This window comes from Pantoea sp. BJ2 (assembly GCF_040255075.1).
Lineage (GTDB): Bacteria > Pseudomonadota > Gammaproteobacteria > Enterobacterales > Enterobacteriaceae > Pantoea > Pantoea leporis.
In genome coordinates this window covers 634,387-749,729 of record NZ_CP158292.1, presented here as the reverse complement: position 1 = coordinate 749,729, position 115,343 = coordinate 634,387, and the positions used below count along the sequence as shown (strand labels likewise).

General features: G+C 55.6%; 100 protein-coding genes, 4 tRNA genes and 1 other annotated feature (2 of these 105 only partly in view). Of the genes, 46 read left to right on the top strand and 58 right to left on the bottom strand.

The genetic code is table 11. The annotated features are described in order from the left end of the window. The 3 genes from polB to rluA all read left to right on the top strand — a co-directional run. Positions 1-1,375: the 3' portion of a DNA polymerase II gene (gene polB, locus AAF463_RS03305; protein ID WP_222234405.1), read on the top strand. The gene continues 986 nt to the left of window position 1, outside the view; 1,375 of the gene's 2,361 nt are visible here — the last part of the coding sequence; its start codon lies beyond the left edge, outside the window; its stop codon occupies positions 1,373-1,375. 152 nt (positions 1,376-1,527) lie between these two features. Next, entirely contained in the window at positions 1,528-4,434 is a 2,907-nt protein-coding gene (gene rapA, locus AAF463_RS03300) for an RNA polymerase-associated protein RapA (RefSeq protein WP_101762134.1), read from the top strand. A gap of 19 nt (positions 4,435-4,453) precedes the next feature. After that, positions 4,454-5,113: a bifunctional tRNA pseudouridine(32) synthase/23S rRNA pseudouridine(746) synthase RluA gene (rluA, locus tag AAF463_RS03295; RefSeq protein ID WP_101762135.1), complete on the top strand. Its 660-nt coding sequence runs from the start codon at positions 4,454-4,456 to the stop codon at positions 5,111-5,113. A gap of 168 nt (positions 5,114-5,281) precedes the next feature. On the opposite strand, the gene djlA is transcribed toward rluA, so the two are convergent. Continuing rightward, positions 5,282-6,094, bottom strand: coding sequence for a co-chaperone DjlA (djlA, locus tag AAF463_RS03290; RefSeq protein ID WP_350261520.1), 813 nt, complete (start codon positions 6,092-6,094; stop codon positions 5,282-5,284). A 182-nt stretch (positions 6,095-6,276) separates the two neighbouring features. Between djlA and lptD the strand changes: the two genes are divergently transcribed. Genes lptD through apaH form a run of 6 tightly spaced genes read left to right on the top strand, consistent with a single transcriptional unit; the run spans position 6,277 to position 13,102 of the window. Next, on the top strand, positions 6,277-8,652 hold the full coding sequence (gene lptD, locus AAF463_RS03285) for an LPS assembly protein LptD (RefSeq protein WP_350261519.1): 2,376 nt from the start codon (positions 6,277-6,279) through the stop codon (positions 8,650-8,652). Between the two features lie 54 nt (positions 8,653-8,706). Next, positions 8,707-10,002, top strand: coding sequence for a peptidylprolyl isomerase SurA (gene surA, locus AAF463_RS03280; RefSeq protein WP_101762137.1), 1,296 nt, complete (start codon positions 8,707-8,709; stop codon positions 10,000-10,002). Then, positions 9,992-10,984 carry a 4-hydroxythreonine-4-phosphate dehydrogenase PdxA gene (pdxA, locus tag AAF463_RS03275; RefSeq protein WP_350261518.1) on the top strand — a complete coding sequence of 331 codons (993 nt, stop codon included), beginning with the start codon at positions 9,992-9,994 and terminating at the stop codon, positions 10,982-10,984. Before surA ends, pdxA begins: the two co-directional genes overlap by 11 nt. Beyond that, a complete protein-coding gene (gene rsmA / locus AAF463_RS03270) occupies positions 10,977-11,801 on the top strand; it encodes a 16S rRNA (adenine(1518)-N(6)/adenine(1519)-N(6))-dimethyltransferase RsmA (protein WP_008108647.1) in 825 nt (274 codons plus the stop codon). The genes pdxA and rsmA overlap by 8 nt, the downstream gene beginning before the upstream one ends. Before the next feature lie 4 nt (positions 11,802-11,805). After that, positions 11,806-12,183 carry a Co2+/Mg2+ efflux protein ApaG gene (gene apaG, locus AAF463_RS03265; protein WP_101762139.1) on the top strand — a complete coding sequence of 126 codons (378 nt, stop codon included), beginning with the start codon at positions 11,806-11,808 and terminating at the stop codon, positions 12,181-12,183. Positions 12,184-12,232: 49 nt separating this feature from the next. Further along, the gene (gene apaH, locus AAF463_RS03260) at positions 12,233-13,102 is read left to right on the top strand and encodes a bis(5'-nucleosyl)-tetraphosphatase (symmetrical) ApaH (RefSeq protein WP_210080882.1); all 870 of its coding nucleotides are present in this window, start codon (positions 12,233-12,235) and stop codon (positions 13,100-13,102) included. Between the two features lie 53 nt (positions 13,103-13,155). Here the strand turns inward: apaH and folA are convergent, their stop codons facing one another. The 10 genes from folA to ribF all read right to left on the bottom strand — a co-directional run bounded on the left by folA (position 13,156) and on the right by ribF (position 26,896). Continuing rightward, positions 13,156-13,638: a type 3 dihydrofolate reductase gene (folA, locus tag AAF463_RS03255; RefSeq protein ID WP_350261516.1), complete on the bottom strand. Its 483-nt coding sequence runs from the start codon at positions 13,636-13,638 to the stop codon at positions 13,156-13,158. Between the two features lie 285 nt (positions 13,639-13,923). Continuing rightward, positions 13,924-15,066, bottom strand: coding sequence for an autotransporter domain-containing protein (locus AAF463_RS03250; protein ID WP_101762142.1), 1,143 nt, complete (start codon positions 15,064-15,066; stop codon positions 13,924-13,926). Positions 15,067-15,303: 237 nt separating this feature from the next. Next, positions 15,304-18,528: a carbamoyl-phosphate synthase large subunit gene (gene carB, locus AAF463_RS03245; protein ID WP_336768480.1), complete on the bottom strand. Its 3,225-nt coding sequence runs from the start codon at positions 18,526-18,528 to the stop codon at positions 15,304-15,306. 13 nt (positions 18,529-18,541) lie between these two features. Further along, a complete protein-coding gene (gene carA, locus AAF463_RS03240; protein ID WP_350261515.1) occupies positions 18,542-19,690 on the bottom strand; it encodes a glutamine-hydrolyzing carbamoyl-phosphate synthase small subunit in 1,149 nt (382 codons plus the stop codon). A 469-nt stretch (positions 19,691-20,159) separates the two neighbouring features. After that, positions 20,160-20,975 carry a 4-hydroxy-tetrahydrodipicolinate reductase gene (gene dapB, locus AAF463_RS03235; protein ID WP_350261514.1) on the bottom strand — a complete coding sequence of 272 codons (816 nt, stop codon included), beginning with the start codon at positions 20,973-20,975 and terminating at the stop codon, positions 20,160-20,162. 221 nt (positions 20,976-21,196) lie between these two features. After that, positions 21,197-22,150, bottom strand: coding sequence for a 4-hydroxy-3-methylbut-2-enyl diphosphate reductase (ispH, locus tag AAF463_RS03230; RefSeq protein ID WP_064737614.1), 954 nt, complete (start codon positions 22,148-22,150; stop codon positions 21,197-21,199). Then, positions 22,131-22,601 (bottom strand): FKBP-type peptidyl-prolyl cis-trans isomerase, encoded by a 471-nt coding sequence (fkpB, locus tag AAF463_RS03225; RefSeq protein WP_101762146.1) that lies wholly within the window; start codon positions 22,599-22,601, stop codon positions 22,131-22,133. The genes ispH and fkpB overlap by 20 nt, the downstream gene beginning before the upstream one ends. A 3-nt stretch (positions 22,602-22,604) precedes the next feature. Further along, entirely contained in the window at positions 22,605-23,111 is a 507-nt protein-coding gene (gene lspA, locus AAF463_RS03220; RefSeq protein ID WP_101762147.1) for a signal peptidase II, read from the bottom strand. Further along, positions 23,111-25,930 (bottom strand): isoleucine--tRNA ligase, encoded by a 2,820-nt coding sequence (gene ileS / locus AAF463_RS03215; RefSeq protein ID WP_350261513.1) that lies wholly within the window; start codon positions 25,928-25,930, stop codon positions 23,111-23,113. Before ileS ends, lspA begins: the two co-directional genes overlap by 1 nt. Before the next feature lie 27 nt (positions 25,931-25,957). Beyond that, positions 25,958-26,896: a bifunctional riboflavin kinase/FAD synthetase gene (ribF, locus tag AAF463_RS03210; RefSeq protein ID WP_101762149.1), complete on the bottom strand. Its 939-nt coding sequence runs from the start codon at positions 26,894-26,896 to the stop codon at positions 25,958-25,960. Between the two features lie 318 nt (positions 26,897-27,214). Here ribF and rpsT point away from each other — a divergent pair, with 318 nt between their 5' ends. Then, positions 27,215-27,478: a 30S ribosomal protein S20 gene (rpsT, locus tag AAF463_RS03205; RefSeq protein ID WP_036619798.1), complete on the top strand. Its 264-nt coding sequence runs from the start codon at positions 27,215-27,217 to the stop codon at positions 27,476-27,478. Between the two features lie 53 nt (positions 27,479-27,531). Here the strand turns inward: rpsT and nhaR are convergent, their stop codons facing one another. The 4 genes from nhaR to dnaK form a co-directional block, all read right to left on the bottom strand. After that, positions 27,532-28,434 carry a transcriptional activator NhaR gene (gene nhaR / locus AAF463_RS03200; protein ID WP_101762150.1) on the bottom strand — a complete coding sequence of 301 codons (903 nt, stop codon included), beginning with the start codon at positions 28,432-28,434 and terminating at the stop codon, positions 27,532-27,534. A 34-nt stretch (positions 28,435-28,468) separates the two neighbouring features. Continuing rightward, on the bottom strand, positions 28,469-29,647 hold the full coding sequence (gene nhaA / locus AAF463_RS03195) for a Na+/H+ antiporter NhaA (RefSeq protein ID WP_350261512.1): 1,179 nt from the start codon (positions 29,645-29,647) through the stop codon (positions 28,469-28,471). 231 nt (positions 29,648-29,878) lie between these two features. After that, positions 29,879-31,012 (bottom strand): molecular chaperone DnaJ, encoded by a 1,134-nt coding sequence (gene dnaJ, locus AAF463_RS03190; RefSeq protein ID WP_101762152.1) that lies wholly within the window; start codon positions 31,010-31,012, stop codon positions 29,879-29,881. Between the two features lie 104 nt (positions 31,013-31,116). Next, a complete protein-coding gene (dnaK, locus tag AAF463_RS03185) occupies positions 31,117-33,021 on the bottom strand; it encodes a molecular chaperone DnaK (RefSeq protein WP_101762153.1) in 1,905 nt (634 codons plus the stop codon). Positions 33,022-33,321: 300 nt separating this feature from the next. Here dnaK and satP point away from each other — a divergent pair, with 300 nt between their 5' ends. Continuing rightward, a complete protein-coding gene (gene satP / locus AAF463_RS03180) occupies positions 33,322-33,882 on the top strand; it encodes an acetate uptake transporter (protein WP_101762154.1) in 561 nt (186 codons plus the stop codon). Between the two features lie 38 nt (positions 33,883-33,920). Here satP and AAF463_RS03175 read toward each other — a convergent pair whose 3' ends face one another. The 3 genes from AAF463_RS03175 to tal form a co-directional block, all read right to left on the bottom strand. After that, entirely contained in the window at positions 33,921-35,231 is a 1,311-nt protein-coding gene (locus tag AAF463_RS03175; protein ID WP_137385130.1) for an MFS transporter, read from the bottom strand. Between the two features lie 110 nt (positions 35,232-35,341). After that, positions 35,342-35,929, bottom strand: coding sequence for a molybdopterin adenylyltransferase (gene mog, locus AAF463_RS03170; protein ID WP_101762156.1), 588 nt, complete (start codon positions 35,927-35,929; stop codon positions 35,342-35,344). A 120-nt stretch (positions 35,930-36,049) separates the two neighbouring features. Next, positions 36,050-37,003, bottom strand: coding sequence for a transaldolase (gene tal / locus AAF463_RS03165; protein WP_137385129.1), 954 nt, complete (start codon positions 37,001-37,003; stop codon positions 36,050-36,052). A 212-nt stretch (positions 37,004-37,215) separates the two neighbouring features. Between tal and yaaA the strand changes: the two genes are divergently transcribed. Further along, positions 37,216-37,992 (top strand): peroxide stress protein YaaA, encoded by a 777-nt coding sequence (gene yaaA / locus AAF463_RS03160; RefSeq protein WP_222234420.1) that lies wholly within the window; start codon positions 37,216-37,218, stop codon positions 37,990-37,992. A 204-nt stretch (positions 37,993-38,196) separates the two neighbouring features. Here yaaA and thrC read toward each other — a convergent pair whose 3' ends face one another. The 5 genes from thrC to AAF463_RS03135 all read right to left on the bottom strand — a co-directional run bounded on the left by thrC (position 38,197) and on the right by AAF463_RS03135 (position 43,928). After that, the gene (gene thrC, locus AAF463_RS03155) at positions 38,197-39,480 is read right to left on the bottom strand and encodes a threonine synthase (RefSeq protein ID WP_008108676.1); all 1,284 of its coding nucleotides are present in this window, start codon (positions 39,478-39,480) and stop codon (positions 38,197-38,199) included. Positions 39,481-39,483: 3 nt separating this feature from the next. After that, on the bottom strand, positions 39,484-40,413 hold the full coding sequence (gene thrB / locus AAF463_RS03150; protein ID WP_110867585.1) for a homoserine kinase: 930 nt from the start codon (positions 40,411-40,413) through the stop codon (positions 39,484-39,486). Between the two features lie 2 nt (positions 40,414-40,415). After that, positions 40,416-42,878: a bifunctional aspartate kinase/homoserine dehydrogenase I gene (gene thrA / locus AAF463_RS03145; RefSeq protein ID WP_350261511.1), complete on the bottom strand. Its 2,463-nt coding sequence runs from the start codon at positions 42,876-42,878 to the stop codon at positions 40,416-40,418. A 26-nt stretch (positions 42,879-42,904) separates the two neighbouring features. Continuing rightward, positions 42,905-43,027, bottom strand: a sequence feature (Thr leader region). After that, positions 42,963-43,034, bottom strand: coding sequence for a thr operon leader peptide (thrL, locus tag AAF463_RS03140; protein WP_071531027.1), 72 nt, complete (start codon positions 43,032-43,034; stop codon positions 42,963-42,965). It overlaps the preceding feature by 65 nt. A 189-nt stretch (positions 43,035-43,223) precedes the next feature. After that, entirely contained in the window at positions 43,224-43,928 is a 705-nt protein-coding gene (locus tag AAF463_RS03135; protein ID WP_101762160.1) for a tRNA/rRNA methyltransferase, read from the bottom strand. Positions 43,929-44,517: 589 nt separating this feature from the next. Here AAF463_RS03135 and arcA point away from each other — a divergent pair. Beyond that, positions 44,518-45,234 (top strand): two-component system response regulator ArcA, encoded by a 717-nt coding sequence (arcA, locus tag AAF463_RS03130; RefSeq protein WP_008108686.1) that lies wholly within the window; start codon positions 44,518-44,520, stop codon positions 45,232-45,234. A 46-nt stretch (positions 45,235-45,280) separates the two neighbouring features. Here arcA and creA read toward each other — a convergent pair whose 3' ends face one another. Beyond that, on the bottom strand, positions 45,281-45,754 hold the full coding sequence (gene creA / locus AAF463_RS03125) for a protein CreA (protein WP_101762161.1): 474 nt from the start codon (positions 45,752-45,754) through the stop codon (positions 45,281-45,283). A gap of 194 nt (positions 45,755-45,948) precedes the next feature. Here creA and robA point away from each other — a divergent pair, with 194 nt between their 5' ends. Further along, a complete protein-coding gene (gene robA, locus AAF463_RS03120; RefSeq protein ID WP_101762162.1) occupies positions 45,949-46,827 on the top strand; it encodes an MDR efflux pump AcrAB transcriptional activator RobA in 879 nt (292 codons plus the stop codon). 40 nt (positions 46,828-46,867) lie between these two features. Here robA and gpmB read toward each other — a convergent pair whose 3' ends face one another. After that, positions 46,868-47,515 (bottom strand): 2,3-diphosphoglycerate-dependent phosphoglycerate mutase GpmB, encoded by a 648-nt coding sequence (gene gpmB, locus AAF463_RS03115; protein WP_101762163.1) that lies wholly within the window; start codon positions 47,513-47,515, stop codon positions 46,868-46,870. A gap of 51 nt (positions 47,516-47,566) precedes the next feature. Between gpmB and yjjX the strand changes: the two genes are divergently transcribed. Next, on the top strand, positions 47,567-48,088 hold the full coding sequence (yjjX, locus tag AAF463_RS03110; protein WP_101762164.1) for an inosine/xanthosine triphosphatase: 522 nt from the start codon (positions 47,567-47,569) through the stop codon (positions 48,086-48,088). Here yjjX and trpR read toward each other — a convergent pair. Then, positions 48,085-48,408, bottom strand: a complete 324-nt coding sequence (trpR, locus tag AAF463_RS03105; RefSeq protein ID WP_101762165.1) for a trp operon repressor — start codon at positions 48,406-48,408, stop codon at positions 48,085-48,087. The genes yjjX and trpR overlap by 4 nt on opposite strands. Before the next feature lie 44 nt (positions 48,409-48,452). Then, on the bottom strand, positions 48,453-50,372 hold the full coding sequence (gene sltY / locus AAF463_RS03100; protein WP_110867496.1) for a murein transglycosylase: 1,920 nt from the start codon (positions 50,370-50,372) through the stop codon (positions 48,453-48,455). Positions 50,373-50,630: 258 nt separating this feature from the next. On the opposite strand from sltY, the gene atzF reads away from it, so the two are divergent. The 8 genes from atzF to urtE all read left to right on the top strand — a co-directional run bounded on the left by atzF (position 50,631) and on the right by urtE (position 62,363). Further along, positions 50,631-52,427 carry an allophanate hydrolase gene (atzF, locus tag AAF463_RS03095; protein WP_350261510.1) on the top strand — a complete coding sequence of 599 codons (1,797 nt, stop codon included), beginning with the start codon at positions 50,631-50,633 and terminating at the stop codon, positions 52,425-52,427. Positions 52,428-52,429: 2 nt separating this feature from the next. Beyond that, complete coding sequence (gene uca / locus AAF463_RS03090) at positions 52,430-56,047, top strand: urea carboxylase (RefSeq protein WP_350261509.1); 3,618 nt, start codon at positions 52,430-52,432, stop codon at positions 56,045-56,047. A 9-nt stretch (positions 56,048-56,056) separates the two neighbouring features. Next, positions 56,057-56,755, top strand: coding sequence for a GntR family transcriptional regulator (locus AAF463_RS03085; RefSeq protein ID WP_192412422.1), 699 nt, complete (start codon positions 56,057-56,059; stop codon positions 56,753-56,755). A gap of 28 nt (positions 56,756-56,783) precedes the next feature. Next, entirely contained in the window at positions 56,784-58,052 is a 1,269-nt protein-coding gene (gene urtA / locus AAF463_RS03080) for an urea ABC transporter substrate-binding protein (protein ID WP_110867492.1), read from the top strand. Positions 58,053-58,237: 185 nt separating this feature from the next. Next, entirely contained in the window at positions 58,238-59,803 is a 1,566-nt protein-coding gene (gene urtB / locus AAF463_RS03075) for an urea ABC transporter permease subunit UrtB (protein ID WP_350261508.1), read from the top strand. After that, positions 59,803-60,879, top strand: coding sequence for an urea ABC transporter permease subunit UrtC (urtC, locus tag AAF463_RS03070; RefSeq protein ID WP_192412424.1), 1,077 nt, complete (start codon positions 59,803-59,805; stop codon positions 60,877-60,879). Before urtB ends, urtC begins: the two co-directional genes overlap by 1 nt. After that, the gene (urtD, locus tag AAF463_RS03065; RefSeq protein ID WP_110867489.1) at positions 60,872-61,663 is read left to right on the top strand and encodes an urea ABC transporter ATP-binding protein UrtD; all 792 of its coding nucleotides are present in this window, start codon (positions 60,872-60,874) and stop codon (positions 61,661-61,663) included. Before urtC ends, urtD begins: the two co-directional genes overlap by 8 nt. Before the next feature lies 1 nt (position 61,664). Beyond that, positions 61,665-62,363: an urea ABC transporter ATP-binding subunit UrtE gene (gene urtE / locus AAF463_RS03060; RefSeq protein ID WP_101762174.1), complete on the top strand. Its 699-nt coding sequence runs from the start codon at positions 61,665-61,667 to the stop codon at positions 62,361-62,363. 420 nt (positions 62,364-62,783) lie between these two features. On the opposite strand, the gene AAF463_RS03055 is transcribed toward urtE, so the two are convergent. From AAF463_RS03055 to rbsK, 3 genes are read right to left on the bottom strand one after another with little or no spacing between them, the layout of a single operon-like run. Next, positions 62,784-63,797 carry an aldose 1-epimerase family protein gene (locus tag AAF463_RS03055; protein WP_350261507.1) on the bottom strand — a complete coding sequence of 338 codons (1,014 nt, stop codon included), beginning with the start codon at positions 63,795-63,797 and terminating at the stop codon, positions 62,784-62,786. Then, on the bottom strand, positions 63,794-65,119 hold the full coding sequence (gene fucP, locus AAF463_RS03050; protein ID WP_101762178.1) for an L-fucose:H+ symporter permease: 1,326 nt from the start codon (positions 65,117-65,119) through the stop codon (positions 63,794-63,796). The genes AAF463_RS03055 and fucP overlap by 4 nt, the downstream gene beginning before the upstream one ends. 9 nt (positions 65,120-65,128) lie before the next feature. Next, positions 65,129-66,046 (bottom strand): ribokinase, encoded by a 918-nt coding sequence (rbsK, locus tag AAF463_RS03045; protein WP_350261506.1) that lies wholly within the window; start codon positions 66,044-66,046, stop codon positions 65,129-65,131. Positions 66,047-66,406: 360 nt separating this feature from the next. Between rbsK and deoR the strand changes: the two genes are divergently transcribed. After that, a complete protein-coding gene (gene deoR, locus AAF463_RS03040; protein ID WP_101762370.1) occupies positions 66,407-67,177 on the top strand; it encodes a DNA-binding transcriptional repressor DeoR in 771 nt (256 codons plus the stop codon). Positions 67,178-67,409: 232 nt separating this feature from the next. Next, positions 67,410-69,077 (top strand): energy-dependent translational throttle protein EttA, encoded by a 1,668-nt coding sequence (ettA, locus tag AAF463_RS03035; RefSeq protein WP_097095007.1) that lies wholly within the window; start codon positions 67,410-67,412, stop codon positions 69,075-69,077. Between the two features lie 49 nt (positions 69,078-69,126). Here the strand turns inward: ettA and nadR are convergent, their stop codons facing one another. The 3 genes from nadR to serB all read right to left on the bottom strand — a co-directional run bounded on the left by nadR (position 69,127) and on the right by serB (position 72,835). Beyond that, positions 69,127-70,353, bottom strand: a complete 1,227-nt coding sequence (gene nadR, locus AAF463_RS03030) for a multifunctional transcriptional regulator/nicotinamide-nucleotide adenylyltransferase/ribosylnicotinamide kinase NadR (protein WP_110867484.1) — start codon at positions 70,351-70,353, stop codon at positions 69,127-69,129. 105 nt (positions 70,354-70,458) lie between these two features. Further along, positions 70,459-71,844, bottom strand: a complete 1,386-nt coding sequence (radA, locus tag AAF463_RS03025; RefSeq protein WP_007886867.1) for a DNA repair protein RadA — start codon at positions 71,842-71,844, stop codon at positions 70,459-70,461. A 13-nt stretch (positions 71,845-71,857) separates the two neighbouring features. Continuing rightward, the gene (gene serB, locus AAF463_RS03020; protein ID WP_350261505.1) at positions 71,858-72,835 is read right to left on the bottom strand and encodes a phosphoserine phosphatase; all 978 of its coding nucleotides are present in this window, start codon (positions 72,833-72,835) and stop codon (positions 71,858-71,860) included. A gap of 107 nt (positions 72,836-72,942) precedes the next feature. Between serB and AAF463_RS03015 the strand changes: the two genes are divergently transcribed. Beyond that, on the top strand, positions 72,943-73,623 hold the full coding sequence (locus AAF463_RS03015) for a YtjB family periplasmic protein (RefSeq protein WP_101762182.1): 681 nt from the start codon (positions 72,943-72,945) through the stop codon (positions 73,621-73,623). Here the strand turns inward: AAF463_RS03015 and yjjJ are convergent. The 4 genes from yjjJ to AAF463_RS02995 form a co-directional block, all read right to left on the bottom strand. Continuing rightward, positions 73,620-74,942 (bottom strand): type II toxin-antitoxin system HipA family toxin YjjJ, encoded by a 1,323-nt coding sequence (gene yjjJ / locus AAF463_RS03010; RefSeq protein ID WP_309836007.1) that lies wholly within the window; start codon positions 74,940-74,942, stop codon positions 73,620-73,622. The two genes, AAF463_RS03015 and yjjJ, sit on opposite strands and share 4 nt — an antisense overlap. A gap of 122 nt (positions 74,943-75,064) precedes the next feature. Further along, entirely contained in the window at positions 75,065-75,748 is a 684-nt protein-coding gene (yjjG, locus tag AAF463_RS03005) for a pyrimidine 5'-nucleotidase (RefSeq protein WP_137385112.1), read from the bottom strand. Positions 75,749-75,756: 8 nt separating this feature from the next. Continuing rightward, positions 75,757-76,197: a ribosomal protein S18-alanine N-acetyltransferase gene (gene rimI / locus AAF463_RS03000; protein WP_350261504.1), complete on the bottom strand. Its 441-nt coding sequence runs from the start codon at positions 76,195-76,197 to the stop codon at positions 75,757-75,759. Next, positions 76,169-76,579: a DNA polymerase III subunit psi gene (locus tag AAF463_RS02995; RefSeq protein ID WP_101762186.1), complete on the bottom strand. Its 411-nt coding sequence runs from the start codon at positions 76,577-76,579 to the stop codon at positions 76,169-76,171. Before AAF463_RS02995 ends, rimI begins: the two co-directional genes overlap by 29 nt. Before the next feature lie 106 nt (positions 76,580-76,685). Here AAF463_RS02995 and rsmC point away from each other — a divergent pair, with 106 nt between their 5' ends. The 4 genes from rsmC to AAF463_RS02975 all read left to right on the top strand — a co-directional run bounded on the left by rsmC (position 76,686) and on the right by AAF463_RS02975 (position 78,173). Further along, on the top strand, positions 76,686-77,717 hold the full coding sequence (rsmC, locus tag AAF463_RS02990) for a 16S rRNA (guanine(1207)-N(2))-methyltransferase RsmC (RefSeq protein ID WP_101762187.1): 1,032 nt from the start codon (positions 76,686-76,688) through the stop codon (positions 77,715-77,717). 132 nt (positions 77,718-77,849) lie between these two features. Further along, positions 77,850-77,936: transfer RNA gene (locus AAF463_RS02985), tRNA-Leu, on the top strand. 34 nt (positions 77,937-77,970) lie between these two features. Then, positions 77,971-78,057 (top strand) — tRNA-Leu (locus tag AAF463_RS02980). Between the two features lie 29 nt (positions 78,058-78,086). Beyond that, positions 78,087-78,173, top strand: a tRNA-Leu gene (locus AAF463_RS02975). A gap of 93 nt (positions 78,174-78,266) precedes the next feature. On the opposite strand, the gene AAF463_RS02970 is transcribed toward AAF463_RS02975, so the two are convergent. Next, a complete protein-coding gene (locus AAF463_RS02970; RefSeq protein ID WP_110867479.1) occupies positions 78,267-78,551 on the bottom strand; it encodes a DUF1435 domain-containing protein in 285 nt (94 codons plus the stop codon). A gap of 227 nt (positions 78,552-78,778) precedes the next feature. On the opposite strand from AAF463_RS02970, the gene AAF463_RS02965 reads away from it, so the two are divergent. From AAF463_RS02965 to AAF463_RS02955, 3 genes are all read left to right on the top strand, one after another. Next, positions 78,779-79,873 (top strand): diguanylate cyclase, encoded by a 1,095-nt coding sequence (locus AAF463_RS02965; protein WP_101762189.1) that lies wholly within the window; start codon positions 78,779-78,781, stop codon positions 79,871-79,873. Between the two features lie 166 nt (positions 79,874-80,039). After that, positions 80,040-80,834 carry a siderophore-iron reductase FhuF gene (fhuF, locus tag AAF463_RS02960; protein WP_192412438.1) on the top strand — a complete coding sequence of 265 codons (795 nt, stop codon included), beginning with the start codon at positions 80,040-80,042 and terminating at the stop codon, positions 80,832-80,834. 95 nt (positions 80,835-80,929) lie between these two features. Continuing rightward, positions 80,930-81,394, top strand: a complete 465-nt coding sequence (locus AAF463_RS02955) for a YbaK/EbsC family protein (protein WP_008107722.1) — start codon at positions 80,930-80,932, stop codon at positions 81,392-81,394. Here the strand turns inward: AAF463_RS02955 and AAF463_RS02950 are convergent. The 4 genes from AAF463_RS02950 to AAF463_RS02935 form a co-directional block, all read right to left on the bottom strand. After that, the gene (locus AAF463_RS02950) at positions 81,391-82,611 is read right to left on the bottom strand and encodes an MFS transporter (protein WP_101762192.1); all 1,221 of its coding nucleotides are present in this window, start codon (positions 82,609-82,611) and stop codon (positions 81,391-81,393) included. The genes AAF463_RS02955 and AAF463_RS02950 overlap by 4 nt on opposite strands. 241 nt (positions 82,612-82,852) lie before the next feature. Next, complete coding sequence (locus AAF463_RS02945) at positions 82,853-83,830, bottom strand: nucleoside hydrolase (RefSeq protein ID WP_110867476.1); 978 nt, start codon at positions 83,828-83,830, stop codon at positions 82,853-82,855. Between the two features lie 12 nt (positions 83,831-83,842). Then, positions 83,843-84,865, bottom strand: a complete 1,023-nt coding sequence (locus AAF463_RS02940) for a LacI family DNA-binding transcriptional regulator (RefSeq protein ID WP_350261503.1) — start codon at positions 84,863-84,865, stop codon at positions 83,843-83,845. A gap of 75 nt (positions 84,866-84,940) precedes the next feature. Beyond that, positions 84,941-86,323 carry an MFS transporter gene (locus AAF463_RS02935; RefSeq protein ID WP_101762195.1) on the bottom strand — a complete coding sequence of 461 codons (1,383 nt, stop codon included), beginning with the start codon at positions 86,321-86,323 and terminating at the stop codon, positions 84,941-84,943. A 584-nt stretch (positions 86,324-86,907) separates the two neighbouring features. Here AAF463_RS02935 and AAF463_RS02930 point away from each other — a divergent pair. Then, positions 86,908-87,462: a histidine phosphatase family protein gene (locus tag AAF463_RS02930; RefSeq protein ID WP_217549168.1), complete on the top strand. Its 555-nt coding sequence runs from the start codon at positions 86,908-86,910 to the stop codon at positions 87,460-87,462. On the opposite strand, the gene AAF463_RS02925 is transcribed toward AAF463_RS02930, so the two are convergent. Further along, entirely contained in the window at positions 87,459-88,412 is a 954-nt protein-coding gene (locus AAF463_RS02925; protein ID WP_350261502.1) for a WD40 repeat domain-containing protein, read from the bottom strand. The genes AAF463_RS02930 and AAF463_RS02925 overlap by 4 nt on opposite strands. Positions 88,413-88,826: 414 nt before the next feature. Here AAF463_RS02925 and AAF463_RS02920 point away from each other — a divergent pair, with 414 nt between their 5' ends. Then, a complete protein-coding gene (locus tag AAF463_RS02920) occupies positions 88,827-89,840 on the top strand; it encodes a capsular polysaccharide synthesis protein (protein ID WP_101762198.1) in 1,014 nt (337 codons plus the stop codon). Here the strand turns inward: AAF463_RS02920 and AAF463_RS02915 are convergent. Continuing rightward, on the bottom strand, positions 89,814-90,737 hold the full coding sequence (locus AAF463_RS02915; protein WP_101762199.1) for a LysR family transcriptional regulator: 924 nt from the start codon (positions 90,735-90,737) through the stop codon (positions 89,814-89,816). The two genes, AAF463_RS02920 and AAF463_RS02915, sit on opposite strands and share 27 nt — an antisense overlap. A gap of 120 nt (positions 90,738-90,857) precedes the next feature. Here AAF463_RS02915 and AAF463_RS02910 point away from each other — a divergent pair, with 120 nt between their 5' ends. After that, positions 90,858-91,247, top strand: coding sequence for a tautomerase family protein (locus AAF463_RS02910; RefSeq protein WP_101762200.1), 390 nt, complete (start codon positions 90,858-90,860; stop codon positions 91,245-91,247). A 213-nt stretch (positions 91,248-91,460) separates the two neighbouring features. Further along, positions 91,461-93,752: a phosphatidylglycerol--membrane-oligosaccharide glycerophosphotransferase gene (gene opgB / locus AAF463_RS02905; protein ID WP_350261501.1), complete on the top strand. Its 2,292-nt coding sequence runs from the start codon at positions 91,461-91,463 to the stop codon at positions 93,750-93,752. On the opposite strand, the gene AAF463_RS02900 is transcribed toward opgB, so the two are convergent. Continuing rightward, the gene (locus AAF463_RS02900; RefSeq protein ID WP_350261500.1) at positions 93,749-94,462 is read right to left on the bottom strand and encodes a GNAT family protein; all 714 of its coding nucleotides are present in this window, start codon (positions 94,460-94,462) and stop codon (positions 93,749-93,751) included. The genes opgB and AAF463_RS02900 overlap by 4 nt on opposite strands. A 107-nt stretch (positions 94,463-94,569) precedes the next feature. On the opposite strand from AAF463_RS02900, the gene AAF463_RS02895 reads away from it, so the two are divergent. Continuing rightward, positions 94,570-96,018, top strand: coding sequence for a PLP-dependent aminotransferase family protein (locus tag AAF463_RS02895; protein ID WP_350261499.1), 1,449 nt, complete (start codon positions 94,570-94,572; stop codon positions 96,016-96,018). On the opposite strand, the gene AAF463_RS02890 is transcribed toward AAF463_RS02895, so the two are convergent. From AAF463_RS02890 to AAF463_RS02875, 4 genes are all read right to left on the bottom strand, one after another. Further along, positions 96,015-96,527, bottom strand: a complete 513-nt coding sequence (locus tag AAF463_RS02890) for an RcnB family protein (protein ID WP_101762204.1) — start codon at positions 96,525-96,527, stop codon at positions 96,015-96,017. The genes AAF463_RS02895 and AAF463_RS02890 overlap by 4 nt on opposite strands. Positions 96,528-96,683: 156 nt before the next feature. Beyond that, positions 96,684-97,829: a serine hydrolase domain-containing protein gene (locus AAF463_RS02885; RefSeq protein ID WP_350261498.1), complete on the bottom strand. Its 1,146-nt coding sequence runs from the start codon at positions 97,827-97,829 to the stop codon at positions 96,684-96,686. Positions 97,830-98,012: 183 nt separating this feature from the next. Continuing rightward, on the bottom strand, positions 98,013-98,795 hold the full coding sequence (locus tag AAF463_RS02880) for a MetQ/NlpA family ABC transporter substrate-binding protein (RefSeq protein WP_101762205.1): 783 nt from the start codon (positions 98,793-98,795) through the stop codon (positions 98,013-98,015). Positions 98,796-98,812: 17 nt separating this feature from the next. Beyond that, positions 98,813-99,829: an isopenicillin N synthase family oxygenase gene (locus tag AAF463_RS02875; RefSeq protein ID WP_350261497.1), complete on the bottom strand. Its 1,017-nt coding sequence runs from the start codon at positions 99,827-99,829 to the stop codon at positions 98,813-98,815. A gap of 215 nt (positions 99,830-100,044) precedes the next feature. Between AAF463_RS02875 and AAF463_RS02870 the strand changes: the two genes are divergently transcribed. After that, positions 100,045-100,722 carry a YecA family protein gene (locus tag AAF463_RS02870; RefSeq protein ID WP_350261496.1) on the top strand — a complete coding sequence of 226 codons (678 nt, stop codon included), beginning with the start codon at positions 100,045-100,047 and terminating at the stop codon, positions 100,720-100,722. A gap of 82 nt (positions 100,723-100,804) precedes the next feature. On the opposite strand, the gene AAF463_RS02865 is transcribed toward AAF463_RS02870, so the two are convergent. Both AAF463_RS02865 and AAF463_RS02860 read right to left on the bottom strand, forming a co-directional pair. Next, positions 100,805-101,854, bottom strand: a complete 1,050-nt coding sequence (locus AAF463_RS02865) for a DUF1176 domain-containing protein (RefSeq protein ID WP_350261495.1) — start codon at positions 101,852-101,854, stop codon at positions 100,805-100,807. Positions 101,855-101,937: 83 nt separating this feature from the next. Further along, positions 101,938-102,828 carry a LysR family transcriptional regulator gene (locus AAF463_RS02860; RefSeq protein ID WP_350261494.1) on the bottom strand — a complete coding sequence of 297 codons (891 nt, stop codon included), beginning with the start codon at positions 102,826-102,828 and terminating at the stop codon, positions 101,938-101,940. A gap of 91 nt (positions 102,829-102,919) precedes the next feature. Between AAF463_RS02860 and AAF463_RS02855 the strand changes: the two genes are divergently transcribed. Then, positions 102,920-103,699, top strand: coding sequence for an NAD(P)H-dependent oxidoreductase (locus tag AAF463_RS02855; RefSeq protein WP_350261493.1), 780 nt, complete (start codon positions 102,920-102,922; stop codon positions 103,697-103,699). Positions 103,700-103,729: 30 nt separating this feature from the next. On the opposite strand, the gene AAF463_RS02850 is transcribed toward AAF463_RS02855, so the two are convergent. The 3 genes from AAF463_RS02850 to AAF463_RS02840 form a co-directional block, all read right to left on the bottom strand. After that, a complete protein-coding gene (locus tag AAF463_RS02850; protein WP_008107769.1) occupies positions 103,730-104,059 on the bottom strand; it encodes a DUF1493 family protein in 330 nt (109 codons plus the stop codon). Positions 104,060-104,187: 128 nt separating this feature from the next. After that, positions 104,188-104,574, bottom strand: coding sequence for a DUF1090 domain-containing protein (locus tag AAF463_RS02845; RefSeq protein WP_101762211.1), 387 nt, complete (start codon positions 104,572-104,574; stop codon positions 104,188-104,190). Positions 104,575-105,043: 469 nt separating this feature from the next. Then, the gene (locus AAF463_RS02840; protein WP_110867461.1) at positions 105,044-105,754 is read right to left on the bottom strand and encodes an IclR family transcriptional regulator; all 711 of its coding nucleotides are present in this window, start codon (positions 105,752-105,754) and stop codon (positions 105,044-105,046) included. Positions 105,755-105,925: 171 nt separating this feature from the next. Here AAF463_RS02840 and AAF463_RS02835 point away from each other — a divergent pair, with 171 nt between their 5' ends. Then, positions 105,926-106,618, top strand: coding sequence for an RraA family protein (locus AAF463_RS02835; RefSeq protein WP_192235812.1), 693 nt, complete (start codon positions 105,926-105,928; stop codon positions 106,616-106,618). After that, positions 106,618-107,568, top strand: a complete 951-nt coding sequence (locus AAF463_RS02830) for an NAD(P)-dependent oxidoreductase (protein WP_192235814.1) — start codon at positions 106,618-106,620, stop codon at positions 107,566-107,568. Before AAF463_RS02835 ends, AAF463_RS02830 begins: the two co-directional genes overlap by 1 nt. 309 nt (positions 107,569-107,877) lie before the next feature. On the opposite strand, the gene AAF463_RS02825 is transcribed toward AAF463_RS02830, so the two are convergent. Together AAF463_RS02825 and AAF463_RS02820 are read right to left on the bottom strand one after the other, a co-directional pair. Next, positions 107,878-109,218 (bottom strand): MFS transporter, encoded by a 1,341-nt coding sequence (locus AAF463_RS02825; protein WP_350261492.1) that lies wholly within the window; start codon positions 109,216-109,218, stop codon positions 107,878-107,880. Between the two features lie 600 nt (positions 109,219-109,818). Then, a tRNA-Leu gene (locus tag AAF463_RS02820) sits at positions 109,819-109,903 on the bottom strand. A gap of 273 nt (positions 109,904-110,176) precedes the next feature. On the opposite strand from AAF463_RS02820, the gene AAF463_RS02815 reads away from it, so the two are divergent. Further along, positions 110,177-110,686 (top strand): DUF2501 domain-containing protein, encoded by a 510-nt coding sequence (locus AAF463_RS02815; protein WP_101762213.1) that lies wholly within the window; start codon positions 110,177-110,179, stop codon positions 110,684-110,686. Between the two features lie 45 nt (positions 110,687-110,731). Here AAF463_RS02815 and AAF463_RS02810 read toward each other — a convergent pair whose 3' ends face one another. After that, on the bottom strand, positions 110,732-112,108 hold the full coding sequence (locus AAF463_RS02810; RefSeq protein ID WP_350261491.1) for a PLP-dependent aminotransferase family protein: 1,377 nt from the start codon (positions 112,106-112,108) through the stop codon (positions 110,732-110,734). Positions 112,109-112,218: 110 nt separating this feature from the next. Here AAF463_RS02810 and AAF463_RS02805 point away from each other — a divergent pair, with 110 nt between their 5' ends. From AAF463_RS02805 to AAF463_RS02795, 3 genes are all read left to right on the top strand, one after another. Continuing rightward, a complete protein-coding gene (locus AAF463_RS02805; protein WP_350261490.1) occupies positions 112,219-112,698 on the top strand; it encodes a carboxymuconolactone decarboxylase family protein in 480 nt (159 codons plus the stop codon). 95 nt (positions 112,699-112,793) lie between these two features. Then, on the top strand, positions 112,794-113,429 hold the full coding sequence (locus AAF463_RS02800; protein WP_101762216.1) for a hypothetical protein: 636 nt from the start codon (positions 112,794-112,796) through the stop codon (positions 113,427-113,429). Between the two features lie 133 nt (positions 113,430-113,562). Continuing rightward, positions 113,563-114,240 carry a MarC family NAAT transporter gene (locus tag AAF463_RS02795; protein WP_110868046.1) on the top strand — a complete coding sequence of 226 codons (678 nt, stop codon included), beginning with the start codon at positions 113,563-113,565 and terminating at the stop codon, positions 114,238-114,240. Positions 114,241-114,329: 89 nt separating this feature from the next. Here the strand turns inward: AAF463_RS02795 and AAF463_RS02790 are convergent, their stop codons facing one another. After that, positions 114,330-115,343, bottom strand: partial view of a cytochrome c gene (locus AAF463_RS02790; RefSeq protein WP_350261489.1) — the 3' portion only. Its footprint extends 243 nt past the window's final position; the window shows 1,014 of its 1,257 coding nt (coding positions 244-1,257); its start codon lies beyond the right edge, outside the window; it ends in the stop codon at positions 114,330-114,332.

Below are 115,343 nucleotides of genomic sequence, written 5' to 3'. Positions count from 1 at the left end.
GCTGGCGAAATATAATCTCAAGGATTGCGAGCTGGTGACGCGCATTTTCCAGCACACCGCCATCATGCCGTTCCTGCTGGAACGCGCCACGGTAAATGGTTTAGCGGTGGATCGTCACGGCGGTTCGGTGGCGGCCTTTGGTCATCTCTATATCCCGCGCATGCACCGCGCCGGTTTCGTGGCGCCGAATCTCGGCGAAGTAGCGCCGGAAGCCAGCCCCGGCGGCTACGTGATGGATTCGCGGCCCGGCCTGTACGATTCGGTGCTGGTGCTGGATTACAAAAGCCTCTATCCCTCAATTATTCGCACCTTCCTTATCGATCCGGTGGGTTTGGTGGAAGGCCTGGCGCACCCGGATGACGCCGATTCCGTGCCCGGCTTCCGCAATGCGCGCTTTTCCCGTGAGACCCACTGTTTACCGGCGATTGTCGAGCAGATTTGGCAGGGGCGTGAAGCCGCCAAGCGCGACAACAACAAACCGCTGTCGCAGGCGCTGAAAATCATCATGAATGCTTTTTATGGCGTGCTCGGCACCAGCGCCTGCCGCTTCTTCGATCCGCGCCTCGCGTCATCCATCACCCTGCGCGGCCACGCCATCATGCAGCAAACGCGCGAGCTGATTGAAGCGGAAGGCTTTGATGTGATTTACGGCGATACCGATTCCACCTTCGTCTGGCTGAAAGGCGCGCACAGTGAAGCGGAGGCGACGGCGATTGGTCGTCATCTCGCTGAACAGGTTAACGGCTGGTGGCGGCAGCATCTGCAATCAACTTATGGGCTGGAGAGCGCGCTGGAGCTGGAGTATGAAACGCACTTCAGCCGTTTCCTGATGCCCACCATTCGCGGCGCCGAACAGGGTAGCAAAAAGCGCTATGCCGGCATGATTCGCAGCGAGGGCGGCGAGCGGCTGGTGTTTAAAGGCCTCGAATCAGTGCGCACCGACTGGACGCCGCTGGCGCAGCAGTTCCAGCAAAATCTGTATGGCCGTATTTTCCGTGGCGAGCCGTGGCAGGATTACATTCGCGAAACGGTGGCGCAGCTGCTGAACGGTGAACTCGACGATCAGCTGGTGTATAAAAAACGCCTGCGGCGCGCGCTGAAAGATTACGAGCGCAATGTGCCGCCACATGTGCGCGCTGCGCGTCTCGCCGATGAGCAAAATCGCAAGCTGCAGCGCCCGCTGCAGTATCAAAACGGTGGCTCGATCCGCTATGTGATGGCCACGGCCGGACCGGAACCGCTCGAGGCGCGTAATACGCCCCTCGACTACGATCATTACGTCACCAAACAGCTGCAGCCGGTGGCTGACGGCATTTTGCCGTTCGTCGGTGACGACTTTGCTACACTCATTACTGGGCAGCTGGGGCTTTTTTGACAGGTGACGAATGCCTTGCCATCCAGTACCATAGCGCCCTTCCTGATTCTCACCGCACTCACAATCTGACCAAACACCCGTTTGGCGGTTGGGTATTGCCTGAGTACAGGTGAACTTCTTTATGGCATGTCAGAGAGTCGAGCAAAAAATATATGGTTTTTACACTGGGTCAGCGCTGGATTAGTGATACGGAAAGTGAACTGGGATTGGGCACGGTGGTCGCGCTCGATACGCGCATGATCACCATGCTTTTTCCGGCAACCGGCGAAAACCGCCTGTATGCCCGAAACGATTCTCCGGTCACTCGTGTGATTTTCAATCCGGGTGACACCATCACCAGCCACGAAGGCTGGCAGATGACCGTCGATGAAGTCCGCAACGAAAACGATTTAATGACTTACATCGGCACACGTCTCGACACCGAAGAAGCGGGCGTCGTCATGCGCGAAGTGATGCTGGACAGCAAACTGGTGTTCAGCAAGCCGCAGGATCGCCTGTTCGCCGGTCAGCTCGACCGCATGGACCGTTTTGCGCTGCGTTTCCGCGCACGCAAATACCACAGCGAGCAATACCGCCTGCCGATCAGCGGCCTGCGCGGGATGCGCACCAATTTGATTCCGCATCAGCTGCACATCGCTCACGATGTCGGCCGTCGCCACGCGCCGCGCGTGCTGCTGGCGGATGAAGTGGGCTTGGGTAAAACCATTGAAGCCGGGATGATCATCCAGCAACAGCTGCTGGCCGGTCGTGCCGAGCGCGTGCTGATTGTGGTGCCGGAAACGCTGCAACATCAGTGGCTGGTGGAAATGCTGCGTCGCTTTAACCTGCGCTTTGCGCTGTTTGATGACGATCGCTACACCGAAGCGCAGCACGACAGCGACAATGCCTTTGAAACCGAGCAGCTGATTATCTGTTCGCTCGATTTTGTACGCCGTAACAAGCAGCGTCTTGAGCTGCTGGCCGATGCCGAGTGGGATCTGCTGGTGGTTGATGAAGCGCACCATCTGGCATGGAGCGAAGACGCACCAAGCCGCGAATATCAGGTTATCGAGCAGCTGGCAGAGAAAACCGCTGGCGTACTGTTGCTGACTGCCACGCCAGAACAGCTGGGCTTAGAGAGCCACTTTGCGCGTCTGCGTCTGCTCGACCCAAATCGTTTCCACGATTTCGGCCAGTTTGTCGAAGAGCAGCAGCATTATCGTCCGGTGGCCGATGCGGTGAGCTCGCTGCTGGCCGACCACGCCATCAGCAAAGATGAGATGAACCTGATTAACGATCTGATCGGTGAACAGGATATCGAGCCGCTGCTGCAAGTGGCGAACAGCGATCGCGATGGCAAAGAAGACGCGCGTAAAGAGCTGGTCTCGATGCTAATGGATCGCCACGGCACCAGCCGCGTGCTGTTCCGTAACACCCGTAACGGCGTGAAAGGCTTCCCGAAACGCGAGCTGCACCAGATTCGTCTGCCGCTGCCGGCGCAGTATCAAACCGCGATTAAAGTCTCCGGCATCATGGGCACGCGCAAAAGCGCAGAAGAGCGCGCGCGTGACATGCTGTATCCCGAGCAGATTTATCAGGAATTTGAAGGCGATAGCGGCACATGGTGGAACTTCGATCCGCGCGTTGAGTGGCTGATGGGTTACCTCACCAGCAACCGCAAAGAGAAAGTGCTGGTGATCTGCGCCAAAGCCGCCACCGCGCTGCAACTGGAGCAGGTGCTGCGTGAGCGCGAAGGCATCCGTGCCGCCGTGTTCCACGAAGGCCTATCGATTATCGAACGCGACCGCGCAGCAGCCTTCTTCGCCTCCGAAGAGGATGGCGCGCAGGTGTTGCTGTGTTCCGAAATCGGTTCTGAAGGCCGTAACTTCCAGTTCGCCAGCCGTTTGGTGATGTTCGATTTGCCGTTCAACCCGGATCTGCTGGAGCAGCGTATCGGTCGTCTCGATCGTATCGGCCAGATGCATGACATCCAGATTCTGGTGCCGTGGCTGGAAAAAACCGCGCAGGCGGTGCTGCTGCGCTGGTATCACGAAGGGTTGGATGCGTTTGAACACACCTGCCCAACTGGCCGCGCCATTTATGACAACGAGTACAATCAGCTGATTGAATATCTTGCCGCGCCGGAAAATCCGCAGGGACTCGATGAGTTCATCAGCGCAAGCCGCAAGCAGCACGATGCGCTGAAATCACAGCTGGAACAGGGACGCGATCGCTTACTGGAACTGAACTCCAACGGCGGTGAAGCCGCTCAGGAGCTGGCAAATGCCATCGGCGAGCAGGACAACGATACCGATCTGGTTAACTTTGCGCTGAACCTGTTCGATATCGTCGGCATCAATCAGGAAGACCGCAGCGATAGCTTGATCGTGCTGACGCCGTCCGATCACATGCTGGTGCCTGATTTCCCTGGCCTGCCGGAAGAGGGTTGCACCGTGACCTTTAACCGCAACCAGGCGCTGTCGCGCGAAGATACCCAGTTTATTACCTGGGAACATCCGCTGATCCTCAACGGTCTCGACCTGATCCTTTCGGGCGATACCGGTAGCTGTGCGCTGTCGCTGCTGAAGAACAAGGCGCTGCCGGTCGGGACGCTGCTGGTCGAGATGATCTATGTGGTTGAAGCGCAAGCGCCGAAAAGCCTGCAGCTCACCCGCTTCCTGCCGCCAACGCCGGTACGTTTGCTGATGGATCGTGCCGGGAACAATCTGGCGGGCAAAGTGGAGTTTGAAAGCTTTAACCGTCAGCTGAATGCGGTGAATCGCCATACCGGCAGCAAGCTGGTGAATGCGGTGCAGCAAGATGTGCACGAGATTCTGACCCAGGCCGAAAAAGCGATCGTTCCGGAAGCGCAGGCGATTATCGCGGCAGCGAAAGTGGAAGCCGAAGAGAAACTCGGTGCTGAGCTGTCACGTCTCGAAGCGCTGCGCGCGGTTAACCCCAACATCCGTGATGACGAGGTTGAAGCCCTGGAAAGCAATCGCGAACAGGTATTGGAAAGCCTGGGCGATGCAGGCTGGCGTCTCGATGCGCTGCGTCTGATCGTGGTCACGCACCAATAATGTTCAGGACCGCAACATCATGCTGATGGAAGCTTACAACCCGCCGCTCGAACCCTGGCTGCATATTCTGTATCAGGACGAGCACATTATGGTGGTGAATAAACCGAGCGGGTTGCTGTCGGTGCCGGGCCGTCTCGAAGAGCACAAGGATAGCGTGATGACGCGCATCCAGCGTGATTTCCCGCAGGCGGAATCGGTGCACCGTCTCGATATGGCAACCAGCGGCGTGATCGTCGTGGCCCTGAATAAAGCGGCTGAGCGTGAGCTAAAGCGCCAGTTCCGTGAGCGCGAGCCTTCCAAATACTATGTGGCGCGCGTGTGGGGCCATCCGGCGGCAGAAGAGGGTTTGATCGATCTGCCGCTGATTTGCGACTGGCCGAATCGGCCGAAGCAGATGGTGTGTTTCGAGAACGGCAAAGCGGCGCAGACCGAATATCAGGTGCTGGAGTATGAAGCCACGAACAGTGCGCGCGTCAAGCTTAAGCCAATTACCGGACGCTCACACCAGCTGCGTGTGCATCTGCTGGCGCTGGGGCATCCGATTCTTGGCGACCGCTTTTATGCACATGATGAGGCGCTGGCGATGGCGTCGCGTTTGCAGTTGCATGCGGAGTCGCTGACGATCACCCATCCGGCGTTTGGCAATAGCATGACGTTCAGGCAGCCGGCGGGATTTTAGTGTTGGAGATGCTGCCCCTCCTCGGTCCGTGCTTGCTGCCCCCCACCTCGGTCCTCCCCCATAAATGGGGGAGGAGGATGTTGCTACATGTTAGTGATGAAGCTGCATGTGGCAGCATCTCCTTCCCCCTCTTGCGGGGGAAGGCCGGGATGGGGGACAGCAATAAAATTATTTAAACCCCTTCTCCTTACGAATCAGATCGTAAGCCGCCTGAATCTCCTGCGCTTTCTGCTTCGCCATCTCCATCATTTCCGGCGGTAAACCTTTCGCCACCAGCTTGTCAGGATGATGTTCGCTCATCAGCTTACGGTAGGCGCGCTTGATGGTGGTGCCATCATCGCTGCTTTTCACGCCCAGCACGCTGCAGGCATCTTCCAGCGTAGGACCGCGTTGCGCCTGCTGATACGCGCCGCCGCGGGAAGAACCGCCGCCACCAAACTGCTGACCGCCTTCCATCATGCGCAGGAACTGATCGAACTGTGCGCGTGAAATACCCAGCTCTTCGGCAATCACATACAGCACCTGACGTTCGTTGGGATGCAGTGAACCATCAGCGAAGGCGGCCTGGATTTGGATTTCCAGAAACATCCGAATCAGATCAAACCGGCCAAAGCAGGCGCTGCGCAGCTCGCGCAGTTTAATGCGCAGCGGATAGTCGCTCTGTTTACCTTCACGGAACGCACGCTGCGCGGCAGTGCGCGCATCGCCATGCAGCTGCATACGATCCATAAATAAGGAAGCAATCTGGATATCCGCTTCGGTGACGCGCCCTTTTGATTTGGTCAAATGGCCCATCACCTGGAATGTGGTACTGAAAAACAGCGTCTGACGCGCCTGGTTATTGGCGAAATAGCCCTGTCCTTTTACGCTGCGCACTTTGTCAAACATGTGACCAATGATCAGACCCAGTACAATGCCCCAAAAGCCTGCCCCGGAAAATATCCCAAGCGCCAGACCAATTACTTTTCCCCAGTAGCGCATAAACTCCTCAATTCGCCATGCTTGCGGCTGAAAATTGCATTATCATACCTGTCATTTATCTCAGCGCCTAACGGCAACGCGGACAGACAAGGATTAACACTGGCGCAACGCCGGGCAGTAAGTTAGTCTCTGACCGGATTGTCGGCATGATGCCAGTTTTCATGGAATTATCGAAACCGCGTATGAAAAAACGTATACCTACCTTGCTGGCTACCATGATTGGTGCAGCGCTTTATAGCCAGTCATCACTCGCCGACGATCTGATGTCGCAGTGCATGCTGGGCGTGCCGAGTTACAACCGCCCGCTGGTCAATGGCGACACCAACTCGCTGCCGGTCACCATCCATTCTGATTCCGCCAAAGGCAACTATCCGGATGATGCGGTGTTCACCGGTAACGTCGACGTGCAGCAAGGCAATAGCCGCCTGCGTTCCGACGAGGTGCAGCTGCATCAACGTCAGCAGGAAGGCCAAACCACGCCGGTTCGTACCGTGGATGCGCTGGGTAATGTGCACTATGACGACAATCAGGTCATCCTCAAAGGTCCGAAAGCCTGGTCAAATCTGAACACCAAAGACACTAACGTGTGGAACGGTGATTATCAGATGGTTGGCCGTCAGGGCCGCGGCGATGCCGATCAGATGAAACTGCGCGGTAACAATCGCTACACCATTCTGGAAAACGGCAGCTTTACCTCTTGTTTGCCGGGTTCCAACAGCTGGAGCGTGGTCGGTTCCGAAGTGATTCAGGACCGCGAAGAAGAAGTCGCGGAAATCTGGAACGCCCGCTTTAAGCTCGGCAATGTGCCGGTATTCTACAGCCCTTATTTACAGCTACCGATTGGCGATCGCCGCCGCTCCGGTTTTCTGATCCCGAATGCGAAATACGGCAGTAATAACGGCTTCGAGTTCATGCTGCCGTATTACTGGAACATCGCGCCGCAGGCCGATGCCACCATCACGCCGCACTATATGGAAAAACGCGGTCTGCAGCTGCAGAACGAATTCCGCTATTTGACGGTGTTTGGCGCAGGCTTGATGGAGCTGGATTATCTGCAGTCAGATAAGCAGTACGACAGCGATAAATCGTCTCGCCCTTCAGTCCAAAACGATACGAATGACGATCGCTGGTTGTTCTATTGGCAACACGCCGGCGTTTACGATCAGCATTGGCGCTTTAATGCTAATTACACCAAAGTTAGCGATCCGTATTATTTCAACGATTTGGAGTCCAAGTACTACAGCTCAACCGACGGTTATGCTACGCAAAAGTTTAGCTTTGGTTACGCCGATACTAATTGGGACGCGACACTTTCATCTAAAGATTTCCAGGTATTCGGTCAGACGAGCAACAGCAGAGTCTATCGCGCGCAGCCACAGCTCGATTTGAATTTCTATCAGAACGATATTGGACCGTTCGATGGCCGAATTTATGCTCAAGCGGTTAAGTTCACAAGTGTGAGTAGTAACATGCCAGAAGCAACGCGTTTGCATGTGGAACCTACACTGAATCTGCCATTGTCTAACGGCTGGGCAAGCCTTGACACCGAAGCAAAGTTCCTTGCTACTCGCTATCAACAAGAAAATCTTGATAGCTATAACAGCAACCCTGGCGCTTATAACTCAAGCGGCCGCCTTGATGGTTCCGTTAACCGCACGCTGCCCCAGTTCAAAGTGGATGGCCGCCTGGTGTTTGACCGCGATATGGACTGGGAACCAGGCTATACGCAAACGCTGGAACCGCGTGTTCAGTACCTTTACGTCCCCTATCGTAACCAGAGCAATATCTATCCGTACGACTCGACGTTGCTGCAAACCGACTACACCGGCCTGTTCCGCGATCGTACCTATAGCGGCCTGGATCGCATCGCTTCAGCAAATGAAGTGGCGACCGGCGTAACCACGCGTATTTATGATAACGATCTGGTTGAACGTTTTAACGTTTCTGTGGGTCAAATCTACTCGTTTACCCCGTCTCGTACCGGCGTAAACCAGACGAACAAAGAAGATGACACCGGCAGCCTGGTTTGGGCCGGCGACACGTACTGGAAAATCAGCGATCGCTGGGGGGCGCGTGGCGGTCTGCAATATGACACCCGCCTCGATAACGTCGCGCAGGGCAATGCGGTAGTTGAGTATCGTCAGGATGCCGATCGTATGGTGCAGCTGAGCTATCGCTACAGCAGCCCGGAATATGTGGCGCAGGCGCTGAATAACTCAAGCCTGGTGACTAACCCGATCTATAAAAACGGGATTTCACAGGTGGGCGGCACTGCCAGCTGGCCGATTGCGGATGCCTGGTCACTGGTGGGCGGTTATTACTACGATACCCGCAACAGTCGTCCGGCTGAACAGCTGGTCGGCCTGCAGTACAGCTCGTGCTGCTATGCCATTCGTCTGGGTTACGAACGCAAGATCAACGGTTGGGAAAACAACGACAGTAAGTATGACAACCAAATCTCATTCAACATTGAGCTGCGTGGTCTGAGTTCTAACTATGGCTTAGGCACCAACGAAATGCTGCGTCAGGGCATCATCCCTTACCAGCGCGCTTTCTGATGTTGTGATGTTTGACAGGCTCTCCCGCAGTGCGGAAACAACAATGGATAAAGTATGAAGAACTGGAGAATGCTGATTCTTGGTGTAGCGATTACCGCTAACACTGCGTTCGCAGCCCCACAAGTGGTTGATAAAGTTGCCGCAGTCGTGAACAACGGCGTGGTACTGGAAAGTGACGTTGATAACATGATGCGCACCGTGAAATCACAGGCGCAGCAGGCAAACCAGCAACTCCCTGATGACAAAACCTTACGTCATCAGATCCTTGAACGCCAGGTCATGGATGCCATCATTCTGCAAATGGGTGAAAGAGCGGGCGTGCAGATTACCGATCAGCAGCTGGATCAGGCAATTCAGAACATTGCCGCCCAAAACCGCATGAGCCTCGATCAGCTGCGTAGCCGTCTGGCCTACGACGGTATGAACTACAACGATTACCGTGCGCAGATCCGCAAAGAGATGCTGATTTCAGAAGTGCGTAACAACGAAGTGCGTCGCCGCGTCACTATCCTGCCGCAGGAAGTGGATACGCTGGCTACGCAGGTGGGTGCGCAGAATACGCAAGGTACTGAGCTGAATATCAGCCAGATTCTGCTGCCGCTGTCAGAAAACCCGACGCAGCAGCAGGTTGACGATCAGGAAACGCTGGCGCGCCAACTGGTTGCTCAGCTGAAAGGCGGTGCCGACTTCGGCAAGCTGGCCGTGACTTACTCAGCCGATCCGCAGGCGCTGAAAGGCGGCAACATGGGTTGGGGCAAAATCGAAGAGCTGCCAACGCTGTTCTCGCAGGCGCTGAGCACCGCGAAGAAAGGCGATATCGTCGGTCCAATCCGTTCAGGTGTTGGTTTCCACATCCTGAAGGTGAACGACCTGCGTGGCGAAAGCAAAAGCATCTCTGTGACTGAGGTGCATGCGCGTCACATTCTGCTGAAGCCTTCACCGATCCTGACCGACGCTCAGGCGCAGGCCAAAATCGAACAGATTGCAGCGGATATTAAAAGCGGTAAAACCACCTTCGCCGCAGCGGCCAAACAGTTCTCCGACGATCCGGGTTCGGCTAACCAGGGCGGCGATCTCGGATGGGCATCTCCAGAGATTTACGATCCGGCATTCCGCGATGCATTGCTGAAGTTGCAGAAAGGCCAGGTCAGCCAGCCGGTTCACTCCTCATTTGGCTGGCACTTGATTCAGTTGTTGGATACGCGTCAGGTTGATAAGACCGATGCCGCGCAGAAAGAGCGCGCCTATCGCATGCTGTTCAACCGTAAATTCGCGGAAGAAGCGCAAACCTGGATGCAGGAACAGCGCGCCAGTGCTTACGTGAAAATTCTGGATAACAATGGTCAGTAATTATCGTGTGGTGATCACGCCCGGCGAACCCGCCGGGATTGGTCCCGACCTCACCCTGCAACTGGCGCAGCAAAACTGGCCGGTTGAATTGGTGGTCTGCTGCGACGGCGAGCTTTTGCGCCGTCGCGCTGCTTTATTGGGTTTGCCGCTGACGCTGCGTGATTATCAGCCTGGCGTTGTGGCACAACCGCAGCAGGCCGGCACGCTTACGCTGCTGCAGGTCGATACCGCTCAGCCAGTGACCGCCGGAGAACTCTGCGTCGCAAACAGTCACTACGTGCTGGAAACCCTGACGCGCGCCTGTGACGGTTGTCTGAATGGCGAATTTGCCGCGCTGATTACCGGTCCGGTGCACAAAGGCGTGATCAACGATGCGGGCATTCCGTTTACCGGTCATACCGAGTTTTTTGCCGATCGCGCCGGTGGCGATGTAGTGGTGATGATGCTGGCAACAGAAGAGTTGCGTGTGGCATTGGCTACCACCCATCTGCCGCTGAAAGATGTTTCTGCCGCAATTACCCGCGACTCGCTGCATGAAGTGATCACCATTCTGCATCGGGATCTGCAGCAGAAGTTTGGTTTACCGAATCCTCATATCTTCGTCTGCGGCCTTAATCCGCATGCCGGCGAGAGCGGCCATATGGGCCGCGAAGAGATTGATACCATCATTCCGGCCCTCAACGAACTGCGCCAGCAAGGCATCCAACTTACGGGACCTCTGCCAGCCGATACGCTGTTCCAGCCGAAATACCTGCAACATGCCGATGCAGTTCTGGCGATGTATCACGACCAGGGCTTGCCGGTGCTAAAATTTCAGGGGTTTGGCCGCGCGGTGAATATCACACTTGGCCTGCCCTTTATCCGGACTTCTGTCGATCACGGCACCGCGCTTGAATTAGCCGGTCTCGGTCAGGCAGAACCGGGCAGCTTTATCACGGCGCTTAATCTCGCCATCACTATGATCAAGAGCAGTAATGAATAATCGCGTCCATCAGGGGCATTACGCCCGTAAACGTTTCGGGCAGAACTTCCTGAACGATCAGTACATTATCGATAGCATTGTCTCCGCCATTCACCCGCAAAAAGGTGAAGCTATCGTGGAAATCGGCCCCGGCCTTGGTGCATTAACCGAGCCGGTAGGCGAACGTCTGGATGAGCTGACCGTGGTCGAGCTGGACCGCGACCTTGCTGCGCGTCTGCAAACGCACCCGTTCCTCGGTCCTAAGCTGACCATTTTCCAGCAGGATGCCATGACCTTTGATTTCTCTGCGCTGGCGCAAGAGAAAGGTCAGCCGCTGCGCGTGTTCGGCAACCTGCCATACAACATCTCGACGCCGCTGATGTTCCACCTTTTCAGCTATACTGGTTCGATTAAAGATATGCACTTCATGCTGCAGAAAGAAGTGGTGAATCGTTTAGTCGCCGGTCCGGGCAGCAAAGCTTATGGTCGTTTGAGCGTGATGGCGCAGTACTATTGCCAGGTTATTCCTGTGCTCGAAGTGCCACCAGAATCCTTCACGCCGGCACCGAAAGTGGAATCGGCCGTGGTGCGTTTAGTGCCGTATATGCAGCCACAGTATCCGGTCAGCGATATTCGACTGCTGAGCCGTATCACCACGGAAGCCTTTGGTAAACGCCGAAAAACGCTGCGCAACAGCCTTGCTCATATGTTTGCGGCTGGTGCGCTGGATCAATTAGAAATCGATGCCTCGCTGCGTGCAGAGAACGTCTCTGTGGCGCAATATTGCCAACTGGCAAACTGGTTGAGCAAGCATCAGGCAGAAACTCCGGAGAGTTGAGTGCATGAGTGATTTGGCCCGCGTCTGTATCCATGTGCATAGCCAGTATGTGGAGTCGCAATCCTTGCCCGACGAGGATCGCTACGTGTTTGCCTACACCATCACCATTCGCAATTTGGGGCGCAGCAACGTCCAGCTGCGTAGCCGCTATTGGCTGATCACCAACGGCAACGGTCGCGAGACTGAAGTGCAAGGTGAAGGCGTGGTCGGCGAACAGCCGCACATTGCGGCCGGCGGCGAGTATCAGTACACCAGCGGCGCGATTCTGGAGACGCCGATGGGCACCATGCAAGGCCACTATGTGATGATCGACGATGCGGGCGAAGAGTTCCACGTCGAGATTCCGGTGTTCCGACTCGCGGTGCAAACCCACATTCACTAATCCTCCTCCGCCCGGCCCGTCCGGGCGGCGCGTTTTAATCGGACTGACAATGAGTACATACCTGATTGGCGATGTTCATGGCTGTTATGACGAGCTTCGTGCGCTGTTGGCGCAGGTTGACTTCGATCCGCAGCAGGACACCTTATGGCTTACCGGCGATTTGGTGGCGCGCGGCCCCGGTTCGCTCGATGTGCTGCGCTATGTAAAATCGCTGGGAAATTGCGTGCGCCTGGTGCTGGGTAATCACGACCTGCATTTGCTGGCGGTGTATGCCGGTATCAGCCGTAACAAGCCGAAAGATCGCCTGACGCCGCTGCTGGAAGCCGATGATGCCGATGAGTTGATCAACTGGTTACGTCGTCAGCCACTGTTGCAGGTAGATGAAGAGAAGAAGCTGTTGATGGCGCATGCGGGCATTACGCCGCAATGGGATTTAGAGACGGCGCAGCTGTGCGCGCGTGAAGTGGAAGCGGTGCTCTCCAGCGACAGCTATCCGCTGTTTCTGGATGCGATGTATGGCGACATGCCAAACAACTGGACGCCGGAACTCAGCGGTCTGGCGCGACTGCGCTTTAGCACTAATGCGCTGACGCGCATGCGCTTCTGCTTCCCGAACGGCCAGCTGGATATGATCTGCAAAGAGTCGCCTGAATCCGCGCCGCCGCCGCTCAAACCGTGGTTTAAGGTGCCGGGCAAAATCGACAGCGACTATACGCAGATCTTTGGTCACTGGGCATCGCTGGAAGGTAAAGGCACACCGGAACATGTGATTGGTCTGGATACCGGCTGCTGCTGGGGTGGAACATTGACGCTGCTGCATTGGGAAACCAAACAGTATTACGTACAGGCATCCAATCGCGAACAGGCAATGGCCGACAGCGCGGTGAGTGCGCATCCACCGTTAAGTGATACGCCGTAAATAAAAAACCCCGCATAAGCGGGGTTTTTTATGGGTCGCCATCACTGGCAACGTTACTTGCGGCGATCCAGGATCTCGAAGCAGTAGCTGTGCGAGTTCTGCTCATCGGCGTCATGGAATTCGCTGAAGGTTGACTGCCACTCGTCCGGTTCGTAATCCGGGAACTGCGTATCCCCTTCCACTTCCGCATCGATATGGGTCAGGTAGAGGCGATCCGCGCGAGCCAGCATCTGCTCGTAAACGCGCCCACCACCAATCACCATCATCTCTTCGACATCACCCGCCGCTTTTACCGCCGCTTCCAGCGATGTCACCCAGGTGACGCCTTCGTGGTTGCCCGGCTGGCTGCTGACCACAATGTTCAGGCGTCCAGGAAGCGGGCGGCCTATCGATTCAAAGGTCAGACGACCCATAATCACCGGCTTATTCAAGGTATTACGTTTGAACCATGCCAAATCTGCTGGCAGGTTCCATGGCATGGCGTTTTCCATACCAATAATGCGATCCGCTGCCAGTGCCGCGATCAGACTAATCATGTTAAAAGACCTACTGGAAAAAATTGGCGCCATCATACGTAAAGGCGAAACTTTCGTCGATAGGCCGCCCCCGCTATTTGCGTAAAGCTCCGATGCCACCGCACTTTTGTTATTGGACAGAGTTTTACACCGACTTTCCCGGCAATTACGGGGCGAGGAGCCAGAAATTGCTGACGAGGCGGCACAACTCCGCGCGAAACGTCGCATTATTGGTATCGCAGTGTAAAGAAAAGCGCACTCTGTGCAAAAAAAGAAAACGGCTCCCGCAGGAGCCGTTGAAACGCTTTAGAAATCGTAGCGTAGACGCACCAGGTTCACGTTGCCCAGTGACTTGTCGGTGCTGGAGGTGATGACATATTCGTAGTCGACACGGAAGCCGTAATCCAGCTGGGCACTCACGCCAACGCCGTTATCAATACGTTTGTAGTCACGTCCGTTGACGAACTCCAGACGGTCGCCCATGAAGTAAGGCTGGATAGATTTCACCGCATACTGACCAATTGGGAATTTGTAGCCAGCAAAGTATTCGATGCCCCACGCGTCATCCGCGAAGTAATTGTTAACGGTATTACGTTTGGTTGGGGAGAAGTTCTCATACCAACCCGCACCGGCTGACAGCGTCCAGTTATCCGGCGTCCAGCTCAGAGCGGTACCGTAGATATTCTGGTCATAGCGTTTGCTGTCGCCATTGCCTGGATTGCGGATATCGGCGCGGGTGTAGTTCCACGCAGTGCCCCATGCCAGGTCTTTGGTGATGTGATAGTTCACACCCAGCGAGCCGCCGCCTTTACGCTTATAGCGCAGGCCGTTACCTGGCAGGAACTCATTATCTTCAAACAGGTACGACGCATACACATCCGCATCGCCGAAGGTATTTTTGTACTTCAGCATTTTGCGCGAACGGTAAGAACCATCGTAATCACCATTGATGCCGTTGCCCGGCGCCTGCGCCAGCATGTCGTAATCCCAGATATCGGTCTTCGCTCCTACGACATCGTAGTAAACGCTGTTCTGCTGACCAAAGTAGAGCTCACCCAAGGTGGCGCTTTTGAAGCCAGTATAAAGTTGGCGGCGCGAGGTGTTATTCGCACCATCTGCATGATGATTATCCCAACCCCACCAGGCCGGGAAGTTAACGCCCAGCTCGTAGTAACCGACCCAGCTTACGTCGTCGAACAGGTAATAATTGGCGCTGAAGCGGAAGCGTGAGCCGCCGTCGTAGCCATTACGTTTGTACGATTTGTCGTTTACGCCATTCTGATGTTGGAACTGCGGACGAATACTGCCGCCCACTTTGAAGTCGAGACGGCTTAGCGCATCGCCCGCCTGTGGATCCTGCTTGAGTAAAGTAATTTCCGCCTGGCTGGCGAGTGGCGCCGCTGCGAGTAACGCAGCAATAGCGCTGAGAGTGAAAGCACGCATTTGCATTTTTTATATCCCAGTTAAGGTGAGCGCTCTATTGGTGAGCGAGCGAAATAGTACGGTGCGCTAACTGGGATCTTATTTATAATTTTGTGCGGATATTCCGAGGTGTAACGCTTTCCGCATCAACTGATAAAACATATGTCAAATCAATAGGATTTTTACAGATAAGGAAATGCGGGCATTGGTAAAAGGATAAAAAAACGGCCCCCGCAGGAGCCGTTAATGGGTAGCCAGCTGGAATCAGCCTTTAATTTGCGCGTGCATTTCCTGCACCGAAATTACCTGCTCTGTCGGATCCGCGTTCAGCGCCATCGCTGTGGCAAAACCGCCGTTCAGCGTGGTGTCGTAATGTACTTTGTACTGTAGCGCGCTACGACGAATCAGCTTGGAGTCTTCAATCGCCTGACGTCCCGCCGTGGTGTTGACGATGTAGGTATATTCGCCATTCTTCAGGCGATCCTGAATGTGCGGACGACCTTCATGCACCTTGTTTACCAGACGTGGATTGATGCCCGCTTCGCCCAGCACCACTGCGGTACCGTGTGTCGCATCCAGCTCGAAACCAAACTTCTGCAGTTTTGCCGCCAGGTCGACGATACGTTTCTTATCGCCTTCACGCACTGACAGCAACGCGCGACCGGTTTTCTTCATGTTGCTCTGGGCACCCAGCATCGCTTTGGCGAAGGCTTCAGCGAAGGTGCGACCGACGCCCATCACTTCACCGGTAGAGCGCATCTCTGGGCCGAGAATCGGGTCAACGCCTGGGAACTTGTTGAACGGCAGCACCACTTCTTTCACCGAGTAATACGGTGGAATCACTTCTTTAGTGACGCCCTGCTCAGCCAGCGTTTTACCTGCCATCACGCGCGCGGCAACCTTCGCCAGCGCCACGCCAGTGGCTTTCGACACGAACGGCACGGTACGCGCGGCACGTGGATTCACCTCAATCAGGTAAACTTCATTGTCCTTCACCGCGAACTGCACGTTCATCAGGCCACGTACGTTCAGCTCGAAGGCCAGTTTTTCCACCTGCTGACGCATCACGTTCTGGATTTCAGTGCTCAGCGTATAGGCCGGCAGTGAACACGCGGAGTCACCTGAGTGCACGCCCGCCTGCTCGATGTGCTCCATGATGCCGCCAATCAGCACGCGCTCGCCGTCGCAAATCGCATCGACATCCACTTCAACCGCATCATCGAGGAAGCGATCCAGCAGCACCGGCGCATCGTTAGAGACCGACACCGCCGTCTGGAAGTAACGCTTCAGGTCGATTTCGTCGTAGACGATCTCCATCGCGCGGCCGCCCAGCACATAAGAAGGACGCACCACCAGCGGATAACCGATACCGGCGGCTTTCTCAACGGCCTGTTCCAGCGTGGCAACGGTGGCGTTAGCCGGCTGCTTCAGACTCAGGCGATCAACCGCCTGCTGGAAACGTTCACGGTCTTCTGCACGGTCAATTGAGTCCGGGCTGGTACCAATCACCGGAACGCCAGCCGCTTCCAGCGCGCGTGCCAGTTTCAGTGGTGTCTGGCCGCCGTACTGTACGATGACGCCTTTCGGCTTCTCGATACGTACGATTTCCAGCACATCTTCCAGCGTGACCGGCTCGAAGTAGAGGCGATCTGAGGTATCGTAATCGGTTGAAACGGTTTCCGGGTTACAGTTGACCATGATGGTCTCGTAACCATCTTCACGCAGTGCCAGCGCCGCATGCACGCAGCAGTAATCGAACTCGATGCCCTGGCCGATACGGTTTGGACCGCCGCCCAGAATCATGATTTTTTCACGATCCTGGTTTGGATTGGCTTCGCACTCTTCCTCGTAGGTTGAGTACATATAGGCGGTGTCGGTGGCGAATTCAGCCGCGCAGGTATCAACGCGTTTATAAACCGGATGCAGGTTAAATTGCTGACGCAGCTTACGGATTTCGCCTTCCGATACACCGGCCAGCGTTGCCAGACGCAGGTCGGCAAAGCCTTTGCGCTTCAGTGCACGCAGGAATTCCGCGTTCAGTGAGTTCACACCTTCGCGTTCAACCTGCTCTTCCAGACGCACCAGCTCTTCAATCTGCACCAGGAACCAGCGATCAATGTTGGTGAGGTTGAACACACCATCCACTGACATGCCGGCGCGGAACGCATCGGCGATGTACCAGATACGGTCAGAACCGGCATCTTTCAGTTCGCGGCGAATGCGCGTTAACGCTTCTGGATCGTCGAGGCTAACTTTCGGGTCGAAACCGTTGGCACCGACTTCCAGACCGCGCAGCGCTTTCTGCATCGATTCCTGGAACGTGCGGCCAATCGCCATCACTTCACCAACCGATTTCATCTGCGTGGTCAGACGATCGTTGGCACCGGCGAACTTCTCGAAGTTGAAGCGAGGAATCTTGGTAACGACGTAGTCGATAGAGGGTTCGAACGACGCAGGCGTTAAGCCGCCGGTGATGTCGTTCATCAGCTCATCAAGGGTAAAGCCCACCGCCAGTTTCGCCGCCACTTTGGCAATCGGGAAGCCGGTCGCTTTTGAAGCCAGCGCTGATGAACGCGATACGCGTGGGTTCATTTCAATGACGATCATACGGCCATCTTTCGGGTTCACCGAGAACTGGACGTTCGAACCACCGGTTTCGACACCGATTTCACGCAGTACCGCCAGCGAGGCGTTACGCATGATTTGATACTCTTTGTCGGTCAGAGTTTGCGCGGGCGCCACGGTGATAGAGTCACCGGTGTGGATGCCCATTGCATCGAAGTTTTCGATCGAGCAGACGATGATGCAGTTGTCGTTTTTATCACGTACCACTTCCATCTCGTACTCTTTCCAGCCAATCAGCGACTCATCAATCAGCAGCTCATTGGTTGGCGACAAGTCCAGACCGCGTTCGCAAATCTCTTCGAACTCTTCGCGGTTATAGGCGATACCGCCGCCGGTGCCGCCCATTGTAAAGGAAGGGCGGATGATGCACGGGAAGCCAACGTCTTCGGCCACCGCCAGCGCTTCTTCCATGGTATGCGCGATACCGGAACGTGCGGTGCCCAGACCAATGCTCTTCATCGCCACGTCGAAGCGACGACGATCTTCAGCTTTATCGATGGCATCGGCAGTTGCACCAATCATGGTGACGCCGAACTCAGCCAGCACGCCCTGACGCTCCAGCTCCAGCGCACAGTTCAGCGCTGTCTGGCCGCCCATGGTTGGCAGCACCGCATCCGGGCGCTCTTTTTCGATAATCTTGCGTACCACTTCCCAGTGAATCGGCTCGATGTAGGTCGCATCGGCCATTTCCGGGTCGGTCATAATGGTTGCCGGGTTCGAGTTCACCAGAATGACGCGGTAGCCCTCTTCACGCAGCGCTTTACACGCCTGCGCACCGGAGTAGTCAAATTCACATGCCTGGCCGATAACGATCGGGCCAGCACCAAGAATCAGGATGGATTTTATGTCTGTACGTTTTGGCATCGTGGGCTCCTGATTACTTCGCGTTAGAACGGTATGCTTTGATCAATTCGATAAAGTGATCGAACAGTGGCGCCGCATCGTGCGGGCCTGGGCTCGCTTCCGGGTGTCCCTGGAAGCTGAAGGCCGGTTTGTCAGTGCGATGAATGCCCTGCACGGTTTGGTCGAACAGCGACACATGCGTCACGCGCAGATTGGCCGGTAATTGGCTGTCATCAACCGCAAAACCGTGGTTCTGTGCGGTGATCATCACGGTGTTGTTATCAAGATCTTTTACCGGATGGTTGCCGCCGTGGTGGCCGAGTTTCATCTTGATGGTTTTGGCACCGCTCGCCAGCGCTAACAGCTGATGGCCAAGGCAGATACCGAATACCGGAACATCGGTTTTCAGGAACGCCTGAATGGCGTTAATGGCGTAGTCGCATGGCTCCGGGTCGCCAGGACCGTTCGACAGAAAAATACCGTCTGGATTAAGTGCCAGAACCTCTTCCGCCGGAGTTTGCGCCGGCACGACCGTCAGGCGGCAGCCGCGATCCACCAGCATGCGCAGGATGTTGCGCTTGGCGCCGTAATCGTACGCCACCACATGGAACGGCAGCTCTTCCCCCGTTTTCTGCTCCGGCAGGTCACCTTCCAGTGTCCAGCTGCCCTGCTGCCACGCGTAGGTTTCCGCGGTGGTCACCTCTTTCGCCAGATCCATGCCTTTCAAGCCCGGGAACGCCTGCGCTTTCTGCAGCGCCAGTGCGGCATCCGGACTATCACCCGCAATAATGCAGCCGCTCTGTGCACCCTTCTCGCGGAGCAAACGGGTCAGTTTGCGCGTGTCGATATCGGCGATGCCAACGATGTTATTGCGCTGCAGGTAAGCTGCCAGACTTTCTTCACTGCGGAAGTTGCTGGTAATCAGCGGCAGATCGCGAATAACGAGGCCTTGAGCATGGATTTGGCTGGATTCTTCATCGGCGGCGTTAACGCCAACATTGCCGATATGGGGATAAGTGAGGGTAACGATTTGGCGGGAATAGGAAGGATCAGTGAGGATTTCTTGATAACCGGTCATTGAAGTGTTGAAAACAACTTCCCCCACTGCCGACCCCGTAGCCCCGATGGCCCGACCGTGGAATTGGGTTCCGTCTTCCAGAACCAAGAGCGCTGACTTAATCAAAACATCCTCCAGGGAATAAACAGTCACAATATTTGCATATTAATTCAAAAGCAGTACCAGAATCAATGCAAAACCCGCCTGAGTACTCGAATTTTGGCAAATTGCGCGCATTCTAATGATCGCCCCGCACCTTGTCTACAACATGTGGTTATTTTTTTGTATATTTCGGGCAACTGAATGTTAAAAACGGTGAAAGGCGATAAAAGAGTGAGATAACTCGGAAAAATAATCGGTTGCCTGACGGCGATAATGGCAAACTGGTGCTGGCGCGCATAAATTTCTGACCAAACGGTCAAAATTAGCCATCGCAAGCCTGATAATCACTCATTAACTACGATAAATAAGCATTTCGAACCCATAACATAGCAAAACGGTCATTTACAGATAAAATAAAGGGCAATGATCACATTGCCCTCGTCAATCAAGGTCTTACCGATTGAAATAACCACATCACGATGGTTCACAACACTCACAACATCGATAAATCCAGCACATCACGCATGTCGTAAAGGCCAGATTTCTTGTTCTTTAACCAGCTTGCCGCTTTAACTGCACCATTTGCAAAGGTCATACGGCTGGAAGCCTTGTGGGTAATCTCTACGCGCTCACCAATATCTGCAAACATCGCGGTGTGTTCGCCGACGATATCACCAGCGCGCACGGTAGCAAATCCGATGGTTTGCGCTTTACGCTCACCGGTATGACCTTCACGGGCATACACCGCGTGCTCATCTAGATTCCACTTCATAGCATCGGCAATCGCTTCGCCCATCGCCAGCGCAGTACCTGATGGTGCATCAACTTTGTGACGATGGTGCGCTTCAACGATTTCAATGTCCGCGTAGTCGCCCATCACCTTCGCTGCCTGCTGCAGCAGATTCAGCACCAGGTTGACGCCCACGCTGAAGTTAGCGGCGAACACGATGCTAATCTCTTCAGCAGCCGCGCGAATCGCCGCTTTACCGGCTTCATCAAAACCGGTGGTACCGATCACCATCGCTTTGCTGTGCTGTCGGCAAAATGCCAGATACTCCAGCGTGCCTTCCGGACGGGTGAAATCGATCAGGACATCGAAGTCGTTAACCACCTTTTGCAGGTCGTCAGAGACGATCACGCCCGTTTTGCCGATGCCCGCCAGTTCGCCAGCATCTACGCCCAGCAATGACGAACCGCTACGCGCCAGTGCTGCGCCTAGCGCAACACCTTCCGCCTGCTGTACGGCCTGAATCAAATTGCGTCCCATGCGGCCCGGCGCACCAACGATAGCAATGCGGATTTCACTCATAATTATTCATTCCTGATACAAATCTATGCATGTAAAGCGTAAACAGGTTAACGGTCAGATAACAGTCACGCCACAACAATAAAGGGATATAAGAATTTTATGCCAGCCGCGAAACATTATCAGTAAAAGCAATCCCGCATGCTGGAAGCAGGATTTTCTACAGCGACAGGCAAAGAAAAGGCCGAACAATGTCGGCCTGATTTTACTGCGGTGTAAACCGCTTACTGCACGTTTCGCACGTCGACGCGCAGCTCTTTTGGTACTTCAAACACGATGTTCTCTTCACGGCCAATCAGCTCAATCGCCGCTTCACCGCCGAGCTCACGCAGACGCTGAATCACCTGTTGCACCAGAATATCAGGAGCAGAAGCGCCCGCGGTGACGCCGATGACCTGCTTGTCTTTGACCCACTCTTCCTGGATGTCATCAGCCGAATCAATCAGCTTCGCCAGCTTACCAGCACGCTGCGCCAGTTCGGCCAAACGGTTCGAGTTAGAGGAGTTTTTCGATCCAACGACCAGCACCACTTCAGCATCACGCGCTAAGACGCGTACCGCTTCCTGACGGTTGGTGGTGGCGTAGCAGATGTCATCTTTACGTGGACCGATAATCGCCGGGAAGCGCTGACGCAGTGCATCAATCACGTCCGAAGTATCATCGACTGAAAGTGTGGTCTGCGTCATAAAGCACAGGTTGCTCTCATCTTTGACGTTCAGCTTGAACACATCTTCCGGCGATTCCACCAGATACATGCCGCCGTTAGGATTGCTGTACTGGCCCATGGTACCTTCGACTTCCGGATGCCCCGCGTGACCAATAAGAATCGCTTCAACACCTTTACGGCTAGCGCGCGCCACTTCCATATGCACTTTGGTCACCAGCGGACAGGTTGCATCAAACAGCATGGTGAGGTTACGCGCTTTGGCTTCAGCGCGAACCGCTTGCGATACGCCGTGCGCGGAGAAGATCAGAATGGCGTTATCCGGTACTTCAGCGATCTCTTCAATGAAGATCGCCCCACGTTCGCGCAAGCTGCTCACCACGTAGCGGTTATGCACCACTTCGTGACGCACGTAGATGGGCGCGCCGTACATCTCCAGCGCGCGCTCAACGATGCTGATGGCGCGATCAACGCCTGCGCAGAAACCGCGTGGGTTAGCTAACAGGATTTGCATCGTTGGCCTCCAGCGCCGGATCAATCTCCAGCACTTCAATGTCAAACTGAATGCGCTGGCCCGCCAGCGGATGGTTGAAGTCTACGGTGATCGAGTCACCGGAAACTTCACGGATCACGCCAGGCATTTCGCTGCCGCCGCGGCCGCTGAACAGCATAATGGCACCCACTTCCGGCTCGCCCGCATCGTTAAAGTCACGACGTGAGAAGTACTGAACCAGATCCGGGCTGGTGCCGCCAAACGCATCCTCCGGCTCCAGCGTAAATGCGTGCTTGTCGCCCACTTTACGCCCGAGTAGCTGCTGTTCCAGCGCGCCCGACAGGCTGCCATCACCCAGACGGAACAGCGCAGGTTTGCCGTTGGCGCGCGTGGATTCGGCCGTCGAGCCATCCTCCAGCTTCAGCGTAAAATGCACCAGCAACGCGCTATCGCGCTGAACTAAGTCTGTCATCAGTTACCCTTTCTGTTTAGCCGGTTTGCCGTTCGGGCTGAGAAAACCTTCCAGCACTACCAGCGCCGCGCCGATGCAGATGGCACAGTCGGCGATGTTAAAGGTCGCGAAGTGCCAGTCACCGACATAGAAGTCGATAAAATCGACCACAAAACCGTGATACGAACGGTCAAACAGGTTACCCAACGCCCCGCCGATAATCAGCGCGTAGGCAATATTGGTTAATTTGTTGCTGGCAGCGTTGCGATACATCATCACCAACAGCGCCACCACGATAGCAATGGCGATGCCGGCGAAGAACCAGCGCTGCCAGCCGCCTTTGTCGGCCAGGAAGCTGAACGCCGCGCCATAATTATGTGCGTAGAACAGGTTCAGGAACGGCATCAGCGGCTGCGTTTCATGCAGCATCATGTTGTTGATTACCCACATCTTGCTGCCAAAATCGATGGCAATCACCACCAGCACCAGCCAAAGCCAGCGCAAACCGGTTGAAGAGAGCGCTTTACTCATCAGGCAAATTTCCGCTGTTCGCCATTGCCGGCGACGTTGGTGTAGCAACGACCACACACCGCAGCATGCTCCGGGTTCTGGCCAACGTCAGTAGTGTAATGCCAGCAGCGCGGACATTTCTCGCCTTCTGCTTTGTGCAGCGCGATTTTCAGACCTTTGAACAGCTCGCTCTGCTGCGCTTCATCGCTGGCAGTAGCGTAATCCGCCACGGTCGCGCCTGAAGTTAACAGCACGAAACGGAGCTCATCGCCCAGCGCCTGCAGCTTGGCTGCCAGCTCGGCATCCGCATACAGCGTAACCGTCGCTTCCAGTGCGCCGCCGATGCGTTTGTCGCTACGCGCTTGCTCAATCACCTTGTTCACTTCACCGCGGACTTTCAGCACATCATCCCAATAGGCATCGTTCAGCGTTTCGTTATCTGCCAGACCAAACAGATCCTGATACCACTCTTCGGTGAACACGTACTTCGCGCGATCGTCCGGCAGGTAGCCCCAGATTTCGTCTGCGGTGAAGGACATGATTGGCGCCATCCAGCGTACCAGCGCTTCAACAATGTGCCACAGCGCGGTTTGGCAGCTGCGACGCGCCAGGCTGTCGCCTTTTGCGGTGTACTGACGATCTTTGATCACATCGAGATAGAACGAGCCCATTTCGATTGAGCAGAAGTGCATCAGACGCTGCACCACTTCGTGGAAATCGTAGTTTTCGTAGGAGTGCACGATATCCTGCTGCGCTGCCAGCGCACGGCCAACCGCCCAGCGATCCACCACCACCATCTCTTCCGGCTTGACGCAATCGGTCGCCGGGTTAAAGCCAGCAAGGTTTGCCAGCAGGAAACGCGCGGTGTTACGGATACGACGATAGCTGTCTGCGGCACGCTTCAGGATTTCGTCGGAGACCGCCATCTCACCGGAATAATCGGTAGAAGCGACCCACAGACGCAGAATGTCCGCACCCAGCTTATCCATCACATCCTGCGGCGCCACGGTGTTGCCGATCGATTTCGACATCTTGCGGCCCTGACCATCCACGGTGAAACCGTGCGTCAGTACCTGACGATAAGGCGCTTTGCCTTTCATCGCCGTGGAGATCATCAGAGAAGACATGAACCAGCCGCGATGCTGATCCGAACCTTCCAGGTACATATCTGGCGTATGGCCACCGAATTCAGGACGCGCATCCACCACCGCGTAGCTGGTTGATCCGGAGTCGAACCAGACATCTAAGGTGTCTGGCACTTTGACGTAATGGTCAGCGTCGTCGCCCATCAGGTCGCGCGGATCGAGATCCCACCACGCCTGGATGCCGTCCTGCTCAACCCGTTTCGCGACTTTCTCCATCAGCTCCAGCGTATCCGGATGCAGCTGCTCGCTCTCTTTATGCACGAACAGCGCCATCGGCACACCCCACGTACGCTGACGCGAGATACACCAGTCCGGACGGTTCGCTACCATCGCTTCGATACGCGCCTGGCCCCAATCCGGGATCCACTGCACGCCTTTGATCTCTTTCAGCGACTGCGCACGCAGGCCTTTCTGATCCATGCTGATGAACCATTGTGGCGTGGCACGGAAGATGATTGGCGTTTTATGACGCCAGCAGTGCGGGTAGCTGTGCAGCAGTTTCTCCACGTGCAGCAGCGCGCCCTTCTCTTTCAGCAGCTCAACGATCATGTCGTTGGCTTTAAAGACGTTTACACCATCCAGCGTCGGGTAGGTGCCTGGCAGATACGCGCCATCCGGCCCCACCGGATTGGCGGTTTCCAGACCGTATTTCTGACCGATAACATAGTCATCCGGGCCGTGGCCTGGCGCAGTATGTACCGCACCGGTACCGGCCTCCAGCGTCACGTGATCACCCAATACCACTTTCGATTGGATCTGCTCGAGGAACGGATGCTGGAACAGCTGCAGCTCCAGCGCCGCGCCGTTGCATTCGCCCAGCACGGTCCAGTCGCTGATACCCGCGCGCTTCATCACGCTCTCAACCATCTCTTTGGCGAGAATCAGGCTGCGACCGTCGATCTGCAGTAGCTGGTATTCAAATTCTGGATGCAGCGAGATACCGCGGTTAGCTGGCATGGTCCACGGCGTGGTGGTCCAAATCACCAGTGAAACCGGGCCTTCTGAAGCAGCGACGCCAAACTTCGCGCGCACCGCATCGGCATCCACGGCATTGAACATCACATCGATGGATGGCGAAGTTTTGTCGTAATACTCCACTTCCGCTTCAGCCAGCGCCGAACGGCAATCCATGCACCAGTGCACCGGCTTAGCGCCTTTGTGCAGATGGCCGTTGCCGATGATTTTACCCAGCGCACGGATGATGTTGGCTTCGGTCTGGAAATTCATCGTCAGATAAGGACGATCCCAGTCACCGAGCACGCCGAGGCGGATGAAGTCATTTTTCTGGCCTTCAACCTGCTCTGCCGCATATTGGCGGCAAGCGGCACGGAATTCAGCCGCGCTCACTTTTTCGCCCGGCTTACCAATCATCTGCTCAACTTTGTGCTCAATCGGCAAGCCGTGGCAGTCCCAACCTGGAACGTACGGCGAGTCGTAGCCCGCCATGCCTTTCGACTTAACGATAATGTCTTTCAGAATCTTGTTAACTGAGTGACCAATATGAATGCTGCCGTTCGCATAAGGAGGGCCATCGTGCAAAATAAAGGTTTTTTTCCCTTTTTTGGCTTCGCGGATGATGCCGTACAGGTTGTCATCATACCAACGTTGCAGCATTCCCGGTTCACGCTTGGCCAGATCGCCACGCATCGGGAACCCCGTTTCCGGCAAATTCAGGGTAGATTTATAGTCACTCATCAGATTCTCGATTCCGTATTTCGGTCATTAAACCGGTGTTTTTAGCCCAAAGAATTGGCGGGCTGTCACCACATCTTTCGCAATTTGTTCTTTCAGCGCGTCCAGCGAAGCGAAACGCTGTTCATCGCGAATCTTCTGTTTCAGCACCACTTCAATGTGACGCCCATAGAGATTCATATGTGTGTCGAGCAGATGAACTTCAAGCTGCTGACGTAAACCTTTTACCGTTGGGCGCGTACCAATATTGGCCACGCCGGGCAGCGGCTGATCGCCAAGGCCCAACACTGCCACCGCAAACACGCCTTTAACAGGCGTAACGGTGCGACGCAAAGGGAGATTAGCCGTTGGGAAACCGATGGTGCGCCCGAGTGCATCGCCGTGCACTACGCGGCCTGAGATGCTGAACGGATGGCCCAGCAGCGCTTCGGCTTGCGCAAAATCATCCTGCGCCAGCGCCTGACGAACCGCGGTGCTGCTGATGCGCTTGCCGCTGTCACAATAGGTCTGGGTGCTGATAACCTCAAAGCCATACTCCGCACCGGCTTTCTGTAATAACAGGAAATCCCCCTGGCGACCAGCACCGAAGCGGAAATCATCGCCGACGGCCAGGAACTTGACGTTGAGCTTGTCTACCAGCAATTCGGAAATAAAACTCTGCGCCGAATGCGCAGCGAAGCGACGATCAAAACGTACGCAGAGTACGGCATCAACACCCGCTTGTTCGAGGTACTTCAGCTTTTCACGCAAACGCGTAAGGCGCGCCGGGGCTTTGTCGCCGGCAAACAGCTCAAGCGGTTGTGGCTCAAATACCATCACCACCACCGGCAGATTGCGTTTTCGTCCTTCGGCAATCAGCTGCGCCATCAAAGCCTGGTGGCCGCGATGTACGCCGTCGAAATTGCCAATGGTCAGGACGCAGCCGCGATGCTGCTCTTTCAGATTATAAATACCGCGGATAAACTTCATGGCTGACTCAAACCGGTGGAAATCGGCGGATTATACCCTTGAATGGCGTTTAGGTTAACCCGTATACGTGCCTTTCCTGCTTCTGGCGCGGCTTATTCCACGCGTGGGCAATTGCTTAGCAAGGATCTGAAGATTTTTGCTGCGAAATACTGTATTCAACGCCGCGTTGCTGGTAGAATCCTGCGCCATCAATTACGTAATCGAGTGTTGTTTTTAAAACGACGCTTATTTGCACAAATCCATTGACATAAGAAGGCGCAAAAGGCATAGTCCTCGGCCTTTGATTTGTCCATATAGATCACATTTGGGAGTTGGACCTTGGCTAATATCAAATCAGCTAAGAAACGCGCCGTAACATCTGAGAAACGTCGCAAGCATAACGCAAGCAACCGTTCAATGATGCGTACTTTCATCAAGAAAGTATACGCGGCTATCGCAACAGGCGACAAAGCTGCTGCGCAGAACGCATTCAACGAAATGCAACCACTCGTGGACCGTCAGGCTGCTAAAGGCCTGATCCACAAAAACAAAGCTGCACGTCATAAAGCAAACCTGACTGCTCAGATCAACAAACTGGCTTAATCGCCCGTCTGTTAATCGCTTTGTAAAAAAGAACCGGCGTTTAGCCGGTTTTTTTATGCCTGCAATTCAGGGGTAAACAGCGCACTAAAGTCGCGATGGCAGATCCGCTGTACCGCCGGATGCTGAATCATCCGTTCGGCAAAGATCACGTGATACTCCTCCATCACCGCATCCAACCGCCCAATCTCTTTGATGGCGTCATCCCGGTAAATCTCGTCGCCATACAGCGTCGGAGCCACAAATATCGCGTTGTTAAGCGCACCAAAAGCTTTCATTAATGCCGCATCATCAAACTCGCCCAGAATCTCCACTTGCAATCCCTGGCTGTGAATCCAGTTCAGCAGTTTGCGACCCAGCATCGAGCGACGCCCCGGAATCAGCAAACGCCGCTCTTCCAGGCTGGCAGGAAACGGCAGCGTCGGTAACGGTGTGTTGCACCAGAAGCTGATTGGACACTCGCCCAGCTTGACCGAAAACAGCCCTTCCTGCTGAGTCGAATCAATTGGGCAATCGGAAAGAATCATATCCAGCTTGTGCTGACTTAACTGTTCCAACAGCATCTCGTGCGTTGATTCAAAGCAGCGCAGATGGATTCCCTCTTCAGCCACCACCGCAGCCTGCAGCACCTTGCTCACCAGTTGCTTAGACAAGGCATCCGCTACGCCAACATCAAACAGCAGATGCGACTCTTTGCGGTAGTTAACGATATCGAGCATCTCCTGGCTCAGCATGAACATGCGGTCGGCATAGCGGAACACCAGCTGACCAAGCTCCGTCGGCACTAAACCGCGCCCCTGACGACGAAACAGCACGCCACCGAGTTGCTCTTCCAGCGATTTAATCTGGCCAGTAACCGTCTGTGGCGCCAGGCACAGCACATCCGCCGCGCGCACTACCGAACCGGTTTTACACACCTGCCAGAAATAGTAGAGATGATTAAAGTTCAGCTGATTCATCGGCAAAAAAGGAGGCTTTCGCCTCCTTCCTCTTTTAACGCAATTTGATGCGCAGCAGCGTGTAACCAATCACCGCCGAGAGCAGCGAGCCACTGAGAATCCCCAGCTTGGAGAAGGTCACCAGTTGCTCATGGGCGGCATCAAACGCCAGCGAACTGATAAAGATCGACATGGTGAAGCCGATACCGCACAGCACACCAATCGCCATGATATCGCGTATCGTGGTGCCCGCCGGCAACACCGCCAGCCGCCACTTCACCGCCAGCCAGCAGAACAGCGTGATACCCAACGGTTTACCAATCAGCAAGCCGAGAATGATGCCCAGCGGCTCTGGCGACAGCGTATCCATAAAGGTAATGCCGCTCAGCGAAATGCCGGCGTTGGCAAAAGCGAACAGCGGCAGAATCAGCCAGTTTACCCACGGCATTAAACCATGCGCCAAATGCTCGGCTGGAGAATGGCCGTTCTTCTCTTCCAGCGGCACGAAGAAGCCAACAATCACGCCTGCTAACGTTGCGTGCACACCCGATTTAAGCACCGCCGTCCACAGCACAATGCCGACTAACATATAGATGGCAATGTTACGCACGCCGCAACGATTGAGAATCGCCAGCAGCACAATCGCACCTGCCGCTACGCTCAGCGACAGCACGGAGAGATCGCTGGTGTAGAACAGCGCGATAATCACGATAGCGCCGAGATCATCAATAATCGCCAGCGCCATCAGGAACACTTTCAGCGCGGTTGGCACGCGGCTGCCCAACAGTGCCAGCACGCCCAAAGCAAAGGCGATATCAGTAGCAGTAGGAATTGCCCAGCCGTTACGTGCAATAGGATCGCCATGATTAAGCATCAGGAAAATCAGTCCCGGCATAACCATGCCGCCAATTGCCGCAATCATCGGGAAAATGGCGCGATCGCGGCTGGCGAGTTCACCGGTGATCAGTTCACGTTTCACTTCCAAACCTATTAACAGGAAAAACAGCGCCATCATGGCATCGTTGATCCACAGCAGCAGGTTTTTGCTGATGTCTAATGCACCGAAACGAATCTGCACCGGCTCGGCGAGAAACGATTGATAAGCTTGAGCGGTTTCCACGCTGTTAGCCAAAATCATTGCCGCGACGGCCGCCAGAATCAGCACCATGCCGTTGCTGGCATCACTGGCAATAAAGCTTTTCAGTAAGCTTCGAAGAGAACGGGGTTTGTTCACAACTCCTCCTGAGTAGAGACATTTAGGCTGGGAAGTGTAGCGACTCATACACCTCGTTAAAAGCAGCTTATGTCTCGTTAACGACTCGATAATACCGATGCATTACGAGAGGGTTTCTGCTTTTATCTCACGCCAGGCAGATTGAGCTTCTATCAGGAGCGACGCGTTGGCGGGAAAACATAAAAAAAGCGGAGAGTTTCCTCTCCGCTTTATTAAGCATGCCAGACGGGATTAACGTGTTAAATCGTCAAAAAACTTCTTCACGCCGTCGAGGAAGCTTTTGGAGCGCGGGCTGTTTTTCTCGCCGCTCGGGCCGCCAAAACTCTCTTCCAGTTCACGCAGTAACGCTTTCTGTTTGTCATTGAGGCTAACTGGCGTTTCCACCACCACACGACACAGCAAATCGCCTACCGCACCGCCACGCACCGATTTCACGCCTTTACCGCGCATGCGGAACAGCTTGCCAGTTTGCGTTTCAGAAGGCACTTTCAGGTTCACACGTCCATCAAGCGTCGGCACTTCAATCTCGCCACCTAATGCTGCCATCGCAAAGTTAATCGGCACTTCGCAATATAGGTTGTTATCTTCACGCTCGAAGATCGGGTGCTTTTTCACCGAAACCTGAACGTACAGATCGCCCGCTGGTGCGCCCTGTTCGCCCGCTTCACCTTCGCCGGTCAGACGAATGCGATCGCCGGTATCCACGCCTGCTGGAATTTTCACCGACAGGGTTTTACTGCGCTCAACGCGACCGTGACCATGACAAGCATTGCAAGGATCTTTGATCACTGAACCGCGACCGTGACAGGTCGGACACGCCTGCTGCACAGTGAAGAAGCCCTGACGCATCTGCACCTGGCCTGCGCCATGACAGGTATGACAGGTCTGCGGTTTGGTCCCCGCTTTCGCGCCGCTGCCGTGGCAGACATCGCACTCTTCCAGTGTTGGAATGCGGATCTCTTTGGTCACGCCGCGTACCGCTTCTTCCAGCGTTAGCTCCATGTTGTAGCGTAAATCGGCGCCACGAGCGGCACGCTGACGGCGGCCACCACCAAAAATATCGCCAAATACGTCGCCAAAGATATCGCTGAAGTCAGCACCGCCGCCGCCGAAGCCACCACCGCCGCCCATGCCGCCTTGTTCAAAGGCTGCGTGACCATATTGGTCGTAGGCCGCACGCTTCTGTGCGTCGGTCAGAATTTCGTAGGCTTCCTTAATTTCTTTAAACTTCGCTTCGGCTTCTTTATTGTCCGGATTACGGTCCGGATGGTATTTCATCGCCAGGCGCTTATAAGCCTTTTTGATTTCACGCTCATCTGCGGATTTAGAGACGCCTAAGATCTCGTATAAATCACTCTTAGCCATATTTGTTTTGCCCTTAACATGATCGCACGGGCGTGGAGAGATCTCCTACGCCCGTGCTGGTTTCAACGGCTGTCAGGCCAGCCGTCGCGCCCGGTCAGGGGCAATTATTTTTTGTCTTTAACTTCTTCGAACTCAGCGTCGACAACGTCGTCTTCTTTCTGTGCAGAAGCATCGCCTGCATCAGCTGCCTGACCCTGCTGCTGTGCCAGCTCCATCAGTTTGCTGGACACTTCCATCAATGCCTGCATTTTGGCTTCGATTTCTGCTTTGTCTTCGCCTTTCAGCGCGGTGTTCAGCTCGGTCAACGCAGCTTCGATCGGCGCTTTGTCGTCAGCAGACAGTTTGTCGCCCGCTTCGTCCAGCTGCTTACGGGTGCTGTGCGAAATCTGATCGCCCTGGTTACGGGTCTGAACCAGCTCTTCGAACTTGCGGTCAGACTCGGCGTTCGCTTCCGCGTCACGCACCATTTTTTCGATCTCTTCTTCATTCAGACCAGAAGAAGCCTTGATGGTGATCTTCTGCTCTTTACCGCTGTTTTTGTCTTTCGCAGACACGTGCAGGATACCATCCGCATCGATATCGAAGGTGACTTCGATCTGCGGCATACCGCGCGGTGCAGCCTGGATACCGTCGAGGTTGAACTGGCCCAGGGATTTGTTATCACCTGAACGCTTACGCTCACCCTGCAGCACGTGAATCGTCACGGCAGACTGGTTATCTTCAGCGGTAGAGAACACCTGGCTGTGCTTGGTTGGGATGGTGGTGTTCTTGCTAATCAGCGAAGTCATCACGCCGCCCATGGTTTCGATACCCAGCGACAGCGGAGTCACGTCCAGCAGCAGAACGTCTTTCACTTCACCCGCCAACACGCCGCCCTGAACCGCAGCACCCACGGCTACCGCTTCATCCGGGTTCACATCTTTACGTGGCTCTTTACCAAAGAACTCAGTCACTTTCGCCTGAACCATTGGCATACGCGTTTGACCGCCCACCAGGATCACGTCGTTGATGTCTGAAACAGACAGACCCGCATCCTGCAGAGCCACTTTCAACGGCTCGATAGAGCGAGAAACCAGATCTTCAACCAGTGATTCCAGTTTCGCACGTGTTACTTTGATGTTCAGGTGCTTAGGACCGGTCGCATCCGCCGTGATGTAAGGCAGGTTAACGTCGGTCTGCTGTGCTGAAGACAGCTCGATCTTGGCTTTCTCTGCCGCTTCTTTCAGACGCTGCATGGCCAGCGGATCGTTGTGCAGATCGATGCCCTGATCTTTCTTAAATTCAGCCACCAGATAGTTAATCAGACGGCTATCGAAGTCTTCACCACCAAGGTGGGTGTCACCGTTGGTTGCCAGAACCTCAAAGGTTTTCTCGCCATCAACATCATCGATCTCAATGATTGAGATATCGAAAGTACCGCCGCCCAGGTCGTATACCGCGATGGTGCGGTTGCCCTGACCTTTATCCAGGCCGTAAGCCAGTGCAGCTGCGGTTGGTTCGTTGATGATACGTTTTACTTCCAGACCCGCGATACGGCCGGCGTCTTTGGTCGCCTGACGCTGCGCATCGTTGAAGTAAGCTGGAACGGTAATAACCGCTTCAGTGACGGCTTCACCGAGGAAATCTTCCGCGGTTTTCTTCATCTTTTTCAGCACTTCAGCAGAAATCTGCGGCGGTGCCATTTTCTGGCCTTTTACGTCCAGCCATGCGTCGCCGTTATCTGCGCCGATGATTTTGTACGGCATAATTTTAATATCACGCTGTACTTCTTCGTCCTGGAAGCGACGGCCAATCAGGCGCTTGATCGCAAACAGGGTGTTCTGCGGGTTGGTCACAGACTGACGTTTAGCCGGTTGACCCACCAGAGTTTCGCCATCCTGTGCATACGCAATGATCGACGGCGTGGTGCGATCGCCTTCGGCGTTTTCCAGTACGCGTGCTTTACCACCATCCATAACTGCAACACATGAGTTGGTTGTACCCAAGTCAATACCAATAATCTTGCCCATCTAAACGTCTCCTACTTAAATTCTTTGCCAATTTGGGTTGTGAAACAGAGATGCGGTCAAACTGACCACTTTCAACTGCTGAAGCAGGCTTTTTTTGCTGCCTCACAACGCTCGATGACAAGTAAATGGGGCCGGTTCGATGCGCATCAAGGGTTAAAACTAAAAAAAATTTCATTCTCTCGTCGATTCAGATCAAAGTTGGGCAAAAAGAGGCCGCTTATTATGCAGCGCCTCGCGCCCCCAGCGGTTTGCGCGGGTGTAAAACACGAACAACATCTTCAACGCTGCTTCTGAGGAATTATGAGCAATACCACGCTGGCGAATCCCGCCCCGTTGGGCCTGATGGGATTCGGTATGACCACCATCCTGCTCAACTTACACAACACCGGCCTGTTTGCGATGGATGTGATCATCCTGGCGATGGGGATTTTCTACGGCGGCATCGCGCAAATTTTTGCCGGGCTGCTGGAATATAAGAAAGGCAACACCTTCGGGCTGACCGCCTTTACCTCTTACGGCAGCTTCTGGTTAACGTTGGTGGCGATTCTACTGCTGCCAAAACTGGGGCTGGCAGAGGCGGCCGACGGCCACTTCCTTGGCGCGTATCTCGCGCTGTGGGGCGTGTTCACTGCATTCCTGTTTTTCGGCACGCTGAAGTCACCGAAAATGCTGCAGTTCATCTTCGCCAGCCTGACGCTGCTGTTTGCGCTGCTGGCTATCGGCCACCTGACCGACAACGCGGGGTTGCTGCGCGTTGCCGGCTGGATTGGCATTATTTGCGGTTCGAGTGCGTTCTATCTGGCGATGGGCGAAGTGCTGAACGAGAAGTTTGGTCGTACGGTATTGCCGATCGGCGAGTGACAAATGAATAGCGGAGCTGTTTGGCTCCGCTTTTTGCATTATGACGAGTGCAGCGACATATCTAACTGCGCATACTGCTGACGGCTATCGCGCCACAGCCAGATTCCCACCATAAAGCCAATTATCGCCAGCGCCAGCACATACCAGGCAGGCGCCATTGGCGTCAGGCTCATCATCAGCGTTACGCTAATCGGCGTCAGACCACCGAAAATCGCGTAAGCAACATTGTACGAGAATGAGATGCCGGTAAAGCGCACCGCCGCCGGGAATGCGCGCACCATCACAAATGGCACTACACCGACGACCCCCACGCTCAGGCCCGCTAAACCGTACCAAACAAACAGCATTTCCGGCGTGCTACTTAACTGATGGAAAAAGTTCCAGCTGCCGATCGCCAGCAGTATTGAACCGACCATCAGCGAACGCGCCGCGCCGAAGCGATCCACCAGCCATCCGGCAATAACACAACCCAGCAGCAGCATAATGGTGGCGAAGCTGTTGGCCTGCAGACTGAGCGCGGCGGGAATGCCATGCTGTTTTTGCATCAGCGTCGGCGCCATCAAAATCACCACCACAATGCAGGCCGACAGAAGCCAGGTGAGCAGCATCGAAATTACGATGCCGCGCTTATGGCTGGCGAAAATGGTTTGCAGCGGCATTTTTTCTGCCAGCGCTTTACGCTGCTGCATCTGCTGGAACACCGGGGTTTCATGCAGCCAGCGACGCAGATACATCGCCAGCAAGCCAAACACACCGCCGAGGAAGAAAGGAATGCGCCAGCCATGATCGCGCATCGCAGCCGGTGACAGCGTGGTGTTCAGCACCGTTGCCACCAGCGAACCGAGCAGAATCCCTGCGGTTAAGCCTGCGGTCAGCGTGCCGCAGGCAAAACCAATGCGTTTTTCAGGCACATGTTCGGCGACAAACACCCACGCGCCAGGCACTTCACCGCCGATAGCCGCGCCTTGCAGCACGCGCATTAGCAGCATCAATAACGGCGCAGCGATGCCAATGCTGGCATAAGTGGGCAATGCGCCCATCGCCAACGTCGGCAGCGCCATCAGCAGAATACTGAGGCTGAACATCTTCTTACGCCCCACTTTGTCACCAAAGTGCGCCATGATAATGCCGCCTAACGGACGCGCCAGATAACCCGCAGCAAAGATGGCGAAAGTCTGCACCTGACGCAACCATTCAGGAATGTCAGGCGGGAAGAACAGTTCGCCAATCACGGCGGCAAAGAAGACGAAGATAATGAAGTCGTAGAATTCCAGCGCCCCACCAAGGGCGGCCAGCGACAGGGTTTTGTAATCCTGCCCGTTGAGTCGGCGCGTTGCGTGCGTATCCATAATCCAGCGGTATCCAGAGGCAAAACAACTTATGTAAAGATTGAATTACTATACCGTCAATATTTTGCCACACCAGTGCCGCTGGATTTTATGCCTGAAAATGCCGATTTTTAGTCATTTGTCTCACGACGGGCGCTTTTGGGGCGAAAAGCTGCTACCACATCGGCATGAGTTTCCACATACGGCCCTTCCAGTAGCTGTAAACAATAAGGTACAGCGGCAAAAATCCCCGGCACCTTTACCGTTCCATCTTCCGCTTTCAGCCCTTCCAGCGTCTCTTTAATGGATTTTGGCTGGCCCGGCAGATTGAGGATCAGCGACTGCTTGCGGATCACGCCAACCTGGCGAGACAAAATAGCGGTCGGCACAAATTGCAGGCTAATTTGGCGCATCTGCTCGCCGAAGCCCGGCATTTCACGGTCGGCAACCGCCAATGTGGCATCTGGCGTCACATCACGCCGCGCCGGTCCGGTGCCGCCGGTGGTGAGGACCAAATTGCAGAACAGCTCATCGACCAGCTCGCAAATCGCCTGCTCAATCATTGGCTGCTCATCCGGTACCAGACGCGTTTCAATTTCAAACGGCGTAGCCAGCGCGGCGGTGAGCCAGCTCTCTAACGCCGGAATGCCCTGATCCTGATAGATGCCGTTAGCAGCACGATCGGAAACGGAAATTAATCCAATTCGTAAAGTATCCATAGAGTTATCGCTGTGGTTAGCTGCATGGCAGCAAATGACGTGAGTAGTTAGAAGGATAATACAAGAAGCGGGGGAAAAAACGTAAAACCGTGGCAGCGGTTGCCGCCACGGCCAATCACCTTACAGCAGCTCGGCGATCATCTTCTCAAGTTTGCCCTGATCGATGGCAAAGTTGCGGATACCTTCAGCCAGTTTGGTAACGGCCATTGGATCCTGGTTGTGCTGCCAGAAGAACTCAGCTTCGGTCATCTTCGCTGGACGCGCTTTCACTTCGCCGGTGTAGCTCAGCTTACGCTCAACGGTGCCTTCGCTCTCAGCCAGCTCTTTCAGCAGGCCCGGAGAGATGGTCAGACGGTCGCAGCCAGCCAGCTCAATGATTTCGCCAACGTTACGGAAGCTTGCGCCCATTACCACGGTTTCATAACCGTGCTGCTTGTAGTAGCTGTAGATTTCAGCCACAGACACCACGCCTGGATCTTCGTGAGCGGCGTACTCTTTCTTATCGGTGTTCTGCTTGTACCAGTCGAGGATACGGCCAACGAATGGAGAGATCAGGAACACGCCGGCTTCGGCACAGGCACGCGCCTGCGCGAAGGAGAACAGCAGCGTCAGGTTACAGTTGATGCCTTCTTTTTCCAGCTGCTCAGCAGCACGAATGCCCTGCCAGGTTGACGCCAGTTTGATCAGGATACGGTCATTGCTGATGCCCGCATCGTTGTACAGTTTGATCAGGCTACGCGCTTTAGCGATGCTCGCTTCAGTGTCGTAAGAGAGGCGCGCATCGACTTCAGTCGAGATGCGACCAGGGATCAGTTTGAGAATTTCCAGACCAATGTTGACGGCCAGCTTGTCAGAAACCAGCGCCAGCTGATCTTCTTTGTTGCTGCTCTGCTGACGTGCCCAGGTAATGGCTTCGTCAATCAGTTTGCGGTATTCAGGGATTTGAGCGGCGTTGAGAATCAAAGAAGGGTTCGTGGTCGCGTCCTGCGGCTGGTAAAGTTTCATCGCCGCGATATCACCGGTGTCGGCGACCACAGTAGTCAGCTGACGCAAGGAAGTAAGTTTGTCCGTCATGGTTCTCTTTCTCTTAGGTTGACTGTCAGGGTGTAAAAGGCTGTTGCGATAATATCACGCACAAGTGACGGCGCAACACCACGAAGTGCCCTTTACGATAGCGCTAACAAATGGGAGCGATTTGCCGATCCATGCCGCTTTTTTGCTACACTCCTTGCGACATTTTCCCTTCAATTCCCTGATAAACCTGCGGGTCAAAGAGGACGTACACGATGCTGATGGTTATCTCACCAGCGAAGACACTGGACTATGAAAGCCCGCTGGCGACACAACGCTTTACCCAACCGGCGCTGTTAGAAAAATCACACCAATTAATTGACGTTGCGCGCGATCTTTCACCGGCGCAAATCAGCTCACTGATGGGCATTAGCGACAAGCTGGCGCACCTGAATGCCGATCGTTTTAACCAATGGCAGCCGCCCTTCTCGCTGGAGAATGCGCGTCAGGCGATCCTGGCGTTCAAAGGCGATGTGTATACCGGTTTGCAGGCCGAAACTTTTAGCGACGACGATTTTGACTTTGCCCAGCAGCACCTGCGCATGTTGTCGGGTCTTTACGGCCTGCTGCGCCCACTCGATTTGATGCAGCCTTATCGCCTGGAGATGGGCATTAAGCTGGCGAATCCGGCCGGGAAAGATCTTTACGGCTTCTGGGGCGATTTGCTGACTGAGAAGTTAAACGAGGCGATTGCTGAGCAAGGCGATGACGTGCTGATCAATCTGGCATCCGATGAGTATTTCAAAGCCATCAAGCCGAAGAAACTCAACGCCGAGTTGATCAAGCCGGTGTTCCTCGATGAGAAGAATGGCAAATTTAAAGTCATCAGCTTTTACGCCAAGAAAGCGCGCGGTTTGATGAGCCGCTATGTGATTCAGAACCGCCTGACCAACCCTGCGCAGCTGAAGAAATTCGATGTGGATGGGTATTTCTTTGACACGGCAGAAAGTAAAGATAACGAGCTGGTGTTTAAGCGCCGCGAACAGAAATAGTTCAACAAGCGCTGTCCTGGATCGTGCTCGCTGCCCCCCTCCTTGGTTCGTGCTCGCTGTCCCCCTCCTCGGTCCTCCCCCATAAATGGGGGAGGAAGATGCTGCAATATGTGAGTTTGGAGGCTGCATGTGGCAGCGTCTCCTTCCCCCGCTAGCGGGGGAAGGCCGGGATGGGGGACAGCGAGCACTGACCCCAGTCAGCACTTACTTCAGCAAGAACGCCCGCAGCTCCGCGAAATCGCCTTTCAGGTTGTGCGACAGCAGCGGCAAATCGGCGCGCTCGGCCAGCTCTTTTGGCAGCGGCAGATCCTGACCCAGAATCTCATCCACGCTCTCTTTGAACTTCGCCGGATGCGCAGTCCCGAGGAACAGGCCATATTCGCCCTCCTGCAGGTTGTCGCGCAGCAAACGGTAAGCAATCGCCGCATGCGGTTCAGAGATGTAGCCAATCTCCGCCAGCTCGCGCATGGTGGATTTGGTGGTTTCATCGGTTACCGCGCCGTACGCCAGATCGGTCAAACGCCAGGTTTTGCGGCGGAACAGCTCTTCCACGCGCGGCCAGTTGTTCGGCTGGCTGACATCCATGGCGTTCGACAGCGTTGCTACCGTGGCGTTTGGCTGCCATGCGCCGTTGCCGAGGAAACGCGGCACGGTATCGTTAGCATTGGTCGCAGCGATAAAGCGCTTGATCGGCAGACCCAATGATTTCGCCAGCAGGCCAGCCGTTAAGTCACCGAAGTTTCCGCTCGGCACCGACACCACCAGCTGATTACGCTTCTCTTGTGGCAGCTGCGCCACCGCTTCGAAGTAGTAGCAAATCTGCGCCAGCAGACGGCTGATGTTGATGGAGTTCGCCGAGTTCAGGCCAATCGCCTTTTTCAGCTCTTCATCATCAAACGCCTGTTTCACCAACGCCTGACACGCATCGAAATCGCCTTCAACCGCGATGGTTTCGATGTTGCCGCCCAGCGTACAGAACAGTTTCTCCTGCAGCGGGCTGATTTTACCCTGCGGATAGAGAATCACCACGCGCACGTTTTCCATGCCGTAGAAGGCATGCGCCACGGCGGCGCCGGTATCGCCGGACGTGGCGGTCAGAATGGTGATCTGCTCATCCGCACCGCTCACATAGGAAAGCATCTGCGCCATAAAGCGGCCGCCGAAGTCTTTAAACGCCAGCGTTGGACCGTGGAACAGCTCGAGGCAAGCCACATCATCGCTGACCTTTGCCACCGGCGCCGGGAAAGCAAAGGCGTTTTTTACGCGCTCGGCCAGCTGATGCGCCGCAATTTCATCACCAATGTAGGCAGAGAGAATTTTGCTGCTGCGGCTGACGAAATCCATCTCCAGCATGGCATCGATATCGGTCAGTTCGAATTCCGGCAGTTCGAGCGGGAAAAACAGCCCTTGCTGCGAGCCGAGGCCCTGTTTAACGGCCTGAGCAAAACTAACCTGCTCGTTGTGATCCTTAAGGTTGTAGAGTTTCATGCGTTATCCCAATTTACGTGCGCCAGCCGTATCAAGACGGCAGATGTGGACGAAACCTTCTTCATTCTGCAGATAGTGCTGGCTCAGCCAGTCCGCCATCCGCTGTGCCGTTGCCATCTCGTTGCAAACGGCGAAAAGTGTCGGGCCGGAACCCGAAATGCCGCACGCCAGCGCGCCAACATCCTGCGCTGCTTTACGCGCATCGGCGAAGCCTGGCAGCAGTTTGGTGCGATACGGCTCGGCGATAACATCCTGCATAAGTTTAGCCGCCAGCCCAGGCTGACGCGTATGACAAGCGTGAATAAAGCCTGCCAGCAGGCGGCCATGCTTAATGGCATCCTCTTTGCGGTACTGTGCCGGCAGAATGGCACGCGCTTCGGCGGTGGAGACTTTAATCCCCGGATACGCCATCACCCACAGCCATTCGTCAAAGCACGGCACGTCCTGACTGATGATGCCGTTCTCTTCAATCATCAGCTGCACGCCGCCAAGGAAGCACGGCGCAACGTTATCAAAGTGTACACTGCCGGAAATACGCCCTTCCAGCTCGCCCATCAGCGCCAGCAGTTCGGTGTCGTTGAGCGGTTTGCCGCAGAATTCGTTCATCGCCATCAAACCGGCAACCACCGAACAAGCACTTGAGCCGAGTCCGGAACCAATCGGCATATTCTTTTCCAGCGTCATCGCCACCGGAACTTGCTTGCCAATCGCCTGGCAAAAACGCTCCCAGCACTGATAAACGATGTTCTCCTGCGGATTGGTCGGCAGTTTGCTGACAAAACGCCCGGAGTTCACCAGGCTAAAGCTGTCGGCGGCTTCCACGGAAACACAGTCCCCCAGCAAGGTGCCATCCACCGGCGAAACCGCCGCGCCAAGCACATCAAAGCCGACGCTGACGTTACCTATCGAGGCCGGTGCATAAATTTTTACCATCATCAAACTCCCAACTTCCACGACAGCGTACGCAGCAGGTCAGCAAATACGCCCGCTGCTGTGACATCATTCCCTGCACCATATCCACGCAGAACCAGCGGGATTGGCTGATAGTAGCGGCTGTAGAATGCCAGCGCATTCTCACCGTTCTTCACTTTGTACAGCGGATCGTTGCCGTCCACCGCGTCAATCTTCACTTTGCAGACGCCACCCTCTTCTATCGCGCCGACGAAGCGTAATACTTTACCTTCGTCACGCGCTTTGGCAACGCGCGCGGCAAAGGCGTTATCCAGCTCCGGCAGACGTTGCATAAACTGCTCAACGTCGGCGATCTCCGTCAGGCTGGCGGGCAGCAGCGGTTCGATATCGATATCGCTAAGCTCCAGCTGATGCCCCGCTTCACGCGCCAGAATCAGCAGCTTACGCGCCACATCGGTGCCAGAAAGATCGTCACGCGGATCCGGCTCGGTAAAGCCCATCTCACGCGCCATTTTGGTCGCTTCCGACAGCGAAACGCCCTCATCAAGCTTGCCGAAGATAAAGGAGAGCGAGCCAGAGAGAATACCGGAAAATTTGATCAGTTCATCCCCGGCATTCATCAGGTTTTGCAGGTTTTCGATCACCGGCAAACCGGCACCAACGTTGGTGTCGTACAGGAACTTACGGCGCGATTTTGCTGCCGCTGCACGCATCTGCTGGTAATAATTCCACGACGACGTGTTGGCCTTTTTGTTCGGCGTGACGACATGGAAACCTTCGGCAAGGAAATCGGCATACTGATCGGCAACCGCCTGGCTGGAGGTACAATCGACGATCACCGGGTTTAGCAGATGATACTCTTTCACCAAACGCATCAGGCGACCGAGATTGAACGGCTCTTTGGCTTCGTTCAGTTCTGCCTTCCAGTTGCTGAGATCGATACCGTGTACGTTGGTCAACAGCGCCCGCGAGTTAGCGATGCCGCACACGCGCAGATCGATGTGCTTCTGTTTCAGCCATGTCTGCTGGCGATGCAGCTGATCCAGCAACGCTGCGCCCACACCGCCAACGCCGACCACGAACACTTCAATGACCTGATCGGTAGCGAACAGCATCTGATGCACCACACGCACGCCGGTGGTGACTTCATCGTTGCTCACTACCACCGAGATGGAACGCTCAGACGAGCCCTGCGCAATCGCCACGATATTGATATTGGCACGCGCCAGCGCCGAGAAGAATTTAGCCGAGATGCCGCGCAGCGTACGCATGCCATCACCGACCACCGAGATCACCGCCAGCTGTTCCAGCACGTCCAGCGGATCGAGTAAGCCATCTTTCAACTCCAGATAGAACTCCTCCTCCAGCACGCGACGCGCACGCGCCTGCTCGCTTTGCGGTACGCAGAAGCTGATGCTGTATTCCGAAGAGGATTGGGTGATCAGCACCACGGAGATGCCGGTGCGTGACATTGCGGCGAAAACGCGCGCCGCCATGCCGACCATGCCTTTCATGCCCGGACCTGACACGTTGAACATCGCCATGTTATTCAGGTTAGTAATGCCTTTCACCGGATTCTCATCCAGCTCGCCTTCGCCACCAATAAAGGTGCCCGGCGCTTGCGGGTTAGCGGTGTTTTTGATCAGGCAAGGAATCTGGAACTGGGCGATGGGCGCGATGGTACGCGGATGCAAGACTTTGGCGCCGAAGTAGGAGAGCTCCATTGCTTCCTGATACGACATCGATTTCAGTAAGCGCGCATCAGGCACCTGACGCGGGTCGCAGGTATACACACCGTCAACATCGGTCCAGATTTCACAGCAATCAGCGCGCAAACACGCAGCCAACACGGCAGCGGAGTAGTCAGAACCGTTGCGGCCCAGCACCACCAGTTCGCCCTTCTCATTACCGGCGGTGAAACCGGCCATCAGGATAAAGTGATCGGCAGGGATCTGGCTGGCGGCGATGCGACGCGTGGATTCGGCGATATCAACGGTGGATTCAAGGTAATGACCAATCGCCAGCAACTTCTCCACCGGATCGATAACGGTAACTTTGTGGCCGCGCGCCTGCAGCAGCGCTTCCATAATAGCAATCGACAGCTTTTCGCCACGGCAGATGATGGCGGCATTCACAGCGTCCGGACATTGGCCCAGCAAGCTGATGCCGTGCAGCACTTGTTTCAGCTGTGCAAATTCCAGTTCAACGCGGGTTTTCAGTCCGTCATAATCAAAGCCCGGCTGCGCATCACGCAAGCCTTGCAACAGATCGGCAAAAATACGTTCGGCATCGCTGATATTCGGCAACGTGTCCAGGCCGCTGATGGTTTTCTCAATCATCGCCACCAGATGATTGGTAATTTTTGCTGGTGCAGAGAGTACGGTCGCAACCTGTCCCTGTTGTGCATTGCTTTCCAGAATATCCGCCACACGGAGAAAACGTTCCGCATTGGCTACTGAGGTTCCGCCGAATTTCAGCACTCGCATATTTGAAGCTCTCCTGAATTTTTGCCGAAAAAAAAGCCCGCACTGTTTAGGTGCGGGCTTTTTTCTTTGTTTTTCCTGTATGCGTCAGCCCGCACCGTTACCTGTGGTAATGGTGGTGGTAATAATAATTGTGGTGTTCAGGCTGAGTTTACGCATTTAGATTTTTTTCTGTCTGTCTTTGTCTTGTCCGTCTGCCTTCCAGAAGTAAAGCAAAGCGCACGTTAAGTCAACGAATTTGTCTTAGCCGCGCCGTCCCTGGCGTTGCGCAGTGCTGCGCTTGCTGAGGCAAAAATTATCGCGATCGTTCAGGAGATGCGGCGGATTGCCGCATCAGTCACTAGCATCTCAGGATTTATCCGAGCAATTATCTATAAGTTTTTTTTCTACGTCGTGTAACAAACGATGCAGCATGGCGCTGTCACGCTGTTCCAGCAGGCCGATGCGCTGATCGATCCAGTCCGCCATTTTGACGTCATCACTCACATCCAGCTTGACCAGCAACTGATGAAAGCGCTGGCGCAATGCCTGCAACTGCTGCTCATTCGCCACTTCTGCGGTCTCAGCCGCAATCTGATTGAGCGCCGACAGCTGATAGCAATACACCATCACTGCCTGACCGAGATTCAGCGACGGATAATCATTGGCCATCGGAATGCCGGTTAACAGATCGACCTGCTCCAGCTCTTCATTGGTTAAGCCGCTGTCTTCACGGCCAAACACCAACGCGATGCGGCTCAGCCATTGGCGCTTCTCCTGCAGGATGTTTTCAACCTGGCTGGGCGTAGCGTAATAGCGGAATTTCGCGCGGCTACGTGCGGTGGTCGCTACGGAAAAATCGACATCCTTGAGCGCCTCGCTCAGCGTGGCGTAGGTTTTGACGTTATCGAGGATCTCACCGGCGCCGTGCGCCACTCGACGTGCTGCGGGATCTTGCCAGGCATCGCTGGCGACAATGCGCAGCTCGCTAAATCCCATGGTTTTCATAGCGCGAGCAGCCGCACCGATATTTTCCGGACGAGCGGGAGAGACAAGGATTAAGGGGAAATGCATGATTTTTCCATCGAACTGTTAACAACTCGCATTATGTTGGCATGCAGGAGAGAAAATACCAACTGCGGCTAGAGGAGAAAATAAGATGTTAACGATGTTAAAAGAGGGATAAATCCAGCTGTAGTGGAAATTAGCGGGCATAAGCAAAATTATCGGACCTATTGAATATAAAACCCTTTTCTTTCATATCATTGAAATATAATTTCCTGCGTGTTTTAGTTTTGGTTTTATAAGGACGAAATGTAGCAAAAATGCTGCATTTTGTGAGCTAAACTAGCAATCCTGGAGAAGTTTTTCATAAAAGTGTTAACGTGCTACACTTGCATTTGATATAAGTCAACGAAGCGTTGTTTTTATGCTTATCGGTTGTTGTTGGTGCTGTTAGGTTGCTGTTAATACGGTTAGGATGAGCGCCTGTCCGAGATCCTCGGGGCGTGCAAATATCCATCCTGACTGGCTGAGCTAACACTGAAGTTGACGTAGATGGATGGTGTATTCCGAAGATTATTTCGTATACCGGTTGCAGCACATTAGCGTAACCGACGTACGCCCTGTTTTCGATTTGTTGGCAAATTTTAGGTAGCGAAACATGCAGACCCCGCACATTCTTATCGTTGAAGACGAACTGGTCACGCGTAACACCCTCAAAAGTATCTTTGAGGCAGAAGGTTACGTGGTCTATGAAGCCACCGACGGCGCCGAGATGCATCAGGTTTTGACGGAAAATGACGTCAATCTGGTGATTATGGATATCAACCTGCCAGGTAAAAACGGTTTGCTGTTGGCGCGCGAATTGCGTGAGCAAGCAAACGTCGCGCTGATGTTCCTTACCGGCCGTGATAATGAAGTGGATAAAATCCTCGGTCTGGAAATCGGTGCCGATGATTACATCACCAAACCGTTCAATCCGCGTGAGTTGACGATTCGTGCACGCAATTTGCTGTCGCGCACCATGAATCTGGCGATGCCAAGTGAAGAACGCCGTACCGTTGAAAGCTATCGCTTCAACGGTTGGGAGCTGGATATCAACAGCCGCTCACTGATCAGTCCGAACGGCGACCAGTACAAGCTGCCGCGCAGTGAATTCCGCGCCATGCTGCACTTCTGTGAAAACCCTGGCAAAATCCAGACGCGTGGTGACTTGCTGAAGAAGATGACCGGCCGCGAGCTGAAGCCGCATGACCGTACCGTGGATGTCACCATCCGCCGCATCCGTAAGCATTTCGAATCCACGCCAGACACGCCAGAAATCATCGCCACCATTCACGGCGAAGGTTACCGCTTCTGCGGCGAACTGCAGGATTAAGCGTTGAAAGAAAAAACGCCCGTGAGGGCGTTTTTTTATGCCTGCATTAATGCCACGGCATAATCGGCACGGCGCTCAGCGCATTCTTCGGCGATCCATCCACCACCTTGTCGGAATAGCTTAGGTACACCAGCGCATGACGTTTCTGGTCAAAGAAGCGCACCACCTGCAGCTTCTTAAACACCAGTGATGTGCGTTTTTTGAACACCACTTCACCTTGCGCCTTGCCTTGTGCGATTTTCTCGCTAAGCTCTACCGGTCCCACCTGTTGACAGGAGATGGCCGCGTCGGACGTGTCTTCCGCCAAACCTAATCCCCCTTTAATACCGCCGGTTTTTGCCCGGCTGATATAACAGGTTACATTTTTTACGTCGGGGTCATCGAAGGCTTCTACCACGATCTTATGATCGGGGCCAAATATCTTGAATACCGTGTCAACTGAGCCGATCTCTTCGGCCTGAACGCCAGCACTGAATACATATGTTGCCAACGTGATTATAAGAATACGAGCTATTGTCATTGAGTTACCATTGCCAATCGAATAGATGAGAATGTAATGTACTGTCAATCGAACAGAGAACCAAACCTAAAAGGGTTTTAACCCGCTTTGACTTAGCACACTCGATTAGCAAACCGCCCCCACGCTTTTGTGCATTTCGTGCTATTATTCGACGACTTCATAGTTGCGCCACCAGAGAGTTATGAGGATGTTTTATGGACCAAGCCGGTATCATTCGCGATTTGCTTGTCTGGCTGGAGAGCCATCTGGATCAACCGCTTTCATTAGATAACGTTGCGCAGAAAGCAGGCTACTCCAAGTGGCATCTACAGCGGATGTTCAAGGAAGTAACCAGCCACGCGATTGGTGCGTACATTCGCGCGCGTAGGCTGTCGAAAGCCGCGGTGGCGCTTCGCCTGACCAGCCGCCCCATCCTCGACATCGCGTTACAATATCGCTTCGATTCGCAGCAGACCTTTACCCGTGCGTTTAAAAAGCAATTCAACCAAACGCCTGCCTGGTATCGTCGCTCATCGGAGTGGAACTCGTTTGGCATTCGCCCGCCAATTCGTCTCGACGATAACAGCATGCCGGAAGCGCAGTTTGTCACGCTGCCAGAAACGGTGTTGGTCGGCCAGACGCAGAGTTACTCCTGTACGCTGGAGCAGATTTCCAGCTACCGCGATGAGATGCGCCTGCATTTCTGGAAGCAGTTCCTGCTGGAAACCGACACGGTGCCGCCGGTGCTGTATGGCTTGCATCAGGTGCGCGCCAGCCATGAAAAAGATGATGAGCAGGAGATTCTCTACACCACTGCGGTGCCTGCCGATCAGCTGGCAAAAAGCATGCAGTCGAATCAGAGCGTGATTGTGGAAGCCGGTGATTACGTGCAGTTCACCTACAACGGTGCGCGCAGCGCGCTGGGTGAATTTATCCTGCTGCTGTACGGCACTTGTATGCCAACGCTGGGATTAGTGCGTCGTCAGGGACAGGACATCGAGCGTTTCTACACGCACGGGGGTAAAAAACGTAGCGAGCCGCCAACGGAAATCCGCTGCGAATACCTGATTCCGATTCGCCAACAGAATAACTAATAAAAAAATGCCGTCATCGCGACGGCATTTTTATTTTGGCTTAGCGTTGAAGCTCGTCTAACGCTGGCGCATCCAGATGCGACACATCGCCCGCCGTCTCAACTACCCAACCGGCCGCCAGCCACGCGCTCTGCTGATGATCCACGCGCGAGATCGAGCAATTCCGCAGACGCAAACGACGTTCCGCATGCGCAGGCAAACCGAGAATGGTACTGACCAACACGCCCAGCGCCATCCCGTGGCTGACAATCAGCGGACGGCTGCCGGCAGGCAGCTCCAGCAGTGCATTCAGCGCTTCGTGCATCCGCGTCGCCATCTCCGCCATCGATTCGCCACCCGGAATACGTCCAGCAGTGGTGCCATCCACCAGCGTTTTCCGCCAGTGTTCCTCTTCTTCGGTTAAGCCATCGAGTGGACGTTGTTCCAGGCAGCCCATATTGAGCTCGCGCAGACGCGCATCAAGCGTCACGGTGCAGCCACACGCATCGGCGATAATCTCTGCCGTACGCCGCGTCCGTCCCAAATCGCTGGCAATCACATGGGTAATGCCCAGCGATTTCACTCGCTCGCCCACTTGCTGAGCCTGCTGCTCACCTTTTTCCGTTAACGGGCTGTCAGACTGCCCCTGAATGCGCCGAGCCGCATTCCATACCGTTTCACCGTGACGAACAAGATAGACCTGTAGCATGCTTAATTTCCGTTATACTGCGACAAATTTGCCTCGAGGGTTCAAACAATTATGTACCATGTTGTCGCAGCCACCATCAACCCGGCAAAAATTCGCGCGATTGCTCAGGCGTTCAACGACGTTTTCGGCGAAGGATCCTGCCACATCGAAGGGGTTGAGGTCGAGAGCGGCGTCGCAGCCCAGCCACTTAGTGATGTTGAAACGCGAACTGGCGCACGTCAGCGGGTAGAGAACGCGCGTCAAACGCGTCCACGGGCCGATTACTGGGTGGCGATCGAAGCGGGAATCGAAGGCGATTGCGCCTTTGCTTGGATGGTGATTGAAAACGCGCAGCAGCGCGGAGAATCACGTTCGGCCAGCTTTACGCTGCCGCCGATTGTCGTGGCAGGCTTGGCTGCCGGGCATGAACTGGGTGATGAGATGGCACGCTTAACCGGCGTGGAGAATATCAAACACAAAGGTGGCGCGATTGGTGCCCTTACCCACGGCCTCCTGAGCCGCTCCAGCGTCTACCATCAGGCGCTGATTCTGGCGCTGTGTCCGTTCACCCATCCGCTCTACAGCCAGCGTTAACCGCGGCCAAGACGCGCTTCCAGCCAGCGTTTTAGCTCTGGCGGCGCCTCTTTCAAACTATTAGACCCGCGCGTAATGGTGGCGATGCCGACGCCCAACTCATTCTTCAGTTCACGCTGGCTCATATCGCCGTTCATCAGCTCTTCAATAATGCGCAAACGCGTCCCGTAGGATTCACGTTCATCCGGCGTCATCATCAGTTGTAATAACGGCAGCGCCACGCCATCGGCAAAGGCATTTTGCATCAGTTCGATAAATCGCAGCCAGTTATCTTCAACAGGCTGAGCCGATTCCGGCTGGGAAGAAAGGGGTTGGCTCATGAAGGGCTTCCGTACTCATTAACGAGTACGGAAGCATAGCACAGTCAATACTGGCGATTCCACTCACTGTCGGCGAGAATCTTGTCCGGCTTGCCCATGAAGTAGCGGTAATAGGCATCGTAGGCCAGCACGTTTTTCACGTAGCCACGCGTTTCTGAGAACGGGATGGTTTCGATAAACGCCACCGCATCCAGATTACCGCCGCTGGTTTTCTGCCAGCTGCGCACGCGTCCCGGACCGGCGTTATAGGCGGCCGAAGAGAAGATGCGGTTCTGACCAAACTGCTGATAGACATACTCCAGATACTGCGTACCGATCTGAATATTGGTCTGCGGATCCAGCAGCTGGCTGCTGTTCACATAGCCGGGAATGTTATACATCTTCACGGTATGCGTCGCCGTAGCGGGCATCACCTGCATCAATCCGCTGGCGCCCACCGGTGAACGCGCTTTCGGGTTCCACGCACTCTCCTGACGCGAAATCGCCATCGCATAACTCTGCGGAATGCCTTTGTCGCTGGTGTATTGCTGGTAAAGGTTTTGCCATGCCAGCGGGAAGCGCTCTTTCAGGCTATCCCACATTTTCGCGGTGATGGTGGCCTGCACGCTGAGATCCCACCAATCCTGCTCGTTAGCGTAACGCGCCAGCATCTGCTGCTGCGAACGGGTTTTGCTGGAGATCAGATTGGCCCACTCGCTGCGTGCCAGGTTATCCAGCCCCCAATACATCAGCTCACGCACGCGCGCCATTTCCGCACCTTGCGTCACGCTGCTGTCGGCTGCCGGAGCTTTGTCGACCTGCAACGGATACTCCACGCCCAAACGCTGCGCCGCGACCATCGGATAGAAGCCGCGCGCCTGCATCAGCTTCCGCAGAATATCGTTGGCTTCCTCTTTGCGGCCCTGCGAAATCAGCAGATCCGCCTGCCAGTATTGCCACTCATCTTTCTCTTTGGCTTCCACCGGCAAACGCGCGATCCAGGTATTGAGACCACGACGATCGTTCTGGCTCAGCGCCAGGCGTACGCGGCGCTCCACCAGCGCGGTAGATTCGCTGTTCATCACCACCGCATCACGCCAGCGCGCCTGCTCGCTGGTGAGATCCGCGCCCATCATGCGCCACACCACGGTCTCTTTCAGATCCTGCTCATCGGCCTGGCTCATCTTCTGCGCCTGCACCAGCTGCGGGATCATCATGCGCGCGTTATCCATATCCTCACGCGCCACGCGGGCGAAGGCGTAGCTGGTCGCCATGCGGGTGAAATCGGTGGGTCCCATGCTGCTGGCAAAGGTGGTGACGGTTTGCGGATTCTGCTGCAGCGCAATCAGCGCGCTGGCGGTGGTTTGATAATCCGCCGGCAGCATTTTCGCCAGGTAATTCACCAGGCTGTCGTTACCGGCTTTCATCGCCAGACGAATACGCTCGAGAATGGTGATCGGCGAGAGTTGCCCGCTGGCTTGCCATACCGAAAACAGCTTGTCGCAGTCGTTCGGTAACGCGGTGCCGCGCAGCCAAATCTCTTTCGCACCGGCAAACGCCGCCTGCTGCTGGCCGGTCGCCCACTTAGCGTAATACCAGTTACAGCGCGCCTGCACCGGTTTCGGTTCATCCGGGCTGAAGCTGAGTACGCCCTGCCAATCCTGACGGTTTGCCAGCACATTCACAAAGCGCGTTGAGAGCGAGCGCGCCGGTGGCAGCGTAGGATACTGTTGAATAAAGTTCTTCACCGCCAGCGGCGTCTCTTGATCGAGATCCTGCGCCAGCAGGCGATATTGCAGATAAGGATAAAGCGGATAATCCTGCAGCGTCGGCATCAGCTGCGTCACCTGGTCCATCTGTTTGTTATCCCAGGCTTGCTTGATTTGCGCATAGCGCTGTCGCTGCTGATCCAGCGAATCGGCCCATACGCTGCTGGCCGTGCTGACCAGACAGATCCCTAGCATCCAGTAACGCCACTTCTCCATTACGCTCTCCTCTCAGTGCTGCGATCCAGCTCATGCCAGACTTCTTTCATGCTAACCAGGCCAACCGTCTCTTGCCATGTTCTTCACAAAATTTACGCTCGCGCACCGCCATTGCGCAGCGTTTGCGCCGCCGTTGTGCAATTTATCATCAGAAAAACGTATTACACATCAATTAACTACGCGGTTTCATCGGCTTACAAAAATGGCACGCACTTTGCTCTGTTGAATTCCATCTTGTATACCAGTTGGAATTCACTCATGGCATCGACCTTTGGCTTTACGCTCCAGGATTGGCAACGCAGTTACCAACAGGATCCACAACAGATTACCGCCTTGCTGGCGGCTCATCTCGACGCCCTCGACGCGCAGGATAACGCGTGGCTCTATCTTGCCACGCCCGCGCAGCTGCAGGCACAGATTGAACCGCTGCTGGCGAGCTATCAGCGCAACCCGGCGGCGCTGCCGCTGTTTGGTGTGCCGTTTGCGGTAAAAGATAATATTGATGTCGCTGGCTGGCCGACCAGCGCCGCCTGCCCGGCCTTCACCTACACCGCCGAAGCCGATGCCTTTGTTGTCGCGCAGCTCAAAGCAGCAGGCGCGGTGGTGATTGGCAAAACCAACCTCGACCAATACGCCACCGGCTTAGTCGGCACGCGTTCGCCGTTTGGTGCCGTGAGCAACACCTTCAATCCTGATTACGTCAGCGGCGGTTCCAGCTCCGGTTCTGCGTCGGTGCTGGCGCGCGGTCTGGTGGGCTTCTCACTCGGCACCGACACCGCCGGTTCGGGCCGCGTGCCCGCCGGTTTTAACAACATTGTCGGCCTCAAGCCGACCAAAGGTTGGTTCTCTGCCAGCGGCGTGGTGCCCGCTTGCCGCCTCAATGACACCATTTCCGTGTTCGCGTTAACGGTCGAAGATGCCTTCGCGGTGGCTACCGCAGCGGGCGGCTATGACGCGGGCGATGCCTATTCGCGCAGTAATCCGCACACCGCGCCAGCCAGCTTCAAAGCGCAGCCCGATTTCGCCATTCCCGCCACGCCTGAATTCTTCGGCGACAAGCAAGCCGAAGCGGCCTGGCTGGCGGCGCTGGAGCAATTGCAGGCCGGCGGCGCCACACTGCATCCAATCGATTTTTCTCTGTTCCATCAACTCGCCGAGCAGCTCTATTACGGTCCGTGGGTTGCCGAGCGCACCGTGGCGGTGGGCGAGATGATCCATCGCCCGGAAGAGATGGATCCGGTGGTGTACGGCATCGTCAGCAGCGGCCTGAAATACACGGCGGTGGAAGCCTATCAGGCGGAATACCTACGCGCCGAACTGACGCGCCAGATTCAGCAAACGCTGGCGCAGTTCGATGCGCTGGTGGTGCCCACCTCGCCAACCATCCATACGCTGGACGAAATGCAGCAGGAGCCGGTGCACTACAACTCGCAGTTCGGCACCTACACCAATTTCACCAACCTGGCCGATCTCAGCGCGCTGGCGCTGCCTGCGCCGTTCCGCGCCGATGGTTTGCCTGCCGGCATCACGCTGATTGCGCCTGCGTGGCACGATCGCGCGCTGGCTGGTTTTGGCCTGCGCTGGCAGCAGCAGATGGCGCTGCCGCTCGGTGCCACCGGCAAGGCGCAGCCTGCTCAGCAAGGCGCATTGCCGGTTTCCGCCGATCACGTCCGCGTGGCGGTGGTGGGTGCGCATCTCACGGGCATGCCGCTCAACTTCCAGCTCACCACGCGCCAGGCGGTGCTGGTCGAGGAGACGCAAACCGCCAGCCATTACCGTCTGTTCGCCCTGCTCGATGGCCCGATTAAAAAGCCAGGCCTGCTGCGTGGCGAGAGCGGTGCGGCGATCACCGTCGAACTGTGGGATATCCCGCTGGCGCGCTTTGGCGAGTTCGTGGCGGAAATCCCGGCCCCGCTCGGCATTGGCTCGCTGACGCTGGCCGACGGACGCATCGTAAAAGGCTTTATCTGTGAACCGGCGGTGCTGTCGCAGGCGCTGGAAATTACCGAATTTGGCGGCTGGCGCAACTGGCTGGCCTCTCTGGGGAGTAAATAAGCATGTTCAGCACCGTTCTGATTGCTAACCGTGGCGAAATCGCCTGCCGCGCCATTCGCACCTTAAAACGCCTCGGCGTGAAAAGCGTCGCCGTCTATTCCGATGCTGACCGCAACGCGCGCCACGTCAAAGAAGCCGACGTCGCCATCGCCCTCGGCGGCGACAAAGCCAGCGACAGCTATTTACGCATCGATAAAATCCTCGCCGCCGCACAGGAAACCGGCGCGCAAGCCATCTGGCCGGGCTACGGTTTCCTGTCAGAAAGCCTGCCGTTTGCCGATGCCTGTGAAAAAGCCGGCATCGCCTTTGTCGGCCCCACCGCGCAGCAGATTGGCGAGTTTGGCCTGAAACACCGCGCGCGTGAGCTCGCTGCCAGCGCGGGCGTGCCAATGACGCCGGGCACGCCGCTGCTGAGTTCGCTGGAAGAAGCTTTAAGCGCCGCCGACACCATCGGCTATCCGGTGATGCTGAAAAGCACCGCGGGCGGTGGCGGCATTGGCCTGACGCGCTGCGCCGACGCCGATGCGCTGCGCAATGCGTGGGAGAGCGTGCGCCGCCTTGGCGAGCAGTTCTTCAGCGATGCGGGCGTGTTTTTAGAACGCTGCATTGATCGCGCGCGCCACGTTGAAGTGCAGATTTTTGGCGACGGCAGCGGCAAAGTGATCGCGCTGGGCGAACGCGACTGTTCGCTGCAGCGCCGCAACCAGAAAGTGGTCGAAGAGACGCCTGCACCGAATCTACCGCAGGCAACGCGTGAAGCGCTGCTCTCTTCTGCGGTGCGCCTCGGCGAGCTGGTGAATTATCGCAGCGCCGGTACGGTGGAATACATCTACGACGCCGAACAAGATGCCTTCTACTTCCTCGAAGTGAACACCCGCCTGCAGGTTGAACATCCTGTCACCGAATGCGTCACCGGCCTCGATCTGGTTGAGTGCATGCTGAAAGTCGCCGCTGGCGATGCCCTCGACTGGGCGCGCCTGCAACAAGCGCCCGCTGGCGCATCGATTGAAGTGCGTATCTACGCCGAAGATCCGCTGAAAAACTTCCAGCCAAGTCCGGGCGTGTTAACTGGCGTCTGTTTCCCGGATGACGTGCGCGTTGATGGCTGGATCGCTACCGGCACCGAAGTCTCGGCGTTTTACGATCCGATGGTCGCCAAACTGATCGTGCATGCCGACACGCGCGCAGCGGCGCTGGCGAAGATGCAGCAGGCGCTCGACGCCACGCAGCTGCACGGCATCGCCAGCAATCTCGATTATCTGCGCCAGATCGTCGCCACCGACGCCTTCCGCAGCGGCAACGTGTGGACGCGCTTCCTCGATAGCTTCACACCAGCCGCCAGCGTGATTGAAGTGGTGCAACCCGGCACCTTCAGCAGCATTCAGGATTTCCCTGGCCGCCTCGGCTACTGGGATATCGGCGTGCCGCCATCCGGTCCAATGGACGATTTCGCCTTCCGCCTCGCCAACCGCATTGTCGGCAACCACGACAGCGCCGCCGGTCTGGAATTCACGCTGCAAGGCCCCACGCTGCGCTTCCACAGCGATGCCGTTATCGCCCTGACCGGCGCTGATTGCCCAGCCGACGTCGATGGCGAAAACATCGCCTACTGGCAGCCCGTCAGCGTCAAAGCGGGACAAACCCTGACGCTGGGCCGCGCGCAGAGCGGCTGCCGCACCTACTTAGCGGTGCGCAACGGGTTCGACGTGCCGGAATATCTCGGCAGCCGATCCACCTTCTCGCTCGGCCAGTTTGGCGGCCACGCCGGACGCACTCTGCGCGTCGCCGACATGCTGCCAATCTCCCAGCCGCAGCTTGCCGCCTGCACCACGCCCGCGCCGGTCAGCGCCCCGCAGGCGCTCGATCATGCGCTGGTGCCGCACTACGGCACTGAATGGCGCATCGGCGTGCTGTATGGACCGCACGGCGCACCGGACTTCTTCACTCAGGCGGCGATTGATGAGTTCTTTGCCAGCGACTGGCAGGTGCACTACAACTCCAACCGCCTCGGCGTGCGTTTGGTTGGCCCGAAACCGACATGGACGCGCGCCAACGGCGGCGAAGCCGGCCTGCATCCGTCCAACGTGCATGACTGCGAATACGCCATCGGCGCGGTGAACTTCACCGGCGACTTCCCGGTGATCCTGACGCACGACGGCCCTAGCCTCGGCGGCTTCGTCTGCCCGGTGACCATCGCCAAAGCCGAACTGTGGAAAGTCGGCCAGGTGAAACCGGGCGATAAAATTCGCTTCCACCCAATCAGCGCCGACGAAGCGGTGGCGCTGGAAAAAGCCCAGGCGCACAGCGTGGCCACGCTGCGCAGCAGCCACGCGCCGGCCTTTGCGGTGCCCTCTTTAGCAGCCAGCGCTATCGGTTCCGCCACCTTGCTGGCGGCGCTCCCCGCCACGGCAACCACGCCAGCGGCGGTTTATCGCCAGGCGGGCGACAAATATGTGCTGATTGAGTACGGCGATAACGTGCTGGATCTGGCGCTGCGTCTGCGCGTGCATCTGCTGATGAATGCGCTACGTGAACGCGCGGTGCCGGGCGTGGAAGAGCTGTCGCCGGGCGTGCGCTCTCTGCAGGTACGCTACGACAGCCTGATTCTCAGCCAGAAACAGCTGATGCAGCTGCTGCTGGAACTGGAAGCCGGGCTCGGCGATGTCAGCCAGCTGAAAGTGCCGTCGCGTATTGTCTGGATGCCGATGGCCTTTGAAGACAGCGCCACGCTCGGCGCGGTCGAACGTTATCAGGAAACTGTGCGTGCCAGCGCGCCGTGGTTGCCAAATAACGTCGATTTTATCCAGCGTATTAATGGCTTAGCGAGCCGCGAAGCGGTGCGCGACACCCTTTTTGATGCCAGCTACCTGATTCTCGGCCTCGGCGATGTCTATCTCGGCGCGCCGTGCGCGGTACCGATCGATCCACGCCATCGCCTGCTCAGCTCCAAATACAGCCCGGCGCGCACCTTTACCGCCGAAGGCACGGTTGGCATTGGCGGCATGTACATGTGCATCTACGGCATGGATTCACCCGGCGGTTATCAGCTGGTGGGCCGCACGCTGCCAATCTGGAACAAATTCCTGAAAAACGATCAGTTCGCGGCCGACGAGCCGTGGCTGCTGCACTTCTTCGATCAGGTGCGCTTCTATCCGGTAACGGAAGACGAACTGACGCAGCTGCGCGATGACTTCCGCGAAGGCCGCGCCGCGGTGCGCATCGAAGAAACGGTCTTCGACTTCGCCGCCCATCATCAATTCCTGGCGGAAAACGCCGCGTCGATCAGCGATTTCCGCCAGCGTCAGTCCGCCGCTTTCGAACAGGAAGTGACGCTGTGGGCGCAGGAAGAGAAGAACGCGCCGCTCACCAGCGAAGAAACCCTGGTGGTGGCCGAAGTCGACGACGATGCGCTGGCGGTGTGCGCCGATATGAACGGCAACATCTGGAAAGTGCTGGTTCAGCCAGGCGACGCGGTGGAAGCCGGTCAAACGCTGATCATCGTGGAAGCGATGAAAATGGAACTGGCGATTGTCGCGCCGCAGGCCGGCACGGTGAAACGCATTGCCTGCCAGGCAGGACGTCCGGTGAGTCCGGGCGATGCCCTGCTGTGGCTGGAATAAGGAGCTGGCATGAACACGAGCCCTCGTAGCAAAGGTCGTCCGGAAGCGCTGGCCGAGAAGGTTTATCAGGCGCTGAAGCAGGACATTTTTGAGTTCCGACTGATGCCGGGCGATCGTTTTAGCGAAAACGAAATCGCCGATCGGCTGGAAGTGAGCCGCACGCCGGTGCGTCAGGCGCTGTTCTGGCTGGAGCGCGAGGGCTACGTCGAAGTGTGGTTCCGCAGCGGCTGGCAGGTGAAGCCGTTTGACTTTGAATATTTCGAAGAGCTGTACGACTTTCGCACCGTGCTGGAGTGCGAAGCGGTGCGCCGCTTGTGCGCACTGCCCGCACCGCAGTGCATCGACATGCTCACCGCGCTGAAAAGCTTCTGGATGGATGCACCGCCGCTGGCCGATGGCAAAGCGGTTTCGGCGCAGGATGAAGCCTTTCACATGGCGCTGGTGGCCGCCGCTGGCAATCAGGAGATGGCGCGCATCCACGCCGAACTGACCGAAAAAATCCGCATCATTCGCCGTCTCGATTTTACCCGAGACGACCGAATGGAGGCGACATACCGCGAGCACGCTCAGATTTTACGGGCGATTTTCCAGCAACAAACCGAGGAGGCGCAGCGCATTTTAACCGACCACATCGCCGTCAGTAAGGCAGAGGTCAGAAAGATCACATTGCATATGTTACAGCAGGCTCGACTTCAACCCATTGAATAACAATACAAACATCGTGAGGGGTTTACTGATGAAAAGACGTTCGTTGCTCAAGGCTTTCGCGCTCTCTGCCTCTGTGGCCAGCATGGGCTTTGCCTTTGCGGCGCAGGCTGCTGACACCATCAAGGTCGGCATTATGTCCTCCCTCTCCGGCACCATGGCGATCTCCGAAACGCCGCTGAAGGATGTGGCGCTGATGACTATCGATGAGATCAACGCCAAAGGCGGCGTGCTGGGCAAAAAGCTGGAACCTGTGGTGGTCGATCCGGCCTCCAACTGGCCGCTTTTCGCTGAGAAAGCGCGCCAGCTGCTGACCCAAGACAAAGTGGCGGCGGTGTTTGGCTGCTGGACTTCGGTATCGCGTAAATCGGTGCTACCGGTGTTTGAGGAGCTGAACGGCCTGCTGTTCTATCCGGTGCAGTACGAAGGCGAAGAGATGTCGCCGAACGTGTTCTACACCGGCGCCGCGCCGAACCAACAGGCGATTCCGGCGGTGGAATACCTGATGAGTGAAGATGGCGGCAGCGCGAAACGCTTCTTCCTGCTGGGCACCGACTACGTCTATCCGCGCACCACCAACAAGATACTGCGCGCCTTCCTGCACACCAAAGGGGTACAGGATAAAGACATCGAAGAGGTCTATACGCCGTTTGGTTACAGCGATTATCAGACCATCGTCTCCAACATTAAGAAGTTCTCTGCCGGTGGCAAAACCGCGGTGATCTCCACCATCAACGGCGACTCCAACGTGCCGTTCTACAAAGAGCTGGCCAATCAGGGCATCAAAGCCACGGATATCCCGGTGATCGCCTTCTCCGTCGGCGAGGAAGAGTTGCGCGGCATTGATACCAAACCGCTGGTCGGTCAGCTAGCGGCGTGGAACTACTTCGAGTCGGTGGATAACCCAACTAACCAGAAGTTCGTCGCGGATTACCGTGCCTACGCTAAGGCGCACAACCTGCCGAACGCCAACACCGTGGTGACCAACGACCCGATGGAAGCGACCTACGTTGGCCTGCACATGTGGGCGCAGGCGGTAGAGAAAGCGGGCACCACCGATGTGGATAAAGTGCGCGCGGCGATGGCGGGACAGACCTTTAAAGCCCCGGACGGTTTCACCCTGACCATGGATAAAACCAACCATCACCTGCATAAGCCAGTGATGATTGGTGAAGTGGAAGAGAACGGTCAGTTCAACGTGGTGTGGCAGACCGAGCAACCGGTACGCGCCCAGCCGTGGAGCCCGTACATCGCGGGTAACGATAAGAAGCCGGACCATCCGGTGAAATCAACGCAGTAGGGGTTGTGCTGGCTGTCCCCCTCCTCGGTCCTCCCCATGAATGGGGGATGAAGACGTTGCCCAATGCCAGCAATGAACATGCATGTGGCAGCGTCTCCTTCCCCCATTCATGGGGGAAGGCCGGGATGGGGGACAGCAACACCAATCCCCGCCCAGCACAACTTCTCACCATCAGGGCCAGAACCATGACAATCCGCCGTTATCTCTGCTGTCTGCTGTTACTGCTGCCCTGGCTCGCCCAGGCGGGCGATGGCGCAGACTTCGCGGCCGCCAGCCGCGCGCAACAAGCCACGCTGCTCCAGCAGTGGGCCGCCGCACCGCAGGCCAGTCGCTTGCCGCTGCTGCAGGCGCTGCGCAATGAAACCGTGGTCATCGACCAAAAACAGCAGCCGTTCAGCAAACAAGGCGAAGCGTTGCAGCCGCTCGACAGCGCGCAACAGCCCGACGGCGACACCAAAAAGCTGTTTATGAACAACCGCCTGCGCGTATTGATCGCCAGCGCCCTCGCCGCCCATCAGCTGGTGAGCGATGATGCCGCGATCCGTTTACGTGCCGCACAACAACTGCAAAATGATGGCGTCGCCGACATGCTGCCGCTGATTGAGCAGCGTCTGACGCTGGAAAAAGACGCGAAAGTGCACGACGTACTGCTGATGGCAGCGGCCAACCTGCAACTCGCCAGCCCGGATGCGGCGCTGCGCCTTAAGGCTGTCAAACTGCTCGGCGAATCCAGCGATCCCAACATGCAGGCCAGCCTCACGCGCTTAACCCAGTCCAGCAATGAACCCGATGCCAGCGTGCGTGATGCCGCCGCCGCCAGCCTGAAGCAGATTAAACAGCGCCTGATGTGGGGCGATCTGCTCGGTCAGGCGTTTACCGGCCTGTCGCTCGGTTCGATTCTGCTGCTGGCCGCGCTCGGTCTGGCGATCACCTACGGCCTGCTGGGCGTAATCAACATGGCGCACGGCGAAATGCTGATGCTGGGTGCCTACGCCACCTGGTTTGTGCAAAGCCTGTTCCAGCAGTTCGCACCGCAGTGGCTGGCCTGGTATCCGCTGCTGGCGCTGCCGGTGGCCTTTCTGGTCACCGCCTGCATGGGCATGCTGCTGGAGCGCACCATCATCCGCCATCTGTACGGACGTCCGCTGGAAACGCTGCTCGCCACCTGGGGTATCAGCCTGATGCTGATTCAACTGGTGCGCATGCTGTTTGGCGCGCAGAACCTGGAAGTGGCTAACCCAGGCTGGCTCTCCGGCGGGCTGCAGCTATTACCGAATCTGGTGCTGCCGTACAACCGTATCGCGGTGATCCTGTTTGTGTTTGCCGTGCTGGCCCTCACCTGGCTACTGCTGAATAAAACCCGTCTCGGCCTGAGCGTGAGCGCCGTGACGCAAAACCGCGCAATGGCCGACTGCTGCGGCGTGCCGACCGGACGTATCGATATGCTGGCGTTTGGCCTCGGTTCTGGCATCGCCGGACTCGGCGGCGTGGCGCTGTCGCAGCTCGGCAACGTCGGGCCGGAGCTCGGTCAGGGCTACATCATCGACTCCTTCCTCGTGGTGGTGCTGGGTGGCGTCGGCCAACTGGCGGGCACCGTGGTCGCGGCCTTTGGTCTCGGCATTCTTAATAAAGTGCTGGAGCCGCAGATTGGCGCGGTGCTGGGAAAAATCCTCATCCTCGTGCTGATCGTGCTGTTTATCCAGAAACGTCCGCAGGGCCTGTTTGCCTTCAAAGGGAGGGTGATTGACTGATGAGCCAGCCAATGACGTTAACTATTGCGCGCAAAGCGCCACGCCTGACGCTCAGCCTCGGCGTGGTGATCGCTGTGCTGCTGCTGGCGCTGCCGTTCTGCGCCCTGCTGCCCGCCACCCATCCGCTGGCGATCTCCACTTACACGCTAACGCTGGTCGGCAAGATTCTCTGTTACGCCGTGGTCGCAGTGGCGCTCGATTTGGTGTGGGGTTACGCCGGGCTGCTGTCGCTCGGTCACGGCCTGTTCTTCGCGCTTGGCGGCTATGCGATGGGCATGTATTTGATGCGCCAGGCATCCGGCGACGGCCTGCCTGCGTTCATGTCTTTTCTTTCATGGAGTGAGCTGCCGTGGTTTTGGGCGGGCACGCAACATTTTGCCTGGGCGCTGTGCCTGATCATGCTGGTGCCGGGTTTACTGGCGCTGGTGTTTGGCTTCTTCGCCTTCCGCTCGAAAATCAAAGGCGTTTACTTCTCAATCATGACGCAGGCGCTGACCTACGCTGGCATGCTGCTGTTTTTCCGCAACGAAACCGGCTTCGGCGGTAATAACGGCTTTACCGGCTTCACCACATTGCTCGGCTTTAACGTCACCGCTACCGGCACGCGTATTGGACTGTTTGTCGCCACGGTGCTGCTGCTGCTGGTAAGCCTCGGCATTGGCTTCGCGCTGGCACGCAGCAAGTTTGGCCGCGTGTTGACCGCGGTGCGCGATGCGGAGAACCGCCTGATGTTCATCGGATACGATCCCAAAGGCTTCAAGCTGTTTGTCTGGACGCTGTCGGCGGTGCTGTGCGGGCTGGCGGGCGCGCTCTACGTGCCGCAGGTTGGCATTATCAACCCCAGCGAAATGTCGCCAACCAACTCGATTGAAGCGGCGATATGGGTGGCGCTGGGCGGACGCGGCACGCTGATTGGTCCGCTGCTTGGTGCCGCCATCGTTAACGGAGCCAAAAGCTGGTTCACCGTCGCCTTCCCGGAATATTGGCTGTTTTTCCTTGGCCTGATGTTTATCCTGGTCACGCTGTTCCTGCCGCGTGGCGTGATTGGCCTGCTGCGCCGGAGGCGTGATGACTGAACAACTGTTTACCCAACCTCATCCCTCGGATCGCTATCGTGAACAAAGCGATCCGGTATTGCAGCTGGAGAAGATCAACGTCTCGTTCGACGGCTTTCGTGCGCTCACCGATCTCTCACTGAAGATCGGCGTGGGCGAACTGCGCTGCGTGATCGGCCCCAACGGCGCGGGAAAAACCACGCTGATGGATGTGATCACCGGTAAAACCCGGCCGGATAATGGCCAGGTGATCTACGACCAGGATACCGATCTCAGCAAAATGTCGCCGGTGGAGATCGCGCGCGCCGGTATTGGGCGCAAGTTCCAGAAACCCACGGTATTCGAAGCGCTAACGGTATTTGAGAATCTGGAAATCGCGCTGAAAAACGACAAATCGGTGTGGGCCAGCCTGCGTGCGCGGCTGAACGGCGAGCAGCAGGATCGCATTGATGAGGTGCTAAAACTGCTGCGGCTGGGTGCCGAACGCCAGCGCAAAGCCGGTTTGCTGTCGCACGGCCAGAAGCAGTTTCTGGAAATCGGCATGCTGCTGGTACAGGACCCGCATCTGCTGCTGCTGGATGAACCGGCAGCCGGCATGACCGATGCCGAAACCGAATACACCGCCGAGCTGTTTCGCAGCCTCGCCGGTAAGCATTCGCTGATGGTGGTCGAGCACGACATGGGCTTTGTTGAAACCATTGCCGATCACGTCACCGTGCTGCATCAGGGCCAGGTTTTGGCCGAGGGATCGTTACGCGAAGTGCAGGCGGACGATCGGGTTATCGACGTTTATCTGGGGCGTTAACATGCTGCAAGTCGCGGAACTTAATCAATATTACGGCGGCAGCCACATTCTGCGCGGCCTGTCGTTTGAAGCGAAGCCGGGTGAAATTACCTGCCTGCTGGGACGTAACGGCGTGGGTAAAACCACGTTGCTGAAATGTTTGATGGGGCTGATTCCGGCTAAATCCGGCGAAATTCGCTGGCAGGATAATGTGATCAACAGCCGCAAGCCGCATCAGCGCGTGCAGGCCGGTATCGCTTATGTGCCGCAGGGGCGCGAAATCTTCCCGCGTCTGACGGTGGAAGAGAATCTGCTGATGGGGCTGGCGCGTTTTTCCGGCGCACAGGCCAAAGCGGTGCCGGAGGAGATCTATCAACTGTTTCCAGTGCTACGTGAGATGAAAGCGCGCCGCGGCGGCGACCTGTCGGGCGGACAGCAGCAGCAATTAGCGATTGGCCGCGCCCTCGCCTGTTCACCAAAGCTATTGATCCTCGATGAGCCAACCGAAGGGATCCAGCCGTCGGTGATCAAGGAGATCGGGGCGGTGATCCGCCAGTTGGCGCAGCGCGGTGATATGGCGATCCTGCTGGTCGAGCAGTTTTATGATTTCGCCGCCGAACTGGCCGACAGCTATCTGGTGATGTCGCGCGGCGAGATCGTGCAGCGCGGCGCCGGATCCGCCATGGAAGCCGAGGGCGTACGCGGATTAGTAGCGATTTAGTTGCACCGTTTCTTTGTACGGTGCGCATTTATGCATAGCTGGAAATCAGGTTGCCATGAATGGCGCCCCTAAGGGATTTATAGCGATTTTGAGACTGGAAATGCACTGCAGCCGCAGCGTGGGTGTTGAGGCGACATCCCAACCCGCTGAACGAGTGAGGGATTCCAGGGCGAGCCGCATGGATGCGGCGAGAGGTGGCGCTGAGCAGGAGCGAATCGACACCGGTCCGTCAGGAATCGTGAAGGAGTGAAGGGACCGCGTAGCGGCGGGTTGGGCTGGCGCAAGGCCCGGGAGTGCAGAGGGCGCGGCCAGGCGCCCTCTGCTCGGTCGCCGCACAAAAATGCTGTAACTGCCCAAGCTCAAGGCGAACGAAAGTCGCACTGCGCTTGAGTTATTGGCATTACGCCATGAATGGCGCCCCTACAAAATCCCGGTCTCAACGCTGAAATGGCGCTGTTCGCCGGGGGCCAGCTCAATCAGCGTGCCGGCGCGCTGTGCGGCTTTGAAACCCTCCGGGCGGCAGGTTGACGGCAGCACATAGGCGGCGACCTGCTGATCGCGGTTATGCAGCATCCAGCGCGTGGCGTGCGGGAACTGTTGGCTGGAGAAGCGTGTCATCAGAGCAAACCCTTGCGGTGAGTGCAGCTCGAACTGCATCTCATCACCGTACTGCTGGAGATCGTCGGCGAAAAACACGATCTCCGGATCGCACATCTGCGGCTGATCCAGCTGCTGAAACGCCTGCGGATCGCGCGCCAGTTGATCGGTATATGCGCGCCACTGCGGGGTAGGCTTGACGTGCGCCGGGATCGAGCTGCGCAGCTGGAACGCATCGGTCGGGATCGACTGCTGGAAACGCCCTTGATCCAGCCAGGCGCTGTTCAGATGACACATATACTGCAGCGGCATCGGCGCGCCTGCCAGGTTAGTGACGTTCATCTCAATGTGCAGGCGCGCAGCATTGGCCTCAAGGCGCACCGCCGGTGCGGCAAGATAGTGATGGCCAAAGCCCTTCACATACTCGGTTTCGCCCTCCAGCGACAGGCGATCGTCCTCCAGCACGAGCCATGCGCTGTCCATGCGCGCGCAGGCCATTTCGCCATGCAGCGGATGATCGTCATCCTCTGCCGGACAGCCGTTGGCCAGCAGCCCGGAGTGGAAAGCGAAACAGCCATAGGTATCAATGATCGAACTGCCGGGCAGCGGCTGCTTAAAGCTGTGGCCCATGGTCAGCGAATGGCCGTCAAAGTTAGCGTCCCACACCATCTGACCGTAAAACGGCAGTACGATCACCGTGCCGCGTGGATTGCTGATGCGCACCGCTTCCACGCCTGCGGGATAGCGAAACAGCTCGACGTGGAACGTCTCGTTGCGCAGCAGCGTGGCTGGCGTTTCATGAAACTGCTCACGACGTAACGGTAAACGGGTTTTCATGGCATCTCCTCAACTAAACGACCGGCTGCTTCTGCCTGTTTTTTATGACGCAGCTCGCCCCAGAAGAAGTAACCCACCCAAGCGAAGCACAGCAGCGAAACGCCGAACGCCAGCTGCATCGATCCCAGATGATCGGAGACGAAGCCCTGAATCGCAGGAATAAAGGCAGCACCGACAATCGACATCACGATAAACGCGCCCGCCACTTCGGTGTATTTGTTATCGACGGTCGCCAGCGTTCCAGCGTAGATCGTCGCCCAGCACGGACCAAACAGCGCACTGACCAGGATGGCGGCATACACGGCGGTAAAGTTCGGCACAAACATCACATACGCCAGCGCCAGAACACCCAGCAGCGAGTAGGCAATCAACACTTTTTCCGCACGGAAGCGCGTCATCAGGACGTTGGCGATAAATTTACCGATAAAGAAGCCGATGAAGCTGTAAATCATAAAGTTAGAGGCATGGCGCTCATTGACCGCGCCGAGCGTCAGCGCCAGACGAATGGTGAACGACCATACCGCCACCTGCATGCCGACATACAAGAACTGCGCCAGAATCCCGCGTTTGAAGTGACGATTCGCCGCCAGGTAGCGGAAAGTCTCGCCGAGCGACGGCAACGATTTTTCACTGCTTTCCGGTTTGCAGCGCGGATAGCGGGTGAAAAGGAACAGCAGCATCACTACCACCAAAACCATCACCAGATATTTATACGGCTCAAGCGTGTGCTCCAGCATGGTGAGACGGAAAGCATGCGCCTGTTCGGCATTCATGCCGGCCAGCTGACTTTCCAGACTGTCGCCCTCCTGAAACACCAGATATTTGCCCAGCACGATGCCCATCAGTGCGCCCACCGGATAGAAGGTCTGGCTGATATTCAGGCGCAGCGTGGCGTGATCGCGATGACCAATCATCGAGCTGTAGGTGTTGGCGGCGGTTTCGAGGAAGCTCAAACCGATGGCGATGGCGAAAATCGCCGCCAGGAACATGGTGTAGGTTGCCATGTGCGACGCGGGATAGAACAGCACGCAGCCCACGATATACAGCGCCAGTCCCAATAAAATCGCCAGTTTATAGGTGGCTTTGCGGATCACCAGCGAGGCCGGAATAGCGATCAGGAAGTAGCCGCCATAGAACGCGCTCTGCACCAGCGCGCTGGCGAAATCGCTTAACGCGAACACGCTTTTGAACTGGGTGATCAGGATGTCGTTCAGACTCGCCGCACAGCCCCACAACGGGAACAGGCACGAGAGCAAAATGAACTGGAACAGCGGCGTTTTATTCAGATAGCCATCAGATTGCTGAACAATGTTCGGTTGCATAACTCGACCTCAGTGAACGTTGAGAAAACGCTGGAAGGTTTCCGCGTCGGGATAGGAGCGCTGCGTGCCGCGACCGGTCACGCTGCAGGCGGCATAAGCCGAGGCTTGTGCCATCGCGGCCGGGATATCGCCGCTTTTCACCAACTCGTGGGCGAAGCAGCCGATAAAGGCATCGCCCGCGCCGCTGGTATCCACCGCTTTTACCGCGGTGGGGGCAACCTGATGCACGCTGTCGCCAGACATCCACAGCGAACCGCGCCCGCCCAGCGTGATGATCAGGTTTTTCAGCCCGCGTTTGAGCAGCGATTGCCCCGCCAGCTTCACCTCTTCATCCGTGGTGACCGGCATGCCGGTGAGGATCTCCAGCTCGGTTTCATTCGGCATGAAAAAGTCGCATTTGCAGGCGTAGTCGATATTGAGATCCGCCACCGCCGGTGCCGGATTGAGGATCACTTTGATGTCATGCTGACGGGCAAAATCAATGGCGTAATAAACGGTCTCCAGCGGGATCTCCAGCTGCAGGATGATCAACTGGCAGCTTTTCAACGCGTCAGCGGCGGCATCGATATCGGCTTGCTTCAACTGTTGGTTGGCACCTTTAATAATCAGAATGCGGTTCTGCGACTCATCGTCGACGAAGATCGGTGCCACGCCGCTGGAGGTGCCTGGCGCGGTGGTGACGAAGCGGGTATCAACGCCCTGCTGCTGCAGATTGGCCACGGTATTCGGCGCGAACAGATCGTCGCCGACTTTACTCACCATCATCACGCTGCCGCCCATCTTCGCTGCTGCCACAGCCTGATTGGCACCTTTACCCCCGCAGCCGATGGCAAAATCGGGTGCTTCCAGCGTTTCGCCCGCTTTAGGCAGCTGATTGGTATAGGTAATGAGGTCCACCATATTTGACCCAATAACCGCAATATCCATTGTTTTCTCCCGGTGAATTTTTAACTTTATAATGTTATTAAAATAACAATATCAGGTTAATAAAGTTAATTGTGTGATAAATTTCACACCTCGACATCCTGATAAAAAGCCGATAAACAGCCATTAATTGGTAGAAATGAATGTTATTATTCTAACAATGGAACAACATTGAGAATCAGAGCGAAGCGGCTTGAGAGCAACACGTTGGCGGCATTGCATGAGGTTTGCGGGTCGATCTCATTACAGGTAAGATTGAAAACTGGCCTGCTGGATACGTCGCAAATCATTAAAATATGTGAGATTTATCGTGATTTTTGACCAGGCCACTTCGACTTCAGGATTAATTACGCAGAGATGATCATGGAAACCCGGCGCGACGAACGTATTCACAAGTTGGCTCAGGCGCTGAAACGCACCGATAAACTGCACCTGAAAGACGCGGCGCAGCTGCTGGGTGTGTCGGAAATGACCATTCGCCGCGATCTCACCGAACCGGCTTCAACCGTGGTGCTGCTGGGCGGCTATATCGTCAGCGATCCGAAAAGCCACGCCGGACACTACTTCATCTCCGATCAGCACGGTCAAAACGCCGCACGCAAACAGCGCCTGGCGCAGGCTGCTGCGGATCTGATCAGTGAAAATGACACGGTATTTTTTGATTGCGGCACCACGCTGCCGTACATCGTAGATGCGATTCCTGACACCTTGCCGTTCACCGCCATCTGCTGCGCGATGAACACTTTCCTGGCGTTGAAAGAGAAACCGGCCTGCAACGTGATCCTGAGCGGCGGTGAGTTCCACGCCGATAACGCGCTGTTCACGCCGATTGGCGCGCACTCGATCCTCGACGATCTCTGCCCGACGCTGGCCTTTATTTCGGCGGCAGGTATCGATCAGGAACAGGGCGCCACCTGCTACAACATTAACGAGCTGGCGATGAAGCACCACGCGATGCTGCGCGCACGTCAGCGCGTGCTGGTGGCGGACAGCAGTAAATTTGGCAAAGTGCTGCCCGCGCGTATCGGTGAATTGCGCCGTTTTGATTTGCTGGTCAGCGATAGCGCACCCGAACCGGCGCTGAAGAGCTGGCTGGCACAACAGAATATTCCGCTGCGATTGCCTAAAGCTTAGAATTCCTCTGTTTCTATTACCGGGAAACAAAACCAGACCCTAAATACTTCGTGTTGCAGGAAGGCGGCAAGTGGGTTCATCCCCAGGAGCATACATTAGTATGTGACTGGGGTGGACACACGCAGCCAACGCACCTGCAGCGCGAAGTATGACGGGTATGAATAAAGGGTGAAAACAGCTAAACTTCTGTACCTAAAGTTCATAACTCACAGACCAAAAGGCTCAATACAACGTGGCTCAATTCGTCTATAGCATGCATCGCGTCGGCAAGGTCGTTCCGCCGAAGCGTCACATCCTGAAGAATATTTCTCTTAGCTTCTTCCCTGGAGCAAAAATCGGTGTACTCGGCCTGAACGGCTCGGGTAAATCGACGCTGCTGCGCATCATGGCCGGTATCGATACCGATATCGAAGGGGAAGCACGCCCGCAGCCGGGCATCAATGTGGGTTATCTGCCGCAGGAACCGCAGTTGAACCCGGAGCACACCGTGCGTGAATCCGTTGAAGAAGCGGTTTCAGAAGTGGTGGGCGCGCTGAAGCGCCTCGACGAAGTGTATGCGCTGTATGCCGATCCCGATGCGGATTTCGACAAGCTGGCCGCGGAACAGGGCCGTCTGGAAGAAGTGATCCAGGCGCACGATGGTCACAACCTCGATACCCAGCTGAACCGTGCCGCCGACGCGATGCGTCTGCCAGACTGGGACGCCAAAATCGCTACCCTTTCCGGTGGTGAGCGCCGCCGCGTTGCGCTGTGCCGTCTGCTGCTGGAAAAGCCAGACATGCTGCTGCTCGATGAACCGACCAACCACCTGGATGCCGAATCCGTGGCGTGGCTCGAGCGCTTCCTGCACGACTTCGAAGGGACCGTTGTGGCGATCACGCATGACCGTTACTTCCTGGATAACGTGGCTGGCTGGATTCTGGAACTGGACCGCGGTGAAGGTATTCCGTGGGAAGGTAACTACTCTTCCTGGCTGGAGCAAAAAGATCAGCGTCTGGCGCAGGAAGCTTCTTCTGAAGCGGCGCGTCGCAAATCTATCGAGAAAGAGCTGGAGTGGGTGCGTCAAGGCGCGAAAGGCCGTCAGTCGAAGGGCAAAGCCCGTCTGGCACGCTTTGAAGAGCTGAACAACACCGATTATCAGAAGCGTAACGAAACCAACGAACTCTTCATTCCACCTGGCGCTCGCCTCGGCGACAAAGTGCTGGAAGTGACCAACCTGAAGAAATCGTATGGCGATCGCGTGCTGATCGACGATCTGACCTTCTCTGTACCGAAGGGCGCGATTGTCGGCATCATCGGTCCGAACGGCGCGGGTAAATCTACGCTGTTCCGCATGATGTCAGGTCAGGAGCAACCGGATTCCGGCACCATCGAGCTGGGCGAAACCGTCAAGCTGGCGTCAGTTGATCAGTTCCGTGACGCGATGGACAATTCCAAAACCGTGTTTGAAGAAGTGTCTGGCGGTCAGGACATTATGCGCGTTGGCAACACCGAGATGCCAAGCCGTGCTTACGTCGGTCGCTTCAACTTTAAAGGCACCGATCAGGGCAAACGCGTGGGTGAGTTGTCAGGTGGTGAGCGCGGTCGTCTGCACCTCGCCAAGCTGCTGCAAGTCGGCGGCAACCTGCTGCTGCTTGATGAACCAACCAACGACCTCGACATCGAAACCCTGCGCGCGCTGGAAAACGCCCTGCTGGAATTCCCAGGCTGTGCCATGGTGATCTCGCATGACCGTTGGTTCCTCGACCGTATCGCCACCCACATCATCGATTATCAGGATGAAGGCAAGGTGGAGTTCTTCGAAGGTAACTTTACCGAGTACGAAGAGTACAAGAAACGCACCCTCGGCGCCGACGCGCTCGAGCCGAAGCGTATCAAGTACAAGCGTATGGCGAAGTAAGGCTTTTACTGTGAAAAAGGCGCCTAGTGGCGCCTTTTTTATGGCTGAATCAGCTGCCCAGCATCTGCTTTACTAACTCGACGCAACGTAGGAAGCGCGTGTCATAGTCATCTTCTTTAACGTGAACAAACTCGATATTGTTTTCACGCAGCATGGTGATCAGCATGGTCTGGAACTCGCGACGATCCATTGAGCTGCCGAGGCTGCGCAATCCATCCGCCACCCAGGGCACGTTGTTTTCCAGCAAAATCACCAGGTCGAAACGGTATTCATCAATTAACGCCTGCACAAACGGATGCTCGCGACCTTCGTACTTGAGGCAAAACGCCTGCGTAGTGATGAAATCGGTATCGATAAAGGCGACTTTACTGGCGTACTTCACTGCGAAGTCGATGTACTGGGCCTGACCGAGCGCGATTTTGTCGTAGTCGGAATATTGCAGCGCCATTTCGTCGCCACCGAGGTGTGAGAAGACATAATCACGGCCATATTCCCATGCGCTGGTGGTGTTGAAGATGTTCGCCAGCTTGTTCACCAGCGTTGATTTGCCGCTCGACTCGCCGCCCAGCACCGCCACGGTGCGCACGAAGAACGGCTTCACTTCGGTCGGAATATATTCCCAGTAGCGGAATGGATCCTGACGAATCTGGCCGCCGCTGATGTTCATAAAGGATCGATTGGGATCGATCACCACCGCCGGAATGCCGAGGTGCTGCTCATACATCGCGGCATCCGGTTCTTCACTGGTGTAGATACAATTCGGCTCGATGCCCTGCTCAGCCAGAAAGGTTTTGACGCCGCCGCTCCACACATCCCAGCCGTGCGGATAAGGTTCAATGCCCTCTTCGTCAAACGAATGGATGCGGATATTTTTCTGGTATTTGAAGGTTTGCAGCAACCAGCGTAGTCGATCGCTGATGGTCGGCTGCTGCGACATGGCGCTGTTTTCAAACAGTTCACGATCGCGCGGCTCGTCGTGGCCCATGATGATATGCAGCTCATCCACCTGACTGCAGGCGCGCTGGATTAAATAGATGTGGCCGGTATGCAGCGGATAAAATTTCCCGAACACCACGCCAACGGTTTTATCGCGGCGCGGAAATTCCAGGCCAAGAAAACGGTGCAGCGCTTCCAGCTTCTGCGCACTCGGGCTTTTAATTTTGGCGTTGAGCAGCTGGCTTAAGTAGCCTTTGGTCATTCCGCTGGCGTCGGCAACCTGCTGCAGCGTGTGGCCTTGCTGGCGAATGGCTGTTTTCAGGTAGTCAAACGATGACATTTAGTGCCTCCTGCGTGGAATAAAGGGCGGTGCGGCCTTTAAGACGGTGCGCATAAATGCGCACCCTACAAACGTAGGGTCGGCATTCATGCCGACCGGTAAAACTTACAACTCATCCAGAATCGCTAACGCATCCGCCAGCTTCTTCGCGCTGTACACCTTCATCCCTTCGACCGGTTTCTTCGGTGCATTACCGGCCGGGACGATGGCGCGCTTAAAGCCGTGTTTCGCCGCTTCGGAAATGCGCTCCTGGCCGCTCGGCACCGGGCGAATTTCGCCGGCAAGGCCCACTTCACCAAAGATCACCAGATCCTGCGGCAGCGGACGATCGCGGAAGCTCGATACCATCGCCATCAGCAGCGCCAAATCGACGCTGGTTTCGGTGACCTTTACGCCGCCGACCACGTTAACGAACACATCCTGATCCGCCATCTGCAAGCCGCCGTGGCGATGCAATACCGCTAACAGGATTGCCAGGCGATTCTGCTCCAGACCCACCGCGACGCGGCGTGGGTTGCCCATCATCGAATGGTCCACCAACGCCTGAATCTCGACCAGCAGCGGACGCGTACCTTCCCACAGCACCATCACGGAACTGCCTGAGGTGATCTCATCACCGCGTGACAGGAAGATGGCCGACGGATTGCTCACTTCACGCATGCCCTGCTCGGTCATGGCGAACACGCCCAGCTCATTCACCGCGCCAAAGCGGTTTTTATGGCTGCGTAAGGTTCGAAAACGGGAATCAGCGTCGCCATCCAGCATCACCGAACAGTCGATACAGTGTTCCAGCACTTTCGGGCCGGCCAGCGAACCGTCTTTGGTGACGTGACCGACCATGATGATCGCCACGCCGCGCGTTTTGGCGAAGCGTGTCAGGTAGGCGGCCGTTTCACGCACCTGCGCTACGCTGCCCGGCGAGGATTGGATCTCCGCCATGTGCATTACCTGAATCGAGTCGATCACCATCAATTTCGGCTGCTCCTGCTCGGCGATCAGGCAGATCTGCTCGATGCTGGTTTCCGACAACATATTGAGGTTTTCGGTCGGTAATCCCAGACGATGGGCGCGCATCGCCACCTGTTGCAGTGACTCTTCGCCGGTGACATACAGGGTTTTCATCCCTTCTGCCAGCTTGCACATCACCTGCAGCAGCAGCGTCGATTTACCGGCACCCGGATTACCACCAATTAAGATGGCGCTGCCCGGCACCACGCCGCCGCCCAATACGCGATCGAACTCTTTGAAACTGGTTGAGAAACGCGGCAGGGCTTCGAGGCTGATCTCCGACAGCTTCTGCACGCGGCTAACGCCCGCGTTGCCGCCGGCATAACCGCTCAGGCGCTCATTACGCGCCGCCGCAGGCGAGGCGGCAATGCGCACCTCGGTGATGGTGTTCCACGCATGGCAGGCGCTGCATTGCCCCTGCCAGCGCGGATAATCAGCGCCGCATTCGTTACAAACGAAGGCGCGTTTTGCCGCTTTGGCCAAATCAAATCCTCAGTTAACGCTCTTCGTGAATCAGGCTGCCGGTCAGGATGCAGAACACACCCATCAGGTCAGCATGACGGATGATGATTTCCGTCTGCTCATTCACTTTAGATTTAGCATGATAGGCGATACCCAGCGCCGCGGTTTTAATCATCGGCAGATCGTTGGCACCATCGCCAATCGCCACGGTTTGTTCCGGCGCAATTTCAAAGCGCTGTGCCAGATCGTTCAGGGTATCGGCTTTAAATTGGGCGTCGACAATTTGTCCCAGCACCTGGCCGGTTAGCTTGCCGTCGCGAATTTCCAGCTCGTTGGCCACCGCCGCGGCTAAATGCAGCGTCTGGCGCAAATAGTCGGCATAGAAGGTAAAGCCGCCCGAGGCGATCGCCACCTGCCAGCCCAGCGCCTGCAGCTTCTGCACCAGCGTGGTTAAGCCTGGCATCAGCGGCAGCGCATCGCGCACTTGCATCAGGATATTGGCATCGGCGCCCGCCAGGGTGCCGACGCGCTCGCGCAGGCTGGCTTTGAAATCCAGCTCGCCGCGCATCGCGCGCTCGGTGACTTCCGCCACCTGCTCGCCGCAACCCGCCAGTTTGGCGATCTCATCGATGCACTCAATCTGGATCGCGGTGGAATCCATGTCCATCACCAGCAAACCTGGCGTTTTCAGATGCGGGATTTTGCCGAGCGGTGCCACATCAAAACCGGCTTCATGCGCCAGTTTGCTGGCGCGCGGCGTCAGCGAGCCTGCCAGACGTATCACCTGATACTCATCGACATTCCAGGCGCTGACGATCACCATCGCCGCCCCCAGCTTATGCTGATAATCGGTGAGTTTTTGTTTATCGAGCCCGCGCCCATACAGCAACCAGCCAGTCCGACCAGCACGGTAATCCAGCGGCATCACTTCATCACCGCTGAGGGAAAGGGGTAAACCCGGCCAAAGTGAAACATCGGCGGGCAGATCGCACCAGGTAAGACGATTTGGCATTACAGCTCCTGTAGGGACAACAAAACCACGCAAGAGGCTACCTTGTCTGCGCGGGTTCTGGCAACATAATTGCCAGCCTTTCTGCTGTTACATCACACGGGTTTCTGATGGTTAAAACCGCACTGAAATTTCGCCTGCATCGCACGGTGATTGTTCTTATCTCGCTGGCTCTGTTAGTGGTTCTGATGCAAGGCGCATCCTGGTTTAGCCTCGGCCATCAAATGGCTCGCTCTGAACAAGTGGAAGAACTGGCGCGCACGCTGACCAAACAGGTGGCGTTTAGCCTTAAACCGTTGATGGATAACAGCGACGATAACCGCACGCAGATTGCCGCCATCCTCAATCAGATGACCGACAACAGCCGCATTCTTGATGCTTCCGTTTACGCCGATGATGGCAGCCTGGTGGCGCACAGCGGCGAAAGCATTAATGTGCGCGATCGGCTGTCGCTGGATGGCAAACGCGCTGGCAGCTACTTCAACCATCAAATTGTGCAGCCGCTGGAAGGCAAAGATGGCCCGCAAGGTTTCCTGCGCGTCACGCTGGATACTCACGTGCTGGTGACGGAATCACGTCAGGTGGATAACACCACCAACATCCTGCGCCTGATGATGTTACTGGCGCTGGCCATCGGCATTATCCTGACGCGCACCCTGCTGCGCGACCGTCGCACCCGCTGGCAGCAATCGCCGTTCCTGCTAACGGCGAGCCGCACGGTGAAAGAGGATAAAGAGAAAGAGCAAGAAGAGGCGGCGGCAGCAACCACAGAGACTGAAAAAGAGCGTTAAGCCATTTTATGCATTGTTACTTCCATCGCTTCCAGTTGCTGTAATGCCTGCCCGGCAATGCTGCGGAAGTTCGCGCTAAACTCAGCATCCTCTGCAATCGCCTGCCAGTAGATTTTCGCCATAGCGCTGGCAGCGCGCCACACGGCGCCTGGCAGCGCGAAATCCAGCGTCAGTTTGACTTCATCGCGCATGTGCCCCTGAGAATTGGGCGCCAGCGCCATCGGCAGCATGTCGTAAGCCGGTGTCAGGCTGAAACGTTCTTCATCAGTAAAGAAAGACAGATTGCCCGCGTGCATGTCGCTATTGGCAATCAGTCGTCCAAACGCCCACTGCAAAGTCCCGCGTTCAACCGCTACCGCATCAACACGTTGCTGACGCTGCAACTCACGCAGCGCATCCGGCCAGTGTTGTTGATGGCCGATAAACTCTGCGCTTACCGCTTCTAATGAACTCATGCAGCGTCGACCACGTTGATGAATGCGATCAAAACGCTGCACTTCGAGGAACAATTGTCCTTCACTATCAATCAGCTGGCTATGTGCGGCAGGCAATCCCGCCGCCAGTAAATGTTGCAACGCCAGATGCTCCGCGCGTAACAAATCACGCCAGCGCTCAGCATTATCACTTTGACGGGCGACGGTAAATTTCACCAGACAATGACGATCGCCATTCGCCGTTGCGGCATAGCACAGGAATTTCGGTTGTTCGCCGCCAGCCGATGAGCCCGGTTCATCGCCGCTCAGCGCCTGTTGTGCCATCAGCGGATAACGCGCGATTTTTTGCGCCTCGCTGATGGCTTGCGGTGCGGGCTGTTGCAGCCAACGCTGGTATGTCATGTCGCCAACAATAAAAGCGCCCGGCATATCGATGCCGCCGCTTGCCAGCGCCATCAGGCACTGCTCATCACTCCAGAGACGAATATCATCCGTCAGCCCGAGCTGTGGCGCGTATTCACGGCCCCATTGTCGGCCCAGAAAACCTTGCGGACGCATCTCCTGCAGGAACCACGGTAAGCCGTCATAAAAGCGGCCTTGATCGTGCTGGTCCAGATGCAGACAACTGCCCTGCGGCCAGGTTGGCAAAAGGATGCCAGCGGGCGATGCCTGACCTTCAGCAGAAATACGATACAGCGGGAAGCGGCTTTCACCCCGGATGGGCCGCAGCAACGCATAACGCGTCGCGCGCGCTTTGCCCCATTTGATAATCTGCGGCTGCTGACGCAGTTGGCGTGAAAGCGTGGCCTGGCTGATATGCAATCGAGCCAGCAGATCCGCCGCGCTAAGCGGTCCTTCCAGCAGCAAACTTTGTAGCTCAGCCATTGCCGCCACCTTACCTGATGAATAGATTGATGAATAGATTCATGCATAGATAATAACATAAAAAAAAGCCCGCACAGCGGGCTTCTCAGCATCATCACGATGGTAACGATGAATAGATACTTTTAACCTTCAGTCAGAATCGCTTCTAGCTCTGCCAGCGTTTTCACCTGCCAGGTTGGCGTGATGTGATCGGGTAACGGACGCGTGCCGTGATCGATCCAGCAAGTCTTCAGGCCAGCATTCATGCCGCCGAGAATATCTGACTCTGGCGTATCGCCGACCATCAGCACGCGGCTGCGATCCGGGTTGCCCAGCAAGGCCAGCGTGTGATCAAAAATCGCCACGTCAGGTTTCGGTACGCCAACTTCTTCAGAAATCACCAGCGCATCAAACACATCGAGGAATCCGGTACGCTCAAGTCGCGCCTGCTGTAACGCAGTGAAACCGTTGGTGATGATAGCGATTTTCACTTTGCCTTTCAGCGTTGATAACAGGTGGGCTGCGCCTTCCAGCGGCAGGCAGATATCGGCCATTGCGCTGAGGAAATCACTGTTGAGTACTTCGGGTGCGACGCTCAGCTTTTCACCCCACAAGGTGAAGCGGCGCGTTTGCAGCTGCAGTGCGGAAATGGTGCCGTTCTGGTAATCGACCCACAGCGGCTTGTTGATCGCCTGATAATCGGTGTAATCCTGCGCAGAAAATTGCACGTCATAGCGGGCAAACATGCGCTGCAAACCAGCGTAAGCATCGAAATGGAAAAGCGTTTCGTCTGCATCAAACAGGATGCAGTCCCAATCGTTTAGCATGGTGCTCCTTAAAGCGTTAGCGCCATAATGATGGCATCTTCTCGTCCGCTGGCAGTGGGATAATAGTTGGGGCGTACGCTCACCTGATGGAAATCCAGCTGCTCATACAACGCAATCGCCGGCATATTTGAGGCGCGCACTTCCAGCCACAGCATCATCACGTCGCGCTGCTCGAGCTCAGCAATCAGATGCTGCAACAGCTGGCGCGCCAGGCCGCGGCGCTGGAAGTCGGGATCCACCGCAATATTGAACAGCGACGCTTCATCCAGCACCACTTGGGTGATGGCGAATCCGGCCAGCTTACCTTCAACTTCAATGCGGATATTAACGAAACGTTCGCCTTGATTGCTGCTCAACGTCTGCTCGCTCCACGGAAAAGCATGTGCGCGGCGCTCAATCGCCAGCAGCTGCGGCTGGTCTTCAGGGGTGACTAAAGAGATGGCTGTCATGGTTACACATCTGTTGCCACAGGGCGCGTTTTGCTGCGCCGCTGCTGATCAGTTCATTGAAAACGGCGGTGTTGAAGGTAATGCCGTTAAAGGGATGTTCGCTCTCAACGCCCAGCAGCCAACCGGCGCAATCGACCTGCTCCGGCAGCATTTGCAGCTGGTCTGGCGTTAACGCCATGACCTGCGCGGGTTGAATGTTCAGCGCGCGCAGCACGTCGCGAATCAGCGGTTCTTGTAGCGTGGGTGCCTGTTCGGCCACCAAAACCAAACGCGTGTCGGGCAAAAGCGTGACGGCAATTTCCCCTTGCAGCACGCGCGGACGCCGCAGCTGATACTGCGTAATCCCCATTTGCTGTAGAAGCCAGTCGCGCCTTGTGCTCATGCTATTACCCGTTATGCTGCCAGAATGCGACGCTATGCTAGCAAACCCATCGAACATGCGCCAACAAAGCACTATAATCGCGGCTCTGATTTAACAGGAGTGCTCCATGTCTGCTTTTACCCCGGCCAGCGAAGTGATTCTGCGCCACAGTGATGAATTTACTGCCCGCAACGTTTTGTTTGCTGGCGACCTGCAGGATGACCTGCCCGCCCAGCTAGAAACCGCGTCGAGCCGCGTGCATACCCAGCAATATCATCACTGGCAGAACCTAAGCCATCGCCTTGGTGAACGTGCGGTTTACAGCATGGTTGCAACCGCTGCCGATGTTGAAGGCTGCGATACGCTGGTTTATTACTGGTCGAAGAACAAACCCGAAGCGCAGTACCAGCTGCAAAACCTGCTCTCTCTGCTGCCGGTAGGCTGCGATATCTTCGTGGTGGGTGAAAACCGCAGCGGCGTGCGCAGCGCCGAAGGCATGCTGGAAGCGTGGGCGACGCTGGAGAAAGTTGATAGCGCGCGTCGTTGTGGCCTGTATCACGGTCGTCTCGATAAGCAGCCAACCTTTGATGCCAGCAGCTATGGCCATACTTATCAGCTCGAGGATCTCACCATCCATACCTTGCCGGGCGTGTTCAGCCGTGATGGTCTGGATATCGGCAGCGATCTGCTGCTCTCCACGCTGACGCCGCATTTCCGTGGCAAAGTGCTGGATATCGGTTGTGGCAGCGGCGTGCTGGCAACTGTGATGGCGAAAGTGTCGCCGCGCGTGCGTCTGTGGCTGTGTGATGTGCATGCTGCTGCGATTGAAGCGAGTAAAGCCACGCTGGCCGCCAATGAACTGGAAGGTGAAGTGTTTGCCAGTAACGTGTTCTCTGACGTTACCGGCCGTTTCGATATGATCATCTCCAACCCGCCGTTCCACGATGGCCTGCAAACCAGCCTTGAAGCGGCTAACACGCTGATTCGCGGTGCGCTTAAGCATCTGAACAGCGGCGGCGAACTGCGTATCGTGGCTAACGCCTTCCTGCCGTATCCACAGATTCTGGATGAAACCTTCGGCAATCACGAAGTGCTGGCGCAAACCGGACGCTTCAAAGTCTATCGCGCCGTATATGGTCGCGGTGCCAAAACGCGTTAACAGCAGCGCGGCGGCAGAAACGTTGCTTTTTACAGCGATCGTTTTGCCGTCGCGAAATATGTGTTGACGCAATGAGTAAAATCTCTAAAATGCGCCTCCGTGGTTAGCAATACTTTAGGGTGTTGTTAGTTTGCGATGGTGGCGGAATTGGTAGACGCGCTAGCTTCAGGTGTTAGTGTCCTTACGGACGTGAGGGTTCAAGTCCCTCCCTTCGCACCAAACTAAAATCACACAGTTTATATCTGCGCACTGAGCGATGGTGGCGGAATTGGTAGACGCGCTAGCTTCAGGTGTTAGTGTTCTTACGGACGTGAGGGTTCAAGTCCCTCCCTTCGCACCAATGCGACGATATAAACAGACAACTAAGATGCGATGGTGGCGGAATTGGTAGACGCGCTAGCTTCAGGTGTTAGTGTTCTTACGGACGTGAGGGTTCAAGTCCCTCCCTTCGCACCAACAGTTGTCACTCCTTTCGAGCAGTAAATCCCCCGAAAGATTTTTCAACGAACTTCACGCTCTCAGCGTGATGTTGTCGTTTCTGCGATTTGATCAGATAACGTGGAAATTGACCGACACCGCCGCTAAGCCGCCCGCCAAAGCCAGACAAGACGGCAGCAACAGATAGTGACGCAGGCGATGGTGAAACAGCATCACCACGGTCAGCAGCAACGCCACAATCATCACTACTCGCCATTGACTGAAACTCGGTTCCCATAACGCAAAAATCGGCATCGCCGCGCAGGGTAATAACACGCCCCAACCGCTATCCAGACGTTTACCCATTACCCAGCTCACGCCCCATAGTCCGCAGGCGGCTATTATCGCCATGATCATCGCGCAACCCTCAAATGATAAATATTCGCATTATCATATGACAATATTTCTCATCTTGCAGCGAATTTTTGTCGCAAGCCATGCCGGATGACAGAATTACTGGAAAATGCTAAATTGCCGCCGATAACAATATCGCTAACACAACAATAACGTGCTCTCTATCCGGGTAGGTAAACTATTACTTGCGGGTAGCGCTTTGATATATCAGGGCTGTCACGAGAATAATAATGAAATTACAATCTTATGATGAGTTGAAACAGAGTAAATATCGGCTGTCTCTGATGCTATTTCTGTTTCTTAATGTCGCCGTTTCGCTTTTTTGCCTGCTGCCGATTTTAGGCAGCGATAGCCCAATACGCTCGCTGCCGGTGGACGTTGTAGCGGGCTTCAGCTCCACGCTGCTGGTTATTTGCTTAATGGCGTCAAAACAAAAATTACCGCTATTAAATCCTGTGGCTTTTATTTTGGGTGCGCTGTGGGCGTGGCATATTAACCACAGATATCATCTGGTTTACTATTTTGATGGCAGCTTTTTAATTATCAGCCTGTTAAGCGTGTTCTTTATCAGTGCCATTGCGCTGAGTGATTATTTGATTGCATTCTGTTTACACATCACACCGCCGGTATTAACCGTGCTGTTATTGGATGATGGTCAGCATTTAATGATGATCTTATTCACCATTACGCTGCCATTAATCGGCTTTTCACTGCACCATTTAATGCGTCGTCGCTTTGATACCTTCACCCGTCGGCTGGTGAGCCAGCTGTATGAGGAAAAAGAGAGCTTCAGCGATTTGAGCATGCTCGATCCGCTTACCGGCTTGTACAACCGCCGTGGATTGAAGAATCGCCTTGATACCATTCTGGAAAACCACGCCGGCAGCCACTTTGTGCTGCTGCTGGATATCGACCACTTCAAAGCCTACAACGACAATTACGGCCATGCGATGGGCGATCAGGCGCTGGCGCGCGTGTCCGTGGCGATCCGCGACGCGGTGCGTTCGCGCGATGTGGTCACACGCTACGGTGGCGAAGAGTTTCTGGTGCTGATGACCAATGTAAACGCCTCAATCGCAATGAAACTGGCTGAACGCATTCGTCAGTACGTGGTGGATTTGGAAATTCCGCACCGCTTCAATGATAAAGTCTCGACGCACGTCACCATCAGCGCTGGCATCGCGCCCATCTTTGCTGACGATTTTGACCAGGCGGTCGCCAATGCTGACCGCGCGCTGTATGTGGCGAAAAATCAGGGACGTAACACTATTCTGGCGTGGGAAGATTTGCCGAAATTGACGCAGGCGAGTAATGAACTGATATAAAGCCTCGTCATTACCCAACGCACACCTCGTCGCGGCGCAATTTATTGCGCGATAAAACGTGCCGCGACGAAATGTGCGTTAACAGACGCATGTGCAGAAATGTTGTTCAAAATGCTGGGAACGATTATCATTTGTCTCTCGATTCCCGTTATCACTCAGGACCAGCATGGCCATCATCACGCGTCAGGATCATCGCTTCAGCGAGCATCCACTGATCTTTATGCAGAGCGATCGCAGTTTAGCGAGCGCACTGGAAGATCTGATGCGCGATCAACGCAGCTACATGCTGGATAACCTCAAGCTTGGCCAGCCGGCACCCGCCGGGACGTTAACCCTGGCTGAATGGTCCAATCCGCTTCATTATCGCCGCCTGACACAGCGCTATAGCGATTATCTCTATCGCGATCATCCTGATGTGCAGCAGGAAGCTAAGCCGCTGCAATCGCTGTGGGCGCAGTGGTATTTTGGCCTGCTGCTGCCACCGCTGATGATGGCGTTATTGCAGGAACCGCGTGCGCTGAACTGCTCGCCGCATCTGATTCACGTTGAGTTTCACGAAAACGGCCATCCGTGCGCTTTCTGGCTTGATGTGCAGGAAGATGAGGATGCGCGCTATCTCAATGCCCAGCAGCGTATCGATCGCCTGATTCAGCAATGCCTGATTCCGGCGGTTAACGGCATGACGCAGCACGGTGATATCAATGCGAAGCTTATCTGGAACAACATGGGCTTTTCGTTTTACTGGTTCCTAGGCGAGTTGAAAAACCAGTTGCCAGAAGAGACGATTTTGCAGCTGGAACAGGCGCTATTTTTTAGCAAATCCCTGCTCGATGGCAGCGATAATCCGCTGTATCGCACCATGATCCCGCGTAATGGCGAAATGGAACGACGCAGCTGCTGCCAGCGCTATCGTATCCCCGATGTAGAACGTTGCGGTAACTGCACGTTAAAAGCGGTGTAGCCCCCGCGCATTCTGTTACAGATTCTCCTTTTCTCCCGTTTACACTTTTCCAGGCTTATGGCATTTTTTCGGCTCTGTTTTTACCGGAGATAACAATGAGCCTGGAGTCGGTACGGCACTTCTTTGCCGAACATGCACCGGATATCGACATCATCGAGATGCCGGAAAGCACCGCCACCGTTGAGCTGGCCGCACGCGTTCATGGCGTTCAGCCTGGGCAAATCGCCAAAACCCTGTCGCTGAAAGTGAAAGATGCCATCGTGCTGATCGTTACGCGCGGCGATGCGCGTCTCGACAACCGCAAGCTGAAAGCTGCGCTCGGCGCCAAGGCGCGCATGTTAAGCGTGGATGAGGTGGTGAACTGGACCGGACATCCGGTCGGCGGCGTTTGCCCGTTCGGGCTGGAAAATCCGCTTACCGTCTATTGCGATGTGTCGCTGCGCAGCTTTGATGAAGTGCTGCCCGCAGCCGGATCGATTCATAGCGCGGTGCGCATTTCGCCGCAGCGCATGGCGGAACTCACCGCGGCGAAATGGGTTGACGTCTGCGAGGCGCTTTAAGACGACTCGCGCGCGGCGGCACCGGAGATTTCGATGCCGCGCGTCTCGCGACCAAAGGCCACTAACACGCAAATCAGCACCGCCACCGTTCCGGCGACAATCGCCATACCCAAACCATAATTGCCGCCGTGCGCCTCGGCGATACGCGACTGCAGCGTCGCATTCACGGAGGCGATCAAATTCCCCAGCTGATAGACAAAGCCCGGCAGCACCGCGCGCGCATTGGCGGGCACCAGTTCGGTAAGATAGGTCGGCACCACGCCCCACGCGCCCTGCACCATAAACTGCATCAGAAACGCGCCGATACCGATCATCCATGAACCGCTGGAGAAGGCCCACAGCGGCAACACCGGCAGCGCGAGGAATGACGCCAGAATAATCGCGCGCTTGCGGCCAATGCGCTCGGAGAGTGCACCAAAGGTAATGCCGCCCAGCATCGCCGCGATGTTGTAGCTGATGGCAATGATGCTGACGGTGTGCGGATCAAACTGATGCTGCACTTTCAGGAAGGTGGGATAGAGATCCTGCGTACCGTGGCTGAAGAAGTTAAAGCAGGCCATCAGCAGCACCATATAGATACAGATTTTCCAGTGCTGGCGGATAATCGGCAGCAGCGCATTGCTCTCTTTCCGCTCGCGCGCCGCCAGCCACACCGGCGATTCCGGCACTTTGAAGTAGATAAACGGCAGCAGCAGAATCGGCAACGCGCCAATCAGGAACATGCCGCGCCAGCCGACCGTTTCGAAGAACAAACCAAAAATCACCGACGCCAGCAGATAGCCGCACGGATAACCAGCCTGGAAGATGCCGGACATCAAGCCGCGCGAGCGATCCGGAATGGTTTCCAGCGCCAGCGACGACGCCACGCCCCAAATCCCCCCCATCGCCACGCCGTAAATCACGCGGAAACCGAGGAACGCCGTGAAGGTGGGCGACCACGCCGACAGAAGCTCAAACGCCGAGAACATCACGATATTGAGCATCAAAATCGGTCGGCGGCCATACTTCTCCGCCAGCCGACCAAACAACAGCGCGCCGATCGGGCGCACGGCGAGCGTGAGCATGATGGCAAGAGAAACATCGGAGACGCTGGTATGGAAATACTGGGCAAGATCGCTGAGGACAAACACTAAGATGAAGAAGTCGAACGCATCCAGCGTCCAGCTCGCGAAACTGGCAAAAGCCACGTTGCGCTGGGTCGCAGTCCAGTTGAACATGTTGGTATCCTGTCTGATTAGCTTCCGGTTCGTTGGCCGGATTTATAGTAGAAGTTACCGCGCGAATAATTTCACGGGTTACTAATTTGTTAACTATTTGTATATAGCATGTCAGAAAGGCGGGCTGTGGCGGGAATTGTCAGCGAGTGATGCGCGGTGTAAAAAAACGTGTCATTGATGGAGGCAATATCCTGTAGCGGCGCGTTTTATCGCGCCGTTACGGCAGGTGCAGTCAACAATTTTATAACTGATTAAATGCCTTTTCGATCATCTCAAGCAGCAGCGCATTATTAACGGTTTGAATCACATGCACCAAGGCGCCGGTCTGCGGTGGCACGCCAATATCCAGCCGCAGCGGCGTGCGATAACGCCAGCTTTTGCCGCGCGTGGCGCCAGGTCGCAGCTCAATATCCACATGATAATCCACGCCGTCGGCGACACGCTGATTCAGCAGCCACGCCACCACCAGCGCATCGTGTATCCAGCAACCTGGCAGATGACGGGTGCGGATCGAATAATCGATCCACGGCCGCAACGTCTCGCGCACAAACTGCGGCAACGGATGATCGTTAGCGGTCAGTCGCGTGAGATCCTGCTGCGTCATCAGAGTTTGCGTGGTGGCGTCCATTGGTACCAGCGTGATGGCAGCACCGCTGTGCAGCACCTGATGCGCGGCTTCCGGATCGAGGCCAAAATTGGTGTCTTTGATGTAATCATCCAGCGCGAACACACCGCCCATAATCACAATCTCTGCCACCGATTCAGCCATCTCTGGATAACGCTGCAGTGCCAGCGCCACGTTGGTCAACGGGCCGATGGCTACCAGCGTAAACTCGCCGGGATTGTCACAAATCAGTTGGCCCATGACGCCAGCCGCATCATGTCCATCCGCCGGAATACGCTGCGGTTGACGAACGCCGCGCCACAGTTCACCGAGCTTTTCATCAGCAACGTGGTCAAGACGCGCACGCCACGGCGCAGGATCTTCACGCAGCGCCTGCAGCGCGCCCTGCACCACCGGAATGTTGCGTCCCAGCCGCTGCAGCAGATCTTTCGCAACCTGCGCACCCACCGCGCTCGGCGTGTTGCCGGTCACAGTGGTAATCAGTTCCAGCGACAGTGACTTTGAGGCCAATGCTAACGCCAGCGCGAGGCCGTCATCGGTGTTGGCGCCCGCTATACCGTTTCCCGGATCACAATCAATAATCAATCTTTTCATAGTGTTATAATTTTATTCTTGTTGAGCAAGCTGGCAGCCACAGGACTCACCGATTTCTAAATGGTGAGGAAATTCCGCCAGCTTCGCGTCGCCATCCCAATTTTTGAGCATAGCAATCGCACTGCGCGCCATATCGCGCAGCGGCTGACGTACGGTGGTGAGCGTCGGCACATGAAACGCCGACTGATCGGTACCGTTAAAACACACCAGCGCGACATCCTGCGGCACGCGCAGTCCATGCTCCGACAGCGCACGAATGCAGCCAATCGCCTGGCCTTCATTACTGGTAAACAGCGCGCGCGGCACACGACCGCTGGCCACCATGCGCTGCGCGGCGTCGTAACCGCCCTGCCGCGTGTAGCTGGCAGGGAAAATCATTGCCTCATCTGCCAGCAACCCTTTCTGCGCCAGCGCATCGCGCCAGCCGTGAATACGGTCCTGCGCGTTAAGCATGTCCAGTGGACCGCTGATCATGCCCACCTGCTGATAACCGTGGCTGAGCAGATGCGCGGTCACCTGGCACGCCGCTTCGCGCTCATTGACGCGCAGCATGCCAACGCCTGGACGCGGCTCAATGCGATCCAGCATCACCAGCGGCGTACCGCTGGCCTGAATCACATCGATGTAGGGATGGCGATCGACGCTGTTGTAAAACAGGCCATCAACCTGGCGATTTAACAGGCCCTGAATAATCTCCAGCTCGCGTTTGCGATCGTCGCCGGCATCCCCCAACAGCATGACGTGGCCGTGATTCATCGACTCCTGCAACAGCATGTGCGCCATCGAGGCAACAAAGGGATTGCCGATGTTTGGCACCACTAAACCAAAGGTTTTAGTGCTGCCCGAAGCCAGCGCGCGCGCCACCGCGTTGGGGCGATAGCCGGTCTGTTTGATCGCCTCCAGCACGCGCTGACGCGTGGCTTCTGCCACCGGACGCGGGCCGTTATTGATCACGTAACTGACCACCGCCACCGAGGTGCCGGCGATTTTTGCCACGTCCGTGCGCGTTACGTTTCCGGTTTGAGATTTCGCCATTCCTTTGCCCCTGCGTAAATGCCATTGGCCGGAATATCCGGCCAATGGGGGTTGTGATTTACGCGATCCTGCTGGTCAGATGGCATCTTCCGGCAGATTGAGATCGCGTCCGCGCGTTTCCGGCGCCACGAAAGTGGTGAGAAAACCGATGCTGGCCATCGCCGTGAAGTAAACCGCGATCGGCCACCAGTGTCCGGTAAACGACAGCAGCGCCGCCGCCACTAATGGTGCGGTGCCTCCTGAAAGGATAGACCCCAGCTCTTTCGCTACCGCCATCTTGGTATAACGACGTTTCACACCAAACATCTCGACGCCCCACGCTGCCTGCACGCCGAAAATACCCAGCGATGCCAGCGCCATGCCGACCACAATCACCGCGATGACAATCGTCGGGTCGCGGCTGTCCATCAGGCTAAAGGCGGGCCAGGCGTAGAACATCAGCAATAAGCAGAAGCAACGATAGGTTATACGGCGACCGAAGCGATCCGACAGCCAACCGGCAAACGGAATAATCACGAAGCCAAGTAACGAGGCGATGAACACCGCGGTGGTGGGCACCGACTTATCGATCATTAGCACTTTGGCGACGTAACCGACGATAAAGCCCTGCGCCAGATAAGAAGGGCCGTTTTCGCCGATGCGTAAACCCACCATGGTCCAGAAGGCGCGGGTGCGACGCCAGAAACTGCGCGTATCCACTTCTGCTTTCGCCTGCGCCAGCGTGGCGTTTCGTTCAGCCTGCAATTCCGCCTGCTGGCGTTCAAACACTGGCGTTTCTCGCAGATGACGACGGATCCACAACGCCACCACCGCAATCAGTACGCTGCTGAGGAACGGAATACGCCAGCCCCACGCCAGCAAGCTCTCTTTGTCCATCTGGATCACCGCCAGCCAAACCAGCGAGGCGATCAGCGTGCCGCTGTTCGAGCCCAGCGCAATCACCGATGAGACCAAACCGCGACGCTCAACCGGTGCGTATTCGCCCAGCATCACTGTGCCGCCGGACAACTCTGCGCCCGCCCCCAAACCCTGGGTAAAGCGCAGCAGCACCAGACACGCCGGTGCCCAAACGCCAATGCTGGCATAGGAGGGAATTAAACCGATTAATGTTGTGGAGGCGCCCATCAGAATGATGGTCGAGATCATCACCGTTTTGCGGCCTTTACGATCGCCGATCCAGCCGAACAGCAAGGCACCAATCGGGCGGGCAATAAAGCCAACCGACCAGGTGGCAAAACTCGAGAGCAAGGCGATAGTCGGCGTGGCTTCGGGGAAGAAGACATCACCAAAGATAATGCCGGCAGCGAGGCCATACAGCGCAAAATCCGCATATTCCATCGCGGTGCCGAGCCAGCACGAGAAGGTGGCGCGCCAGAAATCTTTGCGGCCGGATGATGTTTCAAGCCGCGCGTCGGCAGCTGAGGAGGATGTCAGTGAGCTTTGTTGCGAAACCGTCATAACCCAATCCCTGAATGAGGTAAAAACAGCAAACGCCCTTCCGTGGGTCAGTTCCCTTACAACAAGCGGAACTCCCCGGTGGCGACGTTCAGTAGGCAAACCTGGATGAAAAATCAGTAATGAATTCCCTGGTGTTGGAATCCGCTTCTTCGCCTGTTCCCGCCGATGTAATTTTCATCGATCGCATTAGTAAGGCAAATGTAACTGGGTCATCTCAAGGCCAACTTCGTCTCTGGCACCGTGAGTTATCACTATGGGCATAGTCTATCTACGCGCGTAGATAAATCAAGCAAAAATAGTGATATTTATTAGATAAACTTCACTATAACTCATGAGCACAAGATAAAAGAAGCGTTAATTCATGACATTACATCTAATGCGCGTATGCAAGAAATGTCTGATTACAACGTAATTAACGATTATTGCTTACCATTTAACGGCGCATACTGCATCTTCATCGCGCTGGTTTTCGCACAGTTCAGTTAAAGTTTAATGACACACCCGCAATATTCTTAAATGCCGTCACCGGTGCGCGACTGACTCAGCGTCTGCATTACACTGGAGAAAGATCACTCAGGAGCGCTATGACCATTATTCTTATGCGACACGGTAAACCCGATCATCCGGTCACTGGGCGCTTCACGGCTCGGGCGCTGGCCGACTGGTGTGAAGGTTACGATCAGGCTGATATTTGCGACTCCCCGCCGCCGCGCAGTCAGACCATTGCGCGCCTGGCGAGTGTGATCGCCACCAGCCCGCTGCCGCGCGCCCGTTCGTCATTAACGCGTCTCGGTTTACAGCCGCACGCGGTGGATGAGGTTTTTAGCGAAGTGGCGATACCGACGTTGCCGTTTGAGCGTTTACATCTGCCGCTCAACGTCTGGCTGGCGCTATTGCGCTTGTTGTGGCTGTGCGGCTATGCCGGCCATGTCGAATCGGTGCAGCATGCGCGTGAACGTGCCCGTCTGGCGGCGGATAAACTGGTGGTGCTGTCGCAGCAAGGCACGGTGTTATTGGTTGGGCACGGCATCATGAATAAGCTGATTGCACGCGAGTTACGCAAGCGCGGCTGGCAAGCCGAAAAACATGCCAGCAGCCGCCACTGGAGCAGTGCGATTTATCATCGCCCGTTTATTTAAGATTTGAGCTGAAAGTAACTCAGCACTTCGCAACCGGTACCGGCCTGCGGCGTGGCAATCACTTTCATCTGCTGCAGATCAATCAGGCTGAGCGAACCGTCGCCCTCATTAGCAATCAGCAAGCTGTGATTATCCTCACTGAAGCAGCCATCCATCGGCTTGTTGCCAACATGAATATCGCCGAGCGGATTGAGCAGCTCGTCAAACAGCGTCACCACCGGCTCCTGATCGCCAATCGCCACCAGCCGCTCGCCGTTGGCACTGAAGCGCACCACCTGACACGGTTGCTGGTGGCCCGGCAACGTCAGGCGCTGGCGGATACGATGGCTTTGCCGATCCACCACATACAGCAGCGGCGCATCGGCGGCGCTCGCCACCAGATAAGGATGTTTCGGCGAGGCGGCGATGCCGGAAATCGAGCCGGGCATCAGAATATTGTCAATAATCCGCCCTTCCGCCTCACACAGATCCACCACGGTAATGCTGGCGTCCTCTTCATTCTCGGTAAACAACTTGCGACCGCTGGGCGACAAAGTGAGTCGGTGCGCATTGTGCGAAGGCAGCTGAATGGTTTTCTCCACGCGATCGCTAACGGGATCAATCACCGCCACCACCGCGCTGTTTTCACAGCAGAGATAAACTTTACCGTCTCGTCCCAGCTGGCCGCTGTGCGGTGCTTTTAACGGCGACAGATCGATAAAACCACTGATCTGCCGCAGGCGCAGATCGATGATCGCCACTTTGTGGCCGGGATGCGGATTGTCGCCGTGAATGCCGTCGCCGTAGATCGGCACGTAAGCTTTCTCCAGCTGCGGCAGCATCAGAAGCTCGTGTGGACGCGGCGGAAAGGCATTTAACTCTTGTTCAACGGCAAAGGTTTCGGGATTGAGAAACAGCACGCGATTGCCCTGCTTATCGACCGCCAGTAATCCACGGTGGTGTCGCTGCATAGTGTCTCCTTTTGTTCGTCACCTCCTTTAAGCGTAGCCAACCCGCAATCAGGAGGGGATTTTCGCGGCAGGCCAGCGAAAAATGCAGCGAGGTTAACACGTGATCTCACACGCAATTTTTAATCCGCCCCGCGACTTACGCCACGCTATTGTTATTTTATTAGGAATAGTCTTAATGAGATAAAATAGAATAATCAACAATCCACGCGGTTATTTATCGTTAATTTAAAGCTTAACGGATCCTTGATTTTCCGGTTTATCTGAAAGGATCAAAAAGTGATAGCCGCGCCGCACAGAATGTTTTATTAAGCATAGGAGAGTACTTTTTTACACACAGCCTAAAGGACAATCAAGAGCGCTCAGCGCCGCGATCAGGGACGCCTTGCCACCATAATCACAATAATCAGGTGCATCATGAATAAAAAACGCCTTCAGCCAGCGTTAACCCTCTGGCATAACTGGAAAAGACTCGCTTTTACCAGCCAGACTTTCCTGCAGAAAAAACAGCATAATGCGCTCTGTGCGCCGGAATACGATCCCAGCCAGGAGGACAATATCGTGTTACTTTCTGGCGAAAAAGATCTGCCAGAGATTCCAAAGAAAGTCTGGATGTATTGGGATAATGAATATTTACCGAAATCAATGGCGTTAAATATTAAAAAGATTCGTCAGGATAATCCCGATCATGAAATTCATTTATTAAATCGTTTAACGATAAAAGAAGTTTTACCGGATTTTATCTTTACCTCGACCCAATTAACCGCCCAACAACGCAGCGAAGTGATTCGTCTGGAATTACTGTTGCGTTACGGCGGCATTGCCATTGATTGCAGCACTTTATTATTTGAAGATCTCTCCTGGGTACATCGCGCGCATCAGGAACGTCGCATGGATGTGATTGGTTATTATCACGAAAACGCCACCGTCAACTATCTCGCGCCGGTGATTGAGAGCTGGTTCCTGGCGGCAACCGCCAATAATCCCTTTATCCGCGAGTGGCAAAAACATTACGCGCCGATCAAACATCTCGGCGAACAGAATTACTTCAGTGAATTGACCAAGCGCGATGATTATTCCCTGCTGACGCAGAAAATTGCGCAGCCGCAGCAGCAATTAGGTTCTCTGGCGCAGCAGATCGCCATGCGTGAACATCGCCGGGTGAATCTCTATCTGCGTAAATGCGAGGCGAACGCTTATTACTATCAGCGTTTAAGCGGCTGGAAAAGCGAGGCGTTTGCCCACGCGGTGCTGTTTCACCAGCGTCCACTCACGCCGCCACCGGTGATTAAACTCAGCGGCAATGAGCAGTTGCATCTCGACTTCAACCTGCGGCTCGGCAACTACAACCGCGGCAGTTTGTTGGGTCAGATGATGCAAACTCCTGCGCCGATCGCGCTGGCATCACCCATCAACAAAGCGCGCGCGTAACCAGTGAATTAAGGTGGTCACCGCCCGTGGTACCTGTGCGGCATACGGGCGCACCACCCACAACCGGTCGGCGAACGCATCCACCGCTTGCCACTGCGGCAGCACCTGCTGCAGCGTGCCGCTGGCGAGTGCCGCGCTGGCACTGAAATCCGGCAGCATCGCAATGCCCAAACCCTGCAATGCGGCATCGCGGATCGACTCGCTGTTGTTGGTGGCAAAGTTGCCCTGAATCTTCACCTGCACGGTTTCGCTGCCGCCGTCCGCTAATCGAAAGCGCCACTGCGGCGATTCGAGTCCGCGCGGATAATAAAGACAATTATGCTGCTGCAACGCCTGCGGTGAATCCGGCAGGCCGTTTTGCGCCAGATATGCCGGCGACGCCACCAGCAGCGCGCGGGTTTCACACAGCGGCAGCGCAACATGGGTTTCAGGCAGGCTATCACTGTGGCGAATCGCCAGATCAAAGCCTTCACTGCCGAGCGACACCAGACGATCGGTGACATCCAGCTGCAAGCGCACCTGCGGATAGTCGCGCAGGAAATCGCCAATGATCGGCACCAGTTGCTGACGCGCAAACGCCACCGGCGCTGTGACGCGCACCATGCCACGCACTGGACCGGCTTCATCGCGCACGCTGAAAAAGCTCTGCGCGATACGCGCGAAGGGATCGCGCAGCTCATCCACCAGCTTTTCACCGGCGGAAGTCAGCCGCACGCTGCGAGTGGTGCGCTGCACCAACGCCACGCCCGCCATCTTTTCCAGCTCTTTAATCTTCTGACTCATCGCCGCTTTGCTGACGTCTAATCGTTCCGCCGCGCGCGTAAAACTGCCGAGCTCAGCCAGCACGGTTAACCAGTGCAAATGGACCCAAAGGCTATCGGTTTTAATTTCTTTCATATCGATTGTTCAAAATAATAAATAATCAATTCAACCAGCGCGCTTTTTCTTTCCGGCAGCAAGCGGCAGCATAGCGCCACATCCTACTCTTTTCATGTGAGCAAAAACGAGGTTTTATTTATGCCGTTACTGACATTCGACGTTATTCAGGGCCGTTCAGAATCAGAAATCCGCACATTGCTGGATGCCGCACACCGTGCGGTCTTAACCGCCTTCAAAGTCCCGGCGCGTGATCGTTATCAGATTGTTCACGAAAACAAAGGTTATCAGATGGTCTTTCAGGATACCGGCTTAGGCTTTGCGCGAACCGACAATCTGGTCATGGTGCGCGTATATACCAGCCCGAGAAGTGAAGAACAGAAGTGCCTGTTTATGGCAGAGTTAGCACGCGAGCTGCTGGAAAATTGTGGCGTACAGGGCACGGATTTGATGATTAGTTTTATCACCAACAGTAAAGGCGACTGGAGCTTTGCCGACGGCGAAGCGCAATACCTCACTGGAAAACTCTGATTCCCTTCTCTGCCCTCACTGGCAGCAGCCCGTCCGTTGCTGCCAGGCTAAACCACAGTCAGCCTGAACCCGCCTTAAACGAATCGGAATGCATCGCACAAATCTGGTTGGATGTGTTGCAGCCATGTGACACCCAATATAGATTGTCGCAAAATCCCCGCAGAGGGTCGTTGGCGCAAGGATTGCGTATTCATTCAAAATGAGGATCTGACGTTGTCCGAATTGGTTTCGGTTGTACTCTTTTTGGCTGCGATTGCAGTCTACTCCTTCAAAGCCGGGCGAAATAAATTTTGGTTTAGTCTGATCCTGCTGCTGCTCACGCTGTTTATCGTGCTTAACGTCACGCTGGTCGCCAGCAACTATTTTACCGGCGATGGCATTAATGACGCGGTGCTGTATACCCTGACCAACAGCCTGACCGGCGCGGGCGTGAGCAAATATGTCGTGCCCGCCATCGGACTGATCATCGCGCTGTTCTCGCTATTTTGCCTGCTTTCATGGTTATTGCGCCGCCGTAAGCGGCCGCATCACCTCGGCTGGAGTTTGCTGGCGATTGCCTGTGCTGCGGGTTCGGTACAAACCACGCCTGCGTTCCGCCAGGTGAAAGAGCTGATCGCCTCACATTCGCGCCTCGCCGATTCGGACTTCGAAACCTATTACAAAACGCCTAATAAGGTGATCACCGAGCCAAAGCTCAACCTGGTCTACATTTATGGCGAAAGTCTTGAACGCACCTACTTCGATCAGCAGGCATTTCCCGGTCTGGCCCCGGAACTCAGCCGCGAAAAAGATAACAGCATCGATTTCAGCCAAACCGAACAATTGCCTGGCACTGATTACACCATCGCGGGCATGGTGGCTTCACAGTGCGGTATCCCGCTATTTGCGCCTTTTGATGGTAACGCCTCGGCCTCGCTCTCCAGCTTCTATCCGCAGAATATTTGTCTGGGCGACATTCTGAAAAACTCTGGCTATGAGAACTGGTTTATTCAGGGCGCCGATTTACGCTTCGCCGGTAAAGACACTTTTCTGCTGTCGCATGGCTTTGATGCGGCCAATATGTATGGCTCGCAGGAGCTGAAAAGTCGCGTCGCCGATCCCGGCTATCGTAATAACTGGGGCTACTACGATGACACGGTGATGGACGAGGTGTTTGAGAAATATGAAGAGCTATCGCGCGCGCAAAAACGCTTCGCATTGTTCACTCTCACCGTCGACACCCATCACCCGGATGGTTTTATCTCGCGCAGCTGCCAGCGCAAAAGCTACAGCTATGATGGCAAACCAAACCAATCCTTTAGCGCGGTCGCCTGCTCGCAGGAGCATGTGGCGCGTCTGATTGAACGCATCAAAGCGTCGCCGTGGTTTAAAAACACCATCATCGTGGTGACCTCCGATCATCTGGCAATGAATAACACCGCGCATCAATACCTGATCAAGCAGCCGCGCCGTGACCTGTTTATGGTGATTCGTGGCGATCAGCCACAGGCGGAAGTGCTCGACGCCAAACGCAGTACGCTGGATAACGGCGCCACGGTGCTGGATATTCTCGGCGGGGATAACGCGATTGGACTTGGTCGCAGCGGCCTCTCTTCCACCTCGCTGTCAACCGAGTTTGAAGACATGGCGAAGCGCGTCACGGCGTGGAAAGCGGATATCATTCAACTGTGGAATTTCCCCAGTAAGATGGACAGCTTTACCGTCGATCAACAAAAAAATACCTTCAGCTTCTCCGGCGCAACCTTCAAATTGCCGATTCTGTTCCGCGTCTCCGATAAGCATGTTGAACCGCTGCCCGAAGGCGAATACGCGGAGCCACTGCGTTATCAGCTGGCTAAATTTGCTGCCGACGACAAATTCGTTTGGGTCGATCGCTGCTTTAAAATGGCGCGCCTGTGGCAGCCAGATTTAGCTCTGTCGAACGATTTGTGTGTTTCGATGGGACAGATGGGCGCCAAACCGAGCGTTACCCGCATTGATAAACCGCAGTGGAAAGCGAAAGTCAGCTTCCCCAAAGCCGAAGTGAGTGCGGCAACCTTCCAGCTCAACGAGCAGCAGATTCGGATTGAAGACAATGCGATTCGCTACAACGCAGACCGCTTCCTGTTATCAGTGCCTGGCGCGCCAACCAGCGTGAAGAGTTTTAAAGGGATATCTCGCCCGGAAGAGTGGGGACGCTGGTCAAATGCCAATCTGGCGCCGGAAGTGAATATTGAGTACACCGATCCGCTGCCGAAACGCTTTGATGTGGTTATCACCGCGCGGGCGTTCGGTCCGAATGCGCACCGTCCGATTCCGGTGCGCGTTGGCGATGAAGAGCAGCAACTGAATTTAGGTGAAGATTTCTCCACCACCACGCTGCATTTCACCAATCCAACCGGCAGCCGCAATTTGATCATTGCGCCGCCGGAGCCGCAGGAGTCAAATGTCGGCAATATTATCGGCCAGGATCCCCGCAAACTGGGGATCGGCATGGTGGATATAAAAATAATTCCGCAAAACTAACGTAGGGTGCGCAGCGCCTCCAGCTTTTCGCGTTGCGTCCCCTCCGCCGTAAAGTTCTCTGCCGCCAGCCAGCGTTCGAAGCCCTGTTTCACCTGCGGCCAATCGCTATCAATAATCGAGAACCAGCAGGTATCCCGGCTGCGGCCTTTATAGACAATCGCCTGACGGAAAGTCCCTTCGAACTGAAACCCTAAACGCTGTGCCGCGTTTCGTGATGGCTGGTTGCAGCTGTCGCACTTCCACTCATAGCGCCGGTAGCCCAGTTGCTCAAAGGCGTAGCGCATCAGCAGATAGTGCGCTTCAGTGGCCATGCGCGTTTGTTTGAGCAACGGCGAGAAGGCGACGTGGCCGATCTCCACCGATCCGTTTGTCGCATCGATGCGCATTAACGCCAGGCTACCGACCGCGCGGTTGCTAACGGGATCGATCACCGCGAAATGCATCGGATCACGTCCGTTTTCCAGCTGACGCGCATAGGCAATATAGGCCGCTTCATCGGCAAAAGGTTCGGCGAACATATAGGTCCAGTCACGGCCATCTTCAGCCAGCGCATAGGCAGCATAGAGTTCGCGGCCATGACGCTCGGCATTCAGCGGTTCAAGGCGGCAATAGTCACCGGTGAAGGTTTCATAGCTCGGCCAGGCGCGGGGTTGCCAATCTGGCAGCGGAAATCCTACCGGTTGTCCGTAATCATTCATGTGTTGCGACATAGCTTAATTCCTTTATCAGTCAGGGCCAGAATCGCAGAGTGCCACTTTGCTGGTGTGTTAAAAAGCGCCACAATGGTTGAAATTGATGGATCCACGGAACCGCGTAAATGAGTGATATTGCACTGCACCGATTATTATTGGCCCCGCTAGAGACCAACGGCGAGCTGACGCTGCAACAGCAGCTGTTCCAGCGTATCAAGCAGGCGATTCTGACCGGCAAACTCGCTGCCGGTACGCGTTTGCCCGCAACACGCCAGCTGGCGCTGGATCTCGCGGTTTCACGCAATACGGTGATCGCCGTCTGGGCGCAACTGCAGGCTGAAGGATTTTTGCTGAGCGATCGCCAGGGCAGTCGCATCAGCAATATGGCGCAGCTACCGCAGGAAACTCAGCCGCCCGCCAGCAGCGAAATTGTCTTGTCACCGCGCATCGCTCAGTTGCGATCCAGCCATCGCACATTGAGTCAGGAGATGGCGCTGCGGCCCGGCGTTCCTTCGTTAGCACATTTCCCGTTGGCTCAGTGGCGACGGGCGCTGAACCGCGTGATGCTGCATCAGCCGCAGCAACTGCTGGGCTATGGCGATCCGCTCGGCGAACGCACGCTACGCGCCGCGCTGGCGCAGCATCTGGCATTAGCGCGCGGCGTGCGCTGTACGCCCGAACAAATCGTGATTACCGAAGGCGCGCAGCAGGCATTAACGCTGTGCGTGGCGCTGCTCAGCAGCCCTGGCGACATCGGTTGGGTGGAGGAGCCGGGATATCGCGGTGCCAAAGCGGCGATGCGGCTGGGAGATATGCATATTGAACCGATAGCGGTCGATGCACAAGGTCTGGCGCCGCAGCCGCAGGACTGGCAGCAGCGTCCGCCGCGCCTGATTTACACCACGCCAACGCACCAATATCCCACCGGCGCAATCATGAGCGCACCGCGTCGTCTGGCGCTGCTGGCGGCCGCGCGGCAACAGCAAACGTGGATTATCGAAGATGATTACGACAGCGATTTTCGTTACAGCGGCGAGCCAATCGCCGCCATGCAAGGCATGACGCAGCCAACGCCGGTGATCTACGTCGGCTCGTTCAGCAAAACGCTGTTTCCGGCGCTACGCCTCGGGTTTATGGTGTTGCCGCCGCAGTTGGTCGCGCCGCTGCGCCCTGCGCTGCATGAACTGCTGCGCGGCGGGAATCGTCCTGAGCAGCAGGCGCTGGCGCTGTTTTTACGCAGCGGTGATTTTAGCCGTCATTTGAGCAAAATGCGCCGTCTGTACCGCCAACGGCAGGCGACGTTGCGACAGGCATTGCAGCAAACGTTTGGCGCACAGGTTCCGTTGCTGGGCGGCGAATGCGGCATGCATCTGGTGTTATCACTGGCAGCGGATCAAAACGATATGGCATTGGTGGATCGGCTGATCCAGAGTGGCTACGCGCCGGGCGCGCTGTCGGGATTTTATCTCGGTGAGCAGAAGCAACAAGGGCTGGTGCTGGGTTACGGTAACACCAGCACCAGCCAGATTACGGCGGGCATCGCGCAGTTAGCGCGTCTGCTGCGCAGGAATTAACCGCGGAAGAAGATTTCGCCTGATTTGCCCATCACGATCTTACCGGTGTCATCGGTGATCAGGATGTAGTTGGCATTGATGTACGCCCAGTGCGTGCCTGGCTGCGGCGCTGGCAGATGGCGTGGCTTCCACTCAACAATGGTGTACTGTTTTTTACGGTACTCATCTGGCACCACATCGCCCACTTTGTACTCTTTGTAGTCGATGATGATGGTGTTCAGATCGTAGTTGTTTGGCGCAGCCGCATTACCGCTTTGCGGTGGACGAATCGGCGCGACATCGCCGCTGGATTCAGCCGGTTCATTGCTGACAGGCGCATCGGCGGCCGGCGCCTGAGCGGGTGCATCAGCGGCGGGTGCCTGGGTTTGCGCGTCGGGTGCGGTTTGCTGCACCTGTGGCGGCATGGGTACGGCGTCTGTTTGCTCGCCTTCCGCCAGCGCGGCCGGAGCAAGGCTTAAAGCGCCCAGAAAAATTCCTGCAGAAAGAAGATTGACGTGTGTCCTGCGCATGGGTGATTTCCACTCTGGTTAATTATTAACTGTCCATTTAACTGACACGTTAAGCACGCAGAAGGTTCCCCCGGCGCGCTTAGCGCGTCAAATTTCGCTGCTCAGCATACCTCAGCTCAGGCGCTTTTTGGCGCAGTAAAATTGCAAGCAACCATGTTAGTTTTTGTCGTGCGCTTTATTTGCCAGATCCATCAATAACGCGATGCCCAGATAGTTACTCCAGTTAAACGCGTTCTGCAGCACCACAATCGCATTGCCGTTCTGTTTATCAAAGCCAATAAAGCTGGAGTAACCGCCGATATAGCCAACCTGGTAGGTAATCTGCTGATCGCCGTAGGTATCCGTAACCCAGGCGATATTTTGTGACTGATTGCCGTGCTGTTCGTAGCCGTGATTGACCTGCGCAAACGCCGCATTGAGCGAAGCGCCCGCGCCGTCATGCAGGTGCGCATCCAGATAGCGAATCAAATCGCGCGCGTTGCTGTAGAGGCTGGCGGCCGCCACCATATTGTTTTTAAACGCCCAGTCCGGCGTGATTTGCCCGCGAGGAATTAGCTTAGGCTGATCGCCGGCATGGCCGAGCGCACGCCACGGATAGCCGCGCAGGCTCTGCGGCTTGAAGCTGCTGCTGGTCATGCCCAGCGGCTGGAACAGATTACGCTGCGCCAGCGTTTCGATGTCCTGATGGAAGCGATATTTAAGGATGTAGCCCAACAGCGCATAGCCGAGATTGGAATAGCGCGCGCCGGGATGCGCGGGCGCGTCAAAGTCGACCAGATAATCCAGCACGGCATCGCTGTCGAGGTTGCCATAAAAGTTCTCGCCGCTACGCAGATAGCTCATAAATTTCATGAACATCGGCAAGTCCATATCCTGACGCGGCAAGCCCGAGGTGTGCGTCACCAGTTGCAGCAGCGTGATGCGTTTGGCATCGGCGCTGAGCGGCACGTTGGGCGGCAAAAGCGTCTCTAAGGTGTCGTTCCAGTGCAGTTCACCGCGATCCACCAGCTCAATAATCACCTCCGCGGTGATACCTTTACTCAGCGAGCCGAGCGCAAATAAAGTGTCTGGCGTAATGGGATAACGGTGCAGCGCATCGGTGACACCAAAACTGTAGAATTCAGACTGGCTGCGTTGATGGATAATGGCGATGCTGATGCCAGAAACCTGCTTTTGCTGCATGTAATGGCGCACGATGTCATCGACGTTTTCATTAAATGTCGCGTGCGAAAGATAGACTTTATCGCTGACGGGCGCGGAGGTTTGCGACAAGGTGCCGCAGGCGCTGAGCAATACGCTCATGCCCAGCACAATGATGCATATTGTTAAACGATGGCACAGCACCCGTTTATTCCTGGCGAAGGTAATCATGGCAATGGATTGAGCGAATTTTTATGTTTTATAAAGGGTGAGACGGGTGTTGGTGGCGAAATATAGCACAGAAGAAAGTCAGCGCCACCTGCCAAAAACAGGTGGCGGCAGGGATTATTGATTAACGGGAATAACCGATCCTTTATAGTGCTGGTTAATAAATTCAGCAGTTTGCTTTGACTCCAGATCTTTCGCTAGTTCCAGAATACGCGGATCGTGCGCCAGTTTCGGCGTGGTGACCAGCACGTTGGCATACGGATTATCTTTCGCCTGTTCCAGCGCCAGCGCATCCTTCGACGGCACTAAACCGGCCTGCAACGCGTAGTTGCCATTGATGATCGCCAATTGCGCATCATCCAGCGCGCGCGGCAGCTGCGGCGCTTCCACTTCGATAATCTTCAGATGGTGCGGGTTGTCAGTAATGTCTGCGGAAGTCACCAGCGTATTTGCGCTGCTGCTCTTCAGTTTAATCAAACCATTGGCCTGCAACAGATAAAGTGCGCGGCTCAGATTGGTGACATTATTCGGTACCGCCACCTGCGCGCCATCAGGCAGATCTTTCAGTGATTTCACTTTGTGCGAGTAGATGCCAAGTGGCTCAATATGCACGGTGGCGACCACAGAAAATTTCTCGCCCAGCGCTTTTTCCTGATCGCGCAGATAAGGCACATGCTGGAAGTAGTTGGCATCCACGTCACCGCGCGCCAGCAGTTCGTTGGCGTTGAGGTTGCCGTTGAGTTCAATCACTTTGAGATCGAGTTTCTTGTCGCTCTGTTTGATGTGGTTGAGGATTTCGCTGTGCGGTACGGCATCGGCCGCCACGCGCAGCGCGGCCGCCGAGGCGTAAGTGCTGAACACCGAAACCATCGCCAACGCGGCTATCACCTTTTTATTCATCTGCTTCCCTTAGTTTCTTATGATTTAACGCTATTGAGAGTGTCAGCGTAATAACGCTGCGCCACGTCGCGATGCGATCGCAAACGTCCTTTGAGATAGTTCCAGCCCACTTCACGCAGCAGCGGATTGCTGGGATCGCTGGTCGGTCCGCGCGCTTCTGCCGCCAGCTGCGGCGGTAATTGGTACAACGGCACTTCGGCGTCGAGCTGCGCGCCGAGGAAGAAAGCGATGGAGATGCGCTGCTGTTTTGCCGGCGGCGACACTACACGATGCACGGTGGCGCGCAGATAACCGTTGGTGGCGATCTCCAGCAGTTCGCCGATGTTCACCACAAAAGCACCCGGTTTCGGCAGCGCATCAATCCACTGATCCGGCGTGACTTCAACCTGCAATCCGGGTTGATCGTCCTGCAACAGAAAGGTAAGAAAGCCGGAATCCTTATGCGCGCCGACACCTTGCTGGCTAGCAGCGGCATCCTGACCAGGATAGCGAATCAGCTTCACATGTTCGTTGGGGTGCGTGCCGTACAGCGCGTCAAACGCGTCCGGCGGCAGCGACAGAGATTTGGCGAAGGCGCGCAGTAAACGCAGCGCCACGTCAGTCATCGCCTGCTGCCACGCGTGGATCACCGGACGCAGCTGCGGTAGCGCCTGCGGCCACAAATTGGGTCCTTGCAGCTGCTTCCACGCCGGATCGTCTGCTTGCAACGTCAGGGCGGCCCGTTCTGCACCGATATCAAACTGCTCACGCTGATCGCGCTGCTCACGGGTGTATTCCACGCCCGCGCTGTTGTAGCCACGAAAATGCGGTGAATGGATCATCGAAACGCGCTGCTTCTCTTCATCTGGCAAGGCAAAGAACGCGCGCGTGATGCTTTGCACGTTCTGCAGCAGCTGCGGATTGATGCCATGATTCACCAGATAGAAGAAGCCGACGTCTCGCGCGGTTTCGCGCAGCTCGGCGAGGTATTGCGCCTGTTCCGCATCCGGCAGTTCGAGCAGGGCTAAATTCAGTACCGGCAATGTGCTGGCCATACTTTTGCATCCTTCATGCAGAAAAATTCTGCCTTTACGCTGCCATCTGCTGACAAATGCAGCCAATACTGTTGCGCGATAAGTTATGGCGAATCATTTTTAGGAGAGGTTCAGCAATCGATATGCAAAAAGCGATAAATCGTGCCCGCTTCCCGCTATAATCGCCGCCAATTAACTTTGGGCATGGCCCATCAATGAACAGCAGGAGACGCCGTATGAACCAGGGTCCGTTAACCGAAAAAGAGCTCAACTGGCTTGAAGATATGCTGGAGAAATACGGCAATGAACACTCGGTGGTGGATACCGCTGAGCTGGACGGCATGCTGACGGCGTTGCTCTCAGGCCCGAACGACATCGAACCGAGCGAATGGCTGGTGGCGATGTGGGGCGGCAAAAAGCACATTCCAAAGTGGTCGAATGAGCGCGAGATGGATCGCTTTATGACGCTGACCTTCCAGCATCTGAACGACATCGCCGAGCGTCTGGCCGAGTTCCCGGAGCAGTTTGATCCGCTGTTTGGCACCCAAGAGATGGAAGGCCAGGAATTCACCGTGGTGGAAGATTGGTGCTATGGCTATTTGCGCGGCGTGGCGCTGGATGCGGACTGGTCGCTGCTGCCAGAATCACTGCAGCCGATGATGGATACGATTGCCTTGCACGGCAGCGAAGATCATCTGGCGAAGCGCGAAGCCTTCACCCCGGGAGAGTTTGAAGCCAGCATCGAGGCGATTCGCCCCGCGGCGCTGGAGCTGCATGAATACTGGCAGGAACAGCGCATGGCGCAGCCCGATCCTGAACCTCAACTGCCGCACTTTGCCGGCGAGAAAACCGGCCGTAACGATCCTTGCCCGTGCGGCAGCGGTAAAAAATATAAGCAGTGCTGCGGTAAATAATATTTGCACCTTCCGTAGCGGCGCAATTTATTGCGCGTCCCTGGCCTTTTAATCGCGCCGCTACCGATATGTGCGTTTTTTTTCAGGGAGCCGGTTTCACCTCGGTCACCCAGGTTGGCAACTGCCATGCGCCGCCCGCACGAATCGCGCGGCACATGCCGGTGGTGGCATCGCTGCTCTGCTCAAACGCTTTGCCATCCCACACCCACGCCGCTGTACTCCAGCAATCGCCGATGCCGCGCCCTTTCTGCGCTTCTGAGATCACACCTTCACTGTAATCAGAGCCGGAATCCGTCACCAGCTGCGGCGTGCCCTGCAATGCTTTATCGGTCAGCCAATAGCCATAACCTTCGTTATACGCTCCGCGCCAGCACAGCGCGGCGATCAGCACATGCGCATCATCAACCGGCGTTAAGGTCAGCGGCTCCGCGCCCTCTTCCGGCTGATCGTCGGACGGAGCCAGATTGTCGCAGCTGTCGTCGTCGGTGAGTGAGGCAATCAGCTTTGGCTTCAACAGCGCCAGCTCATCGGCCGTCAACGGACGCGCATCGGCCTTCACCACTTTAACCTGCTGAATCACCGGCATCGGCAGCGCTGCCGGTACGCTGCTTTCCGGCTTGTTGCCTTTGCGCACCAACGCGCCCGGCGTACTAAGACGACCTTGCGCATCATCCATCTTCAGCAGCACCGCAAATGCGCCATTACTGGAGAGATCGAAAGGCTCTTCACCACCGCGAAACTCCACTTTGCCGCTGCCTTTAATGCCGTTGATCAGCGCCTGGGTTTGTTCATCCGTCAGCGCCCATTCGTCGTTATCGGCTTTCGCCACGTCGCCCAGCGCACGATCATCAATCCACAACGCTAAGTTGTTCACCACTTTAGAATCGTCATCGCCGGTATCGGCCAGCACCACGCGACCATGCGTCACCGCATTCGCTCCGCCCGCGCGTACCAGCAACACCGAGCCGCCCGCGCCCTCTTCGGCGCTGTAACCGGCGGCACGACAGGTCAGCGTGTTATCGCAGGCCAGTTCCCAGTCTTTGTGGCTAAACGAGACGCCGTCTTGATCTGCCAACAGCGGCGCACTCAGGCTGGCAAGTAGCGACATCGCCAGCAGCAATCGGGTAATCATGCCATCTCTCCATAATGGTAAAGGTGGCTAGTGTGATGATTTTTGTGACGCGGGAGAAGTGAATTTTTTGCGGCGATGCTGATTTACAGCGCCGCCACAATCTGCTGCCGCAACCACTGCTGGGCCGGATCGCGGTGCAGACGTTCATGCCACAGCAGCAAAATATCAAAGCCCGGCACCTCCAGCGGCAGATCGATAACCGCGAGGTGCGAAGCGTGACGCACCAACCGCTCGGGCAGCACCGCCACTAAATCACTGCTCGCCAGCGTTTCCTGCATAAACAAGAAGTGCGGCACCGACAGCACCACGCGGCGTGAACGCCCGATCTTCGAAAGCGCATTATCGGTGGCGGCGCTAAAGCCACCGCCATCGGGCGATACCATGACAAATTCCAGCTGACAGAACTGATCCAGCGTCGGCAGACGTTGCAACTGCGGGTGATCGCACCGTCCCGCCAGCACGTAGCGCTCGCTGAACAGTTTGCGTTGATGCAGCGTCGGCGGCGCGTTATCGCCCGTATGAAACACCACATCCAGCTCGCCTTTTTCCAACTGCTGCGCCACCAGCAGCGGATTCAGCGCCAATATCGCCATACGACTTTGCGGCGCAGCAGCGCGGATCAGGTTAAGCGCGGGCAGCACCAACGCCGACGAGGTGTAATCGGTGGCGGCGATGCGCCAGGTGTTATCGGCATTGGCCGGATTAAAGGCATCGGGCGGCGCGACCGCACGCTCAATCGCTTCCAGCGCCAGACGCAGCGGCTCACGCAAAGCTTCTGCACGCGCCGTTGGCAGCATGCCACGCGGCCCCGGTAACAATAGCGGATCGTCAAAATGCCTACGCAATCGCGCCAACTGAGCGCTGACGGAAGGCTGCGAGAGATGCAAACGCTGCGCCGCGCGCGTGACGTTGAGTTCGCTTAGCAGCACGTTGAGCGTCTGCAGCAGATTCAAATCCAGCAAGTTGATATTCACCGTGGCTATACCTGAGATATCTGTAATTGATTTCCACTATAGCTAGCGCCGACTTAATCTGCAGTGGTTTTCATCTCACAGGATTAAGCCCATGAATGTACTGATTGTGTATGCCCATCCGGAACCGCGTTCGCTGAGCGGTTCACTTAAAGACTTTGCCGTGCAGCATCTGCAGCATGCCGGACATCAGGTGCAGGTCTCTGATCTCTATGCGATGCAGTGGAAAGCGCCGCTCGACGCTGCCGACACGCGCGCCCCATTAGTGGGCGACCACTTCGATGCGACGCTGGATTCTCGCTTCGCCTACGATCATCAGCTACAGGCCGCCGATATCGCCGCGGAGCAGGAAAAATTGTGCTGGGCCGATACGGTAATTTTTCAATTTCCGCTGTGGTGGTTTTCGATGCCCGCCATCATGAAAGGCTGGTTTGACCGCGTTTACGCCAACGGTTTTGCTTACGGCGTGGGCGAGCACAACGAACAGCATTGGGGCGATCGTTACGGCGAAGGCAATCTTAGCGGCAAACGTGCAATGCTGGTGGTGACGACCGGCGGATGGGAATCGCATTACAGCCCGCGCGGCATTAACGGCCCGATCAACGATCTGCTGTTTCCGATTCAGCACGGCATGCTGTTTTATCCCGGCTTTAGCGTGCTGCCGCCGCTGGTTTTCTATCGGGTACAAAAGTCAGCAGCAGAACGATTTGCTGGCTGGTGCGATGCGCTGGCTACAAGGCTAGATACGTTGGCGGAAACCGCGCCAATTGCCTACCGTCAGCAGAACAGCGGCGACTATGAGATTCCTGCGCTGACCTTAAAGGCGGAGTTTGTCCTGGAAGAGAGTGGCTTTGGCGTGCATGTGAAGCGGTGAAAGGTGGCAGACTCGGCGCTGAGCCTGCTGTTACTCGTACAGCCAGCGCCCCGCTTTTGCTGATTCAATCAACATTCCCAGCGTGAAATCGGGTACCACCGGCACTTCACGCTTATTGAATGGATTGAGAATCTGCGCCAGCGAGGGCTCATCGGGATAGTAGGTTTCAATGACGAATCCGCCGCGATCGACGCTGAACTCGCCGAAGAACTCATCCATCAGCGCAGCGGCTTCTTCACGCTCGAAGTTAAGATCGCTATCAATATCAATCTGCGGCGTCAGCGTCTTTTGCTTAAACAGGTAAACGCCGTCGTAACGCCGCACCAGCTCGTAGATACGCTGCTCAATTTCAACTGTCATCGCTTCTGCACCTCCACTGATTTCACCGGAGCGCCATTCTGCCATGCAATCCCAACAGTTGGATGAAAAAAATCTCTGCAGGAGAATTTTGAGACAAAGAGCCAGTTTTCCCAGCCGGGATGCCTGGTTTATTGCGTTAATGCATCCCGAGCTTCTTTCAACTCATCTCGCGCGTCAGCCAGTTTACGCTGCTGCTTCTCAATTTTATCGCTGCGGCCTTTGGCCTGCGCTTCCCTTAGATCTTGTTCGCGCTCCTGCACTTTCAATTGCTTCTCGGCCACTTTCTGCTGGCGCGCTTTAAGCAAGCCGCTGTCGGTGCAGTTTGCATTGGTTTCGCGTAACGCCTTTTCCAGACCGGCGATGCGCGCAGCATTGCCATGCTCACGCGCCATCGCCAGCTCTTGCTGGATATCCTGCTTTTTAGCGGCGCAGCCGGTGGCTGGGTTGGCAGCCTGAACAGACGTCACGGTCAAAGCAGAGAAAAGAATCGAAAGGGAAATCAGGGTGTTTTTCATGGTGAACTCTTGGTTTACATTGATGGGCGCTATTATACGAAGAGTTCTTAACAAGATCTTAAGGACCACACATCAGCACTAACTTTGCGTAGAATCAGTATGGCTTTGCCGTGATAACGACGGGAATGGTATAAATGGAATTATTGTATTTATAAGCAGGGAGATTATTAAAAGAAAAAACCTTACCTTTCACATTTAAATAAATCACTCCATTTTCAATCTTATTTAGTGCTTTGGAATCAGAAGTAATGAGGAAGGGTGAATAATTATTACTTAAAGCCTTCTTGAATTCCTCTATAATTTATAAAAAAAAGATGGTTAATTAAGCTGGTAGCGATGCAGGATTGCTTTCGCTGTGCGATTCACCCGGTTATCTTCTTCATACCCAGGTGAAATTGTTAGCATTCATACTGCTGAAGTTAGCAATACTCGCGGCATATCATTTACAAAGCGAACCTATCCAGGCCAGCTAGAGCGAATAAAAATGATCACATTTGATCTTAGGGGCGCCGAGCTTTAGGGAGAGGCTGTAAGCCGTCTCTTTCATTATCTTGCCCACACCGCTGTCGCGCATCGATTGCGTTAAACGTGATGACGGACCTGTTAATGCCAGCGCCGCGAGCAGTTTATTTCCCTCACCAAAAACGGGAAGAGAGAATGCAGCAATGTGCGGATCACGCATGCCGGAGGTAAAGAGCGGTAATTCTGGGGCAGATTCAAGAAGCGGTTCATTGAGTCCCCAATGGCGAAGCACTTGCCCTATTGCTGAATTATCCAGCGGCAAAAAAGTACCGGGTAAGCGCGTTTCTCGTAATCCTTCGGAGGGCTCCGCTCTGAATAAGCAAAGCCTTTGACCGTTCTCAATCACATACCATGTGGCGCTTTCACCCGTCGCCGTCGCCAGCGCGTGCAGTTCAGGCTGGACAATACTGGCCAGATGAAATGACTGTTCATAGAGCTTGCCAAGATAAAGCAGTCTGGGACCCAATGTATAAACGCCGCTGTCGCGTCTGATAACGTAGTTCATGCGTTCAAGTGAGTTCATGAGACGGTAAACCGTCGTTTTATGGTAGCCCGAAAATTGTGCCAGAGCGGTGAGCGTCAACGCCTCTTCGCCAGGCTTAAAACAATCCAGTAGTGCCAGCGCTTTCTCAACGGCAATTACGCCTTCATTCCCCATCGGTACGGTCTCCTGTTTGCGACGGTAAGAGTTTACCGTGCAATTTGTGATTCACATCGTATTTACATCACAAATGAAAGCTTAACGCTGGTGCGATCTGATTTAACATCGATATAGTGGTTTTACATAGTACAACATAGTTGTAACAGGTAAAACATGAAGAGGTAATTTATGCCACACGCAGAGAATACGTTCATCAAGCGCGACCTTACCCGTACAGCGCCCGAGCTGGTCAAACAGGCTGCTGAGTTTCAGGCCGCTATTCTTGCCGATGTTGCCGGACGTCGCGGTACGCTGCACGGTCGCGTAAAGCCCGTTTCACCCACCATGAAAGTTGCTGGCCCCGCCATCACGGTTGAGGTTCGGCCGGGCGATAACCTTGCCATTCACGCGGCGCTCGCCATCGCTCAGCCTGGCGATGTTATCGTCGTCGACGGTAAAGGCGATATCAGCTGTGCTTTGATTGGTGAAATCATGTCCACTCAGGCAGAAGCGTCGGGCATCGCAGGAATCATCATCGATGGTGCAGTTCGCGACGCCGACGCACTGTGCGAAAACGGCTTCCCGGTGTTTTCCGCAGGTCTGAATCCTTGTGGCCCAACCAAATCTGTCGCGGGCCGCGTTAACTATCCTGTTTCTGTGGCCGGAGCGGCAATCCAGCCTGGTGATTTGATCATTGGTGATGTCGACGGCGTGGTCGTTCTGCCACGTGAAGCCGTTCCGGCGCTGATTGAACTGGCACAGAAAAAACTGGATGCCGAGACCAAACGCATTGCCGCCATCCGTGAAGGCGATATTCGCGCACCCTGGCTGGAAAAAGCCCTGCTTGCGGCTGGAATGTTGAATGAAGGGGAGGAATTGTAATGGCATCTTCTCATCCCGTAATTTTGGTAACTGGCAGCGATTTGGCGCAGGAAGCGTTAGGCCTGCTCAAGGGCTTTGATATCGTTTACGCAGGCATAAAGCCCAGTGAAGACGAATTGTGTCAGCTGTGTCACCAACACGATCCGGTGGCGATTATTGTTCGATACGGCAAAATCAACGCCCGCATCATGGATGCCGCACCTCACCTGCGGGTTATTTCCAAGCACGGCAGCGGCATTGATGTTATCGATCAAAAAGCGGCGGCTGAGCGCCATATCAGCGTGCAGTCAGCGCCCGGTGCTAATGCAGCAGCGGTGGCTGAACATACATGGACGATGATATTGGCCTGCGCCAAAGCGGTTCTCCCGCTGGATCGCCGAATGCGTCAGGGACATTGGGACAAATCGACCCACAAGTCGGTTGAGCTTGAAGGCCGAACGCTGGGTCTGATTGGATTGGGTGCGATTGGCGGTCGGGTCGCTCGCATTGGCAAAGCGTTTGGTATGAAAGTCCTTGCCTATGACCCGTTCGCCAGGTCCTTTCCCGACGAGTGTGAATCCTCCACGCTTGAAGCTCTGCTACAACAGGCAGATGTGATTTCATTGCACTGCCCATTGACGGAACAGACACAGCACATGATCAACAGCGACAGGCTGAGTCAGTGTAAAAAAGGCGCGATTCTCGTCAATACTGCACGCGGTGGCCTGATCGATGATAACGCGCTTCTAACGGCGCTGGGTGACGGCACCCTTAGCTGGGCTGCTCTGGATAGTTTTGCTGTTGAGCCGCTGACCGCACCACATGTCTGGCAGGCTGTTGATAACGTCATCCTGTCGCCGCACATTGGTGGCGTCAGTGACAACTCATACGTGAAAATGGGAACAGCTGCAGCGAGTAACGTTTTGAAGGTGCTGGCTGAACCGATTAAAAGTGAAAGTGCCCTGTCTTAATGCATTAACCTTCCCCACCACTTGTTAAACGACCTTACCAACTTGCTTGCCGGTAAGGTCGTTCATCAACCTCGGCTATCACTGCAAATCTCCATCACTCCCTCAGCGTTGACCCTTCGATAAGACAGTTACGTCTTTCCAATCCACACTTGTTACTGAGATTTCAATGACGTTTAGCAGCTTGATAACGAGAAGTGCATAGCTTGGATGAGGCGGAACGTGAACTTCTTTTGGAGTGGATTGATGGTGGGAGGAATGGGAGAAAAGCCTCCCGCAGACGCTCAGATAAGCGCCCGCGGGAGGGTGACGTTATTTACTCACCGGCGACGCGGTGTTTTCGACTTCAATGTTTAACTCTTTTTTGCGGCCCATGATCAGCACGGCGATACCGCCAATACCACACAGAATCGCCAGCGGCACCATAGCCAGTGTGTGGCTGCCCGTGGCCTGGTTGATGATGCCGTAAACGTTGACCATCAGTCCTCCGCCGATCAGGTTAGCCATGGCGCCAATCGCAGCCAGACCGGCGGCCGCAGTAGTGGAAGACATCCATCCCGATGCGAGCGCCCAGAACGGACCTTTCATTGAATACGCGCCTACCAGCACCAGCGACAGAATCACCACGCTGCCCGTCAAACTGTTGGTGATAAAGGCAGATAACAGACCACCCGCAATCAGGAAAAGGGTTAACGCGGTATGCCAGCGACGCTCGCCGCTGCGATCGGAGCTTCTGCCCCACACAATCATCAGGATAGATGCCAGACCGTAAGGGATGGCGTTCACCAAACCGGTGGTAAAGTTATCCAGGCCATATGATTTAAGCAGTTGCGGCGACCAGACGCTCAGCGTTGAGCCTGCCGCAGAAGCGCCGGCATAAATCAGCGCCATCACCCAGATATGTTTATGGCGCAGCAGTTGCCACAAAGAGATGTGGCCGATCGCTTTCTTCTTCGCGTTCTCGGCTTCAAGCGTGCTATTCAGCCACGCTTTTTGTTCCTGATTTAACCAGTTGGCATCGCTGGGTCTGTTGCTCAGCATAAAGAAGGCGGCAATACCCAAAACCACCGCTGGAATGCCTTCCAGGATGAACAACCAATGCCAGCCGCGCATGCCGTACCAGCCATCAAGTGACAATATGGCCCCAGAAATGGGCGAGCCGATAAAATTCGCTGCGGGAATGGCAACCATAAAGGTGGCGATCACGCGGGCGCGATATTTACCCGGAATCCAGTAAGTCAGATAAAGAATCACGCCAGGGAAGAATCCAGCCTCAGCTGCACCCAGTAAAAAACGCAATACGTAAAGTGTATTGGCACTCTCAACGAAGGCGTTACAGACCGAGATAATGCCCCACGAGACCATGATGCGAGAGATCCAAATCTTCGCACCGATTTTCTGCATCGCAAGGTTGCTGGGTACTTCAAAAAGAAAGTAACCCACAAAGAACAGGCTACTGGCCAGACCAAAAACGGCTTTAGATAATCCCAAATCTTCATTCATCTGTAGCGAGGCCATACCGATGTTGCCACGGTCAATGATGGCAATCAGATAGCAGACGATGAGAAAGGGCAAAATGCGCCAAACCACCTTCTTAACGGTCTGCTGCTCTATATCGGCAGAGAAAGACGTGGTGTGCTTTTTCTCAGACATGATAATCCTCACAAGTTTGTCATGGCCTTACGCGATGATGTGTTCGCAAAGCTGATTGTTGTACTTTGTAAAACTTAGATGTACAGAGTACAATCATTATCTCGACAAACGCCCTTCTGTGCCTGAAGTTGTAATCAGGTTGTGTCTTTTGTCACAGAAAGGTATCTGATGATTTTCATTTTTGTGATGCTGGCGAGATTTCTTTTTCGCGCGCACCGCGGGTCTACTGAAAATCATACGAAATGAGGTAAGTAAAACGGCAGGAATGGAAAAATTAACTGAGACTAATAAAGGAAATATAAATCAGCAATATCAATCAATTAAATTTATTTCCAATTTCGCAGGATGGATATCATCAACAGGCGCTGCTATTAAAACTCACTGTGACGATACAAAGCGAAACCAATAAACAAAAAGTCATGTTTTGATCGGGCGGGCGTTGAATTGTACTTCAGGAGAAAAAGACAATAGAAGATGAAGTGCCCCGTCGACCTTAGCATAACCACAATAAGGCTCGGACGGATTTGGACCAAAAAAAAAGCCTTTCGGCTTTAATTTTAGTAACTTGCGGACTGTTACTGAAGTTCTCGTATCTTTAAATGGTGCCGAAGGCCGGACTCGAACCGGCACGTATCTCTACGGTTGATTTTGAATCAACTGCGTCTACCGATTTCGCCACTTCGGCACTGAAGAGGATGCGGAAAACGTTGGGGATTATACCGTTACGAACAGCGTGCGCAACCGGAATCGTTAGGGATGTGCGCTAAGCGTTGAAAAAAACAGCATTTCGCGGATAACTGCTTGTTATACCGTCGATCCCGCCAACCGACGTTCAAAAATTAAAACCCAGAACGGTCCCAATTTTCCCCAATCAGCCCGGTTAACTGGAACTTTCCGAATTCAAACCTCTCTTAACCAAAACTGACGCAGTCAGAACATAAAAGACAACGAGGTTGAGATGAAAGTACAACGCATGATTTGGGGATGGGGCATCGCGGCAGCCATGGTTGCGGGGAGCGCATCGGCAGCAAGCTGGCAGGATCAGCTGAGCAGCGCGGCATCGCAGCTGTCACAGCAAAACAACAGCACCAGCAACACCAGCACCACGCAGAATGGCGGCATGTCGCTCTCATCGCTTACCGGCCTGCTCAACGGCGGCGATAAAGCGGTGAGTTCCAACAGCATGACCAACGCCGCAGGCGTGATGTCCTACTGCGTGCAGCACAACGTGGTGGATAACAACGTGAAGTCGGTAAAAGATCAGGTGCTGAGCAAACTCGGCCTGAACAGCACCACCGCGCAAGAGCAGAAAACCGATTACCAGCAGGGTTTGCAAGGCTTGCTTAACACTGGCAACGGTCAGCAACTGAATTTGCAGAGCCTGAGCAACTCGCCGATGGGTGAGAAGCTGAAAACCAAAGCCTGCGATGTGGTTCTGAAGCAAGGCAAAAAATATATCGGCATGTAAGGACGCGCCGATATCAAGGCGCGAGCTGTCCCTCGCGCCTTTTCTTTAGTCCAGTAACGCTCGCGTCTCCAGCACCGTTCTCTGCAACAACTCCCGCGCCTGGTCCAGCGACCGAATGTTGGTATAGCCAATCACCAGGCCATAGCGTTTCTGTGTCTGCATATACCAGCCGGAGAGCGGCAATACGCGCAGGTGATGCCGCTGCCAAATCTCCGCCAGCGCCGTGTCCTGCGTGCCGCGCGGCAGGAAGGCGACAATGTGCATGCCGCCATCCGTCAGTTCAAAATCAAACACATCCGGAAAACATGCCTGCAAGGCATCCAGCATCATGCGGCGTCGCTGCTGATAAAGCGTGCGCATCTTTTTGATGTGGCGATAGAAATGCCCTTCGCTGAGGAACTGCGCCAGAATCTTTTGCGGCAGCAGCGACATACCGGTTTCAAGGATTTCCCCCAACTCGCTGAAGCGCGCGATGGTCTCTTTCGGCATCACCAGATAACCCACGCGCATCGCCGGCATCATGGTTTTGCTGAAGGTGCCGGTGTAAAACACCCGATCGTGCACATCCAGGCTTTTCAGCGCCGGAATCACTTTGCGCGTGTAGTGAAACTCGCCGTCGTAATCATCTTCAATAATCCAGCTGTCATTGTGCTGTGCCCACTCCAGCAGTTGATGTTTGCGCGGCAGCGATAAGGTTACCGCCAGCGGGCTGTGATGCGTAGGCGTGACGATGGCGAAACGCGCATCGGCGTGATAGCGCAGCAGATAATCCACATCCATGCCTTGCCGATCGACCGGCACGTAATGCAGATTCGGCGCGATGCGCTTCAGCAGTTTTTGCCCGAAGAAATAGCCGGGATCTTCAAACAACACCTTGTCGCTTGGCTGCGCCAGCACCGCCAGAATCAGTCGCAGGTTGGCGCGATAGCCGCTGGTGATGAAAATCTGTTCCGGCTGGCAGTTAAGTCCACGCGAAATATTCAGGTAGCTGGCGATGGCTTCCCGCAGCGGCTGATAACCCATGACCGGCGGCAAAATCATCTCATCGGCGCGCAGGCTGCGCGCCGCTTTGCCGGAAATAAGCAGCCATTTTTTGTGCGGAAACGCATCCAGCGCCGGGATGCCAAGCCGCAGCTCGCCTTTGCTCTCGCGCTGGATTAACGCGCTCACTGGCGGCGCAGGCACTGCCGTTTTCCCGGTTTTTTCCGGCAGAATCAGTTCAGGATTAACGCGCGTGCCCTTCGCGCCCTGACTGACAAAATAGCCTTCGCCGATCAGGATTTCATAAGCGGCTTCCACCGTTTTTCGCGCCACTTGCAACTCACTCGCCAGCGTACGGATCGCCGGTACGCGGTCGCCCGGCTTCAGCTGCCCTGCAAGAATCTGCTGGCGATATCGCGCATAAATCTCTTTATAACCCACGCCATGTCCTACCTGTTTTTACGTTTTTTGACCCTTTTCACTCAGACATGGAAGTTTAAGATGCCCGCATCACCTTCGCATTGAAAAACGACTGACCTGAGGATAAAAACATGACTGCACGCGTTAACCACTTTAAAACCGTACCGACACTGGTCAAAGCCATGTCCGATCTCTCCATGAACGTCAGTAATGTTTCATTAGAAACCTCACTGAAGCATCTGGTCGATCTGCGCGCCTCGCAGCTCAATCAATGCGCGTTCTGCGTCGACATGCATGTGAAAGAGGCCAAACTGCACGGCGAGCGCGAGCTGCGTCTGCATCATGTGGCGATCTGGTGCGAATCCCCGCTGTTCACCGCCAAAGAGAAAGCGGCGCTGGCGCTGACCGAAGCGCTGACGCGTCTGGGCGATCACGGCATCGACGAAGCGCTGTACAGCGAGGTGCGCGCGCACTTTTCCGAAGTGGAGACCAGCGAGCTGACGTTCTGTATCGCGGTGATCAACACCTGGAATCGCCTGATGGTGCTGTCGCAGATGACGCCGGGCGCACTGGACAGCGCTTATGGGTTGGATCGTGCTGATTTACGTTAATTTTTACCGCCAGTCGCTCATGCTGCTGGCGGCACCATGTTCATCTGCGCTGCCTGAGGCTATAGTGAGATTTTGCACCACACAGGACAGCGCACATGAAAGGCATCAACATTGCGATTTACTTCGATCCCGACCAGATTCACATCTGCGTTCACCAGCAGGATGACAGCTATCTCAGCCAACACTTTATTTACGACGACAGCGTAATTGAAGAGATCTATCAGTGGCTGGAGCAGTTCACGCCTAATCGCACCCACATTTGCCTGATTGAGCACGATACCGCCGATATCCTTGCCGATGAGTTGGTGGATAACGGTTATCACGTCCATCAGGTGACGCAGCACGATCTCTTGACCTGGTTCGCCAACGAACCGCCTGCCGAACCCGATGGTTCACCGGTGCGCGCGCTGCTGCGTTATCTGGAGAACGAGCAGCCATCCGAATACCAGTCACGCACGCCGCAGATTGAAGCGTTGATGGATCTGCTGGATGAGCTGGACGATCTCGAAGGTGTGGATGAAGTTGAAGATGAAGACAATCTGCCGGATGACGTGCTGCGCCTGATGAAGCAGAAGAAGATCAGTGCGCAAGACGCCGCCCAACGCCTGCTGCCGGATGTGAATGAGCGCATTCGCGAGCACTTAATCAATTATCCCGAACTGATGACGCCTGAGCTGCTGCAGGATTTCTTCCCTGAGCTGATCGAGGCGCTGGATACGCCGAAGCACTAATCAATGAACGCACGCACCGCAGCGGCGCGATTGATCGCGCGGTTTTGACCGACTCTCCATCCTCTTAACGCGCAATAAATTGCGCCGTTACGAGCCGTGCGATTATCGAATAATTTTTCAAATGGGACATTTCATGCTGGAGTTGTTTAAAGCCATCGGGCTGGGATTGGTGGTGATTTTGCCGCTCGCCAATCCGCTGACCACGGTGGCGCTGTTTCTCGGCCTGGCCGGAGAGATGAATTTCCAGGAGCGTAATCGCCAGGCGATGCAGGCCTCGATCTACGTGTTCCTGATCATGATGGTGGCGTGGTATGCCGGCAGCGCGGTGTTGCACACCTTTGGCATCTCCATTCCCGGCCTGCGCATGGCGGGCGGATTGATTGTGGCGTTTATCGGTTTTCGCATGCTATTTCCGGCGAAACCGGTCGGGCATTCGGTCGAAGCCGAGCACAAGCAGGATGAACTGGACGCGACCGACAGCAACCGTGAAACCGTCAACATCGCATTTGTGCCGCTGGCGATGCCGAGCACCGCGGGACCGGGCACCATTGCGATGATCATCAGTTCCGCGTCGACGGTTAAATCGGGCGTAGATTTCCCGGCATGGGTGGTTGCCGTCGCCCCGGTGCTGACGTTTTTGGCCGTGTCGGTGATTTTGTGGATTTCGCTGCGCAGTTCGGGCGCCATCATGAAGCTGGTTGGTAAAGGTGGCATCGAAGCGATTTCACGTCTGATGGGCTTTTTGCTGGTGTGTATGGGCGTGCAGTTCGTGATTAATGGCGTGTTAGAAGTGATTCACAATTATCATTGAGACCACGTTGAAGACGCGCAATGAATTGCGCCGCTACGGTATTTGCGCCTATCCGTAGCGGCGCGATTTATCACGCAGTTTTAAGCGATTTACTCACCTTTCAACGTTTTACGCACTTCTGCTACCTGATCTTTCGTCACCGCTGGCGCATTGTTGCTCCAGCCTTGACGAATGAAGGTCGCCAGTTTAGCCACTTGGTCATCATCCAGACGCTTAGCAAAACCCGGCATCGCCAGCGTTGATGGCGCTTTCTCAGTGGATGGCTGCTGCGCACCGGCCAGAATGGTGTGGATCAAACCACCTGGATCCCTGGCATTGACGATGGTCGCCTGATCCAGCTCCGGGAAGATCCCCGGCGCACCTTTACCGGTGACAAAGTGGCAGGCGCCGCAGTTGTCGATATATAGACGCTCACCTTCCGACAAGCCTTTCGCAGCGGTCAGTTTCGCTTCCGTCGCCTGCTGTTTCTTCACGTCATACGCCTGCAGCGCCGGGTTGCCGCCAAGGAACTTCAGATAGGAGGCAATCGCTTTCAAGTCGGCATCGGTCATGTGCGAGCTCGAGTGCTCAATCACTGACTTCATCTCACCGCCCACTGCTGCCTTATCGTTACGACCGGTTTGCAGGTAATCGACAATCTCCTGCTCGCTCCAGCGCGGCAGACCGCGCAGTGACGGCACATCCCAGTTGTTCAGGCTGCCACCGGCAAGGAACTGATCGTCGCCGCTATCCAGCGCTTTCTCGTTCATGCCGAGGCCGCGTGGCGTATGGCAGCTGCCGCAGTGCCCCAGGCTTTCGACGATGTAAGCACCGCGATTAACCTCTTCTGACGCGCCGCCAATCGGCTGGAATGGCTTGTCAGAGGTAAACGCCCAGTTCCAGAAGCGCATGCCCCAACGCTGGCTGAACGGGAAGCTCAGATCGGTTTCCGGCGGCTGCTCGCTGCTTGGCTTCACGCCTTTCATGAAGTAGACGTAAAGCGCGTGCATATCGGCGTCGGAGATTTTGGCGTAATCCGGGTACGGCATCGCCGGATAGAGACGCGCCCCGTTCGGCAATACGCCTTTGCGCACCGCGTCGGAGAACTGCTGCTCGCTGTAGTT

Coding starts and splice junctions, on each gene's coding strand:
- rapA (WP_101762134.1), top strand. CDS start 1,528: ATGGTTTTTACACTGGGTCAGCGCTGGATTAGTGATACGGAAAGTGAA.
- rluA (WP_101762135.1), top strand. CDS start 4,454: ATGCTGATGGAAGCTTACAACCCGCCGCTCGAACCCTGGCTGCATATT.
- djlA (WP_350261520.1), bottom strand. CDS start 6,094: ATGCGCTACTGGGGAAAAGTAATTGGTCTGGCGCTTGGGATATTTTCC.
- lptD (WP_350261519.1), top strand. CDS start 6,277: ATGAAAAAACGTATACCTACCTTGCTGGCTACCATGATTGGTGCAGCG.
- surA (WP_101762137.1), top strand. CDS start 8,707: ATGAAGAACTGGAGAATGCTGATTCTTGGTGTAGCGATTACCGCTAAC.
- pdxA (WP_350261518.1), top strand. CDS start 9,992: ATGGTCAGTAATTATCGTGTGGTGATCACGCCCGGCGAACCCGCCGGG.
- rsmA (WP_008108647.1), top strand. CDS start 10,977: ATGAATAATCGCGTCCATCAGGGGCATTACGCCCGTAAACGTTTCGGG.
- apaG (WP_101762139.1), top strand. CDS start 11,806: ATGAGTGATTTGGCCCGCGTCTGTATCCATGTGCATAGCCAGTATGTG.
- apaH (WP_210080882.1), top strand. CDS start 12,233: ATGAGTACATACCTGATTGGCGATGTTCATGGCTGTTATGACGAGCTT.
- folA (WP_350261516.1), bottom strand. CDS start 13,638: ATGATTAGTCTGATCGCGGCACTGGCAGCGGATCGCATTATTGGTATG.
- AAF463_RS03250 (WP_101762142.1), bottom strand. CDS start 15,066: ATGCAAATGCGTGCTTTCACTCTCAGCGCTATTGCTGCGTTACTCGCA.
- carB (WP_336768480.1), bottom strand. CDS start 18,528: ATGCCAAAACGTACAGACATAAAATCCATCCTGATTCTTGGTGCTGGC.
- dapB (WP_350261514.1), bottom strand. CDS start 20,975: ATGAGTGAAATCCGCATTGCTATCGTTGGTGCGCCGGGCCGCATGGGA.
- ispH (WP_064737614.1), bottom strand. CDS start 22,150: ATGCAAATCCTGTTAGCTAACCCACGCGGTTTCTGCGCAGGCGTTGAT.
- fkpB (WP_101762146.1), bottom strand. CDS start 22,601: ATGACAGACTTAGTTCAGCGCGATAGCGCGTTGCTGGTGCATTTTACG.
- lspA (WP_101762147.1), bottom strand. CDS start 23,111: ATGAGTAAAGCGCTCTCTTCAACCGGTTTGCGCTGGCTTTGGCTGGTG.
- ileS (WP_350261513.1), bottom strand. CDS start 25,930: ATGAGTGACTATAAATCTACCCTGAATTTGCCGGAAACGGGGTTCCCG.
- ribF (WP_101762149.1), bottom strand. CDS start 26,896: ATGAAGTTTATCCGCGGTATTTATAATCTGAAAGAGCAGCATCGCGGC.
- nhaR (WP_101762150.1), bottom strand. CDS start 28,434: ATGAATCAGCTGAACTTTAATCATCTCTACTATTTCTGGCAGGTGTGT.
- dnaJ (WP_101762152.1), bottom strand. CDS start 31,012: ATGGCTAAGAGTGATTTATACGAGATCTTAGGCGTCTCTAAATCCGCA.
- dnaK (WP_101762153.1), bottom strand. CDS start 33,021: ATGGGCAAGATTATTGGTATTGACTTGGGTACAACCAACTCATGTGTT.
- satP (WP_101762154.1), top strand. CDS start 33,322: ATGAGCAATACCACGCTGGCGAATCCCGCCCCGTTGGGCCTGATGGGA.
- AAF463_RS03175 (WP_137385130.1), bottom strand. CDS start 35,231: ATGGATACGCACGCAACGCGCCGACTCAACGGGCAGGATTACAAAACC.
- mog (WP_101762156.1), bottom strand. CDS start 35,929: ATGGATACTTTACGAATTGGATTAATTTCCGTTTCCGATCGTGCTGCT.
- tal (WP_137385129.1), bottom strand. CDS start 37,003: ATGACGGACAAACTTACTTCCTTGCGTCAGCTGACTACTGTGGTCGCC.
- yaaA (WP_222234420.1), top strand. CDS start 37,216: ATGCTGATGGTTATCTCACCAGCGAAGACACTGGACTATGAAAGCCCG.
- thrC (WP_008108676.1), bottom strand. CDS start 39,480: ATGAAACTCTACAACCTTAAGGATCACAACGAGCAGGTTAGTTTTGCT.
- thrB (WP_110867585.1), bottom strand. CDS start 40,413: ATGGTAAAAATTTATGCACCGGCCTCGATAGGTAACGTCAGCGTCGGC.
- thrA (WP_350261511.1), bottom strand. CDS start 42,878: ATGCGAGTGCTGAAATTCGGCGGAACCTCAGTAGCCAATGCGGAACGT.
- AAF463_RS03135 (WP_101762160.1), bottom strand. CDS start 43,928: ATGCATTTCCCCTTAATCCTTGTCTCTCCCGCTCGTCCGGAAAATATC.
- arcA (WP_008108686.1), top strand. CDS start 44,518: ATGCAGACCCCGCACATTCTTATCGTTGAAGACGAACTGGTCACGCGT.
- creA (WP_101762161.1), bottom strand. CDS start 45,754: ATGACAATAGCTCGTATTCTTATAATCACGTTGGCAACATATGTATTC.
- robA (WP_101762162.1), top strand. CDS start 45,949: ATGGACCAAGCCGGTATCATTCGCGATTTGCTTGTCTGGCTGGAGAGC.
- gpmB (WP_101762163.1), bottom strand. CDS start 47,515: ATGCTACAGGTCTATCTTGTTCGTCACGGTGAAACGGTATGGAATGCG.
- yjjX (WP_101762164.1), top strand. CDS start 47,567: ATGTACCATGTTGTCGCAGCCACCATCAACCCGGCAAAAATTCGCGCG.
- trpR (WP_101762165.1), bottom strand. CDS start 48,408: ATGAGCCAACCCCTTTCTTCCCAGCCGGAATCGGCTCAGCCTGTTGAA.
- sltY (WP_110867496.1), bottom strand. CDS start 50,372: ATGGAGAAGTGGCGTTACTGGATGCTAGGGATCTGTCTGGTCAGCACG.
- atzF (WP_350261510.1), top strand. CDS start 50,631: ATGGCATCGACCTTTGGCTTTACGCTCCAGGATTGGCAACGCAGTTAC.
- uca (WP_350261509.1), top strand. CDS start 52,430: ATGTTCAGCACCGTTCTGATTGCTAACCGTGGCGAAATCGCCTGCCGC.
- AAF463_RS03085 (WP_192412422.1), top strand. CDS start 56,057: ATGAACACGAGCCCTCGTAGCAAAGGTCGTCCGGAAGCGCTGGCCGAG.
- urtA (WP_110867492.1), top strand. CDS start 56,784: ATGAAAAGACGTTCGTTGCTCAAGGCTTTCGCGCTCTCTGCCTCTGTG.
- urtB (WP_350261508.1), top strand. CDS start 58,238: ATGACAATCCGCCGTTATCTCTGCTGTCTGCTGTTACTGCTGCCCTGG.
- urtC (WP_192412424.1), top strand. CDS start 59,803: ATGAGCCAGCCAATGACGTTAACTATTGCGCGCAAAGCGCCACGCCTG.
- urtD (WP_110867489.1), top strand. CDS start 60,872: ATGACTGAACAACTGTTTACCCAACCTCATCCCTCGGATCGCTATCGT.
- urtE (WP_101762174.1), top strand. CDS start 61,665: ATGCTGCAAGTCGCGGAACTTAATCAATATTACGGCGGCAGCCACATT.
- AAF463_RS03055 (WP_350261507.1), bottom strand. CDS start 63,797: ATGAAAACCCGTTTACCGTTACGTCGTGAGCAGTTTCATGAAACGCCA.
- fucP (WP_101762178.1), bottom strand. CDS start 65,119: ATGCAACCGAACATTGTTCAGCAATCTGATGGCTATCTGAATAAAACG.
- rbsK (WP_350261506.1), bottom strand. CDS start 66,046: ATGGATATTGCGGTTATTGGGTCAAATATGGTGGACCTCATTACCTAT.
- deoR (WP_101762370.1), top strand. CDS start 66,407: ATGGAAACCCGGCGCGACGAACGTATTCACAAGTTGGCTCAGGCGCTG.
- nadR (WP_110867484.1), bottom strand. CDS start 70,353: ATGTCATCGTTTGACTACCTGAAAACAGCCATTCGCCAGCAAGGCCAC.
- serB (WP_350261505.1), bottom strand. CDS start 72,835: ATGCCAAATCGTCTTACCTGGTGCGATCTGCCCGCCGATGTTTCACTT.
- AAF463_RS03015 (WP_101762182.1), top strand. CDS start 72,943: ATGGTTAAAACCGCACTGAAATTTCGCCTGCATCGCACGGTGATTGTT.
- yjjJ (WP_309836007.1), bottom strand. CDS start 74,942: ATGGCTGAGCTACAAAGTTTGCTGCTGGAAGGACCGCTTAGCGCGGCG.
- yjjG (WP_137385112.1), bottom strand. CDS start 75,748: ATGCTAAACGATTGGGACTGCATCCTGTTTGATGCAGACGAAACGCTT.
- rimI (WP_350261504.1), bottom strand. CDS start 76,197: ATGACAGCCATCTCTTTAGTCACCCCTGAAGACCAGCCGCAGCTGCTG.
- AAF463_RS02995 (WP_101762186.1), bottom strand. CDS start 76,579: ATGAGCACAAGGCGCGACTGGCTTCTACAGCAAATGGGGATTACGCAG.
- rsmC (WP_101762187.1), top strand. CDS start 76,686: ATGTCTGCTTTTACCCCGGCCAGCGAAGTGATTCTGCGCCACAGTGAT.
- AAF463_RS02970 (WP_110867479.1), bottom strand. CDS start 78,551: ATGATCATGGCGATAATAGCCGCCTGCGGACTATGGGGCGTGAGCTGG.
- AAF463_RS02965 (WP_101762189.1), top strand. CDS start 78,779: ATGAAATTACAATCTTATGATGAGTTGAAACAGAGTAAATATCGGCTG.
- fhuF (WP_192412438.1), top strand. CDS start 80,040: ATGGCCATCATCACGCGTCAGGATCATCGCTTCAGCGAGCATCCACTG.
- AAF463_RS02955 (WP_008107722.1), top strand. CDS start 80,930: ATGAGCCTGGAGTCGGTACGGCACTTCTTTGCCGAACATGCACCGGAT.
- AAF463_RS02950 (WP_101762192.1), bottom strand. CDS start 82,611: ATGTTCAACTGGACTGCGACCCAGCGCAACGTGGCTTTTGCCAGTTTC.
- AAF463_RS02945 (WP_110867476.1), bottom strand. CDS start 83,830: ATGAAAAGATTGATTATTGATTGTGATCCGGGAAACGGTATAGCGGGC.
- AAF463_RS02940 (WP_350261503.1), bottom strand. CDS start 84,865: ATGGCGAAATCTCAAACCGGAAACGTAACGCGCACGGACGTGGCAAAA.
- AAF463_RS02935 (WP_101762195.1), bottom strand. CDS start 86,323: ATGACGGTTTCGCAACAAAGCTCACTGACATCCTCCTCAGCTGCCGAC.
- AAF463_RS02930 (WP_217549168.1), top strand. CDS start 86,908: ATGACCATTATTCTTATGCGACACGGTAAACCCGATCATCCGGTCACT.
- AAF463_RS02925 (WP_350261502.1), bottom strand. CDS start 88,412: ATGCAGCGACACCACCGTGGATTACTGGCGGTCGATAAGCAGGGCAAT.
- AAF463_RS02920 (WP_101762198.1), top strand. CDS start 88,827: ATGAATAAAAAACGCCTTCAGCCAGCGTTAACCCTCTGGCATAACTGG.
- AAF463_RS02915 (WP_101762199.1), bottom strand. CDS start 90,737: ATGAAAGAAATTAAAACCGATAGCCTTTGGGTCCATTTGCACTGGTTA.
- AAF463_RS02910 (WP_101762200.1), top strand. CDS start 90,858: ATGCCGTTACTGACATTCGACGTTATTCAGGGCCGTTCAGAATCAGAA.
- AAF463_RS02900 (WP_350261500.1), bottom strand. CDS start 94,462: ATGTCGCAACACATGAATGATTACGGACAACCGGTAGGATTTCCGCTG.
- AAF463_RS02895 (WP_350261499.1), top strand. CDS start 94,570: ATGAGTGATATTGCACTGCACCGATTATTATTGGCCCCGCTAGAGACC.
- AAF463_RS02890 (WP_101762204.1), bottom strand. CDS start 96,527: ATGCGCAGGACACACGTCAATCTTCTTTCTGCAGGAATTTTTCTGGGC.
- AAF463_RS02885 (WP_350261498.1), bottom strand. CDS start 97,829: ATGAGCGTATTGCTCAGCGCCTGCGGCACCTTGTCGCAAACCTCCGCG.
- AAF463_RS02880 (WP_101762205.1), bottom strand. CDS start 98,795: ATGAATAAAAAGGTGATAGCCGCGTTGGCGATGGTTTCGGTGTTCAGC.
- AAF463_RS02875 (WP_350261497.1), bottom strand. CDS start 99,829: ATGGCCAGCACATTGCCGGTACTGAATTTAGCCCTGCTCGAACTGCCG.
- AAF463_RS02870 (WP_350261496.1), top strand. CDS start 100,045: ATGAACCAGGGTCCGTTAACCGAAAAAGAGCTCAACTGGCTTGAAGAT.
- AAF463_RS02865 (WP_350261495.1), bottom strand. CDS start 101,854: ATGATTACCCGATTGCTGCTGGCGATGTCGCTACTTGCCAGCCTGAGT.
- AAF463_RS02855 (WP_350261493.1), top strand. CDS start 102,920: ATGAATGTACTGATTGTGTATGCCCATCCGGAACCGCGTTCGCTGAGC.
- AAF463_RS02850 (WP_008107769.1), bottom strand. CDS start 104,059: ATGACAGTTGAAATTGAGCAGCGTATCTACGAGCTGGTGCGGCGTTAC.
- AAF463_RS02845 (WP_101762211.1), bottom strand. CDS start 104,574: ATGAAAAACACCCTGATTTCCCTTTCGATTCTTTTCTCTGCTTTGACC.
- AAF463_RS02840 (WP_110867461.1), bottom strand. CDS start 105,754: ATGGGGAATGAAGGCGTAATTGCCGTTGAGAAAGCGCTGGCACTACTG.
- AAF463_RS02835 (WP_192235812.1), top strand. CDS start 105,926: ATGCCACACGCAGAGAATACGTTCATCAAGCGCGACCTTACCCGTACA.
- AAF463_RS02830 (WP_192235814.1), top strand. CDS start 106,618: ATGGCATCTTCTCATCCCGTAATTTTGGTAACTGGCAGCGATTTGGCG.
- AAF463_RS02825 (WP_350261492.1), bottom strand. CDS start 109,218: ATGTCTGAGAAAAAGCACACCACGTCTTTCTCTGCCGATATAGAGCAG.
- AAF463_RS02815 (WP_101762213.1), top strand. CDS start 110,177: ATGAAAGTACAACGCATGATTTGGGGATGGGGCATCGCGGCAGCCATG.
- AAF463_RS02805 (WP_350261490.1), top strand. CDS start 112,219: ATGACTGCACGCGTTAACCACTTTAAAACCGTACCGACACTGGTCAAA.
- AAF463_RS02800 (WP_101762216.1), top strand. CDS start 112,794: ATGAAAGGCATCAACATTGCGATTTACTTCGATCCCGACCAGATTCAC.
- AAF463_RS02795 (WP_110868046.1), top strand. CDS start 113,563: ATGCTGGAGTTGTTTAAAGCCATCGGGCTGGGATTGGTGGTGATTTTG.